We start from the raw sequence: 115,343 nt of genomic DNA, 5'->3' as shown, positions 1-115,343 counted from the left end.
AGAGGATATTATTGAAAAATCAGTAGAATTAAGAATTGCCGATAATTCGCTACTAGTTTTAACCAATTTCTCTTTTTGCTGATACTCTAAAGTCATGTCCCTGGCAATACAATATAAATTTCCAGAAACTGGATCCGGAGATGTATTCCAGCTTAACACTATATATTCGCCATTTTTACAGCGGTACCGATTTTCAAAACTGATTGTTTTGTGTCCTTCTGCTAATCTAGTAACTTCTTTATAAGTTTTTTCTAAATCATCCGGATGAATAAAATTAGCAAATGGTTGACCTACTAGTTCCTCTTTAGAATATCCCAAAACAGTCGTAAAGGACGGATTTACTTTAAGGAATGTTCCATCTACATTAGCGATACAAACTAAATCTTTTGAGAGTTCAATGAAATTCTGAAATTCCTGCTGGGAAGTCTTAAGATCAATATTTTTCTTGCGCAAATCCAACAGTAAAACCACTTGATTAGCCAATAATGTTAAAGCATTTTTTTGCTCATCAGTAAGAATTCTGGGTACTGTATCAATGACACAAAGCGAACCTAAATTAAACCCATTGACATCCTGAAGCGGTGCTCCGGCATAAAATTGAATTTTTGGACCTCCTGTCACTAAAGGATTGTTAGCAAACAGTTCGTTTTCTGATGCGTTATTAATTTCATAAACCTCCTCTCCCATTATGGCATATTGGCAAAAAGAAATATCCCTTGGAGTTTCTGCAATCCCTAAACCAACACTTGATTTAAACCATTGTCTTTCGCCGTCAAGTAATGAAACTAATGCTATGGGAGTTCCGCAAATGTAAGAAGCCAATTGAGTAATGGAATCATACTCCTTTTCAGGTAAAGAGTCCATAATTGAATAACTTTCAAGGGCTTGAAGCCTATCATATTCATTTCGTGGCGATTTTGGGTTTTTCATTTATAGAGGTTTATTCTTTTTTAGATGTTTCCAAAGCTATTCGACATTCCTATTTCTTACTTATTTTCAAAGCAATAGCTATTCATGAACTAAGTGGGCACATGCACAAAAATAAAATTAATTTTGTATAATAAGCACTTTTCTACAATTATTATACCTACAAGATGAATTTCTTTTTTCCTACCAATTTTAAGGTATTTTACACTGTTTCTTAAAAATTCAAATAGAATTTCAACCCCTTTTATTCTTCGATTTTGTCTTAAAAATTATACTTCAAAATTAAACCTGAAAAAGCTGTAGTCGCTTTGTAAATATTGTCAATTGATGGACACATCCCCAAAATAAAAACTTTAATCTATCGATTTATTTAAATAATTATTTATGCCAAAAAATAAAGAAATTGGAATCTGGATTTTTTTTCATTTCTGAAAAAGGCCAAAAAATCGACAATCGAACATAAAAATCCGATGACTGTCAAAAATTTAAAAAAAAATCACAACATACTGTTTAACAATTATTTAAATAAAAATTAATTCTAAAAAATATCGTTTTTTTTACCTGTAAAACATTATTTGACTAAATTTACAATATCAGATTCACCAAAAAGAGAAAACCTACCACGTTCTCATTTTAATCCTCAAATCGACCTTTTATTTTAAAATTATTTATAGACAACTCGCTTTTTAGTTTTCAAAACATTGTTGTCCGATAAAAAAGAAGCCAAATTAATGGCTTCTTAAAATAATCGTAATTTAGAGTTGCAAAATTCAAATAACGATGGGTAAAAATAAGTATTTTTCGAGTAAATCTGTTTTCGGACAGCTGATTTCTTTAATAGATGATTCGATGATTAGCAAAGCAGTTAAAAAGTATGATTCAGATAGGTATGTCAAACATTTCAAATGCAAGGATCATTTGTTTAGTATGGTTTTTTGCTGTTTAGAAAAGTGTAATTCATTGCGTGAGGTTTCTGGGGGAATGGTAGGTTTATCAGGTAAAGAGGAAACAGTTCGAATTAATCATCTTCCCAAAAAGAGTACTTTGGCAGACGCAAACAAGGGTAGAAAAGTAGAATTTTTTCAAGAAATTTATAACAATCTGCTCGAGAAACATAGCTTTGTTTTATCGGACAGTCGAATTGAGATAGCCTTAGGGAAAAAGATTAAAATTGTTGACAGCACCACAATAAGCCTGTTTAAAGACATCTTAAAGTGTGTTGGAAGAAAGTCTGCTGACGGAAAAAGCAAGGGCGGAATCAAGTCGCATACTGTGATAAATGCCGATGAAAAAGTTCCCAATTTAGTTTGGTTTACACCTGCAACAACTCACGACCATCAGTTTTTAGAAAAGCTAAAATGCGATGAACATACTGTTTATATATTCGATAAAGGATACATTGATTATAAGGCTTTTGCACATTTTTCCGAACAAAATACAGGTTTTGTAACTCGAATAAAAGACAATGCAAAGTACGAAGTAACCCAAAAGAATGACATTCCAGGGAACATTCACAGCGGTGTTTTATCAGACGAAATTATTGAGGTTGGAGTAAATAATGAAAGTGGTAAAACCAAATTGAAATTAAGAAAAATAAAATACTATGACAGAGAACACAAAAGAAGCTTTGAGTTTATTAGTAATTTGTTTGAATTTAGAGCAGACACAATAGCGGCACTTTATAAAATAAGGTGGCAAATAGAATTGTTATTCAAACAAATCAAGCAAAATTTCCCGCTAAAATATTTCTTAGGAGACAATGAAAATGCTATTAAAATTCAAATTTATTGCGTCTTAATAGTAAATCTCTTATTAGGAGTTATAAAGAAAAGTCTAAAGAGACAATGGTCTTTTTCAAATTTAGTAAGTTTTTGTAGAATTCATTTATTCAACTATATTCATCTAACTAAATTTTTAGAAAGTCCCGAAAAACAATGGAAACTCGACGGGGACGACGATGTTCAATTAGGTTTGTTTGATGATTATTTGGCTACGGGATAAAATTCGATAAATGAAACTAAAAATTATATTTTTTCATTTATCAAATTCTCAAGACAGTACTCAAAAACAAGCTAAAGCAGGCTAAAACCTCGTGAAGTGCCAAAATAAATAGAAAAATAAACGTTCCGTGATTTTTTATCGGACAACAATGTTTTCAAAACTAAAAAAACAGTTAGTCCTAAAAATAGTTCTGTTGCCTTATTTTGAGAAATCAATAGTTCGTTACTATTTAAAAATATCTGAATGGAAAATTATAAATACATCTTGTTTTTCAAAAAAATTAGCATCAATGCAATAAGCAAAGTTGGTGGTAAAAATGCCTCTTTGGGAGAAATGTACAATCAACTCAATCCTATAGGCATAAATATTCCTAACGGATTTGCTCTCACTGCTAAAGCATATCGTCTATTTCGTAAGCGAAACAAATTAGAAAAACCATTGAATGATTTATTATTCATATTAGATACAAAAGAGTATTCAAATCTCTCAGTAATTGGTGAGAAAGCAAGAGCTCTTATTTTAGCGGCGCCTATTCCTGAGGAAATTAAGATAGAAATTCAAACCGCTTATCAGTCTCTTAGTGAACAGTGTGGCATCAATAATCTTGGCGTAGCGGTGCGTAGTAGCGCCACTTCCGAAGATTTACCATCGGCCAGCTTTGCAGGACAAATGCAATCGTTCTTGAATATTAGCGGTGAAAATCAAGTAATGGATGCCGTACATCGTTGCTTTGCTTCACTCTTTACCGACCGAGCCATTAAATACCGCCATGACATGGGATTTGCAAATTTGGATGTTGCCATTTCTGTAGGAGTTCAACAAATGGTGCGAAGTGATAAAGCGGCTTCTGGCGTGGCATTTACCATTGATCCTGACACAGGATTTCAAAATGTAATTATAATAAACAGCATTTGGGGTCTTGGTGAAAATATTGTTCAGGGAACCGTTACACCCGATGAATGGATGGTTTTTAAACCCACTTTAGAAAATAAAGAACTGAATCCAGTCTTGAAAAAACAGTGTGGAAGAAAAGAATTTACAATGATTTATTCTGAAAAATCAAGTTCTGAATCTGCAGAAAAAACAATTGTAAACACAGAAACTTCTTTAGAAAAACAAAACCAGTTTTCATTATCCAATCAAGAAGTCATTCAGCTTTCAGAATGGTGCTATGAAATTGAAAAACACTATAAAAAAGCAATGGATATTGAATGGGCAAAAGACGCTTTCAATAGCCAACTTTATATCGTTCAAGCACGCCCGGAAACCGTTCATGCGAGAGAAAATAAGTTGGTACGAGAAATCTATCAACTCAAAGAAAAAGGAACGCTGTTAACCAACGGAATTGCTCTTGGCGACAAAATAGCGACAGGAAAAGCCAGACTCCTGCAAAACACCCAAGAAGGGAATCAGTTACTTGATGGCGAAATTTTAGTTACTGATTTCACCAATCCTGATTGGGATCCAATAATGAAAAGAGCCTCGGCAATAGTCACAAACAAAGGGGGACGCACCAGTCATGCGGCAATTGTGGCACGTGAACTGGGAACCGTGGCAGTCGTCGGATGCGGGAACGCAACTTCGACCATAAAAACGGGGCAGCAAATCACCGTATCCTGTGCCGAAGGAAAAGAAGGAAATGTGTATGATGGTGAATTAAAATGGGAAATAAAAGAACAAGATTTTAGTAACCTGTCCATGCCTATTACAGAACCAATGCTAATCCTAGCTGATCCGGAAAGAGCCTTTGAATTGAGTCATTATCCCAATAAAGGAATTGGTTTAATGCGCGTGGAATTTGCTATTTCGAATACTATCAAAATTCATCCTCTCGCACTATGCGAACCCGAAAAAATAACTGATATAGCCGTTCAAACTGAAATAAAAAATTTGACCAAGGATTATGAAGATGGCAAAAAATATTTTGTTGACAAACTGGCCGAAGCCGTTTCTATTGTTGCCGCCGCATTCTATCCCAAAGATGTTATTGTGCGAATGAGCGATTTTAAAAGTAATGAATATGCTAATCTAATAGGCGGAAAATACTTTGAACCCGTTGAGAAAAATCCGATGATTGGTTTTCGGGGCTCTTCCCGTTATTACAGCGATTTTTATCGAAAAGGATTTGCCTTGGAATGTGAAGCGATGAAAAAAGTACGAAACCAAATGGGACTTCATAATGTAAAACTAATGATCCCTTTTTGCCGAACAATCGAAGAAGGAAAAAAAGTGCTTGACGAAATGAAAGCAAATGGTTTAGTCCAAGGTGAAAATGGATTAGAAGTCTATGTTATGATTGAAATCCCAAGCAACGTAATACTGGCCAATGAATTTGCCAAACTATTTGATGGATTTTCTATTGGTTCTAATGACCTGACACAACTCACACTTGGACTCGACCGGGATTCCTCCTTGGTAAGCGGCCTATTCAATGAGCAAAATCCCGCAGTCAAACATTTAATAATTGAAACCATTCGAGCGGCCAAACGAAACAAAATTAAAGTGGGATTATGCGGACAGGCTCCAAGCGACATTCCCGAATATGCTCAGTTTTTAGTTGAAAAAGGAATCGATAGCATATCATTCAATCCCGATGCTTTGATAAATGGAATAGAAAATATTTTGAAAGCGGAATCAAAACACGAAGAAAAACGCAATGAAATCTTAAACATTCTAACTCATGGAAACAATTTTTAAAGGCAAAGTAGCGCTAGTTACCGGCGGAACTTCTGGAATTGGCAGAGCCTCAGCCGTTGCTTTCGCAGGAAAAGGAGCCAAAGTTGTTATTGTGGATTGGATAGAAAATAAGGAAACACTTAATCTCATCAAAGCTTCTGGCGGTGAAGCCATTTTTATCAAATGCGATGTCTCAAAAGCTACTGATGTAAAAGCTATGGTCACTAAAGTAATAGCTGCTTTTGGAAGATTGGATTATGCTTTTAATAATGCTGGTATTGAAGGAACCTCAGCTCCTACGCAAGACTGTTCAGAGGAAAACTGGGACAAAACCATTGGAGTAAACCTAAAAGGAATCTGGCTTTGCATGAAATACGAAATCCCCGAAATCCTAAAACAAGGAAAAGGGGTAATAATAAATTGTTCTTCTGTGGCGGGATTGGTTGGATTTGCTGGTTTACCCGCTTATGTAGCATCTAAACACGGAGTAATTGGATTGACAAAAACGGCAGCATTAGAATGTGCTAAACTGGGAATCCGAGTAAATGCAGTTTGTCCCGGAGTCATTAAAACGCCAATGATGGATAGACTCACTGGAAATAAAAAAGAAGCCGAAGATCAGTTTACGAATCTAGAACCCGTTGGACGTATGGGCCAACCGGAAGAAATAGCCAACGCAGTGGTATGGATGTGCTCTGACGAAGCCTCATTTATAACAGGACTTGCCATGGCTGTGGATGGCGGTTTTGTCGCTCAATAATTTTATCTGTCTAAATTTTTATTAAAACTATCGCTTTATGCATGTATACGAAGTAAATTTAAAATGGACTGGTAAAAGCAATGGGATTCTAAGCTCAACTATTTTACCAAAGGAAATTGAAGCAGCCACGACTCCTGAATATCTAAAAGGAATCAAAGGGTCCTGGTCTCCCGAGCACTTATTAATTGCATCAATTAACAGTTGCTTGATGAGCACTTTTTTGACACTTGCTGAAAATTCAAAGCTCGAATTTGTAAGTTATGAAAGTAAATCCTTGTATACCGTTGACTTTATAAATGGAAAAAACATAGTAACTGAAATTGTATTACAACCTAAAGTGGTTATCCCTTATTCCCAAAAACCGGAAAGGATCAAACATATTTTAGAGATGAGCAAGAATGTCTGCTTGATTGCTAACGCCATTAAAACACCAATACAAATGAAACCTGAAATCATTGTTTCTTAGACCGCAATTCGTATCTAAAATACTGAAAACAGGTTTTCTATCATAAATAAAATAGAGTATGATTTTTTGGATTATGAAAAAATTAAATAGTTGACGGAAAAGAATTTGCAATGAAATTTGCCCTTCTAGATATTAATTTTGTAAAAATATTCTAAGGACCCTCAGACGAAAAATAGCAAGCCGATTACTAAAATTTAAATAAAAAAAATTGGCTGTCCATTTTGCGAAAGCAGGTATTTGAAAACTTTTGAACCAATAGACAAAAATTGTTTTTTTTGCAAAAAACTCCTTAAAAAGAATTTGCGACTAATTGAAATAACTATAATCGACCCTTTTAAATATCAAATTGTATGGAAAATATAGTATTGTGTCAAAGTTGCGGAATGCCTCTTGACAAAGAAGAACTAAAAGGAACAGAGCAAAACGGCTTTAAAAATGAAGAGTATTGCAAATATTGTTATGAGAACGGCGATTTCAAAAAACCAAATATAAATTTAGAGGACATGAAAGACACCGTGTCAACGCAAATGAAGAAACTAAAACTTCCAATAAATACTATTCAAAAAGCAATCAATATTTTACCAACATTAAAACGATGGAACGGTAAAAATTAGATTTTTAATTTACCAATGTTTCAGCTAGAGGAAAATCATAGTGGCGTAAAAAATTACCTCCCTAAATAATTTGAATTGTGATAACCTAAAGTGGATTAAGTATTGATAAATTGATTTTATAGAAAGTTAAATTTAAGAACTAAAAAAGCACCGCTATGAAAACATTAATTTATAGTATATCTGGCTTCGACAAACCATTTATTGAAAAAGCAACACATGGTAATCTCGATTTAGTTTACACTGATTTATCACTAAATGAAACCACCGTGAAACTGGCAAAAGGTTTTGATGCCATTTCGATTTTCACTTCAGACGAAGCCTCAGCAATTGTACTGGAGCGATTGCATGCTTTGGGAGTTAAATATATAGCTTTACGCTCCGAAAGTTCCGATTATATCAATATATCCAAAGCACATGCATTGGGAATTAAAGTTGCCAATACCCCTATATCAGCTTCCTTTGCAGTTGCTGAACATGCGGTAGCTTTGCTATTAGCCTTAAATAGAAAGTTGATGTTAGGTCAAAAACTAATGCAACTGGGTGATTATCGTATCGATCATTTGATAGGTTTCAATTTGCAAGGAAAAACAATAGGTATCATTGGGACAGGAAAAACAGGAAGTGCTTTTGCAAAAATTATGCATGGATTTGGTTGCAAAATTTTAGCGTATGATCCTGTAAAAGATGAAGAATTAAAGCTTCAAGCCAATATTTCATATACCACTTTCAATGATTTATGTTCCAATTCAGATGTAATATCCATTCATTGTCCGCTTAACAGCAAAACCAATCATCTTTTTAACAAAACTACTTTTACAATGATGCGAAAAGAAGCCATTTTAATAAATACCGCACATGGAAGTATCGTAAATACAGTCGACTTATTATACGCTTTAAATGATGGAATTATTGCTGGCGTAGGTTTAGATGTGTATGAGCATGAAAAGTCAATATTTTTTAAAGATCATACCGGCTCTGCTATAAATGACGACTTATTACTTAAACTTTCTTCTCATCCAAACGTTTTACTGACCGGACATCAGGGCTTTTTAACTGCAGAAGTATTAAATGGAATTGCCAGTACTACAATTGCAAATTTAAATGAATGGGCTTATAATAGCATTTGCAAAAATGAAATCAAATAAATAGTCTCATCGACAATTTTTCAATTTTTTAGTAGATGGATTAAGTAGTACTCTTCAATAATTAATTTGCCCTTGCTTCGACTTTTTTTGTAACTTAGTATATAATTGACTGAAAATCAATAGTTAATAAAATAAAATTTATTGATTTTACATTAATTATTATATCATGGTCGTAAATGCATTCTGAAATAATTTTTAGCAAAAAATCAAAAGATGAAAGGATCATTGAAACTCGGAAAAATAGCTGGTATCGGTTTATATATTCATTGGACATTCTCCCTACTTATAGCATTCATTATTTTTGCAAACTATAAAAATGGTCAAAGTGCAATTCAAATATTATGGTCTGTATTATTTATTTTAAGTGTATTTGTAACGGTTTTTCTCCATGAGTTAGGACATGCTTTAGCGGCTAAAAATTATCATATAAATACAAAAGACATTACCATACTGCCAATTGGCGGGTTAGCCCGATTAGATAAAATTCCTGAAAAACCTTTAGAAGAATTGGTGGTTGCAATTGCGGGGCCACTTGTCAATATAACTTTGGCTATCGTTACAGGCCTTTTTATCACCATCCCAAGTGATTCCAACGAATTAATGGCCAAATTATCAAATGGTGTAAATGCAATTAATTTTTTCCTTAACTTCTTTATTGTCAATTTTTGGTTGGCTCTTTTTAATTTAATTCCGGCTTTTCCCATGGATGGCGGAAGAATTTTACGGGCAATTTTATCATTTAAATTAGAAAGAAATATTGCCACAAAAATCGCTGCTCGAATAGGACAATTTATAGCCGTAGGTTTTATCCTCTTAGGATTTTTATACAATCCATTTCTAGTTTTCATTGGGATATTTGTTATAATAGGTGCACAAGTTGAAGCGGATTCCATGCAGTCAAAACACCTTCTTAAAGGCTTTAAAGTTAGGGATATTTTAATGAAACAATACCCAGTAATTGATGCCCATGAAAAACTAAAAACAGCGATTGATTTATTACTTGACAGTCAAAATAAGAATTTTTTAGTAACAGATAACGCTGTCCCAGTTGGAACGCTAAATCGGGATCTAATCCTACTTGCACTAGCTAAAACAGGAGAAAATGAAACTATCAATAATGTAATGGACCCCAATTTAATTTTTCTTGAAGCCGATTCGTTAATCGAGAATGTTTATGAAGATCTGTATAAAAATAAATCCACTCTAATGCTTATCATGGAAAATAATGAAGTAATAGGCGCTTTGGACACAGAGAATCTTTTAGAATTTATTTTAATAGAAGAGGTTAAATTAAAAAACGACCATGCCGCATGATACAAATCCCGATCTGCTATTTGAAAATATAGCACTTGTCCATAGCGGAGAAGATTATTTTTCCCGTTTGGAAAATATTATTCATAATTCATTATTTGAAATACACATTCAGACCTATCTTTTTGAAAATGATACCACGGGAAACCGCATTTTAACCGCATTAAAGGAAGCGGCTTCACGCCAAGTTAAAATTTATCTTTTATTGGACGGATTAGGCTCTTTACACTTTCCTTCACAACTTAGAAATGAACTCAAAAAAAGTGGCATAAATATTCGGTTTTTTGCCCCATTATTTTCAACCTATACTTTTTATATAGGTAGACGATTGCATCAAAAAATAGTGGTTTCAGATGGAAAAGTCGCTTTGTTAGGAGGAATTAACATTGCCGATAAGTATCATGGAACCGCAACGGAAGCGCCTTGGCTTGATTATGCTGTTCAATTGAACGGCGAGATTGCTAAACCCATTCAGGAAATTTGCAATGCAATTTATTTTAAAAAAAGTCATCCTTCTAATCAAAAATTAAAAACAGCTTTTCAACTTCATAAAGATACCTTAGTTCGAATTCTACAAAATGACTGGTTAAAAAGGAAAAATGAAATAAGCAATGCGTACAAAAGTTCTATTGGCAATGCTAAAAAAGAAATAATTATAGTGGGAAGTTATTTCCTTCCAGGCAGACAAATAATTCATGCCTTGAAAAAGGCGGCTAAAAACAAGGTTGAAATTAAATTAATTTTATCCGGAAAATCAGATTTGCCAATGACAAGAAGAGCCACTTGTTATCTTTATTCCAAACTTCTCAGTTATAATATTGAATTATATGAATGGAACGAGTCCGTTTTGCATGGGAAAGCAGCAGTAATTGATGAATATTGGACCACTATTGGTTCTTTTAACCTGAATAATTTGAGTTCTTACGGAAGTCTGGAAATGAATGTTGAAATAAAATCAACCGAATTTTCAAAAATGTATCGCGAGCAACTCAACCAAATAATCGCAAAATGTCAGAGAATAACACCTGAAGATCTTGAAATTAAAAATAATTTATTTTTAAAATTAGGAAACTGGTTTTCTTATTATAGTACCCGATTAATAGAGTTATTGGTCATTTATACGCCTTACAATCGATTCCATAATTAATCTTAAGCGTTATAAATTGTTATGACTAAATAAAAATAATTACAATTTTATATTAAGAAATTATTGATTAAAAATTAAAGCCATAAATAGTACATTAAATTATTTTTTTGTAACTTTATGTAGCTAATATATCAATATAAAGCACTAGTAAAAAGAACGTTATGTTTTTTTTAAAGAAAATAATACCTTTAAAAGTGGAAATAAATAAAACAAAAAACAAGAAAAAAGAGGAATGGATCCGAAAGGATTTAGAAAGTAAAATTCCAAAAATGGACAAAAAAATAATCTTTGTTCCAAATCAAAAGGAATTATTTTTTTAGTTCATTTCTCAAACAGTTCATTTAGCTGAGGCTAATGACGGAGCCGTGAGTCACTGTTCTGTAATTGAATGCTTTTTCAAGCACCAGGTTTAAAAGATTCTGCGCAGAGCTCCGAACTTTTAAACCGGTATTCTTAATTGGGGTTAGGGACAAAATAGTCCCTACTCCATTAACGATTTTATTCGCTATGGATTTTGCTCAATACAAAAATACCTTTACACAGGAAGCCTCAAAAAATGGCTACTCAGAACAGAATATTCAACGCTGTTTGGACTATGCTGAGCTGTTATTTTCGCATGAAGTTCCGGTAATTTATAACACTTCCCATCTTTCTAATCTTGTAGGATATAATAAAAAATATCTTAAAAAAGCATCCTATTATCCTCAATATTTCTATCGGGATTTTGAAATAACAAAGAAAAACGGAACAAAAAGACCAATATCAGAACCTCTTCCAAGTCTAAAAGAAATACAAATCTGGATATTAAAAAATATACTTTATAAAATACCTGTAAGTCCTTTTGCAAAAGCATATAAACCTAATACCGCTCTTATTGAAAATTTAAAATTTCATAAAAAGCAACCCAAAGTACTTACATTAGATTTAGAAAATTTTTTTCCATCCATTTCGGTTAAATCAATTGAAAAAATATTTATTGAAATGGGGTATTCCCGAATGGTATCGCAACTCCTTGCAAAATTATGTACACGAGATAAAACTTTACCTCAAGGGGCACCAACAAGTCCAACACTTTCTAATTTAATTTTTAAAGATGCTGATGTTGCCATTGCCGATTTTTGTAAACAACGAAAAATAAGATATACCCGTTACGCCGACGATTTGAGTTTTTCAGGCGATTTTGATGAAAAGGAATTATTCGAAAAAATAACTGAAACGGTTGAAAATTTGAATTTTCATATCAATAAAAGTAAAACAAAACTCATGACACCCAATACCCGTCAGGTTGTAACAGGAATAGTGGTCAATGAAAAACCACAAGTTGTATTTCATAAACGCAATGAGTTAAGACAAGCGATGCACTATATAAAAAAATTTGGTATAGACGAACATCGCGAGTATAAAGAAATCAATCAAAGGAATTATCTGGAACACTTACTGGGAAGGATAAATTTTGTTCTGCAAATAAATCCAAAAGATCTTGAGTTTATTGGCTACAAAGCTGTACTGATAGATTTAAAAAAGAAACAGGCATTAAAAATGAAAAAGAACCAGCCATTGCTTATGTAAAAAATAATTTCATTTGTAAAAAACATTTTAAAAGTCTCTAATCGGGGCTTTTATATTTTTATAATCAATTGAAATAAAAGGTTTTAATCTGATTTTAACAACCAAAAATTGATTAAATTTGATAGTGACAATTTCCCAGTAGCGACCTATTTTTTTCGCAACCTTATTTTAAAACTAATAGCTGGAATAGTAATAATAAAAACACAGTAAAATGGCATTTATAGACTATTACAAGATATTAGAAGTGGACAAAAAAGCAACGGAGGCCGAAATTAAAAAAGCATACCGAAAGCTAGCTAGAAAATACCATCCCGACTTAAACCCAAATGATAAAGAAGCTGAACGAAAGTTTAAGGAAATTAATGAAGCAAATGAAGTATTGAGCCATACAGAGAATCGTAAAAAATTTGATGAATACGGTGAAAACTGGCAACATGCGGAGCAGTACGAAAAAGCAAAACAGCAAGGACAATATCAAAGTGGTGGGCAACAAGGGGGTTTTGGAGGTGACAGCGGAGATTATTCGGACTTTTTTGAATCGATGTTTGGTGGTCGTACGTCAGGGAGACAAAGAGGACGCAGCGCCCAATTCAAAGGACAAGATTTCAGTACGGAATTGCATCTGGATTTAAAGGAAGTTTATACAACCCACAAGCGAACCTTAACCATAAACGGCAAAAATATCCGAATTACTATCCCTGCCGGGGTAGAAAATGGTCAGCAGATTAAAATTAGTGGATTGGGTGGCGAGGGATCTGGCGGCGGACCAAAAGGAGACTTATATATCACCTTTACCATTGAAAACCACACTAATTTTAAACTGGACAAGCACCATTTATACGCTACAGTGGATATCGCTTTATACACTGCTATACTGGGAGGGGAAATAACGGCTGATACTTTTAACGGAAAGGTCAAACTGACCGTAAAACCAGGTACTCAAAACGGTACAAAAGTAAAACTTAAAGAAAAAGGTTTTCCAATTTATAAAAAGGAAGGAGAATTTGGAGATTTATACATTACCTATCAAGTAAAAATCCCTACTGATCTTTCCGAAAAAGAAAAAGATTTATTTCAGGAACTTGCAAAATTAAGAACGTCATGAATACCGAAAATCTTATCCCTTTATCCAAATTATACATGCATTATGATGTCGAAATGTCATTCTTTTTCAATTTAAACGAAATGGGTTTAATTGAGATTCTCACCATCGATGAAAACAAATATATTTATCCTGAATCTATTTACGAAATCGAAAAAATGATACGAATGCACCAAGAATTAGAAGTAAATATTCAAGGAATAGATGTCGTTTTAAATTTACTACAAAAAATAGAGGATTTACAAAATGAATTGGGTTCTGTCAAAAACAGATTGGGTTTGTATGAAGGTTGAAAACTTAGATTTTCTCATTTTGTTCAAAAAGTTTGGTGCACTAATAAAAGAAGGAATTTAAAATTCGAGAATTATTTTACCCAAAATCTCACATTAAAATTCCTCAAATTGTAATATGTTGAATTTTGTAAAAATAAAATAACAAAGTGATGAACTGGCATTTACTTCCTCTTTCAGAAATAACCCAGTTGTTCAATACAACTCCAAACGGTATTGATCAAGTAACGGCATCTGAACGCTTAAACGAATACGGAAAAAATCAAATTGAAGACACAAAAAAGAAGAGTGTTTTTCAGATGATTCTATCTCAGTTGTCTGATTTCATGATTCTAATACTTATTGTAGCGGCAATTATTTCGGGTATAATAGGCGATGTTACTGATACGATTATTATTCTTTCAATCATTATTATCAATGCTGCTGTGGGATTTATCCAAGAGTACCGGGCAGAAAAAGCGATGGAAGCACTCAAGAATATGGCTGCAAACTCTGCCCGTGTTTTACGTGAAGGAAAAATGATGGATATTCCAGCTACGGAACTTGTCCCGGGTGATGTGGTGCTGCTCGAAGCAGGAAATATTATACCCGCCGATGTCCGATTTTTTGAAACCCATCAAATAAAAGTGGATGAATCAGCGCTCACAGGCGAATCTAATAATGTCGAAAAAGATCCTGAAGAACTTCCTGAAGGAAATTATGCCCTTGGCGACCAAACCAATATGGGGTTTAAAGGAACCTCTGTCACTAATGGGCGCGGACTTGCATATGTAGTGGCAACGGGAATGCAAACTGAACTGGGGCATATCGCAAAAATGATCCAGACCGATGAAACAACTACACCTTTACAAAAAAGATTAGCCAGTTTTGGCAAGCGATTGTCAGTAGTTATACTTATTATTTGCACTATCATTTTCATTATCGGTTGGTTGCGTGGTGAATCTGTTTTGACAATGCTGATCACTTCTATTTCCCTCGCTGTCGCCGCTATTCCTGAAGCTTTACCAGCATTAGTAACCATCGCATTGGCTTTTGGAGCCAAGAAATTAGCAAAACACAATGCGCTTATCCGCAAATTACCGGCTGTTGAAACACTGGGCTCCGTAACGTATATCTGTTCTGATAAAACAGGAACCCTTACGTTAAATAAAATGACCGTGCAGGAAATTTTTGAAACTTCAGACACCAAACACAATACTGTTTTTGAAGAAAAAAACAAATTGCTTCATGCAATGGCTCTAAATAACGATGTCTTGAAAGAGGAAAACGGAAAATGGCTGGGAGATTCAACCGAAGTTGCATTGGTACAATATGCTTTCGATAAAAATTTAAATCGAGCTGAAATAGAAATACCTTTTCCCCGAATAGCAGAAATACCTTTTGATTCAAAAAGAAAATGCATGACAACGATGCATCAAATCAGAAACTCTGATGCTGAAATCATTGTCCTAACAAAAGGTGGGGTTGATGTTTTGTTCGACAAACTGAATGCCGATCAAAAAATGCTTATTCCAGAATTTGAAAATAAAGTAAATGAGATGGCTGAGAAAGGGTATCGGGTTTTGGGTTATGCCATGAAAACGCTTTCTGCGCTTCCGCAAAATTTGGATTCAGAAGAAATCGAAACAGAATTAACGCTAATTGGGTTTGTGGGGATGATCGACCCACCACGCGAGGAAGCAAGACAAGCCGTTTCTGAATGCAAAGAAGCAGGTATTATTCCGGTGATGATTACCGGCGACCATAAACTTACTGCAAAAGCCATTGCTATAAAACTGGGTATCATTTCTTCCGAGGAAGATCTTGTACTTACAGGTTCCGAATTAGCCGAATTAACCCAAATTGAATTTGTAAAAATGGTGGAACGAGTTCGAGTTTATGCGCGTGTCAATCCCGAACAAAAATTAAGAATCATTACTGCCTTACAATCCAAAAATCACTTTGTAGCCATGACTGGCGATGGTGTGAATGATGCACCGGCACTTAAAAATGCCGATATTGGCATTGCGATGGGAATCAATGGCACAGAAGTTTCCAAAGAAGCCTCACACATGATTTTGCTCGATGATAATTTTGCTACAATAATAGTTGCGGTCAAACATGGGCGAAAAATATTTGATAATATTCTGAAATTTATAAAGTATATTATGACTGGAAATTCGGGCGAAATATGGGCAATATTTTTAGCGCCGTTCTTTGGCTTACCCATACCGCTGCTGGCCATTCACATTCTTTGGATCAATCTGGTCACGGACGGTTTGCCAGGATTAGCATTAGCCTCAGAACCATCAGAAGCAAATATAATGCAACGAGTACCTAGAAATCCAAAAGAAAATATTTTTTCAGATGGCATGGCAGTGCATATTTTGTGGGTTGGATTTTTAATGGGTGTCGTCACAATTGCAATGCAGGCTTATGCCATACATTTGGCAAACTCACATTGGCAAACAATGGCTTTTACCGTACTTTGTTTTAGTCAGTTGGGACATGTAATGGCCATTCGCTCTGGTAGAGATTCTCTTTTTAAAATAGGTTTTTTCTCTAACAAACCCATGCTTATTGCTTTATTAATCACAATTTCATTACAGTTTATGATAATTTATACGCCGTTTTTTAATGATATTTTTAAAATACAGCCACTGACTTTACAGGAACTATTGCTAACGGTAGCGGTATCAAGTATTATATTTTGGGCTGTTGAATTAGAGAAGTTGATAAAAAAGGTCATCAAATTAAAGAAATACAATTCTTGATTATAAAAACCTCTTCAATATCTCTTTATTTAAACATCTTTATTTTTCCTACCATTTTTTCGACAAAACAACTAAAAAAGCTGATTAACAACGTTTAAAAACGCTGAAAATCAGTGTAATAGTTGTATATTTGAGAGAATGTTTTTTTGTGAATATTAATTCATAGGCTCATGAATAGCGATTTTAAAATAAGAAAATTATTTGAAAATTTCTTACTTGAAATAGGTGAGTTATCTTATTTTGCCGGTCGTTTTTTCAAAGAAGTATTTAGACGGCCTTCGGAATTTAAAGAATTTCTTCGTCAATGTTTTTTTATGGGTAATCGCTCCCTTCTTTTGGTTGCAGTCACAGGATTTATCATTGGTTTAGTATTTGATTTACAATCTCGACCTACACTTCAAGAATTTGGTGCAGTTTCCTGGATGCCTTCTATGATAAGTATTTCGATTATTAGAGAAATTGGTCCCATCATAACCGCTTTAATATGTGCAGGTCGAATTGGTTCTGGAATTGGTGCGGAATTAGGTTCAATGAGAGTAACGGAACAAATTGATGCTATGGAAGTGTCAGGTACAAATCCTTTTAAATATCTTGTTGTTACCCGGATTTTAGCCACGACTTTAATGCTTCCTATTCTGGTTTTTTTTGGAGATGCCATTGCTATTTTTGGTTCGTACTTAGTAGAAAACATAAAGGGGAATGTCTCTTTTTTATTGTTTTTCAATCAAGTTTTTAACGCTTCGGAATTTAGTGATTTAATACCCGCAACAATTAAGTCTTTCTTTTTTGGCTTTGCCATAGGATTGGTAGGCTGCTTTAAAGGATATAATTGCAAAAAAGGTACAGCTGGTGTAGGATTAGCAGCCAACTCTGCTGTGGTATTTACCTCAATGCTACTCTTTATCATTGATTTCCTCGCCGTTTTTATAACAAATATTTTTTATGATTTATAAATGATTATGATACAATCAATACCCAATAAGGAACCAATTATAGAAATCAAAGACTTGAAAAAAAGTTACGGGGACCATCATGTATTGAATGGTTTTAACATGGTCTTATATGAAGGTGAAAACTTGGTAATAATGGGAAAATCGGGTTCCGGAAAATCAGTAATGATAAAATGTCTGATTGGATTGGAGGAACACGACAGCGGCACTATTATGGTGATGGGGGAAAATATTAGCGAACTCAAACATTCAGCATTAGATGATCTTCGAACAGAAGTTGGATTTCTTTTTCAAGGAAGTGCACTATATGATTCCATGACCGTTAGGGAAAATTTGGAATTCCCATTACGACGTCATAAAAAAAAGTTCGGAGTCATAAAAGATACAACCCCACTCGTTATGGAAGCCTTGGAAAATGTAGGCTTAGCACATACTTTAAATTTAATGCCCGAAGAACTTTCGGGTGGAATGAAACGCAGAATTGCTTTGGCAAGAACTTTAATTCTCCAGCCGAAAATAATTCTCTATGACGAACCTACAACTGGGTTAGATCCTATTACTGCCAAAGAAATCTTGCTATTAATGAAGTCCGTTCAGGAAAAATACAATACCTCGTCTATCATAATTACGCATGATGTGGATTGTGCCAGAGTGATTTCAAATAGGATGATTTTATTGGTAGATGGGAAGAATTATGCCGAAGGTATTTTTGACGAATTATCTGTTTCGACAGATCCCAAAGTGCAAGCATTTTTTAAATAAATATAAAATGGAAAAAACTACATCACAAAAAATACGTCTAGGACTCTTTGTAATAAGTGGCTTATTCATTTTCGTAATAGCCGTTTATTTTATTGGAGACAAGCAAAAGATGTTTGGACAAACAAATCATTTGAAGGCGGTTTTCAATAATGTAAGCGGATTACAATTAGGCAATAACGTGCGTTATTCAGGGATAAATGCAGGGACGGTCCGTGGAATTAATATGGTTAACGATACGGTCATTGAAGTAGATATGCTGATCGACAAAACGATTTTTCACCATATAAAAAAGGATGCGGTTGCCATAATAGGTTCAGATGGACTGGTGGGAAATATGATCATCAATATTATCCCGGGAAAAGGAACAAAACCCTCCGTTGATCCTGGAGATGAAATTAAATCTTTAAGCCGGGTTCGCACGGATGAGATGTTAAATACGTTAGGGATAACAAATAAAAATGCAGCAAACCTTACCGCTAATTTACTTAAAATCACAAAAGAAATAACAGACGGAAAAGGAACGGTGGGTTTATTGATTAAAGACTCCATTTTGGCAAATGACTTAAGGGAAACTATGCATTATTTAAAATTAACAGGAAAATCGACCTCTGAGTCGGTGACAAAATTAAACAGGATTATTGGATCTTTAGAAAACAAAAACAATGTGATTGGTGTTTTGAGAGATACTGCTGTAGCCAATAATATTAAAACAATCGTACATAATTTAGATAAATCAAGTTCTGCAATTGACACAGTAGTGGGCAATCTTAATTCAACCATTGTAAATATTAAACAAGGAAAAGGAGCGCTAAACTATCTGTCGAACGACCCTAGACTAGTTCAAAAAATAGACTCTACCATGACAAATATTAAGGAAGCCAGTTCCCGATTAAACGAAAATATGGAAGCCTTAAAACATAATTTTTTATTCCGTGGCTATTTTAAAAAACAGGAAAAAGCAAAACTAAAGGAACAGCAAAAATAGAATTTGTAAAATACTAAAACATGTTAACGATAGAAAAACTCGGTATAATTCTAAGCCCTACCAATAAGGAATTTGAAAATAATGGCGTATTAAATCCAGGAATATATCAGGAAGGAAATACGGTACATATATTTTATCGAGCAGTACAAGACGGCAACTTTTCAACCATTGGCTACGCAAAAAGCGATGGGCCATTTAAAATAGTCGAAAGACACGAGCAGCCTATCCTTACTCGTGATTTCGATTATGAAAAACACGGCGTGGAAGATGCCAGAATTGTGAAAATTGATGATCTTTTTTATATAACCTACGTTGCATATGACGGCGTAAATGCCATGGGTGCTCTGGCAACTTCTAAAGATTTAGTGCATTTTGAAAAACACGGTATCATTACCCCAAAAGTAAATTATCAAGAGTATGAGCGTCTAGTGCTTTGTAGTGGCAATAAACTAAACTCAAAGTACCATCAATATCATCAACTTTTTAAAGAAATAGGATTGGTTGAAGACACGTCCCGGTTGCTTAGAGATAAAGATGTTGTTCTATTTCCACGGAAAATAAACGGGAAATTCGCTATGCTCCATCGCATTTGGCCTGGTATCCAAATTGTTTATTTTAATGATTGGTCAGACTTGAACGACTCTTTTTGGAAAAACTACCTTGAAAACCTATACGAATACATTGTTCTTGACCCCAAAGATGTTTTTGAAGTAGCCTATATTGGAGCCGGCGCTCCCCCAATCGAAACTAAATATGGGTGGCTATTAATTTATCATGGTGTGCAAGAAATAACAAGCGGAAGAATTTACCATGCTAAGGCCGCCTTATTGCAACTAGAAAAACCAGAAATTGAAATAGCACGAATGGAATTACCTCTCTTCTCTCCTACAAAGCAATGGGAAATTGAAGGTGAAGTAAATGATGTAGTATTCCCGACTGGTCATGCACTATTTGGCAATGACCTATATGTTTATTATGGTGCTGCTGACAAACACATAGCCGTTGCCAAATTAGACCTAAATGAATTACTTCTTGAATTGAAAAAACAATCTTAAAAATAATAGGCCATGAATTTTGAAAAAGGAATAAAAATGCTAATTGTCAGTTCTTATCCGCCTCGAGAGTGCGGTTTAGCCACTTTTTCAAATGACATTGCAAATGCGGTTAATAATGTTTTTGGAAAAACTCTACCTATTGAAGTCTGTGCTTTACAAAACAACGACCAAAATTTTGATTACAATCCCGAAGTCAAGTATATTTTGCCCGTATTTTCTTTGGACGATTATCGGTTGGTTGCTGAGAAAATAAATGAGCGAAATGATATTGGTTTGGTTTGCATCCAACATGAATTTGGACTTTTTGGAGGTGAATATGGTGATTATATACTGTCCTTCATATTGGCACTGAACAAACCAATCGTCACTGTTTTTCATACGGTATTGCCCAATCCAGATGAAAAAAGGAAGAAAATAGTTCATGCCATATCCGATTTATCAGACAGGATAATTGTTCTTACTAAAAAATCACAAGAAATTTTGACTAGTTTTTATGATTGCCCTCTATCGAAAACAATTGTAATTCCGCATGGTACGCATAGCATACTTTGGGAACAAAAGGAAAATTTAAAAATAAAATATGAGTTCAACGACAGAATAGTACTGTCAACATTTGGATTAATCAGCGAAAATAAAAGTATTGAAACTGTATTGCATGCATTACCTGCAATCGTTGCAAAATATCCTGAAGTACTATATTTAGTAATTGGAAAAACACATCCTGAAGTCATTAAAAGAGATGGTGAAAAATATAGAGAAACGCTTATCACTATTGTAAAAGAATTACATCTGGGAAATAATGTTCTTTTTATTAATGAATATCTTGAATTAAAGCACCTCCTCGAACATCTAACATTATCAGAAATCTATTTATTTTCTTCCAAAGATCCAAATCAGGCTGTAAGCGGAACCTTTTCCTATGCCATGAGTTGCGGTTGCGCCGTAATTTCCACACCAATACCGCATGCAGTAGAAGTGCTCGTCGATGGCAACGGAATATTGTTAAAAAATTTCAACAAACCCGAAGAATTTCAAAAGGCAATTCTACACCTCATTGAAAATAAAGAAGAACGAATTGCAATGGGCAAAAATGCTTTTGCTTTGGCGCATGCCACAACTTGGGAGAATATTGCGATACAGTACCGACTATTATTTGACCAATTAACGAATCGCGAAGATGATTTAAGATTCAATTTTCCACCGATAAATTTAGATCATATTAAGAAACTCACCACCGATTTTGGAATTCTTCAATTTTCAAAATTTAGCCAGCCGGATCCAGAATCAGGCTATACGCTGGATGACAATGCTAGAGCGTTAATAAATATGGTAATGTATAATAAAATTTTCCCCGATGAAACAGTAGTACAATTGGCAAATACCTATTTAAATTTTATAGAAGGAATTCAACAGCCTAACGGTTGGTTCAATAATTACAAGGATTTCCAGCAACGTTTAACAGCACAAAATGAAGAAGTCAACCTTGAAGATGCTAATGGAAGAGCTTTATGGAGTTTGGGTACCACAATAGGTCATAGAGATACCTTACCGGCAGAAATGGTTTTAAGAGCAGAAAAATGTTGGGATAAGGCTATAGAAAGAATTAACGATATTGTTTCACCAAGAGCAATCGCTTACACATTAAAGGGACTTTACCATTACTATTCGGTTTATAAAAATGAAACGGTAAAGACAAATATAGAGCAACTGGCCAATAAGTTATTACATCATTATAATATCAATTCTGCCGAAAATTGGTGCTGGTATGAAGATTATATGACTTACGCCAATAATATTTTACCCGAAGCAATGATGTACAGTTACTTAGCTACCAAAAACCCGAAATACAAGAAAATTGCCGCAATAACTTTTGATTTCTTGCTATCGCATTATTTCATGAAGGGTCAATTAAAGGTAATTTCAAACAGAGGCTGGTTTAAAAAAGAAAACGAAAGAAAATTTTATGGAGAACAGCCTATAGAAGTAGCGACAACTATTATTGCGTTGGATTTATTTTATGAAGTGACTCGGAATAAAAAATACAAAGATCAGCTTAAACTGGCTTTTATATGGTTTTTAGGGAACAATCATCTCAAACAAATCATGTATAATCCGGAAAACGGCGCGTCCTATGATGGATTGGAAGACACCTACATCAACATAAACCAAGGAGCAGAATCGACTTTATGTTATTTTAAAGCACGTTTAATAATGGAAAAATACGCCGAAGCATAACAATTAATAATTACTGCAAAAAACTATAATTCAAAAACTAGTTTTGGATCTCAAAGAAAGGATAAAACAAAAAAATCTGCTTTTCAGCAGATTTTTTTTATATTGTTTTCAAAGCTTGAATCAGTAAATCGATATCTTCTTTTGTATTATAATGACTGAAGGAAATGCGTAAACTTGGCTTTTTTAAATCTTCGGTTGAAAGCATTTCAGCTAAAACATGCGATGGCTTAATGGTTCCAGATTGACAAGCGCTCCCTCGGGAAACTGCTATTCCTTTCATGTCTAAATTAAATAAAATCATTGCTGTTTTTTCTTCCGAAAAAGGCAATAAAACATTCATCATATTGTAAAAACCATCTTGATTTCCATTGATTGCAAATGCAGGGAATTCGATCTCCAGTTGAGTAATCAAATAATTTTTTAATTCCGAAATATAATTTCTTTCCGTTTCTAAATTGGTATATGAATAATCCAAAGCCTTTGCCATTCCAGCGATTTGATGCAGCGCTTCAGTTCCTGCTCGTAAACCCTTTTCCTGTTCGCCGCCAAAAAACAGTGGTTGCAAACCAGAATTTTTTCGAACAAAAGCAAATCCAACGCCTTTAGGTCCATGAAATTTATGTGCGCTTGCCACGATAAAATCAATAGATATTTTTTGCAAATCTATCTCCGTTTTTCCAACAGATTGAACAGTATCCGAATGAAATAACACATTGTGTTCCTTGCAAATAAGAGCTATTCTGTCTAAATCCAAAACAGTCCCTATTTCATTGTTAACATGCATCAGACTCACTAATGTTTTGGTGTCCTGTGAAAGCAATTCAACTAAATCAGTGATGTCAATTTCTCCATTTGGCTTCACAGCAACATAATCAACTTGAATATCATAGTCTCTTTGCAACGCCAAGAGCGTATACAAAACGGCATGATGCTCGATTTTACTGGTAATTATGCGCTTTACTTTTAAATCTTTCACTGCCGAACGAAGAATCCAGTTATTGGCTTCTGTTCCGCAGGAAGTGAAAATAATTTCCTGTGCAGAAACATTTAAATGCTTTGCGATGGATTTTCTGGAGAGTTCTAAAATATTTTTGGCATTACGACCAAAACTATGAGTTGACGACGGATTTCCATAATCTTCTGCCATTACCTTTGTCATTTCCTGAATCACTTCGGGACGAATCGCTGTTGTGGAGGCGTTATCGAGATATACTTTTTTCATTTTTTAAAATTAGAAATTATTTGGAACCTTCTATTTCCGATTGCATAAGATTCCGCTTTCTGGAAAACAGCATTTTTTCATTAAAAACCAAAATCGAAATCAAAATTACGAAATAGGAAAATAACTGAAGTGAACTTACTTGTTCTTTGTAATAGAAAATCGCCATTAAAAAATTAATTATCGGATTGATGTAAATCATAATTCCCACTGCTGAAGAATTGATTCCTTTAAGCGCGTACAAGTTCAAAAACAAAGGAATAATGGTGAAAAACACCACAATAACTAGCATACATCCATAGAATAAAGGTTCTGTTGGCAAGGTTCCACTGTATTTTGGATAAAACGGAAGAAGAATTATCGCTGTAAAAACTAATTGAATAGTCAACACTAAAAACTTATCCATTTCACTATTTTTCCTTTGACTGACAAGATACAAAGCATAAGTTGCCGCAACAATCAGGCTATAAAAAATGTCCTGAAAATGATTGAACGACAATAAAATACAACTAAAAAAACTAATCATTACGGCTACCCACTGCCATCTACTTAGTTTTTCTTTTAGAATAAAAAAAGCAAAAATAGTGGTAAGGATAGGGCAAATTAAATAAGCTAATGAAGCGGCTTTCACACTGACATGATTCATTACATAAATAAAAACAAACCAATTTGAAGAAAGAAATAATCCCCCGCCTAGCGTCAATAAAATAATATTTCTTTTCTTTTTCGGGCTGATACTTTGAAAGTGCTTCCAGTCTTTTTGGATTACATTTCGACGAAAAACCAGATTAATAAAAACCATAGTCACCACACTAAAAAAAACACGATAAAACAAAATGTCCAAAGAAGGGTAATTATGCAAAGGTTTTAACGCCAAACTAAAAAATCCCCAGATAAAAAAGGCGGAAAATGCAGCAGAATAATATTTGTTAAGTCTCATCTTTAGTATAGAATTGCCACAAATATAATGATTTCTATCCGCTTTGAATTATTTATGGGATTGCATTACGACAAAGTTTCATCCGCATTATTCCTTTCATTAATTGCAATTTAAAAACCAAAAATCCTGTTAAATTACATGTTTTTGGATAGGAATGTATTTGGAACAAATTAAAAATTCTATTTTTGTTTCAAATAGAAAAAAATGAAAAGAGTTGTAGGCCTATTGTTTTTGGCATTATTAATAAACAGTTGTGATGACGGGAATTTAATTCAAGAAGATATTACTTTTGAAAATGTTGCCACCCAAAGTTGCAGCAGCAATAATATCATTTATAAACTGAAAGATAAAGAATCATTGATTCTTGAAATCCCTAAAAGCTCTTTCACCACTGAACCAAGTTTGGTTGGTGCACCTACATTTCTTGATATTAGCAGCGTAAATCGACTGGTATATCGCTTTTATAATGGAACCGTTTCCTCCTTAAATATTTGCGAAAGCATACCTCCAGCTTCTCCAACTATTACAGATCAGTGGACCGCTACTGCCGGTAAAATACAGATATTTACTACCGCAGTAAAAACAATAAATGCAATTGATAACAGTACCCGAATTACCGGCTACAATCATAATATAACATTCAAGAATGTGACTTTTGCAAAAAACAGTGGAACTCAGGTTTACGAAACATTCCCTTTTGGGGATTACGTCATTCCGGCCACAACATTACCTTTCCAATTTGACCAGACAGTAGAGCAATGTAGTTCATCGAAACAAATTTATAATTATAATAGTAGTGAATCCCTTACTTTAGATATAGATCCATCTTTGATAGTAAGTGCTGCAACTCCTGTTAATAAGCCCAGAACGGGACTTATTGGCACAACCACTAATAAGCTTACCTATCGATTATTTTCTGGTTTACTTACTGGAAGCTATTTTTGTACTGCAACCGCACCTTCCACACCTGTTATAAGCGAAGAATGGATTGCTGCAGCTGGAGTTTCAAACCTAAGCGGAATTATTGAAGTAACTACCACCTCATTTGGAACTGGTTTTAAACATACAATTGTCCTCAGAAATGTTACAATGAAGAAAGGAAGTAATGATTTCAAACTAGGAGACCGTTACATTTACGGAGAACTTTTAACCACAAATTAGCGGTAACTACAAGACAAAATAAGAGACTAAAATCTCCTTTCTAGATCAAAATAAAACGTCAGTTATTGAGAATATTTTCCGTTGAAAATAGCTCTAACTGACGTTTTTTTATTTCGTATATATTCCGAATAAAATTATTATTTATTGCTTTGTTTGATAAAAACTTCTGTTGCTCCCTGTCCGTATTTTTGATAATTACCTTCTTGGAAAGCGATATTATCATAACGTCCTAACAAGAAATCAAGCTCTGCTTTTAGGATTCCTTCGCCAACACCGTGGATAAAAACAATCTTTGGAATCCGATTGCGAATGGCAAATTCGATGTGTCTTTTTGCCGTTTCACTTTGCAAAGTAAGAATATCATAATTTGACATGCCGCGTTTATTAGGAACCAATTTCTCGATGTGTAAATCAAACTCTGGAGCCGATATTTCGTTCTTATCCTTGCGTTCTTTTACAAAACTTCGCGGTTTTGGGATCTCTTTCTCTTTCGAAATTTCATCTACATTAATTCTTCTAATAGAATCCATTAAGTTACTGGTATCGTTTATCTTAATTAACTCGTTGACAAAAAATGTCATCGTAAATCCGTCCTCTGTTTCTACCGTAACCTGCTTATCTTTCACTGATAAAACGACTCCATTTATCGCTTCATCAAGTACTGAAACTTTATCTCCTTTGCTAAACATTTTCGTCTTCTTTATCTTGATTTTTACTCGGTGTTTTTGCACTCAATTGCATCATTCCCATCATGAAAACTACGATTGCAATTACCATTATATACACATTTTTTTCTGCGCTCACTTGCTCATACAAAGCAACAATTATGGCGATAACCATTACTGGAATTATAATTTTTTTCATCTCTTAAAATATCAGATTCCAAAAGTAATGAATTTAAAACTGCATCGATTTATTATTCAAAAGGTTTCTTTTTTTTTCGTAAAATTGTAAAAAATAAAAACGTTGGATTTAGATAAATATATGATTCCTTGTTTGAGCAAAACACTCTTTGGAATGGAGTGCTTAGGCTGCGGATTTCAGAGAGGATTACTGTTCCTTTTGAAAGGTGATTTCACGGCTGCTTTTCAGATGTATCCTGCTGTTTATACTACGCTTTTATTTTTGATAATTCTAGGTTTGCACTTTATAGACAAGCAGAGGAACTATAAAAATTTAATGATTAGCATGGCAATAATAAATGGACTATTTATGATTGTTGGCTACTTGTACAAACATTATTATTAAGCAATTTTATATGGTTTAACTTTTAAAAATTAGCCATCAAGATTTACTTGCTTATTCGAGTCAAAATATCATTCATCATTTCAATTTGCACTTTTTGAATTTCTATCAATTCTTCTTGTTGATGCATAATCAAATGATCTAGTTTTTCATGGAGCATTCTGATTTCGAGTTCTGATTTAAGGTTGATCATATAATCTTTCTTGGCTCTTTCTCTGTCTTTTTCTTCTTGACGATTTTGACTCATCATAATTACTGGAGCCTGAAGCGCTGCCAGACAGGATAAAATTAGATTCAACAAAATAAAAGGATAGGGATCAAAACCTTTATTCATTAGAATATAAATATTTGCCAAAATCCACAAAACGATAAATATTCCGAAAAGAATTATAAACTTCCAGCTTCCGCCGAAAGTAGCGACTCTATCCGCCACTATTTGTCCAAAAGTTCGAACTCCAATCTCATCTTCGACAGTATTTACCAAAGATACATCCTCCTTTAACGAACCTATAACCTTAGTTTCCAGATTAGAAAGTTCTCCTATCTCCACCGATAAATAATTTGAAATATATTTCTCTCGATATAAATTTAACTCACTAATAGCAAGGAATTTATCCTCGTTAAAATCAGGAAAGTCTTTTTGGACTAATGCTAATATTGGATTTCTAATTGTTTTCCCGGAAACTTTTTCGACCATAGGAAATTCCTTCTTGGAAATATCGCTTATAAAAGTATTGCTCGTATTCATTCAAATTATTTTCTTGCTAATTTACGTTAAAAATAGCTTCTTTTAATCCACTTAAAATTCGAAAGATTCACAAAGTCTGATTCTCCCTATTTCTAAAATCAGAAATTAAATTACAGTTTCAAATTCTACGATTAGCTATTAAACTATAATATTTCTTTATCTGATTTTGCTTCTTTTTCTGAAAAACGCCTTACTTTTACGGTCTTCATTAATAATCCAATTCTATAATCATGACAAAAGATCTGATTATCAAAAATATTAGTACACTAAAAAACGGTTTTACTATCAATTATAGTATCAAAACAAAAACTGAGGCTTTTACGGAACTATTATTTTTTACCTTATTTGACACCAATGCTCCACTAAATAAAAGCATTGAGGAACTCGAAAAACAATTTAAAGAAATATCAGCCATCGCGTGCAAAAAACCTCATGCTTTGTGCGATTCTATGTGGGATAAATTTTTTGAGACCTTACCTTCAGTCCTTGAAAAACTGAATCAAGATGCCAACTTTTTTTTAGAAAACGATCCTGCTTCAAACAGTATTGAAGAAGTGTATTTGACCTATCCTGGTTTTTATGCCATTGCAATTTACAGATTGAGTCACGAATTGTATCTCCTAGATCTTTTATTATTTTCGAGATTAATGAGTGAATATGCACATCGAATCACAGGAACTGATATTCATGCGGGCGCAACAATTGCTTCTCCAATCTTTATTGACCATGCAACCGGAATTGTAATTGGCGAAACCACCGTTATAGAAAAACAAGTGAAAATTTATCAAGGTGTTACTCTTGGTGCCTTGAGCGTCAGTAAAGAAATGAAAAATACCAAAAGACATCCAACCGTTGAGAAAAATGTTTGCATCTATGCCAACGCAACAATTCTAGGCGGCGAAACCGTGATTGGTAAAAACAGTATTATTGGCGGAAATGCTTGGGTGACCAAATCTATTCCCGCAAAATCCATTGTAATGAACACCACCACCACCGAAGTAAAAATAAAAGAGATAAAATAACATGAAACCACAAAAAATATTAGACCTCATAGGAAATACACCTTTAGTGGAAAGTATCAATTTGGTACAAAATAAAAATGTAAAACTTTTATTGAAGCTAGAAGGAAACAATCCGGGAGGCAGCGTAAAAGACAGAGCAGCGTACAATATGATTGCATCCGCTCTTGAAAGAGGCGAAATCAAAAAAGGAGACAAACTCATTGAAGCAACCAGCGGAAATACAGGAATTGCATTAGCCATGATTGCCCAACTATTTAATATCGAAATTGAACTTGTTCTTCCAGATGATTCAACCAAAGAACGTACCCAAACCATGCGTGCTTATGGCGCAACAGTAATACAAACTCCCGCAAGTACAGGAATTATTGGCTCCAGAGATTATGCAGACAAGAAGGTCGCCGAAGGAGGTTATATTATGTTGAACCAATTTGCGAATGAAGACAACTGGAAAGCACATTATAAAACCACCGGTCCCGAAATATGGAATGACACCGAAGGAACAGTAACCCATTTTGTTGCAGCTATGGGAACGACAGGAACAGTCATTGGAACGTCAACTTATTTGAAAGAGAAAAATCCAGCTATTCAAATCATTGGCGCACAGCCCAGCGATGGTTCCCAAATTCCAGGAATCAGGAAATGGCCAAAGGAATATTTACCTAAAATTTTCGACGCCTCAAAAGTGGATACCATTATAGAAGTTACAGAACAAGAAGCTCGCGATATGACCAAACGTTTGGCGCTTGAAGAAGGGGTTTTTGCAGGAATGAGTAGCGGCGGTTCCGTTGCTGCGGCAATAAAAATTGCTAACACTTTAGAATCAGGTGTGGTGGTTGCTATAATCTGTGATCGCGGAGACCGTTATTTGTCTTCAGATTTATTTGATTAAATCTGTAACACAAAAATAAGAAAGGCTCAGTTTCTAATAAACTGAGCCTTTCTTATGGATTATATTTTTATACTAAAGTGGCAGTTGTAGAAATAGCCGCATTCAGTAGTTTAGAAACTGGACAATTTTTCTCTGCTTTTGTAACTTGTTGTTGAAAAACATCTGCGGAAATACCGCTTACTTTTGCACTTACCGTTAAGTGCGAAGTGACGATTGTTCCATCTACTAAATCAATATCGCATTTAGTTTCGATACTTTCAATTTCAAAACCTTCTTCACCAATATAAGCTGAAAGTTGCATTGTAAAACAACCGGCATGCGCTGCTGCAATCAATTCTTCCGGATTAGTACCTATTCCTTCTTCAAAACGGGATTTGAACGAATATTGAGCATTATCAAGGACTTTACTTTGTGTTGATACAACCCCGTTCCCTTCTTTTAGTGAGCCTTTCCAAACTGCGGTTCCATTTCTTTTCATAATTCTTCTTTTTAGTTTACTCAAATTTAGTTCTTTTTAAAATCGAAGACTTTGATTTAGTTCATTTTTTAACGAAAGTTTAAAAAATGTTTCCCCTTAAAATAATCGTATACCATCGAAATACAGAATCCTATAATACAATTAGAAGTTGTTTTAAACTTTAATTCGTATTTCTCCAATTGGTTTTGGTGTGCCAATTCATTACGTTTGTTAGACTAAAAAAATGCTGATTTTTAACTATTTAATGAGTTACAAATGACACAATTTATTCTAAAATATCGTTTTCTATTCTTTTTAATTATTATGGGGGGAAATATACAAGCTCAAGACTGGCCAAATTTCAACAAATATCAAAACCAAAATGCTATACTAGCACAACCTACAGCGGGACAAAAAAGAATTGTTTTTATGGGAGATTCCATAACCGAATTTTGGAGTATCATAAATCCCGACTATTTTTCAGGAAAGCCTTATATTAATCGGGGAATTAGTGGGCAAACTACACCACAAATGCTGTTGCGATTTAGAGCCGATGTTATCGCCTTACATCCCTCTGCAGTTGTAATCCTTGCAGGAATAAATGATATTGCGGGAAACACGGGTCCTTCCACAATTGAAATGATTCGAGACAATATTTTATCGATGATTGAATTGGCAAAAGCCAACCACATCAAAGTAATTATTTGCTCCGTTTTACCGGCTTATGATTTTCCTTGGAAACCAAATCAGGAACCTATTGAAAAAATTAAAGCTTTAAACGAAATTTTATTAATTACGCTGATGGGAATGACATCGTGTATCTCGATTATTACTCGGCTATGGTTGATGAAAGAAAAGGATTAAATGCAGTATTTTCAAATGACGGAGTGCATCCGAACAAAACCGGTTATCAAGTCATGGCACCGCTTGCAGAGAAAGCAATCGCTCAGACATTGTTGAAAAAATAAAATAACCAATCTAATTATTTGGACTATTTTTTATATCAATTTTACTCTCTTTGTTGCATAAAACAAAACCCGTTGGCTTCAATATGTCAGTAGTTTGACCACGGAATTGCATTTAACACCCAAAATCTAAGCATAACCTCACACCTTTCTACAAAACGTAATTAACCTCTAAAGCACCCTGCCCCCGATTATAGCGAAAAACCCGCGGGAACGAAAGCTTTGGAACACTTGCCGGTAAAGAGCGACTGGAGGAAGCTCCTTTATAGGTATAGTGTTGCTGCTTGCGGAACTGGGGATTTGTAGCGAAAAGCGGGATTAGGCCCAAATAAAAATCAATACTTTTTAAAAATATTTCCCAATTTGAATTTATAAAACCAACCAATCACTTATTTTTGCGCTATGGCAAAGAAAAATACAGACAAAGTTGTCTTTCATCAAATAAAAGTCCTTGATGCTGGTGCAAAAGGCGTTTCGGTAGCAAAAGCTCCGGATGGTAAAGTAATTTTTATCCCAAATGTCGTTCCTGGCGATGTGGTAGATGTGCAAACGTTCAAGAAACGTAAGGCGTATTATGAAGGAAAAGCGGTTCATTTTCATGAATATTCGGAGCATCGTGTAGAACCTATTTGCGAACATTTTGGTGTTTGTGGTGGTTGTAAATGGCAGAATATGAAGTACAGCCAACAGTTGTATTACAAGCAAAATGAGGTGCTGAATCATTTACAACGCATTGGAAAAGTAGAACTTCCTGAATTTGAGCCTATTTTAGGTTCGGAAAAACAGTTTTTCTATAGAAACAAAATGGAATTTTCGTTTTCAAACAGCCGTTGGTTGACCGAAAAAGAAATTGACAGCACCGAAGATTTAGGAAATAGAAACGCACTTGGTTTTCACATTCCGAAAATGTGGGATAAAATTCTGGATATCAACAAATGTCACTTACAGGAAGATCCATCGAACGCTATTAGAAATGAAGTACGCGCTTTTGCAAATGAGCATGGCTTGACTTTCTTTAATCCTAGAGCTCATGAAGGATTGTTGAGAACTTTGATGTTGCGTACCGCTTCGACCGGAGAAATTATGGTTCTGATTCAGTTTTTTGAAAACGACAAAGCCAACAGAGAATTGCTTTTGGACCATATTTACGAGAAATTCCCTCAGATTACATCTTTACAATACGTTATCAATAATAAAGCAAACGATACTTTATATGATACCGATATTAAATTATACAAGGGAAGAGATTACATCTTGGAAGAAATGGAAGGATTGAAATTTAGTATTAATGCCAAATCTTTTTACCAAACCAATTCCGACCAAGCCTATGAATTATACAAAATAACAAGAGATTTCGCTGGATTGACCGGTAATGAAATTGTTTATGATTTGTACACAGGAACAGGTACAATTGCTCAGTTTGTTTCTAAAAAAGCAAAAAAAGTAATTGGTGTGGAAAGTGTTCCGGAAGCAATTAAAGACGCTAAACTGAATGCAGAACGCAATGAAATTAAGAACTGCGAGTTCTATGTAGGTGACATGAAAGTCGTTTTTAACGATAGTTTTATTGCTCAACACGGTCATCCTGATGTAATTATCACCGATCCTCCAAGAGACGGAATGCATAAAGATGTAATCGAACAAATTATGAAAATTGCTCCTGAAAAAGTGGTTTACGTAAGCTGTAATTCGGCTACACAAGCGCGTGATTTGGCTTTAATGGATGAGAAATATAAAGTAACTCGCGTGCGTCCTGTAGATATGTTTCCACAAACGCATCACGTGGAAAATGTTGTACTTTTGGAAAAGAGATAAAAGATTTTTGATTTGAGATTAACGATTTTTGATTGCAGATTTCAACAAACTGCAATCAAAAATCTTCATTAAAAAAATATGAGAAAAATAATTTTATTGGTATCGGTTTTTGCCTTATCGTTCTCCAGTTGTGAGAAAGACGATATTTGCGATGCCAATACTCCCACAACGCCTAGAATGGTTATTACATTCTACGATTTTGCCAATCCCTCCGTTTTAAAAAATGTCACTGACCTAAAGGTCGTTGGTACAGGATTGACGGATGGTGTTATTTTTAATGCAACTGCAACTAGTGAATCTAAATTTCTAACGAGTGGAAATACCTTTTCTATTCCGTTAAAAACGAACGAAGACGCTACTAGTTTTAGTTTTACATTGAATTCCGGTAACTCAAATCCAGCATTAGTAAATGTGGATAATATAAAATTCGACTATACCAGAAAAGATGTTTTTGTATCGAGAGCTTGCGGCTTTAAGACGGTTTTCATGTTGAACCCAACAAATCCTTACACTCACACAATTGCTGCCGATAAATGGATCAAATATATCTCGGTTGAAAAAAGTAATATAGAAAACGAAAATGAAACACACATTAAAATATTTTTTTAGTTTTTGTCTGGTGTTGTCTTTGTTTTTGGCAAATGCACAAGATTCGAACTCAAAGGCCGAACTGGCGAAACAACCTACACCAAAAACAGAAGGTGTAGTTCCTGAAAATCCTGAAGCTTTTAAAAAAGTTGATTTAACAGCAAAAAAGAAGGATTCTATTCCAGTTCCTGTAAAAACGGATCGTTACGGTATACGCGTAGGTGTTGATTTGTATAAATTAACTCGGGCATTGTATGACAAAAATTACAAAGGAATCGAATTTGTTGGGGATTACCGATTGACAAAAAAATATTTTTTGGCTGCCGAACTGGGAAATGAAAATAAAACAACTGATGACACCCGACTGAATTCAACTGTCAAAGGCTCTTATCTAAAAGCAGGTTTTGATTGCAATGGGTATCAAAACTGGTTGAACATGGAAAACATCATTTCTATAGGAATGCGCTACGGTTTTAGTACTTTTAATCAACAAATAAACACGTATAAAATCTACAATGCCAATCCTTATTTTGGAGAAACACCGACAATTGTTTCAGGACAAAAATTCAACGGATTATCCGCCAGTTGGATTGAAGTTGTGGCTGGAGTAAAAGCAAAAGTATTTGATAATGTGTTTGTGGGATTCAGTCTTCAATTGAAACGCTTGGTCAGCAACAAACAACCTGATAATTTTGAAAACTTATACATTCTGGGATTCAATAGAACCTACAATGGCGATTTTGGAGTTGGATTCAATTATACCGTTACGTATTTCTTACCTATTTACAAGAAAAAGGTAAAACCTGTTGCAGTTTCTAAAAAATCTAAGGGTAAAAAATAACCGCTAATTCGCTAATTTTTTATTTATTTAAAAAATTAGCGAATTAGCGGTTAATATTACGGAAAATTTTAATTCGTAATTCGTAATTTCTAAGCTATCCTATTTCCTTAATTCCCTTAATAAAAATCCATTTCATAAATAGCTTTTCTCCATCTTTGGTTTTTACAGACTGAAACTTTGGAGCTATAATAGTTCCAATTACAAAAGCTGTAAATGGAATCCAGAATCCAGTCAGCATTGTATATTTTGCTACCAAATATCTTGTAGATATAAAAAATATTGCAAAAGAGCCTAATTGATATAAAAAGGCACGTACTTGTAATTTGGTCATAATAAATTATGAGTTTTGAGTTATGAATTATGAGTTTTTAATCTGATATCGCTAGCTTATTCTGCTATCTGATCCTGATCACCTCTCTCTTTATCTGTTACTTGAAACTTTGTTCTCTTACTACCCTCGTACATTTCGTATTTCACTAATCTCGCTTCTAAACTGGCGTTAAAAAGTTTGATTTTTCTCGAAGGTTTTAATCCTACATATTTCAGTGCTTCCAGATTTGCAGTGATGAACCAAGCATTTGTGCCTGGATAATTTTTCTTTAAGGTATCGCCAATGCTTTTGTAGAATTCTTCCATATGGATATCCAAACGCTCATCATAAGGCGGATTGAAAACCATGTGTAACTTACCTTGTGACGTTTTTTCGGTGTCAAAAAAGTTCTTTTCCTCGATCGAAATATACTCGTCTAGATTCGCATTTTTAATATTGTCTTTGGCTTTTTGAACCGCACTTGGTGCTTTATCAAATCCTTTTATAGTGTGATGAAACTCTCTCACTCTTTTCAATAAACTATCTGAGATATTGTCAAATAATTCATTATCCCAATCGTTCCATTTTTCGAAAGCAAATTCTTTACGGTTAATGTTTGCCGGAATATTACAAGCAATCATAGCAGCTTCAGCGAGAAAAGTTCCCGAACCACACATTGGATCCAAGAAATCGCCTTGACCATCCCAACCCGAAAGCAATAGAATTCCTGCAGCCAAAACTTCGTTTATAGGAGCAATATTCGTTGCTGTTCTATAACCACGTTGGTGCAATGAGTTTCCTGAAGTATCCAGTGCAACCGAAACTTGGTCTTTGTCAATATGGATATTAATTCTCAAATCAGGGAAAACTTTATCAATGCTTGGACGTTGCCCAGTTCTTTCTCTAAATTGATCTACAATCGCATCTTTACACTTTTGTGAAACAAATTCCGAGTGATTAAAATATTCCGAATGTACGGTCGCATCAATCACAAAAGTCTGATTGGCGTTTAATAATTTAGACCAGTTTATTCCCGAAATGCCTTTGTATAAAGCCTGTTCATTATTAGCCTTGAAAAAATAAATAGGTTTCAAGATTTTCAAAGCCGTACGCAAAGCTAAATTTGCTTTGTACATAAACCCTTTATCCCCTTTAAAACTTACCATTCTCACGCCTTGCTCCACGTCCTGCGCACCCAAGTTTTTCAACTCTTTTGCTAATATTTCTTCAAAACCAAAAAAGGTTTTGGCAACCATTTTAAAATTATTTTCCATTGTAAAATCAAGTATTCGTTGCAAAAATACACTAAATTTGCCTGAATCGAATTAATTGAAAAAGAATAAATGTCTGAAGCTCAAAAACCGTCACCCGAAAACCAACAAAAATCAACTGAAAACTGGTTCACTTCTTGGTTTGACTCTCCTTACTACCACATACTTTACAAAGAGCGAAACTATAGAGAAGCGCAAATTTTTATGGATAATTTGACGCATTATCTAAATCTCCCTGAAAAAGCAAAAGTGCTGGATTTAGCTTGTGGCAAAGGACGCCATTCTATTTATTTGAATCAACTGGGATTTGATGTACTAGGTGCTGATCTTTCTGAAAACAGCATTGCAGAGGCCAGTAAAAATACGAACGAAACCTTACATTTTAAAGTTCACGATATGCGTGAACCTTTTGAAGAAAAATACGATGCCATTTTTAACTTGTTTACCAGCTTTGGTTATTTCGAGAATGACGAAGATAATTTAACGACCCTAAAAGCGATCAAAGACAGCTTATCCGAATATGGATTTGCCGTGATTGACTTTATGAATGTCAATCAAGTCCTCAATACTTTGGTTCCTGAGGAAATAAAAACAGTAGATGAAATCGATTTTCATATCAAGCGCTATCTAAAAGACGGACATATTTATAAAGAAATTGCATTTGAAGACAAAGGACAAAAATTTCATTTCACCGAAAAAGTAAAAGCCTTGACACTTCCCGATTTCGAACAATTAATGGAAGAAGCTGGAATTTACCTGTTGGATATTTTTGGAGATTATAAGTTAAAGAAATTCCATAAAACAGAAAGTGAACGCCTAATCATGATTTTTAAATAAATGAATTATCTTTTTCCATTACTTTCGGTACTTTTAGGGTACGGTATCGCTTTAGTTTTGAAACCAAACAACAAAACCAATCTCAAATTACTGTTGGCCTTTAGTGGTTCGTTTTTGCTTTCATTGACCGTGATGCATTTATTACCTGAAGTTTATGAAAGTAAAAACAGCAATATTGGACTTTTTATTATGTTGGGAATTTTATTCCAAATCATACTCGAATTTTTTTCCAAAGGCGCCGAACACGGCCATGTTCATGGACATGCAAACATGAATCATATTCCTTGGCTTTTGTTTATCAGCCTTTGTATTCACGCTTTTTTAGAAGGATTTCCATTAAGCCATCATAGTGATTTAGCGCTTGGAATTGCCGTACACCATCTACCTATTGCGATCATTCTTACAACATTTTTTATCAATGCAAATTTAAATAAAACAGCCATTTTTATTTTCATGATCACTTTTGCGATTATGACACCGCTGGGAACGTTTTCATCGGGTTATTTGCCTATATTAAATCAATATTATAACGAAATAACTGCCGTTGTAATTGGGATATTATTTCATATTTCATCCACGATTATTTTCGAAAGCAGCGAAGGACACAAATTCAATATCGCCAAGGTTTCTATGATTATTTTAGGAATTGGATTGGCGTATTTTATATAATTTTATAATTTGGGCGTGTCCGCTGAAAAAGCGGCCGGGCTATCCGTTGCAATCTTTTTTTATTCCGCTAACGCTCTAAAAAAAAGGATTTCCACTACTATCCCTCACGCACGCAACGTACGCATAGCTCGCGAGCTGTCCCTACACATAATTTTAATTTTAACAAAAATGACATTTACTAAAACTACCGAACAATCCTCAAAATACGAACATTTAGAAAAAATGTCGGTTACAGAATTGCTATCTAACATCAATCAGGAAGACAAAACTGTGCCTTTTGCAGTAGAAAAAGCGTTGCCCCAAATAGAAGTTTTAGTCACTGAAATTGTTGCTAAAATGAAACTCGGCGGAAGATTATTCTATATTGGCGCCGGAACTTCAGGCCGTATCGGAATCCTTGATGCTTCGGAATGTCCGCCAACCTTTGGCGTTCCTTTTGACTTGGTAAACGGAATTATAGCCGGTGGTGATGAAGCCATTCGCAGAGCTGTAGAAAATGCAGAGGACAACGCCACCCAAGCTTGGATCGATTTACAAGAACACAATATAAATGAGAATGATGTAGTGATTGGAATTGCCGCATCAGGAACTACACCTTATGTTATCGGAGGATTACAAACTTGTAACGAAAATAATATAACTACAGGAAGTATTTCTTGTAATGCAGGAAGTCCACTTTCATCGACAGCAAAATTTCCTATCGATGTGGTTGTAGGACCTGAATTTGTAACCGGAAGTTCCCGTATGAAAGCGGGAACAGCACAGAAATTAGTGTTGAATATGATTTCGACAGCCACCATGATTCAACTGGGGAAAGTGAAAGGTAACAAAATGGTCGATATGCAATTGAGCAACAGCAAACTAGTTGATCGTGGGGTAAAAATGATTATGGGAGAAATTCCAGTTTCATATGAAGAAGCCAGCGAATTATTAAAAAAACATGGAAGCGTCAGGAAAGCGGTTGATTATTACAGTGCTCAGTAAACAGTGTTCAGTCGCAGTTTTCAGTCCAACATACTGAACGTAATTGAAGGGTAAATCCCAAATCAAAAATTAAAATCCCAAATTAAAATGGCAACCAACAAAGAATTATTATCAAAAGGAATAAAATACCTGGCAGGAGCTTTACCGCTTTTGTTTATTGGTCCATCCTTGATTTATAACGCATTTATGAACAAGGAAAATGCTTGGCATTATTTAGTTTTGGGAATAGGAATAGTATTTTGCTTGACAGCAATGTTTCTGATGTATTTAGGATTAAAAACAATTATGAAAAGCTTATTTAACGACTAATGGAAGATTTAATTCACATTCAAAAAACATTTGACAAAGTCATTTGGATTAATAAGAGAATTAACAATCGAGAATTTGAAGATTGTGTTTTCAAGAATTGCGATTTCTCAAACAGTAATTTTTCAAACAATACTTTTATGGATTGCGAGTTCATCGATTGCAATTTAGCAATGACTGATTTGACGGGAACGAGCCTAAAAACGGTTAGTTTTAAAAACTGCAAATTACTCGGAATCCATTTCAATATGTGTACTGACTTCTTATTTACAGTGAATTTTGAGGATTGCGTTTTAGATTATTCGTCTTTTGCCAATAAAAAAATGCCCAAAACAAAGTTCAATTCCTGTTCGATGAAAGAAGTTACTTTTGGCGGTGCCAATCTTACGAATTCGGTTTTTGAAAATTGTAATTTAGATAACGCTGTCTTCAATGATACGCAATTGGCAGGAGTTGATTTTACCTCAGCTTACAATTATAAAATTGATCCGGAATTTAATCCTATGAAAAAAGCCAAGTTTTCCGCACAAGGACTTCTAGGACTTTTAGACAAATATGATATTAAAATCATCTAATCATGGAAATAAACAGTCAATATCTTGAAAGTGTAAAAAAGCAATTTCTCTATTACAAAACCTTGGGAGAAAAAGCAATGGAGCAACTGGAACCGCAACAGCTTTTTACTGCTACAAATGAAGATACAAACAGTATTGCCACGATGGTAAAACACCTTTCGGGGAATATGCTTTCTCGCTGGACTGATTTTTTGGCTACTGATGGTGAAAAAGAATGGCGTAATCGAGATGCCGAATTCGAAAATGATTTAAAAACCAAAGAGGAAGTTTTAGCACTTTGGAATAAAGGCTGGGAATGTTTGTTTACTGCGTTAAACGGATTACAACCAGAGCAACTTTCGGAAATTATTTATATTAGGAACGAAGGTCATGCCGTTGCAGAAGCTATCAACAGACAATTGGCACATTATCCATATCATGTCGGGCAAATTGTTTTTTATGCCAAACAATTAAAAAATGGCGCTTGGGAAAGTTTATCGATTCCAAAAAACAAATCCAACAGTTATAATGCTGATAAATTTTCTCAAGAAAAAAGTATCAAGAATTTTACTGACGAAGAATTAAAACGATTGAAATAACTATTATAAACTAGCCCTGATAGCAGTGGAAATCCTTTTTGAGGCTTTTTAGCCGAAGAAAAGATTGAAACGAATAGCAGGAAATAGCTTCTGAAATAAATTCAGAATAAATCCAAAAAAATTAAAAATAAACGCTCTTAAAAAAATGAAAAAAATAATACTTCTCCTCCCACTACTGTTACTAATGTCGTGTTATAATGTGGAACGCAACTGTGCAGCTTTCAAAACAGGCAAATTTAAATTTGAATATAAAGTAAACGGTGTCAAAAAAACAACTGTTTTTGAACGCAATGGCAGCATTGAAATTGAAACTTTTGAAGGAAAAACGGATACTGCTTCGATACGATGGGTAAACGATTGTGAATATATTTTGCGAAAATTGCATCCCAAAAACAAAGCAGAGGAAAAAGCAATCGACATGAAAATTTTGACAACATCAAAAAATTCCTATACCTTTGAATTTGGAATGGTTGGTGTAGATACAAAACAAAAAGGAACGGTTACGAAAATTGCGGATTAACACGCCATTTTAAAATTACATAAAAGGAGAAAAATTATAAATTAGAATTAAATAAAATGGAAGTATTTTTAAATGCCGATGCGTGGATTGCCCTATTAACATTAACCTTTCTGGAAATTGTATTAGGAATTGACAACATTATTTTCATTTCGATTGCCACTGGAAAATTGCCAATTGAGAAACGAAAAAGTGCTACCAAAATTGGAATGTTTTTAGCTATGTTTATGAGAATCGGACTTTTGTTTGGTATTAGTTTGTTAATTCAAATGAAAGAACCTTGGTTCAACATTAACCTAAGTTGGTTTTCAGCAGGAATTACAGGTCAAAGCCTCATTTTACTTGGTGGTGGATTATTCTTAATTTACAAGAGTACGAATGAAATTAGGGAAAAAGTGGACGAAAAAGGGCATGAAGAAAAAGAATTAGGTAAGGCTGCAACAAAATCGTTTCAAAATGTACTTTTACAAATCATTATGATTGATTTAGTTTTCTCGTTCGACAGTATTCTTACCGCAGTTGGTATGACAAACGGAGTTGAAGGCGCTCTTTATATCATGATCACTGCAGTGGTTATTTCTGTTTTAATAATGATGCAATTTGCGGTACCAGTCGGAAATTTTGTAAACAAACATCCTTCCATACAAATTCTTGGTTTATCATTTCTAATATTGATTGGGTTTATGTTACTTACGGAAAGTGCCCATTTATCGAATGCTTTAATATTTGGAAACCACGTAACACCGGTACCAAAAGGATATCTATATTTTGCTATCACATTCTCTTTACTTGTAGAAATATTGAATATGAAAATGACAAAAAAGAAAAAATAACAGTGCATAAAAAAAGCTTCCGTCGTGGAAGCTTTTTTTTATTCTAAAGTCAAAGTTATTTGTCCATCATCTTCCAGTTGAACAGCAGAATCGTCCCCATTTGTTTCACCTTCAACCTCGATGTTTTCCGGAACAATCTCTTGCGGAATTTCGTACGGCAAAGATTCCAGAAGATTAACCTGTTTCAATTTATCGGTTGTCAATTGATTACCAAGCGCCTTAAATCCTTTTATGTTAATATAGGATTCGATATCTATAGTCATATTCTCTTTTTGAACTCCTTTCACTTTAGGAAAAATCAATTCGGCAACTGGACGATAATCCGTTGACACGATTTCCAACTGTGAGTTAGGATGTTCCGTGATAAAACTTTCTTCTTTATTTTCGGTTTCTACCAAGAAACGTTTAACGTAGTATCTTTCTTTTTCACCATCATAATAAATGGCAGATATTGGTTTTTTGGGAATCCATTTTTCCAAAACGACCATATCTTCATCAAAATGCGTCGCTAATTCAGGCGTAATCACTTTGAGTTTACCAGTTTGTGAAACAACCAATATTTTATCATTTGGTCTAAATTCGCCAAGCAACTCTCCCCTTCCATCTACGTTTAATCGTTGAACCGTATCATCAAACCAAACTTTTCTAGGCAATAAAGTAGAGATTCCTTTCTCTTTCAACTCGATTTTTTTGATGGGATATTTGGTTACCAAATTTCCTTTGGAAGCCCGACCTTTAATGGCTAAACTGGCAAAATCGATATCGAATTTCAGTTTTTTGACAGTTCCAATTTGGCGTAATAGAATGGTTATCACTTCTGCTTCTCCATTTGGATTACAAGAAAAATACAACACTTGAGAACCTGCAGTTTCATTTGTCAAATCATACGCTTTGTCACGTGTAACACCCGAAACATTGAAACGTTTTATGTACGATGGTCCCGATTTTCCATCACGGTAAATCATGTTATAAATAGTACGCTTGTCGCTTTTGTCAAAAATAGCAATGTGAATAATGTCTTTCCCCACAAAGGTTTTAGCATCCACTTTAGTAATCATCATTTTTCCATCACGAAGAAAAACAATTACATCATCAATATCAGAACAATCGGTAACATACTCGTCTTTTTTCAAACTCGTTCCTACGAAACCTTCTTCCTTATTCACATATAATTTAGTATTTCGCAACACTACTTTTGTCGCTTCAATATCATCAAAAATACGGAGCTCTGTTTGGCGCTCACGACCTTTTCCGTACTTCTCTTTTAACTTCGCAAAATAGGCTATCGCAAAATCAGTCAGATGTTCTAAATCGTGTTTTACCTGTTCAATATCACCTTCCAGCGATTCAATTTTATCCTGCGCTTTATTGCTGTCAAATTTAGAAATACGCATGATTCGGATATCCAATAAACGCAGAATATCGTCTTCGGTAACCGCTCGTTTTAAATGTTTGATGTGTGGTTTCAAGCCATCATCAACCGCTTTTATTACCGTTTCACGAGTTGTCATTTCTTCAATGTCACGATAGATTTTATTTTCGATAAAAATACGTTCCAAAGAAAGAAAATGCCATTGTTCCTCCAATTCACTCAACTGAATTTCGAGTTCACTTTTAAGCAATTGAACGGTTCTGTGCGTTGAAATTTTCAACATTTCAGAAACCCCGATAAACAATGGTTTGTTATCTTCAATTACGCAACCCAATGGCGCCACCGAAGTTTCGCAAGCCGTAAAAGCAAATAATGCATCAATGGTTTTATCAGGAGAAACACCAGGAAAAAGATGGATTAAAATCTCGACATCAGCCGCGGTATTATCCTCTATTTTTTTGATTTTGATTTTACCTTTGTCATTGGCTTTCAAAATACTGTCAATCAAAGTCGTCGTATTGGTAGAGAACGGAATCTGGGTAATCACCAAAGTATTTTTATCAAGTTGCGCAATTTTAGCACGAACTCGAACACGACCGCCGCGCAAACCGTCATTATAATTCGACACATCTGCAATACCTTGTGTCATAAAATCGGGATAAATCGTAAAAGGTTTTCCCTTTAATATTTTTATCGATGAATCTATTAATTCGTTAAAATTATGAGGCAAGACTTTCGTCGAAAGACCAACAGCAATACCTTCAGCACCGGAGGCAAGCAATAAAGGAAACTTCACCGGAAGATTGTTCGGCTCCGCTCGTCGCCCATCATAAGAAACACCCCAATCCGTAATTTTTGGAGAATACAAAACCTCCAAAGCAAATTTGGACAAACGTGCTTCGATATAACGGGAAGCTGCTGCGCCATCACCAGTTAAAATATTCCCCCAGTTTCCCTGACAGTCAATTAGTAATTCTTTCTGACCAATTTGTACCATCGCATCACCAATACTCTGATCTCCGTGAGGATGATATTGCATAGTGTGCCCAACAACATTGGCCACTTTATTGTAGCGACCGTCATCCAGCTCTTTCAACGAGTGCATGATTCGGCGTTGTACCGGTTTAAATCCATCCTCAATTGCAGGAACGGCACGCTCCAGAATTACATAGGAAGCATAATCTAGAAACCAGTCTTTGTACATTCCCGTAACTTTGGTAATGGTATCGTTTCCGTCTTCTTGATTGTCGTAAAAATGCTGTCCTCCAGAAGACACGATATCGTCAAAACCTTCGTCATTTGATTCGTTTGATTCATTTGACTCGTCTTGCGATTCGTCTTCGTTTGGAATTATGTTATCTTCTTCTTCGTCTTTCATGTAAAAGTTTAAGGTTTAAAAGTTTAATTGTTTTAGGTTGTTTAACCAACCAACTTATAAGCTTTTATATCTGCTCAATTAGTTTCAATAAATCTTCTTTACTCGGCAATACCGTTTTGTATTTACTGGCAAATATTTGTTCGTTATTTTCAGGTAAAGTGTATTCCACCACCAAATCGCTTTTGTTTTGGCAAAGTACTATTCCAATCGTTTTATTTTCATCTTCTAAACGCATTTCTCGGTCGTAATAATTCACATACATTTGCATTTGACCCAAATCCTGATGTTTTAACTCTCCAATTTTCAAGTCAATTAAAACAAAACATTTTAATATTCGGTTGTAAAAAACCAAGTCAATTCTAAAATGTTTATCATCAAAAGTGATTCTTTTTTGTCTCGAAACAAAGGTAAAACCATGACCTAATTCTAGCAGAAAATGTTCGAGCTTATTAATGATTTCTTCTTCTAATTCTGATTCAGAATATTGATGCAATTCTGGCAGTCCAAGAAATTCAAGAATATACGGATCTTTGATTATATCTTTAGGTTTCTCAAAAATCTGACCTTTTTCAGAAAGTTTTAAAATCCCTTCTTTATCTCTACTTAGAGCCAATCTGGTATATAAAGCAGAATCGTATTGACGTTGTAATTCTCGAACGCTCCAGTTGTATTTTTCGGATTCTATTTCGTAAAAACGTCTTTCTTGCTCATGGTCAATTCGCATTAAGAAAACATAATGTGTCCAAGTTAGTTTGAAAAACGAAATCAGCGACTGCACTTTTTGATTTTCAGAAACCCCAGTCAGTGACTGAGATATCTTAGTATTCAATTCCCCAGTCAGTGACTGGGATTTTTGAATTTGTAAAATCCGAGACAGTGTCTCGGAAATTGAGTAAGCCAAATAAAACTTCCTCATATTCTCTAAATTAACTACAGAAAACCCCTTTCCAAACTCATTATTAAGCTGCTTTGAAAGTCCCTTTAACAGTTGCTTACCATATTCAGCCCTATCTTTTCCGTTTTGTTCTTCTTCTACAATCATGCGCCCAATCTCATAATAAGTATAAACCATGGTTTGGTTTATTGTTCTTATTACTTGCTGTTTTGATAGTTGAAGCAAATCAACAACTTGAGTGAATAATGTATTATTTTGAAGATTTTCTGACATCAATTTTATTATTCCTTGTTTCTTTTTTGAATGAGGCTAGTCTTTATTATTTCAAACTTTTAATAATAAAAAAAGTCACTAAAAAACCAACGACAAAAGCTATTATGGTATAAATCAGATTTTTTTTGCTAATCATAATTCAAATATTAAATATTAATTCTTTTCGATCACATCCAAATCTACCTTCAGATTCTTGATGATAAATTCCTGACGATCCGGCGTATTTTTGCCCATATAAAAAGACAATAATTGCTCAATCGAGGTATTTTTATCCATCATAATAGGATCTAAACGAATGGTTTCTCCAATGAAATTTTTGAACTCATCTGGGGAAATTTCCCCCAATCCTTTAAATCGAGTGATTTCCGGTTTTGGTTTTAATTTTTCGATGGCAGCTTTTCGTTCGTCATCAGAATAGCAGTATATTGTTTCTTTTTTGTTTCGAACTCTAAAAAGTGGCGTTTGCAAAATATACAAATGACCTTCTTTTATCAATTCTGGGAAAAATTGTAGAAAGAACGTAATCAGCAACAAGCGAATGTGCATTCCATCGACATCGGCATCTGTAGCGATTACAATGTTGTTGTACCGTAATTTCTCTAATCCATCTTCAATATCTAGCGCTGCTTGCAATAAATTGAATTCTTCATTTTCATACACAATTTTCTTGCTCATTCCGTACGAATTCAAAGGCTTTCCACGCAAGCTAAAAACAGCTTGTGTATTGACATCACGTGATTTTGTAATGGATCCAGATGCCGAATCTCCCTCCGTGATAAAAAGGGTACTTTCCAGATTTTTAGGATGTTTTGTATCCGGAAGATGGGCGCGGCAATCTCTTAATTTCTTGTTGTGTAAATTCGCTTTTTTGGCACGATCTGTAGCTAATTTTCGAATACCAGACAGTTCTTTACGCTCTCTTTCGGCTTGAAGAATTTTTCGCAAGAGCGCGTCTGCTGTTGGAGGATTCTTGTGTAAGTAATTGTCTAATTTTGTTTTCACAAAATCATTTACAAATGTACGCACCGAGGGCATTCCTGGCTCAGAGCCCATATCCGTAGAACCTAATTTGGTTTTGGTTTGTGACTCAAAAACCGGCTCCATTACTTTAATACTTACCGCCGTAACAATAGATTTTCGAACATCTGACGCTTCAAAATTTTTATTATAAAACTCCCGGATGGTTTTTACAATTGCTTCACGATAGGCGGCAAGATGTGTCCCTCCTTGCGTTGTGTTTTGTCCGTTTACAAAGGAATGGTATTCTTCGCTGTACTGCGATTTACTATGTGTTAGGGCGATTTCTATATCTTCTCCTTTCAAGTGAATGATTGGGTATTCCAAATCATCCGCATGGATGGTTTCTTCCAATAAGTCTTTCAGACCATTTTCAGAAAAATATTTTTCGCCATTGAATAAAATAGTTAAACCATTGTTTAGATAACAATAGTTTTTAAGCATTTTGATTATATACTCGAAACGGAATTTGTAATTTTTGAAAATCGCTTCATCTGGAATAAAAGTAACTTTAGTTCCTTTACGCTTCGTGGTTTCAATAATAGCTTCTTCTAGAACTAAATTCCCTGCGGAAAATTCCGCTGCTTTTTGTTTCTCATCCCGAACGGATTCTACACGGAAATAATTAGACAAAGCATTTACTGCTTTTGTCCCTACTCCATTCAAACCAACGGATTTTTTAAATGCCAAAGAATCGTATTTCCCTCCAGTATTCATCTTGGAAACCACATCAATCACTTTTCCCAACGGAATTCCACGACCGTAATCTCTAACGGTAACGGTCTTATCCTTAATAGTTACCTCAATAGTTTTTCCCGCACCCATGACAAATTCATCGATACAGTTGTCGAGAACTTCTTTTAAAAGGATATAAATACCATCATCTGGCGAGGAACCATCTCCCAATTTCCCGATGTACATTCCAGGACGCATGCGAATATGTTCTTTCCAGTCGAGTGACCGAATATTATCTTCGGTATATTGATTTTGATCGGACATTGTAGATTTTGTGGATTTGGTGCTAATATAGGATATCTCAATATACTTTAAAAGACTATGACCCCAAAGTTATCAAGAATGATATTGACAAAGAATCTGAGATTTTTGATTTAGGATTATAGGATTTCATTATAAAAATTAAAAATTGTCAACGAGCTTTTTCAACTGATTATCCAATTCAGCGTTGGAAATCTTACCGTTTGCACTATCAAAGTTTACATCGAAACTAGGTAAAGAAAATGTTTCTTTTATATTTCCACCATAAAATGGAAACGCATTTTTAGCGATTCCCAATACGCTTGCTCCTCCTTTTGCTCCGGGAGATGTTGCCATCAGCAGCATGGGTTTTTCCTGAAAAACTTTTGCATTTATTCTAGTACACCAATCGAAAATATTTTTGAATGCCACGGAATAATTTCCGTTATTCTCTGCCATGGAAACCACTACAATATCAGCAGTAGCAATTTTATCTAAAAACGCTTGCGCCAATGCATGGTGTCCTATTTCTTCTTCGATATCCACGCTATAAATTGGCATTTGGAAATCATTTAAATCCAAAACTTCAACTTCCCCATTTTCAAAGAAATGAGCCGCGTAGGTCGCTAATTTCTTATTGATAGAATTCTTACTAGGGCTTGCGCCAAAGGCGATTATTTTCATGATAGTTCGTTTTTGTTAAAAGTAGTAAAAATAAAACAGTAATAAAATAATTAGCCACTGATTCACAGATTACAAAATAAATAAGTCAAAACGAGTCTTTATTTTTATCTGCATCACTTTTACCCCAGATTGAAACGGAAAGCATTTTTCAAATCAATCTTATTTTTTCTTGTCATAAAAGAGCGACCAACGGAAGCTCCTTTTATGACTTAGAAAAAAGAGATTGATGGGAAAATCTTGAAGTGTAAAGCTGGATTAGGTACAAAAAAAACCTGCAAAATTTCTTCTGCAGGCTTTCAAATTTATTTAATAAGGTTGCTTCATTCCTCGCAATAACTTAGACGTTAAAACGGAAATGCATCACATCACCATCTTTAACCACATATTCTTTTCCTTCTACTTTGAATTTTCCAGCCTCTTTGCATTTGGCTTCAGAACCGTATTGCACAAAATCTTCATAAGCAATAACTTCGGCGCGGATGAAACCTTTTTCGAAATCCGTGTGGATAACCCCAGCTGCTTGTGGTGCAGTTGCTCCAATATTGATCGTCCAGGCGCGAACTTCTTTGACACCAGCCGTAAAATAGGTTTGCTGTTTTAATAATTTATAAGCTGCACGAATCAAAACGGATGCTCCAGGCTCCGTTAATCCCATATCTTCAAGAAAAACCTGACGCTCTTCATAACTTTCCAATTCAGTAATATCAGCCTCAGCTCCTACCGAAAGAATGATTACTTCGGCATCTTCATCTTTTACTAATTCCCGAATCTGATCTACGTAGGCATTTCCGTTTACCGCTGAATTCTCATCTACATTACAAACGTACAAAACTGGTTTTGCCGTAATCAGTTGAAAAGATTCCATTAAAACTTCTTCATCGTTGTTTTGCGGAGTCACCGTTCTAGCTGATTTTGCTTGAAGTAACGTTTCTCTAATTCTATCTAAAAGTGCTTTTTCGGTTTGCGCCTCTTTGTTTCCTGTTTTGGCGGCACGATTTACTTTTTCCAAACGTTTTTCAACATTCTCTAAATCTTTCAATTGCAACTCGATATCAATCGTTTCTTTGTCACGAATTGGATTTACATTTCCGTCCACGTGAACAATATTATCATTGTCAAAACAACGCAATACGTGAATAATCGCATTACATTCTCTAATATTACCAAGAAACTGATTTCCTAAACCTTCGCCTTTGCTGGCTCCTTTAACTAAACCTGCAATATCAACAATATCAACTGTTGCCATTTGTACGCGTTCTGGTTTAACCAATTCTTCCAGTTTTTCAATTCTGGAATCAGGAACATTTACTACACCTATATTAGGTTCGATTGTACAAAAAGGAAAGTTGGCACTTTGCGCTTTTGCATTTGACAAACAATTAAACAATGTTGATTTTCCAACATTTGGCAATCCTACAATTCCTGCTTTCATGATCTTTATGTTTACAGATAGCATTTACTGCTATTCGTTCTAGTGTTTACTTTAAAAGTTTGCAAATATAAGCTATAATAAATATTCCCTTCAAAAAACGGAGCATTAAAATAATTTTAATAACTTTTTTATAAAAAAAACCGCTATCCTTAATGTTTTGTTAAAAAAAAAATTATATTGCATAAGAAATTAGACTTAACAATAAACCAAACACAACTTATTATGAAAAAAATTGCATTACTATTTTTACTGCTTAATGTCAGTTTTCTTTTTGCACAAAAAGAAATCACCGGCGTTGTAAAAGATAATTCTGGCGCTGCTCTGCCTGGCGTTAACATCATCGAAAAAGGAACAAACAACGGCGTCTCAACAGATATTGATGGGGCCTATAAAATCAAGGTTAAAGACGGAGCCACATTGGTCTTCAGTTACGTTGGTTTTTCTAAATTGGAAAAAGAAGCAACAAGTTCCACAATTGATGTTGTTTTATCTGAGGAAGGTGGACAAGCGCTAGACGAGATTGTGGTTACTGGAACAAGAACTGCACCTAGGAGTAACACTACTACTGCGCTTCCTATTGATGTGATCTCTTCAAAAGATTTGGCTTCAACCGGTCAAGCTTCTTTTGATAAGGCATTACAGTACAAAATTCCATCATTTAACACGGTTCAAACGCCTGTTAATGATGCGACTTCCTTACTTGATCCATACGAAATTAGAAATATGGGACCAAGTAGAACCTTAATCCTAATCAACGGAAAACGTAAAAACTTAAGTTCTTTACTTTATGTACAAACCTCTCCAGGACGTGGGGAAACAGGTGCAGATATCTCTGCAATTCCTACTGACGCTATCGAAAGAGTAGAGATTCTTCGTGATGGTGCATCTGCACAATACGGATCTGATGCGATTGCAGGAGTAATGAACATTATTTTGAAAAAGAGTGCCGCTAATGGATCAGTTACTGTGAGAAGTGGAATAACTTCAGAAGGTGACGGAGAAATGTTAGGTGTGAGTTTAAACAACGGAACAACTGTAGGGACTAAAGGATTTTTAAATTATACTGTAGATTTTTCTAAAGTTAATTTGTCTAATAGACCTGGTAAAGTTGACGCTGCTGGCGATGCAGGGGATTTTGGAGCTTCTCTTTCAGATGTTCAAGCTTTCCTTGCGAAATATCCTGATGCTGGTAATATCAATGGCGCGCCAGAAACTACTGCAGCAAAATTCTTAATAAATGGTGGATCTGACTTATCAGAAAACACACAATTATATTATAACGCTGCATATGTTTACAAAAAAGTAAACTCATTTGCTAATTACAGAACACCATATTGGAGAACTTTATCCGATTATCCTTTCTTGAAAGACTTCTTTGGAGATGGGACTCCAGCTTCGTACAAAGGTTATGTACCCACTTTCACGGGAGATTTGAATGACTACAATGCAACATTGGGTTACAAATCAAAAATGAATGGGTGGAATACTGATGTAAGTATTACTACTGGTGGAAACAAACAAGATTACTCTGTAGAGAATTCTTTCAACAGATCTAACATTAAAGATTCAAATGGACAAAATGTTTACCTAGAAAACAGCCCAATTTCATTCAAACCAGGAGGAACATCTTTCAATCATATTGTTGGGAATTTAGATATCTCAAAAGTATTATCTGATAAAGTTAGCATCGGTTTCGGATCGGAGTTCAGAACTGAAAATTTCGAAGTAATTGAAGGCGACAAAGCGTCGTGGGAAGGCATTGGAGCTGATTCATTCGCTGGAAACAGACCAGAAAATTCAGGTAAATGGAATCGTTATAATTTAGGTGGTTATTTAGATTTAGCATACGACGTAACAAAAGACTTCTTAATAAACGGTACTGTTCGTCATGAACAATATAGTGATTTTGGCGGAGCTACAGTTTGGAAATTAAGTTCTAGATATAAATTTGCTGAGGATAAAATCACATTAAGAGGTTCCGTATCTACTGGATTTAGAGCACCAACATTACACCAAATCTATACTCAAAAATCACAATATTCTTTTGTTCCTGGATCAGGTATTCAAGTGAGCGGTATTATTAATAATGTTTCACCTCAAGCACGTATATTAGGAATTCCTAGATTAACTCCTGAAAAATCGACTAACGTAACAGTTGGTGTGGGAGCGAAACCTTCAAAAAACTTTAATTTCACGGTTGATTACTATAACATTAAAGTAGAAGACCGTATCATTTTAGGGGATAAAATTGATACACAATTTGGAACAGTTGCCTGGTTTGAAAACTCATTTGATTCTAGAACTTCAGGTTTAGATGTAGTAGCAAACTATAACAACGTATTATTGGGAGCAGGGAAATTAGGATTTAACTTATCCGGAAACGTTACTTTCAAAAATGAAAGAATCTCTCCAGTAAAAAGTAATAATTTTGGACAAACACTTGAATCTTTAATGTTTACTTCTAGACCGGTAACAAAGTGGATTTTAGGTGCAAATTATGAAATCGGGAAATTTGGATTTTCTCTTAATAACACTTATTTCGGAAAAACTACTTTTGACCAAGATGGTTTAGATGCAAACTTAAAAACTGAATTTATTCCAAAAATTGTTACAGATTTAGGAGTTACATTCTCCGCATCAGACAAATTAACTTTATCTTTAAATGTAAATAATTTATTGAACGTGTTACCAGAATGGAAATTTGTAGCTGAAAACGCTGCTGGAACAGCATTGTTAAATGATCCTGCAAAAGTAAAAAATCAATACAATTTGATTACTTTCAATGGTCGTTATGATAAAACAACTTATGATGGATCACACTTCAGTCAATTAGGAACTATGTTTAATTTATCTTTGAACTACAAATTCTAATTCGGTTGTCGAATAATTTGAAAAAGGGCTGTCGAAAGATAGCCCTTTTTTTATATCGCAATTTTGTTTAATTTTATAGTATATATATATAAATCATGACAAATCTTTATGACGGAAAAATGGCGGCAATTTTTGATGCTATGTACCAAACATTCATTGATTATGATGAAGAATATCATTTTTATAATAGTTTAATCCAAGAAAACAATTGCAAAACCATTCTGGAAATAGGTAGTGGAACCGGCAATCTCGCTAAAAGATTCCAAGAAAATCAGCAAGATTACACGGGATTAGACTACAGTAACAGTATGATTGCTATCGCCAAAGAAAGGAATAAAAACTGCATTTTTATTCATGGAGACATGCGAGAATTTGAGCTTGAAAGACCTATGGATTCCATACTAATTACAGGTCGTTCTACTAGTTATATGATTACGAATGATGATGTAAATAGTACTTTTGAATCCATTTATAAGAATTTAACAAGTAACGGAATTGTTGTTTTTGATTTTATTGACGCCAATCGGTATATTCCTTTTACCAAAGAAAACCCAGTCATTATTCATCAAGCGGAATATGAAGGAACAACTTATTTAAGAGATAGCATTTGGAAAACAACTTCAGCAGAAAACTTTATGTTGGAATGGACAGCGCAATATTACACGATTAAAGATGGCGATAAAGAAATAATAGCAGATGATTTTTCAACAGTTCGTGTATTTACGTTAAATGAAATGCAGTTATTTCTTTATTTAAATGGTTTCGAAATAATCAAAACTATTGATAGAAAAACATATGCTTATGATACCTATGTTATCGCGGCAAGGAAAAAAACTAATTAAATGTTCAATTTTTTCTTGTGTGAATATTGTAATTTTTCGAAAAAATTATACAACAAACTTACTACCAATTAACTATATCTTTACAAGATACAAATCATTAAAATTAAATATTATGAAAATTATAATGTTAGGAATGGCAGCTTTTTTATTTACATTAAATATTCAAGCTCAGAATACGAATATAAAAACTGAAGTGAAAACTAATGTTTTAACAACGAAAGATTCTAAAGGAGAAAAAAAAATAATTAAAACTCAAGAAATTAAAGAAGTTCAAAATGTTGAGTTAAAAGATGCAGATTCTAATGTCTTAAATAAAGACATCCAAGCATCTCCCGTTCAAGTAACTGCAACTACAGCTGTATCTGCTGATGGTGTAACTAAAGTTATTGAAGTTGACAGATCTGCTTACTATAATTTAGGAGGGAAAAAATATAAAGTAGCTACTGATACCAGCGGTTACACAATGTTTTTACCAGATGGTAAAAAAGAAGCTATTTTAAGAAGAACATCAAACAATAATTATATTTTCAGAACAAAAAACGCTACTTCATACGGTTATTTTGATGCCAATGGAAATCTAGTTTTAGAATCCTACGATGACAAAACAGACAAAGTAACGGTTACTACTTATATTATTGTCAAACAGTAGAACTCACATTATAAATCAATAAAAAATCCTGTTCGCTTGTCGAACAGGATTTTTTTTGTGTGTTAAATAAAAATTCACATTTATTCGTTGTGCAAGAATGCTTGTCTATTTAACAATGTTTCTTCCGTTTCCACATGGTTATCATCAGGAATACAGCAGTCAACAGGACAAACTGCGGCGCATTGCGGTTCATCATGGAAACCTTTACATTCTGTACATTTTCCAGGTACAATGTAATACACTTCATCAGAAATTGGCGTTTGAGCCTCATCAGAGTCAACTTCCGTTCCATCAGGTAAAATTACCTTACCTTTAAGTTTTGTTCCGTCTTTATATCTCCAATCGTCTGCGCCTTCGTATATTGCTGTATTTGGGCACTCTGGCTCGCAGGCGCCACAATTTATACATTCATCAGTTATTATAATTGCCATCTTTTATTAATTATGAGTTAAAAGTTATGAGTTATGAGTTTAAACCGTAGAACAATTTTTTCTCCTTTGACTTATAACTTATTATAGCTTATTTTTGTGCAAAATTACAATCAAAACTATTCATAAGCAAACATAATGACATTAGAAACAAAAAAAAGTGTTTTTGTTGAATTAGGAAAATTCTTAAGTCAATTTTCTGAAGACAATACGATTAAAAAACCTACTGTTTTATACAACAATATTTTTTTTGATGATTTCATCGCTTTAATAAAATTATCGCAATCCCATAATGGATGGTACACCCCAGAACAAGTTTATTTTTCTATACAATCTTGGGCAGAAGCTCTTACGGAAGCAAATTTAAATCAATGGCTTTCTGAGTATGATTTAGGGGAAAACGTATCGAAAAATATTGCTTTAATTCTTGCTGGAAATATACCGTTAGTAGGTTTTCATGATTTTTTATCGGTGTTGATTACTGGTAATACTGTATTGGTGAAAACTTCGTCGAATGACCAACATTTACTGCCTTTTTTGGCCAAATACATTATAGCAATAGAGCCCGAATTTGCCGCTAAAATAAATTTTGTAGAGGGAAAACTTGAAAATTTTGATGCGGTTATAGCAACTGGAAGTAATAATACAGCTCGTTATTTTGAATATTATTTTAAAGATAAGCCTTCCATAATTAGAAAAAGCAGAAACTCTATTGCGGTGTTAAATGGCAATGAAACTAGAGAACAACTTAGTGCGCTGGGTGAAGATATTTTTAGATATTTTGGTTTAGGATGCCGTAATGTCTCCAAGCTTTTTGTCCCAAAAGACTACTCTTTCGTTGCTTTTTTTGAAGCTATTTTCGAATACCAAGATGTGATTCATTATGAAAAATACGCTAATAACTATGACTACAATAAAGCTGTTTTCCTGATGAGTAATTTTAAATTGTTAGACAATGGTTTTTTAACTTTAAAAGAAGATAAAAGTCACGCCTCTCCTATTTCTAGCGTCTTTTATGAATACTATGAAGACATCAATGATTTACAAATTCGATTACAATCGGAAAGCGAGCAAATTCAATGCATTGTAAGTGATTCTATTATAGAAAACAGCATTGATTTTGGACAAACCCAAAAACCTGCATTATGGAATTATGCAGATAACATCGATACTATTTCATTTTTGTTAACAACATCATCAAAAAATGTTTAATAATTCCGAAATATTTAACGCTTTTTAAAGTCCTATTCCCGAAATTTGCATCTTACATTTTTGGACATAAACTACACCATGAAAAAACACAATTACAGCGCAGGACCTTGTATTTTACCTCAAGAAGTTTTTGAGAAATCAGCACAAGCAATTTTAAACTTTAATAATTCCGGCTTATCCATTTTAGAAATTTCGCACAGAAGTAAAGACTTTGTTGCTGTTATGGAAGAAGCCAGAACACTTGCTCTAGAACTTTTAGGCCTTGAAGGCAAAGGATATCAAGCCTTGTTCCTTGCTGGCGGAGCTAGTTTAGAATTTATCATGGCCCCTTATAACTTGATGAAAGAAGGCGGAAAAGCCGCTTATCTTGATACGGGAACTTGGTCATCAGCAGCTATAAAAGAAGCAAAACTTTTTGGTGATACTGTTGTTGTCGCTTCATCAAAAGAAGAAAACTACAATCATATTCCAAAAGGATATGAAATTCCGAGTGATGCAGATTATTTCCATTGCACCAGTAACAACACTATTTTTGGTACGCAAATGAAGGAATTTCCATCAACTGATATTCCTGTTGTTTGCGATATGAGTTCTGATATATTTTCAAGAGTATTAGATTTTTCGAAATTTGATTTGATTTATGCAGGAGCTCAAAAAAATATGGGCCCCGCAGGAACGACTTTGATTGTTGTGAAAGAGGAAATTTTAGGTAAAAATGGTAGAATAATCCCAAGCATGTTGGATTATACCAAACATATCAAAGCAGAAAGTATGTACAATACGCCACCTGTTTTTCCTGTTTATGCGTCTTTATTGACGCTGCAATGGTTGAAAAATCTTGGCGGTGTTGCTGCAATCGAAAAAATAAACAATGCAAAAGCAGCTTTGCTTTATGCAGAAATAGATAGAAATCCATTATTTAAAGGTGCAGCAGCTGTAGAAGATCGTTCCAATATGAATGCTACTTTCTTGTTGAATGATGAAGCTCATGCAGCAACATTTGATGCAATGTGGAAAGAAGCTGGAATTTCCGGATTACCGGGACACCGTTCGGTAGGTGGTTACAGAGCATCTATGTACAATGCACTTCCTTTGGAAAGTGTTCAGGTATTAGTAGATGTAATGAAAGAATTGGAAACAAAGATTTAAAATTAAATAATTGAATGATTTAAAGATTTGAAAAAGCAATTTTTAAACATTTAATGTATCCATTAAAATAATCCATATTGAATCTTTTAATTTTTAAATGATTCAATTTTTAAATAAAAAATAAATGAAAGTATTAGCCAATGACGGAATTTCAAAAAGTGGAATTCTAGCTTTAGAAAAAGGTGGATTTGAAGTTATAACAACAAAAGTGGCACAAGAGCAAGTAGCTAATTTTGTAAATGAAAACAACGTTGCGGTAGTTTTAGTAAGAAGCGCAACTAAGGTTCGTAAAGATATTATTGATGCTTGCCCAGGATTGAAAATAATAGGTCGTGGCGGTGTAGGAATGGATAACATTGATGTGGATTATGCTAAAAGCAAAGGTATTCACGTAATCAATACGCCTGCTTCCTCATCAGAATCAGTGGCCGAATTGGTTTTTGCACATTTATTTTCTGGGGTTCGTTTTTTACATGACTCTAACAGAAACATGCCTCTTGAAGGCGATACCAACTTTGATGGCTTGAAGAAAGCGTACGCAAACGGAATTGAATTAAGAGGGAAAACTCTAGGAATAGTTGGAATTGGCCGCATTGGCCAGGCTACCGCTAAAATGGCTTTAGGATTAGGAATGAAAGTGATTGCTGCCGATAGTTTTATCCCGCAAGTTGATGTTAAAGTTGAATTTTTTGACGGACAATCCATCACGACTACAATAGTTTCTCAATCACTTGAATCTTTATTCAAGGAATCTGATTTCATCACTTTACACGTTCCTGCTCAAGATGGTTATATCATTGGTGAGGCAGCACTGGCTATGATGAAAGATGGCGTAGGTATTGTAAACTGTGCTCGTGGTGGTGTTATTGATGAAGTTGCCTTAGTAAAAGCATTAGACAGCGGAAAAGTATTATTCGCTGGATTAGATGTTTTTGAAAACGAACCAACTCCAGAAATGGCTATCTTGATGAATCATAAAATTTCGCTGACTCCTCATATTGGTGCTGCAACAGGTGAAGCTCAGGATAGAATTGGTACTGAGTTAGCTTCACAAATAATCAGTTTACTGAAATAGTTTTCCGCATTAAATAATAAAAGGGATTTATTAACTTGCTTAATAAGTCCCTTTTTTTTATTAAATTTGATTACTAATCTAATCTTTAATCTCATGTTTGAACAATTAACGCAGTTAGTACAACAATTTGGTAAAGAAGCAGTTGTGGAAAATAATGCTATTCCAAATGACAATAATCAGGCTGTAATGAATGAAGCCAGTAGTTCTATTATTTCGGGACTTAAAAAAATCGTTTCAGAAGGCGGCGTAGAACAGCTTGCCGCTTTATTTCAGGGAAACAATGCTCAGGATAGTTCAAATCCCGTTGTTCAAAAACTTACCGAACAACTTACAGGAAATCTTGGTCAAAAATTTGGTTTAAGTAATGAGGTCGCTTCTGGAGTTGCCACAGGCATGATTCCGAAAGTTATAGGTTCTCTAGTTAGTAGAGCAAAGGATACTAATGATTCCAGTTTTCAAATTTCGGATATAGTAAATGCAATCTCTGGCGGGAGCGGTCAAAACTCGAATATTATGGATGCTATTTCAAAATATGGAAGTCAATTTGGCTTAGACCAAAATGCAGATGGTAAAGTAGACATGTCAGATGCAATTGACGCCGTAACAAAAAACCGTAGTGGAATAGGCGGATTATTGGGCAAGCTTTTTGGAAAATAGGATAACAATATTCAATTATGGAAGTGTCATACGTCAAATAAATGACTTCTTTGTATGTAAAAAAAACTAGTGATCAGTCGTTTGTTTTTTTGTAACTTTAATGTGTTATTCTTATATCATGAAAAATTCCATTTATATATTAGCAGTTATTTTTTGTATTCTAATTGGCTGCACTACTTCTAAGTCAACTGTAACCGATAAGAACAAACTAACGGGTACAAAAAGTGACACTGTAAGGATTGCAAATGATAAACTAGAATATGAAGTCTTGATTATTGATCCTGGTTTTAGCAGTTGGATTATTACCAATACATACCCTCGCGGTTTTTATTCCCAAAGTTATTTAGAGGGCAAAAACCGAGCATGGGTAAGCGAATACAACATTCGTGTGTTACAACCCATGCGTTACAGCCCAAACTTATATGAAATGACCATCAATTACGATACTAACATTGATTATGGATATGAGGTAAATTATTTAATCTATAATTACATGGTTTATTTTCAAAATACCTACAAACAAAAACTTTTTGGTTATGTACCCCCGAGATAATCTTCTTATATTTGTAATCATTATAAATAAAGATGGACGATTTAAAAAGACGTTGGGGAATTGAAACCAATTTTCAACTCACAATTATATTTATTGTTTTTGCAATTACAGGTTCGACTTCCGCTTGGTTGTCAAAACCAGTTTGTTTCTGGCTGGGAATTACAAAAGGAGACTTAGGTTATTTGTTCACTCCTATTCGACTGCTCCTCATTTTCCCATTATATCAGGTACTTTTAGTGGCGATAGGATTTGTTTTTGGACAATTCAAATTCTTTTGGGCATTCGAGAAGAAAATGCTAAAAAGAATGGGATTCAACTTTCTATTTAAAGAATAAAAAAACGCCTCAATTACTGGGCGTTTTGTTTTTTTATCAAATAATTGTAAATCCAGGTCAGAGTAAATGACGGAATAAAATCTGAAAATGGCAATATTTCTTCTAAAAATGCAAATACACCGCCTACCTTTCCTACTGTTCCTTTATACATTACTGTCATTAGATAACCTGCTATTGGAGCCCAAACAACATCGGAAAATTCTCCAATAAAAGGAATAGTAAACGACAGCATACCTATAGCATCGAACACTAGTCCCAGCATTAGGTTTCTTTTTTTATTAACTGTTTTATCAATTTGCAATGCTTCCATAATTTTTATTAAAAAATAATTTTCATAAAAAGATACAAATTCAATGCCAATTATTTTTTGAGTTTATCCTTATACACTTTTTTCAACTTTTCCATTTTTGGTGTAATTATATAACTACAATAGCCTTGTTCCTTATTTTGGTTGTAATAATTTTGATGATAATCTTCCGCTTCATAAAATTTTGACGCCGATGATATTGTTGTTACAATTGGTTTTCCAAAGGTATTTTCTTTGGTCAGCAAAGCTATATATTCTTCTGATACTTGCTTTTGAACCTCATTATTATAAAAAATTTCACTTCGATATTGCGTACCCACATCATTTCCTTGACGATTTAAGGTTGTTGGGTCATGTGTTGCAAAAAATATTTCCAACAATTCGCCGAAACTTATCACATTAGGATCGAAAGTAATCTGAATTGCTTCTGCATGACCTGTGTCACCGTTACAAATTTCCTTATATGTTGGATTTAGCGTTTTACCACCTATATATCCAGAAACCACGCTTTTCACTCCATTTAATTCTAGAAAAACTGCTTCAGTACACCAGAAACAACCTCCTGCCAATGTGGCAACTTCTACTTCGTTTTGTAATTCCATTTTTATAGTTTTCTATTTTTTTTCAATAAGAATCAAATATATTCCTTTGGATAAAAATAATTTTAAACTCAAATTTAATCTATTAATAACACGTGACTAATCCATATTAACTAAAGTTTATAATTTGTGAAAGGAAATATCTATTGTATCCATTTAATAATCATGAAAATCTTTGTTTCTTTGTGCAAATATTTTCAAAATGATACAAGCCAAAAATCTACATAAATATTACGATCAACTTCATGTGTTAAAAGGAGTTGATTTACATATTAAAAAAGGGGAAATAGTATCTATCGTTGGTGCTTCGGGAGCCGGAAAAACAACATTATTACAAATTCTTGGAACTTTAGACAAACCTACCGTTGAAAATGAAATAGAATTACGAATCAACGACGAAGATATTCTGAAGATGAATGACAAAACTTTGTCCAAATTCAGAAATTTGAATTTAGGTTTCATTTTTCAATTTCATCAATTACTACCTGAATTTACGGCGATGGAAAATGTTTGCATTCCTGCCTTCATTGCTAATAAGTCAAAAAAAGAAACTGAAATTGAAGCTGAAAAGTTATTAACCTATCTTGGGCTTTCACATCGACTGAACCACAAACCTAACGAACTTTCGGGAGGAGAACAACAGCGTGTTGCTGTTGCTAGAGCTTTAATCAACAAACCAGCAATCATTTTTGCCGATGAACCTTCAGGAAATTTAGACACGGCATCGGCAGAAAATTTGCATCAGCTGTTTTTTAAACTAAGGGCTGAATTGGGACAAACATTCGTGATTGTCACTCACAATGAAGAATTAGCAAATATGGCTGACAGAAAATTAATCATGGTGGACGGACAAATTAGTAATTAAAAAAGTGAAAATTTTCAAGTTTAAGGTTCATTTGAAAACACAAACCGCTTTAAACTTTCAACTTTAAACAAAATGAATTCATCAGAACTTAAAGATTTTCTCGACGAAAAAGTTATTCAATACAACACAGTCGACTTCATAGAAAGCGATCCCGTACAAATTCCACATTTGTTTTCTCTAAAGGAAGATATCGAAATTGCCGGTTTTATGAGTGCTACAATTGCTTGGGGAAATCGTAAAATGATTATCAAAAACTCACATCGAATGATGGATTTGATGGGAAATGCGCCCTACGATTTTGTAATGTCTCATAACGAAAATAATTTAGAGCAATTAGAATCTTTTGTACACCGCACTTTCAATGCACAGGATTTTGCTAGTTTTATTAGAAGTTTGAAACATGTTTATCAAAATCATGGAGGATTAGAAACTGTTTTTAATAAATTTAAGGAACTAGAATCTATGCAAAAAAGCATTCATGAATTCAAAAAAATATTTTTTGAAGTTCCCCATCAATACAGAACTCAGAAGCATATATCTGATCCTTTAAATAATTCGGCAGCGAAACGAATAAACATGTATTTACGGTGGATGATTCGACAAGATAATAAAGGCGTTGATTTAGGAATTTGGAAAAGCATATCTCCAGCCGCTTTATCTTGTCCCTTGGATGTGCATTCCGGGAATGTTGCTAGAAAATTAGGTTTACTAACCCGAAAACATAATGATGGAAAAGCATTAGCGGAATTAGATTTACAACTCCGGAAATTAGATTCAACGGATCCGGTTAAATATGATTTTGCTTTATTTGGATTAGGGGTTTTTGAAGGGTTTTAAATTAGTGTTATTATCGATAAATTGTTTTTTTTAAACCCCAAATATTTTTTTTAAATCATTTAAAAATCTACATTTGAATATTTTACAGCTTTATTCCTGCTTTTAGATCTCGTTTATGCATTTCATCGATTATAACGACGTTTAATCGATTTCGTTAAATAAAATTGTGTTAATTTCACATTAAATAGGTAATTAAAAATGATGTTTATTTTATATTTTATTGATTAAAGCATTTTAAATATTTATTTTATAAGTAGGTATTAATAATTATTTGAAATCATGAAACCAAAACAGAAGCTATCAAGAATACAATAGTAGAATAATTAATTAATATTCAACTAAAGTTATGACACTATAATTACATGAAAAAAATTGTACTCGCAGAAGATAATTCAATGCTTTCTATGCTGCTTAAATTCAGATTAGAAAAAGAGGGGTATTCACTGCTTATTGCGGAGAATGGAAAGGAAACGATTGAACTAATTGAGCAACATAATCCAGAATTAATATTAACCGACATTATGATGCCTTTCATCAGTGGACTGGAAGTCATCAGTCATGTAAGAAACACATTGAAAAGTCAAACGCCCATAATTGTTTTTTCGGCATCTGGGCAGGAAGAAATAGTAATTAAAGCATTCAAATTAGGAGCTACTGATTTTATGACTAAACCTTTTAGTCCAAATGAATTAGTGAATAGAGTAAAAAGGATATTAAAATAATTTACAGATACACGTCCGCGTTAAATAATATGATTCAAAATAATTATTTTATTGAAAATTTTGAACAATCTCCTTTAATAATTCAAATAGTTTGGACTTCTATTGTTATCATTATTTTTTTACTTTTCATCATCATAATATACCTGAAATATCTACGAAGCATTTTAAGGAAGAATGACCGATTAAGAAGCGAATTAGAAAAAAAATATGAAACTGCTGTTATAAATTATTTATATGCAGGAGATGAAAGGGATGAAATAAGTGATGAACAACAATCAATCATTGATGAATTAAAATCAACTATTTCGGAACCTTGTAAAAGAGATATTTTAATTTCAACATTATTGAAGTTAAGCTATGAAATCTCTGGAGAAATGGCTGAATCTATTCATAAGCTTTATATTCACACAGGCCTTTTAGATTATTCATTAGCTAAACTAAGAAATAGAAAATGGAACATCATTGCTGACGGAATCAGAGAAGTGACACTTTTTCATGTAAAAGAGGTTCAAGATCAAATTAAAATACATATTAATCATCCCAAAATACAAGTACGTAGTGCCATGCAGTTGTACCTAGTCAATTTATTTCATTTTGAAGGGCTTGATTTTTTAAATCACATCACAACCCCAATATCCGAATGGGACCAAATTCAATTATTGGAAGTACTACACTTAAATAATAACCAAAAGGTTTCAGATATAAAATTATGGCTAAACTCTCCTAATGAATCCGTAGTGTTTTTTGCATTAAAACTCGCTAAAATCTACAACCAATATGGAGCTAAAAACGAATTAATTGCACTTTTGAATCATGAAAATATAAAGATCAGGATTCATGCTATTCATCTTTTAAGCTATTTAAATATTATTGAGGCAAAAATAACTTTGAAAAATAATTTTGAAAAACTCACTTTAGAAGAACAAATTGTTTTTTTTGAGATGTTGGAAAATTTATATGAAAAAACGGATAAACCTTTTATTCTAGAACATATCCTTAATACAAATTTCGAAATCAAATTCTCTGCCCTTAAAATTTTAAAAAACTTAAATATTAACGAATTCAACTCTTTTAAGAATTTGACAGTAGAACCTGAATTTGTGAGAATCGTAAAACATATAGAATCAAACTAATTTTTTTCAAGCACAAAACATGACTTCCCTCATCCATTTTTTATTTTTTTTATATAGCTTTACCATTATAGGTTCGTATATCATATTGGGTATTATATCTGTATTTGAGACTATTGAATACATGAAAAAAAACAAGTCCGTTAATTACAACAAAATATTATCTTCAAATATCTCCCCTTCTATATCAATTATTGCACCTGCCTATAATGAAAGTCTAAATATTATTGAAAATGTAAGATCATTGCTTTCATGTCATTATGCAAATTATGATGTAATTATTATAAACGATGGAAGTAAAGATGACAGCCTTGAAAAACTTATAGCGGCTTATAACCTGATTCCCGTTGATTTTCTTATCAATGAACAAATTCCAACACAACCATTAAGAAACGGAATTTATAAATCGACAAATCCTGCCTTTGAAAAATTGATAGTTGTTGATAAAGAAAATGGAGGAAAAGCAGATGCACTGAATATGGGACTCAATATTAGCACTAATAAATATGTTGCTTGTATAGACGTTGATTGTTTATTGATTGAAGATGCACTTTTAAAATTAATAAAACCTTTTTTGGAAGCTATTGATACAAAGGTTATAGCTGCGGGAGGTGTAATCAGAATTGCCAATTCATGTGTTATTAAAGAAGGTAAATTGCTTGATGTCAACCTTCCTGAAAAAATGTTGGAAAAAGGGCAAATTCTAGAATACTTGAGAGCTTTTTTATTGGGCAGAATGGCTTGGAGCAGGTTAAATGGGTTGCTGGTTATTTCCGGTGCTTTTGGCTTATTTGATAAAAGAATAGCTATTGATGTTGGAGGATATGACATTAATACTGTAGGAGAGGATATGGAGATCATTGTTCGGATGAGAAGGTATATGGAAGAAAAGAAACTCAAATATAAAGTGGCTTATATTCCAGACCCACTTTGTTGGACAGAAGCACCTGACAACTACAAAACATTTATTTCCCAAAGAAACAGATGGACACGAGGCACTATTGAAACCCTTAGAAAGCACAGAAAAATTGGATTTAAACGAAAATACAGTTCTATGGGTACGCTGAGCTATCCTTATTGGTTTTTATTCGAAAGATTGGCACCAATAGTAGAGGTATTAGGTGTAATATATTTTGCATATCTTATTTTTAATAATGAAGTGAGATGGGATTACACTATTGCCTTTATAGCTTTAGCTTATTTATTCACTGTATTATTTTCAATCGCAGCTGTTATTTCTGAAGAACTTACCTATCATCAATATAAAAAGAAAGGAACTGGATTTAAGATGGTAGTAATCGCTTTTTTGGAACCTTTTGTTATCCATCCGTTCATCTTATATGCAGCTATCGTTGGAAATAAAGATTATTATTTCAACAAAAAAAAGAGATGGGGAGCTATGACCAGAAAAGGAATGACAAAAGCCTAAAATTTTAAAACACATAAATGAAAGATAAATACTTTTACCAAAATAGTTTAGAATATATTTATTCAACGGTTTCCTTAATAATTATTTTTTGCTTGTTAAGCTTAATTGAAATATTCAAAAATTTTAATTTACAAGCATTTGTCTACAAATTACTGAATGATTTTTTTACGGGATTATTAATCGGATTATTATTTTTTCCGCTGTATTTATTATTAAAATATATTAAAAATCCTTTAGGAATAATCGTTATTAAAATACTTTTCTGTATTATTTTGATCATTCAACTGGCATTAATAGGTTATAGTCTCACCACGCATATCAACCTTGGTGCTGATCTTTTAGGCTATTCTTTGAGCGATATGTACACTACTGTTACGGCATCTTTATCACTGTCATTCCTGACTTTTTTACCTTTTATCGTACTTCCTATTCTTTTTCTGGGATTGATACGGTTGTTCCATTTATTTGGACATAAAATCAATACCAAAATTATACTTTTATGCTTATTGATTTTTGGAAGTTTAAATTTTTTGATTGCCAGCAGTCACAAACCTGCATCACAGAATAAATTAAATTTCTTATTGAGCGACATCATAAGAACTCAAAACGATAAGGCTTCCGCTTCTGAAGGTAATCTCACTTTTAAGAAAGAATTTCCGTTAGAAAAACCATCTCAGGATACTAAAGATGTACTTGGTCCTTTTTTTAACATTCAAAAAGAAAAGCCAAATGTAGTTTTTATTATCATGGAGGGACTTGGAAGTGATTTTACTGACGATGGGGAATATAAAGGCTTTACTCCTTATCTGGATTCATTGACTTCAAAATCGCTATATTGGGAAAACTTCGTCAGTAATGCAGGAAGAACATTTGGCGCATTACCTTCATTAATGGGTTCATTACCGTTTGGAGAAAATGGATTTATGGAATTGAATCCCCTACCTAAACACAATTCACTAATTAGCATTTTGAAATCCAATGGATATACGACCACTTATTATTCTGGTGATGAATCTACATTTGACAGAAAAAGTAATTTTCTAGAATATAATGGCATCGATAAAATCATCGATATCAATAAATTTGGACCTGGTTATGTAAAAACAAAGGAAAATTCTGGTGGATTCTCTTGGGGTTTTCCGGATGCTGAAATATACCGAAAAACACTGGCGGAATTAAAAACTAAAAAAGAACCGCGATTGGATATCATAATGACTCTTACCAATCACGAACCTTTTGATTTTCCTTCTAAAAAGGTTTATTTAGAAAAAGTGGAACGGATTTTAAAAACAAAATCATATTTAGACCAAAATAGAATGAGTGAATACAAAGACATTTTTTCCTGTCTTTTATACACTGATAATTCTCTAAAAAGTTTTATGGAAGCGTATTCTAAAAGAACGGATTATGCCAATACTATTTTTATAATTACGGGAGATCATCGGTTAATCCCAATCCCCCAAAAAGACAACATATCCCGTTTTCATGTACCACTATATATTTTTAGTCCTATGTTGAAGAAAACGGCAAAATTCAAATCCATTTCTTCACACACTGATGTTACGCCAAGTTTAGTTTCTTTTTTAACGAATAATTATAAACTCAATAAAATAGAAAAAACGACTTGGATTGGTCAAGGCTTGGACACCGTTAGAGAATTTAGAAATATTCATACCATTCCTTTAATGAGATACAAAGGAAGCATCAATGATTATATCTACAAAGACTTTTATTATTCTGATGGAAATCTATTCAAAATCGATGAAAATTTTAATATTAGTGAGACAAACGATGATATGAGGGAAACGATAACCAGTTCTTTTAACGATTTCAAAAAATTAAATTCTTACTTAACCACGAAAAATAAAATTACTAAAGTTGCCTCCAACTTTATAAAACCTGCTTATGCATTTACACCTGAGCAACTTTCGACAATAAAAAAATTAACAAAAGGATTGGATCGCGATCAAATTTTCTTTCTAGCCAGAGATTTAGCCTTTAAAAAAGAACGAGAGAAAGCACGATTATTATGCAATTATGTTTTAAATGACTTGCCGAATTACGGGGACGTACGAACTCTGAAAGGAAGAACATTAGCTTGGGATGGTGATTATAAAAATGCAGAAATAGAATTATTGGAAGTGATAAACCGAACCCCTTTTTATGGTGACTCTTACTTAGCCATAATGGATGTATATTGGTGGTCAAGCCAAAATAAAAAAGCAGTCGAAATTGGTAAAAAAGCATTAGCCAATCAAATAAATGATCCCGAATTAGGATACAAATTGGCACAAGCATACAAGCGAGTAAATAATATCAAAGATGCAAATAAAACCATTGATAGCCTTTTAAAAATTCACTCTGAAAATAACAATTACTTAACTTTTAAAAAATCCTTGAAAAAATGATTTCAAAAATAGTTATTAAACTAACTTTTATACTGGCCGTTTCTTGCGTTTTTCAAATGCAAGGGCAACAAAAAATTTATAATGGTAATCCCGATACTTCTTTTGAAACAGCTCGGAATTTAGCTTTCAATCAACAACGCAAACAGGCACAAGATACGCTGCAATTCATTCTAACCAAATATCCGGATTATCACGAAATACGGTCATTTTTGGCGACAACATATTCTTGGGATGGTGAATATAAAAAAGCAAGGAAAGAGTTTGCTTATGTTTTAGAGAAAGATACTAAAAATAAAAGTACTTGGATTGCTGCAATAAAAAATGAATTGTGGGGAGATTTCCCATATCTTGCCTTGGAAAAGACTGAAAATGCATTGAAAATTTTCCCTGAGGATGGCGAACTTTTGTACTTGAAAGCAAGTGCTCAAGAAAAAACAAACAACTCATTAGAAGCTTTAAACACTATACAACTGGCATTGGATAAAAATCCAGAAGATCAAAAAGCCAAAGATTACAAAATCAGCTTAAATAAAATACTCAGCAAAAATGCTGTAGGAATTAATTCAACCGTTGATTTGTACTCGGATGTATTCGATCCAATGCAGTATCATACTTTTAAATATGGCCGACAAACAAAATACGGAAGTATAATAGCGAAAGTAAATTTCAATAGAAGATTTAATGAAAATGGGTTACAATATGAAGTCGATCTGTACCCGAAAATTTTAAAAGGACTCTATGCCTATGTAAATATAGGTTTGTCAAATTCTTTTCTATTTCCAGATGTTAGATTTGGTGCAGAATTGTACAAATCTTTACCAAAAAGTTTTGAAGTTTCCTTAGGATTCAGAACTTTACAATATAGTACTACCACTACTATATATACTGGATCTGTGGGTTGGTATTATGGAAATAGCTATTGGTCATTTCGGCCTTACATAACGCCTGGTGGTGCTGGAACCAGCAGCTCTGGAACCATGGAATACCGAAAATACCGCAGTGATGCCGACAATTATCTAGGCATAGCATTAGGAATTGGATTTTCGCCTGAAAACAATCAGTTTAATTTTAATGGAAATGAAGCCTCAATCATAAATTTAAAGTCGCAAAAAATTAATTTGGGATATTATTTTTCTAGCTCAAATAAACGTAATGCTTGGGGAACCCAATTTGCTGTTGCACACCAAGAAATAATATTTGATCCAGGCAACTACTTTTGGGTTTATTCCCTTAATTTATCTTGGGAACTTAAATTTAAGTAGAAAAAATGATTTAGTAAATCTTAAATCGAAAAGCGAATTACTATTGCAAATACCTTATTGTCAATAGTTTAAAATCTTATTCTGTGATTACTTTCAAAAAGACTATCTTTGCAAAAAATTTAAGCAAATGACTACTTTTGAGCAATTCAATCTTCCTAAATCCGTACAAAAAGCAATAGACGATTTAGGATTTACTACTCCTACTCCTATTCAGGAAAAAACTTTTTCTGTAATAATGTCGGGAAGAGATATGATGGGTATTGCTCAAACTGGTACCGGTAAAACATTTGCATACTTACTACCCTTATTAAAATTATATAAATTTACTCCAGGACATACTCCCAAAATAGTAATTCTGGTTCCTACGCGTGAACTTGTAGTACAGGTAGTGGAAGAAGTGGAGAAATTGACTAAATACATGTCAGTTCGAACGATTGGGATTTTCGGTGGTGTAAACATCAACACTCAGAAGACAGCTGTCTATAAAGGTTGCGATATTCTAGTGGGTACTCCAGGAAGAATCATGGATTTAACGCTGGATAATGTTATTCGTTTCGAAGAAATGCAAAAATTGGTAATCGACGAATTTGACGAAATGCTTAATTTAGGTTTCCGTACTCAATTGACATCTATTTTGGCCATGATGCCTAAAAAACGTCAAAACATTCTTTTTTCGGCAACGATGACTGATGAAGTCGATGCGATTTTGAATGACTATTTTGATTATCCGGAAGAGGTCACGCTTTCTGCCTCAGGAACACCATTGGAGAACATTAAGCAAACTGCCTATCAAGTTCCCAATTTCAATACCAAAATAAACCTTCTAAAACATTTATTACAAAACAACGAGGACATGAGTCGCGTTTTGGTATTTGTAAATAACAAGAAGATTTCAGATATGGTTCACGAACGCATCGAGGAAGATTTTGAAGATCAGTTTGGGGTAATTCACTCTAATAAATCTCAAAATTATCGTTTGAGCACCATGGCTTCCTTTCAAGAAGGAAATTTACGTGGTTTGATTACCACAGATATTATGGCAAGAGGTTTGGATATTTCCAATATTACCCATGTTGTCAACTTTGAAATGCCTGAATTACCTGAATTGTACATGCACAGAATAGGTAGAACGGGTCGTGCAGATGCTAAAGGTAAGGCAATTAGTATGATCGCTCCTCGTGAAGAAGAATCCAAAGTAGAAATAGAAGTACTGATGAATATGGAATTGGCAATCGAACCTTTCCCAGAAACAGTTGAAATATCATCAAAATTAATCGAACCTGAAAAAGACAGACAGCCGATTAAATTTATGATGAAAAAACAAAAATTGGATGGAGACGGTGCTTTTCAAGAGAAAAGTAAAAAGAACAAGAAAGTCAATTTGGGTGGACCTGGTGTAACTAAGAAAAAGACACACGGATCAGTCAACAGAAATATGTTAAAAACCAGAGACAAGAAAAGGAAAGACAAGAACAAATAAGACTGTCGAAGGTCCAAAAGTGAAAAGGCTAAAAAATGAAATTCGTTTTTTAGCCTTTTTTATTGTCATTTACTTTTAAAAGAAATCTAATTCTTCGTAAATACCAAACAAACTGGAGAACACAACATGATTCTTTTTCCAGTATCTGCAATGGCTCCCGTATTTTTATTTCGCTTAAAAATTACAATATCATTTGTATATTGATTCGCCACCAAAAGAAAATTCCCCGATGGATCAATCGCAAAATTTCTAGGTCCTTTCCCCAAAGTGCTCGTTTGTCCCTTTGACTCTAATTTTCCGTTTTTTAGGATTTTAAAAATTGAAATGGTATTTGCTTCACCTCTATTTGTTGCATATAAAAATTTTCCGTCAGGCGAAATGTGAATATCTGCTGAGCTGAAGGTTCCTTTAAAACCTTTAGCTAAAATAGTGGTTTCCTCCATTTTTTTCAGAATCCCGTTTGAATAACTAAAAACCGTTAATGAGCCATCTAATTCTTGCAATAAATAAACATATTTCCCATCATTACTAAACGTCAAATGCCTTGGTCCGCTGCCAGATTTCACAGAAACGCTGTCTTTAATTTTAAGGATTGCAGTAGATGAATTTGGATTGTATTGATACGAATACACTTTATCATTCCCTAAATCATTAGACAAAACAAACTTTTTATCTGGAGAAAAATGAACCATATGCACGTGCGGACCTTCTTGTCTTTTGGTGTTTATACCTTTGTCAAAATGTTGCACTACTTGCTTGGCTTCACTAATACTTCCGTCAGGATTTTTCCCGAAAACGGATATATTTCCGCCTGAATAATTAGCAACAATTACATTTTTATCGTCATTAATTATATAACATGGATCCGCTCCTTTTGAACTTTGTTTATTAATAAGGTTCAATTTCCCATTCGAAGAATTGTATCCAAAAGAACTGACCGTACTTTCGGCACCATTTTCGTTTACGGAATAGATAAAATTATTGTTCTTTGAAACCGTCAAATAACTTGGATTTATGACATTTTCAGTAGCATTTTTGAAATTAAAACTTCCTGTATTCGAATCAAAATCATAAACATATATTCCTTTGCTTTCACATTTATTGGTGTAAGTTCCAATAATCAAATTTTGTTTGTTTTTTTGGGCTTGCCCTACCGCTGTTATTAAAATTATTAGGAAAATGGAAAATATTTTTTTCATCATTAGATATTTTTATTCGAAAGTTAAAAATACATAATAAATTTAGAATGAATGCCTTTAGTTTGTTCCTATAAAATTTTATAACATCTTCTCTCAAAATTGTCAACAAATTTGTATTTTTGAATGATACGATTCAATGAAGTGCATTGAAAACAGAACCAAGTGAAGTAAACTCATCCTCCGAATGTATTTCAAACATCCCGAAATTTTATACTTTCTATTGATATTGATTGTTCCAATTTTGGTTCATTTATTTCAATTACGCCGTTTCAAAAAAGAATATTTTACTAATGTAAAATTCTTAAAAGAGCTTTCCATTCAGACCCGAAAAAGTTCAAAAATCAAAAAATGGTTGCTTCTCACCTGCCGTTCATTACTATTGACATGTATCGTTGTTGCCTTTGCACAACCTACTTTTAAAGCAAAAGACAGTCAAAATAAGACCAATGAAATGTATATTATCTTGGACAATTCTTTTAGTATGCAAGCCAAAGGAAAAAAGGGGGAATTGCTTAAACGTGCCGTACAGGAATTATTGGAAGAAACACCCGAGAATCTAAATTTTTCATTGCTTACCAATTCTGAAAATTATTGGAACACAGATATAAAATCGATTCGGAATACCTTGCAAAACCTTAAATACAGTGCAATGCCGTTCCAATTAGATAATTTAATGGCAAAGATAAAAGCTCATAAATCTGCTTTCAAAAAAGATATAGTGATCATAACCGATGCGGTGGGATTAGACAACAAACAGCTTATAAACATTGATAAAAACGACACTCCAGAATTTATAATTCCAAAAGCAGAGCAAAAAAACAATGTTTCTATTGACAGTGTTTTCATCAAGGGAACAACGGATAATTTTTACGAACTCAGCATTGAATTAACCGGTTACGGCGAAGATTTTTCAGCTATTCCAATTGCTTTATACAATCAAAATAAGCTCATTGCTAAAACAAATATAAATTTTGAAACAAAGAAAAAGAATATTCTTTTTACTATTCCAAAACAAACTTTTCACGGTTATGTTTCTATTGTGGACAATGGTTTAGCGTATGACAATACCTTCTATTTTAGTATTTCGAAAACTAAAAAAATCAATGTTGTCAGTATTGGAGAAGCCGAAAAAAGTAGTTTTCTATCCCGAATTTATACTAGCAATGAATTTGTTTATAGTAACTCCACTATTAGTTCACTCGATTACAATAACCTGCAAAATCAAGACGCAATTGTTTTGAACGAATTGGACGAAATTCCACAAGCGTTGCAAACCACCTTAAAATCATTCGTAGAAAAAGGAGGCAATCTAATTGTGATTCCATCTGCCCTAGCTGCCTCTGTATATATGAATTCCTTCGTGATGAATTTTGGCAACTTAAAATTCAATTCTTTCGAAAATAAAGAGAAACTAATTACAAAAATCAATTTTAACCATCCCTTATTCAGCTCCGTTTTTGAGAATAAGGTTAACAATTTTCAATATCCAAAAACAAAAAATTCATTCATACTATCCAGTTCAAGTCCTGCTGCTTTATCCTATGAAGATCAAAGTGTTTTCTTGGCATCTGTGCAAAATGCTGTTTCGGCAGTTTATGTTTTTTCGGCACCTATCAATACTGTAAATTCAAATTTCCAGCAATCACCTTTAATTGTTCCTACATTCTATAAAATGGCTATAAATAACCAGAACAATAACGTAAATGCATTGACAATAGGTGATAACAATCCGCATCTGACTGACGCGACTTTAAATAAGGATGATATTTTAACTGTAAAAAACTCAGAAGAACAATTTATTCCTATTCAAAAAATCCTCAATAATAAAGTGCAACTAACTTTCAATGACTATCCTGAACAAGCTGGAAATTTTGAAATATATAACAAAAAAGAGTGGTTGGAAAACATCAGTTTCAATTACAATCGGACCGAAAGTAATTTGGCCCAAGCCAATGAAAACCTCCTTTCTGACTACAAAATAATTGATTCTACCGCAACGTTTTTTGACACATTACAAACTAACAAAACCGATAATCAAATTTGGAAATGGTTTGTTATCTTTGCACTGTTATTTCTACTGACCGAAATGGCGATTATAAGATTCGTGAAATAAATAGCGAAGTTCAAATAATTAAAAAATACTTATGAAAATAATCATCAGAGGCGCCAAAATTATTGATTCAAAAAGTCCTTTTCATAACAAGACTTTAGATATTTTAATTGTTGATGGTTTTATAAAAAAAATTGGAGTTTCTCTTCCAAATTCAGAAAATGCTGAGGAGATAAAACTCGATAATTTACATATTTCACAAGGTTGGTTTGACAGTAGTGTTTCGCTAGGAGAACCTGGTTATGAAGACAGAGAAACTATTGAAAACGGACTTAAAACTGCTTCAAAAAGTGGTTTTACTGCAATTGCATTGCAGCCCAACTCCTTCCCTATTATTGACAATCAATCACAAGTTAATTTTGTATTGAATAAAGCCCAAGGATTTGCTACCCAGTTGTTCCCTATTGGTGCTTTGACCAAAGAGAGCCAAGGAAACGACATGGCCGAATTATTCGATATGAAAAAAGCGGGTGCCGTAGCTTTCGGAGATTATAATAAAAGTTTGGACAATGCCAATTTACTCAAAATTGCTTTGCAATACGTGCAGGATTTTGATGGATTAGTCATTGCATTTGCACAAGATGACAAAATAAAAGGAAACGGAGTGGCAAATGAAGGTATTGTTTCTACCCAATTAGGGCTAAAAGGAATCCCAAATCTTGCCGAAGAAATCCAAATTGCACGAAATTTATTTCTACTGGAATATACCGGAGGAAAATTACATATTCCAACCATTTCTACCGCTAAATCAGTTCAATTAATCAAAGACGCTAAAGCCAAAGGATTGAATGTAACTTGTAGCGTTGCGGTGCATCATTTGGTTTTAACCGATGCAACTTTAGAAGAATTTGACACCAGATATAAAGTTACACCTCCATTGAGAATTGAAACCGATAGAAAGGCATTATTAAAAGGAATAAAAGACGGGACGATTGATATGATTACATCGGACCATAACCCGATAGATATTGAGCATAAAAAAATGGAATTCGATACCGCAAAAAACGGAACGATAGGAATGGAAAGTGCTTTTGGCGCTTTGATGACCGTTTTACCATTAGAAACTATAATTGAAAAATTGACTGAAGGAAAATCTACTTTTGGTATCGAAAGTGATCCCATCGCTGAAGGAGAAAAAGCGAATATCACCTTGTTCAATCCAGAAGGGAAAAGTATTTTCACCAAATCAAACATCTTGTCAAAATCAAAAAATTCCGCTTTTCTAGGATTAGAAATCAAAGGAAAAGTTTACGGAATAGTGAATCAGAAAAAAATAATTTTAGTATAAAAAAATGAACAATAGTATCGAGGCAGGAAAAACCGCAGCCATAACAAGTTATATTTTAGGTATTGGTGTTTTCATAGCAATGTCCATGAATGCCGATGACAAAAATGCTTTTGCTTCCTTTCATATTCGTCAAGGATTAGGCATTACACTTACATTTATATCATTAGGATTGATTATCAGTAACTTTGATAGTTTACTGATTTCGGCACCTATGTGGATTTGCATTTCTGTTTTGTGGTCCTACGGAATTTTTACCGCTATAAAAGGAGAAACAAAACCAATGCCATTAGTAGGAGCCTATTTTCAAAAATGGTTTTCAAACATATCATAATAAAATGAAGTTATCACTTGAATATTTGGTTAGGGAACCAAAAATAAAATTAGACAAAAACCCTCTTTTACTTTTATTACATGGTTACGGCAGCAACGAAGAAGATTTGTTTTCCTTTGCTACAGAACTTCCAGAAGAATATTATATTGTTTCAGCGAGAGGGCCATATAACATGCAATACGGTGCTTATGCGTGGTATGCTATCAATTTTGATGCTGATGAAAATAAATTTTCAGATCATGAACAGGCAAAAATTTCAAGGGATTTAATAGCTCAATTTATTGATGAATTAATTCAAACCTATCCAATAGATTCTAAAAATGTAACTTTGGTTGGCTTCAGCCAAGGTTCTATTTTAAGTTATGCCATAGCCTTATCGCATCCCGACAAAGTACAAAGAGTAGTTGCATTGAGCGGTTACGTAAGTGAACCTATTTTAGAAGAAAACTACTTGCGTAATGATCTTTCAAAACTAAAAATATTCCATTCACATGGAACAGTTGATCAAGTAATTCCAGTAGAATGGGCTCGAAAAACAAAACCATTTTTGGAAAAATTAGGTATCAATGCTACTTATAAAGAATATCCTGTAGGTCATGGTGTAGCGCCACAAAATTTTTATGATTTTAAAAATTGGCTCCTTGAAAATTAGTATTCACAATTGTATTGCAGTTTTCGGTATTTTTGAACACTGAAAACTGCAACGGAATACTAGACTTTACTTTTGATAAAGTAACGATTGATTTACTTCAAAAGCAATACTTTCATCATCATTGACAAAGTATTTTAATAAAACTTCTCCCCAGATTTCTCCATCACTAAAATCCGCAATAATCCATCGGTGATTTAGGATTTTTACTTTATTGATAATAAATTTATTGGCTCCAATTTGATCTTGGCCAACATAAGGATTCCCTTTTGGATTTGAATTGTAGTCCAGTAATTTTTCCGTTACCACTGGAATTAGTTTTTCGTACTGAATCGTTTTTTCTGCACTTCCTGAGTCAAAATAATTTTGAGCATTTTCGTTTTTTTCCAAAGAAAAATAGTTGGCATCAGCTAATTTATTGGTCACTGATTTCAAACTGTCTTTTAGCTTGGTCGTTACTCTGCTATATCGATCCTGTTCAAAAGTTACTTCCTTACTCAAAAACATATAAGTGTAAACATTAAATAATAAAGCCAGAATAAGAGCATAAAGCATTAATGATTTTTTCATTTTAAAAATTATTAAATTGTGATTTCTAAATTATCGTAAGCCAAGAAAACGTTTTCCGGCAGTTTTTTTTGAACTTCTTCATGAAAACCAAGAATATGGCTAATATGAGTGAGATAGGTTTTTTCCGGTTGAACCAAAGCAATAAAATCTAAAGCTTCCTCCAAATTGAAATGCGTATTATGTGGCTCCTCGCGTAACGCATTCACCACCAATACTTTTAGACCTTTTAATTTTTCAATTTCGCTTTTTTCAATCGTTTTCACATCAGTCAAATAAGCAAAATCATCAATCCTGTAGCCAAAAACCTGAAGATCGCCGTGCATTACATTAACAGGAATTGCTTTTTTATTGCCGATTGAAAAAGGCTGATTGTTGACCACTTCAATTGTTTTTACAGAAGGTGCGCCTGGATATCTATTTTTGGTTTCAAAAATGTATCCAAAGCGACTTTTTAGATTGTCAATTACGCGTTGATGGGCATAAATAGGTATCTCGCCTTGCTTAAAATTGAAGGGGCGAATATCATCTAAACCTGCAGTATGGTCAGCATGTTCATGAGTAAACAAGATTCCATCTACTTTTTGACAGTTTGATGTAAGCATTTGCTGTCTAAAATCAGGTCCGCAATCGATTACGAAAGAATGATCCTCCCAAGATACCCAAACGGATACTCGAAGTCTTTTATCCTTAAAATCAGTACTTTTGCAAACCGAATGATTGCTCCCAATAACAGGTATTCCTTGTGATGTCCCTGTGCCTAAAAAATATATCTTCAACGGTATCATAATTTTTTACAAAAATAGGATTAATTCTCCTTCATTAAAAACCATTTTAACTAACTTTGTAACATATTAGCCATATTTAAAATAAAATGGGTACTGAAATAAAACTAAAAGGTGACAAAGTCATCGAACAAATTCCTTCTACAAAAGACAAGGCACTTCGTATAAACTTGAATGAAAACATCTACGGAACTTTCGCCGAAATTGGTGCAGGACAAGAAACTGTTAGGCATTTTTTTAGAGCTGGAGGTTCTTCGGGTACAATTGCAAAAGCGATGTCAGCCTATGACAAAGATTTTAGTGATGCCGTATATGGTATAGAAAAAGACGGCCGTTATGTTACAGAAAGCCGACTTAAAAAAATGCTTACCTTCGAAGGTCAATTAATGGAAGACCGCTTAAGTAGAGAGAAACATCCCAATAAAATGTTTTTCAGTTATGCCAATACTGTAGCAACTATTGATTTTGCCAAACAATTTAAAGGACATGGATGGGTTGGTATTCGATATCAAATCGAACCGGATGAGGATTATAATGAAATTATAATTCATATCCGTTTCAAGGAAACCGATGTACGATTGCAACAGGAAACCCTTGGTATTCTTGGTGTAAATTTAATTTATGGCGCCTATTATAAATACAACGATCCTAAACGCTTGTTGCGTTATTTATACGACCATTTAGATAAAGATCAACTGGAAATAGACACAATCAATTTCTCAGGACCTCGTTTTGCAGATGTAGATAATCGCTTGATGAGTTTACAACTGGTTAAAAACGGAATGACTGATGCAGTTATGTTTAATCCAGATGGAAAAAACATCCTTCCTGCTGCCATATTGTATAAAAAGAATATTCTTGCTTTTAGAGGAAGTTTCCGTCCAGTTACAAAAGTAAACATGGACATGTATGAGAAATCATTAAAAATGTTCCTGAACGAGAATAAAGTGGATGTTGACAATACGCTTGTAGTTTTCGAAATCACCTTATCTAACTTGCGTTCAGATGGTGAAATTGACGAAAGAGATTTTATGGATCGTGCCGAATTACTTTGTTCTCTTGGACAGACGGTAATGATTTCTAATTTCCAAGAATATTATAAAGTGGTCGAATATTTTGCTAATTATACCAAAGCAAGAATGGGATTGGCCATGGGTGTAAATAACTTAGTGGATATTTTTGACGAGAAATACTATCGTCATTTAAGCGGTGGAATTCTTGAAGCTTTTGGAAAATTATTTTACCGAGATATGAAAGTTTTCTTATATCCAATGCTTGGTGAAAACGGGGAGATTATCACGTCAGACAATTTAAAAGTACATCCACGAATGAAAGAATTATACAAATTCTTCAAATTCAATGGAAAGGTTGTTGATATTGTTGACTACGATCCTGAGATTTTGGAAGTATTCTCTCGTGAAGTATTAAACATGATAAATCATGGAAAACCAGGATGGGAAAATATGCTTCCTGCCGGAATTGCGGAAATCATCAAAGAACATCAACTTTTTGGTTATGATCCAAATAAAATCTTAAAAATAAGTAATTAGATTTTTTATAAAATCGAAAGAAAGAGTCAAGAGCAAGATGTAATTTCAACCTGCACTTGACTCTTTTTCTTTGTAGCTTACCCCAATATTTGAGCAGCATGCGCTTTAGTTTTCACATCAGAAATTACCTCATCAATAATTCCGTTTTCGTCTATTACAAAAGTGGTTCTATGAATTCCATCATATTCTTTTCCCATGAATTTTTTGGGGCCCCACACTCCAAAAGCTTGAATCACGGATTTATCTTCATCAGCCAATAACGGAAAAGGAAAATCATACTTTTCCTTGAATTTTGCTTGGGCTTTTGCCGCATCAGCACTTACGCCTAGAAGCTCGTAGTTATTGGCTTTGAAACGTTCAAAATTATCTCTAAGATCACAAGCCTCAGCGGTGCAACCCGGTGTGTTTGCTTTTGGATAAAAGAAAACCACTAATTTTTTTCCAGCATAATCGGATAATTGATGTGGCTTTCCGTCTTGATCAAGACTTGAAAAATTAGGTGCTTTATCTCCTTTTTTTAATGTTGTCATATTTTTAGAATATTAGATTGATTAAATAAATATTAATTCGCCAACTGATTTTTGTCCCATAATGTAGTTGAAACCAACCAGTTTTAATAGCTATTTTTTAATGTAATGACAAAGCGACCAATTGAAGCTCTTGTGATTTTAAAAAAAAACTTAAAAACGAGTCCATAAGTTTCGGGATTACAACGTAAAACAGGATTAGGCACATAATAGAAATTACACTATTTTTACACTTATAAAAATACAAAAATGAACAAACAGGAACGGGTAACATTTGTTATAAATACGTTAAAAGAATTATACCCAACTATTCCAATTCCTTTAGACCATAAAGATCCGTACACCTTGTTAATTGCCGTTTTGTTATCGGCACAATGCACAGATGTTCGCGTGAACCAAATCACTCCTTTGCTTTTTGCGAAAGCAGATAATCCGTATGATATGATAAAATTATCTGTGGAGGAAATTAAAGACATCATTAGGCCTTGTGGCTTGTCGCCAATGAAATCGAAAGGAATTCATGGTCTTTCTCATATTCTAATTGACAAACACGGAGGAAAAGTACCTAAAAGTTTTGAATTTTTGGAAGAACTGCCAGCAGTTGGTCATAAAACAGCTAGCGTCGTGATGTCACAAGCCTTTCATGTTCCTGCTTTTCCAGTCGATACGCACATTCACAGATTGATGTACCGGTGGAATTTAACGAACGGAAAAAATGTGGTTCAAACAGAAAAAGATGCTAAACGACTTTTTCCAGAGGCAATTTGGAATGATTTACACCTGCAAATAATTTGGTATGGAAGACAATATTCACCCGCTCGTGGCTGGGATTTAGATAAGGACATCATCACCAAAACAATTGGAAGAAAAAAAGTCTTAGACGAATTTTATACAAAACATCCTCTTGGTAAATAGAAAATCTCACTAATTAAAAAACTAGTGAGATTTTGTCAAACCATGTCAAAAATTAAGACCTGATTTACTGACTCCAAAAGCATCCAAAACACTAATAGGTCGTTTTAATTAGAAATAATCTCGAAACTTTTATCTTCAATTTTTATTATGCTTAACGCTTTTGAATAATTTAAGATAAAAGAAACGATTTCTTTATTGGGTTTCATTGTCTTTGTAACTAATGATTTTTTAGAGTAAATTTTTGCCATTTTATAAAATAATTTGTTTTTATATAATAACGTGGCAAGTTTCAATATATTGTTAATTAGTCAAAACAATTTGATGTTTATCGATAACTTTTCTCATATTCATCAATGCATATCGCATTCTGCCTAAAGCAGTATTTATACTTACACCCGTTACTTCAGAAATTTCTTTAAAACTCATATCCTGATACATTCGCATCACTAAAACTTCTTTTTGATCGACCGGGAGCTCTTCTATTAATCTCTTTATATCCATCTCGACTTGCTCTGTAATTAATTTATTTTCTATAGAAAGAGAATCATCAGACATAATTGAAAAAATAGAAAATTGCTCTGTTTCTCTGAACATTGGCATTTTTTTAGTTTTTCGATAATGATCAACAATAAGATTATGTGAAATGCGCATTACCCATGGTAAGAATTTCCCTTCTTCGTTGTACGAATTTGATTTTAAAGTTCTAATTACTTTAATAAAAGTATCTTGAAAAATATCATTCGAAATATCTCTATCCGAGATTTTGGAATATATAAAACCATAAATTTTTGATTCGTGTCTTTTGATTAATGTTGCTAAGGCATTTTCATTACCGGAAACATAATCCTGAACCAACAAAGCATCGGGAAGTTGTGTATTAGCCATAGTTATACTTTTTAGTTGTTAATTAAAATTGGAGAAATTTCTCTAAAAAGTAGTTTTCTATTATAGGCTAATAATGATTAGTGGTTATTATATTTTTCAAAAATATGACTTTTTTGTTGGAACACACAAGTAAAATTAAGAAAAATTAACATATCAAGATGAAAATTTGTTAATTTTTTTCATCTTTATTTCACATTAATAGTACAATTAGCATGCCGTTACATAATACGGTTGCTTTTTGTCAAGGAATTCTTAAAAAATAAAAAAAACTAAAATAAAGCTTGATTTTTAATGGATTAGCATCAAACCTTATTTTAGCTGCAATCATTTTATCCGTTATTACAGAATTATTGATAGACTCTGATATAATCTATAATGAAATCTTGAGGAAGAATGGCATCATCTACTTCAGGACCTCCAAAATTCCCTCCAATTGCCATATTAACAATGAAATAGAACGGCTGATTGTAAGGCCAAACCGCTTCTGTTTTATTTTCTGGTTGAAATGTGTATACTAATTGGTCATCTACATAGAACACAATTTTATCTTTTGTCCAATCTATCGCGTAAATATGAAATCCTTCCTCTATATTGTCAAATCTTGTTTTCTTAGTATTAATGGTGTTCCCATGGCTGTCTTGCGTATGCAAAGAGGTAAAAACCATGTTGGGTTCTTTTCCTACATATTCCAAAATATCGATTTCACCGCATTTAGGCCAGCCAACTTCACTAATATTTGACCCTAACATCCAAAAAGCAGGCCATACGCCTTGACCAACAGGCAGCTTTGCTCTTGCCTCAAAACGGCCGTATTGAAATTCTTTTTTGCCTTTTGTTGTGATGCGTGTCGAAGTGTATTTCTCCCCTACTTTTTTGCCAGTAATGACTAATTTGTTGTTAGCCACTTTATGATTTTGTTCTGTATACAATTGTCGTTCGTTATTTCCCCAACCACAATTTGGACAACCATCGCCAAGCTCAAAATTCCAACTTTTTTCATTTAATTTTTTGCCATCAAAATTTTCTTCCCAAACCAGTTTTCGTTTGTTATGTTGTGCAAAAGAAAAATTGACTACAAGTACTAGTATTAGTATTTTTTTCATTTTAGTTTAATTAGAATATTGAAAATCTCCTTCCAATTTTGTTACTGAACTTCCACCTATGAATACTTTAAAGTCTCCAGCTTCTGCTTCCCACTTTCTATTGGCAGTGAAAAACTCGATTGTTTTTTCATCGATTGAAAAAACCACTTTTTTTGTTTCGTTTGGTTGTAAAGTAATCATTTCAAATCCTTTCAACTCCTTTACCGGACGGGTAATGCTTCCTATCAAATCTCTAATATACAATTGAACGACTTCTTTTCCTGTTACTTTTCCTGTATTTTTTATAGTTACGGAAACTTCTATTTTGCCCTTTTTTGCAAACGATTTGGACGACAATTGCAAATTGGAATATTCAAATTTAGAATAACTAAGCCCGTGACCGAAAGGATATAAAGGGGTGTTTTTTTCGTCGATATAATGAGACCAAAACACACTTTCAGGCTCATTCATTATTGGTCTTCCGGTATTTTTATAATTGTAATAAATGGGAATTTGACCTACATTTCTTGGAAAAGTCATTGGTAATTTACCACTTGGATTATAATCTCCATACAAAACCTGTGCTATGGCGTTACCACTTTGTGTGCCTAAATGCCAAGCTTCAACAATTGCAGGGATATTTTCATCTGCCCAAGGAATTGCTAACGGACGACCGTTATTCAAAACTAAAACTATATTGGAATTGACTTTATAAATTGCTTCTAACAATTCTTGTTGAACACCCGGTAAACCGATATCGGATCTACTTCTTCCCTCTCCAGATTGTAAACCATGCTCTCCTAAAACCATAACTACGACATCGGCTTGTTTTGCAACCGCTATGGCTTCTGCAAATCCACTTTTGTCCGTCATATTAATTTTAGTTTCCCAAATGAATTGTGTTCTTCCTGCCGTTACATCAGCTCCTTTTGCATACGTTAGCTTATTTCCGGTATACTTTTGCAGTCCTTCCAACACTGAAATTGCCGTATTATCATCAGCAGCAATTCTCCAACTTCCCAACGGACTTGTTTTATCATTTGCCAAAGCACCAATTAATGCGATTTTTTGTCCTGATTTTTTTAGAGGCAATAATTCTTTTTCATTTTTCAAAAGCACAATCGATTTTTTGGCTACATCCAAAACTCCTTCTTGAAATTCTAATTTTCCTACAGTTGCTAATTCTCTATTTTCATCACAATATTTATAAGGATTATCAAACAAACCTAGTTCGAATTTCACTTTCAAAATACGTCTTGCCGCATCATCTACAACACTTTCTTTAACTTTACCTTCCTTTACTAGAGCGACTAAGTGATCCACGTAGGCACTGGATTCCATATCCATGTCTGAACCAGCATTAATCGCTATTTCAGCTGCCTGTTTACTGTCTTTAGCATAACCATGCGAAATCATTTCATTGATAGAACCCCAATCCGACACTACGAAACCATCAAATTTCCAATCTCCTTTTAAAACTTCTCTTTGTAAATAGCTATTTCCAGTTGCAGGAATGCCATTCAATTCATTGAAAGAGTTCATAAACGTTCGTACACCTGCATCAACAGCCGCCTTAAACGGGGGGAAAATGGTGTTTTGCAATTCTGTTTCACTAATATCAACCGTATTGTAATCTCTTCCAGCTTCTGCAAAACCATATCCAGCAAAATGTTTGGCGCAAGCCAAAATAGTATTGGTAGCTGCTAAGTCTTCGCCTTGAAAACCTTTTACACGAGCCACGGCAATTTTACTTCCTAAAAAAGCATCCTCACCAGCGCCTTCCATTACACGACCCCAGCGCGCATCTCTAGCTACATCAACCATAGGCGCAAAAGTCCAGTTTAAACCTACTGAAGAGGCTTCTTCTGCTGCGATTGCGGCTGACTTTTTTATAGCTTCCATATCCCAACTTGCAGCTTCAGCAAGTGGAATTGGACTTATGGTTTTGTAACCATGAATAACATCAAATCCAAAAATCAATGGAATCCCTAATCTAGTTTGTTCCACGGCTATTTTTTGCAATGCTTTTACGTCTTTTACCCCTTTTACATTCAGCATAGATCCTACTAATCCTTTTTTCAAGTCTTCGTATTTTTTTGCGGCCTGACCTTCTTTTGGGGTAGGACCTGTAATTTCCCAAAACCCATTATACTGATTGAGTTGCCCTACTTTTTCTTCCAAAGTCATCAGTCTAAGTACAGAATCCACTCTAGTTTCTAAAACATTTTCTTTGGAGAAAGAAACAGGCGATTTTAAAATTTTATTGCTGCAACCTGCAACTATTAGAGCTGCGATAGCAAATGATGCTAACAGGGATTTATTTCTCATCTTTATCCTTTTTGTTACAATTAAAAGAAAAGGCCGGTAAAAGAACCGACCTTCTTATATTCATTCCCTTATTTTCGGGTTTATTGGTAGATTCTAACGTAATCAATCTCCATGGAAGATTGCGTAAAAGCAGGATCAATAGTTCCTCCAAAAGTACCTCCCATTGCCACATTCAAAATCATGAAAAAGTCTTTATTGAATGGCAAGCTGCTATCATTTGCTACAGTATGAAACAACACATCATCTACGTATATTTTTACAGATGCTGGACTCCAAATGGTTTTATAAACATGAAATTCAGTAGAAGCATTAGTGATTGTTTTAGTACTTCCATTTCCGTTTCCGCCAGAATGGTTAGGGTAATGCAATGTTCCATAAATAACATTGGGCTCATTTCCTTTATGTTCCATAATATCTATTTCTCCGCAACCTGGCCATGTATTGGTTGCATAATCTGAACCTAACATCCAGATAGCTGGCCATGTTCCACCGCCTGATGGCAATTTGGCTCTTACTTCTACTTTACCATAAGTAAACTTGTATTTACCTTCTGATTTTAATCTAGCTGAAGTATATCCCGTTCCTGCTTTTTTCGCAGTAATTTTTAAATTTCCACCAGCAACAATCACATTATCAGAAGCGCTGGTAAAGGTTTGTGCTTCACCATTTCCCCAACCGCCAGCGCCTAGGTCATATCCCCATTTTGCAGGATCGGGTGCACCATCCACATTAAATTCATCAGAAAATTTTAAAACCGTGTAATCTGCTGCTGGAGTAACACTTGCTCCTGGAGGGGTTGTTGTAAAAATATGATACCAAGCCAAAAATGGATTGCCTGATTGAATCACTCGTACCACCATGCGATTATCGGTGATAGATAAAATCTCATAAGAACTAGTTCCTACAAAATAACCCATAAAACCACCGTCTGCGATATTTAATGTGGTTCCTCTAGTTTGAGTAGCACTATCCGGATTCTTTGTAACGAAAGAATCAGACTTGCTTAAAGTTACTGTTTTGGCACCACTAGTGTTTAAATCATAACAAGCATCATCACCTCCGCCTTTGAAAGCACCATTGTAATAGGTTTGTCCTTTGTTATCCAATTCAAATTTCATTTGAGTTCCAACTAAAGAAAAAGTCATGACACTTTTGTACAAACAAGTAGCTGATTTCTCATCAGCTTTAGCTGCGTAAAAATCTGGATAATAATTTTTTGTTCCAAAAGTAGGATCAGACCATGCAACGTTTGGACCTACTCCTAAATGACCAGTTTCCTTTTGTGCCCAATACCATTTTTTGCTCGATCCGCCAGTTAAGAACTGCACAGCCGCTTCATCTTTAAAATTACTAAAGACGGTCACTTCCATTGTAACATTTGTAACAATTCCTCCTGTTCCTGAAGCAATAACAGTCACAGTATAAGTATTTACCCCAGGAGTTGCAAATGTATTATCTAAAACTCCGCTCGGAGAATTCTTAGAAGTTCCATCACTAAAAATATATTTATATGAAATAGCATTTTCAGCTGTACTCGTAAATTTTACTTTTCCAGAACCATCACCGTTAGGAAACGCTGCTGATTTACCAATTATTTCAGCCTTTACTTGAAGACCTGTTGGAGCATTCAATGCTCCGAAAGCTAGATTATCTTCCTGACAATTGACCATCAAAAGAAGGGCAAAAACCGTCACTATATTTATTATTATTTTTCTCATTTTAAATATTTTTTAAATGCATTTATGACAAAAAAATCATACGAATCCGTACTAATTTTATAATCAATTGATTTTATATACTTTAATCGTTAATTATGAAAATAAACATTATCAATATAAACGGTGTTATTTCCAGAAGGTGCACCTACATAAATTAACTGTGCAATATGTGCTCGCGTGGTCAAACCGGTAAAAGTATTTAACGGAATATCTAGACTTATCCAAGTTCCTTTCGCAGGAGACGAAACTGTAATTTCATGTTCCTTGTCATCACCACCACCAAAAGTACCATTAGCTCCAAAATCGACTAATTTTATTTTGAATTCTGTAAAATCTGATGACCAAACGTCCGTGTGAAAATGTGTCATTGCAGTAGCATTTATAGGAGTTGTAGTTGCTTCTATACCTACAAAATCCAATGCACTGTATTTTTTGGTTGCATTTCCATTGATGCTCAAATCCGTCAATGTGGCATTTGACCAAGAAGTTCTCCAAGTATCAACCGCTACATTTGTATAAGCGTCACTAAACATAGAAATCACTTTAGACGCTGCTACAGTAGGAGTAGGGGCTGCTGTAATAGAGCCAACTTTATTGTAAAAGAATACGTTATCAACATAAACTGTTGTACTACCAAAAGGTGCACCTACAAAAATTAACTGTGCAATATGACTGCGTGTCGTCAATCCTGTGAAATCACTTAATGGAATATCTAAACTCACCCATTTTTCCTTTGCGGGATTAGAGATTGTAATTTCATGTTCTTTATCATCACCACCACCAAAAACACCATTAGCTCCAAAATCGACTAACTTAACCTTAAACTCTGTAAAGTCTGACGACCAAATATCAGTATGGAAGAATGTCATTGCAGATGCATTAATTGGTGTTGTAGTAGCTTCAATACCAACAAAACCCAATGAACTGTACTTTTTGGTTTTGTTACCACTAATATCAATATCTTCCAAAGTTGCTTGAGACCAAGAAGTTCTCCAAGTATCTACTGCAACATTTGTATAACTGTCGCTAAACATAGAAATCACATTTGCAGCCGGAATTGTAGGAACGGGTGCAGCAAATAAATTAGTAACAGTTACACTTTGAATTTTTTGTGTAGTGGCTGCCCCACCACTTAGTGCAACAACTCTCACTTGGTAGGTTCCCGCATTTTTATAAGTATGTGTAATTACTTCACCTTGCATAAAATCTACTGGAACTTCATTCGCTACATCGCCAAAATAGACTTGAAAGAAAGTTTCCAATTCCGCTTTAGCAGTAACACTGATTGATAGATTGCTACCAATAGTTATGGTTGGCTCAAAACCTGTTGGAGCCAAAAAAGAAACGGTCACCTCTTGAATTTTTTCGGTTCTTTTTCCATTAATAGTTACACCTACAATTTTTGCCTGAAATTTACCTTCTTTATATTTGTGCGTAACAGTACTACCCGGATTTACATAGGCTGGTGTTGAAGGTGCATCACCAAAATAAATTTCGAATTGAGTAACTCCTTCCCCTCTAGGCAAAAAAGTAACATTTCCTGAATTATCCTGAGTAATGGTCGTTAGAGCAGATATATTTGAAGGAGCGCTTACTCCATCCAAATTCACATCATTATTTTCGGCTGAACATCCTATTAAGATAGTTAGAACAAAAATACTTAGTATTAATTTTAACTTTTTCATATATAAATAATATTAGTTTTTAATAACCGGGATTTTGTTGCCAATTTCCATTTGCAAATTGAATTTCCTCAATTGGAATCGGAAACAATTCATTTTTGCCAGCGGTAAATCCAGTAATTTCCTGAGCTGCTTTTTTAGTGCGGACTAAATCGAAGAAACGGTGTCCCTCACCAACTAACTCCACTCTTCTTTCTGCTAAAATAAAGTCAGTCAAAGCAGCTCCAGAAGATGAAATATCGTGATTCAAGTCTCCAAAAGCACGTCTTCGAACTTGGTTTAGGTAGCCTCTTGCTTTTGCATCATCGATTCCACCGCGATTGTATGCCTCAGCCGCCATCAAAAGAACATCCGCATAACGAATGGCTCTGTAATTATTAGGATTCGTAAGATTCAAATCCCCTTGTGCAGCGGCGCTTCTTTTTCTTGGAATGTATTTTCTGTTAAAATAACCAGTATGCTCGTATCCTTTCCCATAAGTTGCTCCTGATGAAGCTGCCCAAGCTTGGATATCTAGTATTGCCACGGCTTTTCTTCTGTCTCCAGCTTCAAACGCATTTACCACTTTCTGAGTTGGAACATTAAAACTGAAACCTGAAGTAAATAGCGGCCCTGAATAATTTCTTGGTCCACTAAAACCCACAGCTACATTTCCTTCGCTACATTGTAAACATCCAAAACCGGCACCTTCTACATCTGTGTATTGCACTTCAAAAACGGACTCGGGACCATTTTCTCCTGCATCCTCAAAAATAGAATTATAATCACTCACCAATGAATATTTATTTAAAGCAACTACTTTATCTAAAGCCACAGCTGCGAGGGCAAATTTCCCGTCATATAAATACGCTTTTCCTAAAAGTGCTAAAGCGGCTCCTTTGGTAACTCTTCCTTTTTGAGCTGCAGTTGCAGATAAATTATCGGAAGCAAAAATTAAATCGGCTTCAATTGAGGCATATACTTCTGCCACTGACGAACGTGGTAATTTTTTCTCATCACCTGAACTGAATCTTGCGTCCCCTTTTAACGGGATTCCACCAAACCATTTTACTAATTCAAAATGGTAATACGCTCTAAGAAAACGAGCTTCAGCAATAACCTGGTTTTTACCATCAAAAGCTGTTTTGTCTTTGAATTCTAAAATGTAATTCGCTCTTTGAACTCCAGCGAACATCCAATCCCATAGATTTTTTAAGTTGCTGTTCACAGGAGTGTGAATCATCTTGTCAATTTGCTGGAAACCGGGAGTATCAGATTGGCTTTCCCCTCCTGCCAAAGTATTATCTGAAGCTATTTCACCCATTAATGCATTGAGATACGTGGATTGTAACAAATCATAAGCGGCAATTAAAGCATTGTCATAATCTGATTTTGAGTTAAAATAATTCTCAGAGTCAATTGAATATTTTATCGGTCGATCAACAAAATCATCACTACACGAAATGGTAAGTGCTGAAAAAATTGTTATCGTTATAAGGGTAATAAATAGATACTTTTTCATTTTAATACGAATTAAAAATTAATGTTTAAGCCTAATAAATAGGTTCTTGGGATCGGATAAAAACCATAATCTATTCCTCCGCCAATTGGAGCTCCATTAGAAGCACCCGGATCAAAACCTTTGTATTTTGTGAAAGTGTAGAGATTATTTACACCTGCATATAATCTTAATTTTGTTATCCCTGCTTTTTCAGAATACTTAGGATTTATAGAATATCCTAATTGCATATTTTGGATTCTCAAATATGAAGCGTCTTCAACAAAATAGCTCGAAAAAGTAGAATTTCCTGTAGCACTTGTGGTCACTCGTGGAGTAGTATTACTACTTCCTTCGCCAGTCCATCTGCCAAGAACATAATTTAAACGATTGACGTCTGTAAGATTTCTTTCGTAATTTCTAACCATATCATTTCCTACAGAGGCAAAAGTGTATACTGCAAAATCAAAGCTTTTGTAGTTCATTTGTAAATTAAAACCCATTGTAGCAGCAGGAATAGGATCTCCTATGTTTGTTCTATCTTTTGAATCGATAATTCCATCCCCATTAATATCTACAAAACGAAGGTCTCCTGGACTTGCCTCTGCACCTAAGGAAAGTTGCGATGGATGGGCACTAACTTCTGCCTGATTTTGAAAAATTCCATCGGTTTTATATCCATAAAAATAACCAATTGGTTGGCCTACTTCCATTCTTGAAGGTGCTTGCTGACCTACGCCAAATGAGCCTCCTTCAATAAATCCTGTTCCATTATCAACGGCTAAAACCTCATTTTTAAGAAAAGTAACATTGTAACCCACACTCATCGAAAAATTTTCTGTAAATTTATTTTTATAATCTATTGAGAATTCCAAACCAGAATTCCTTACCGTTCCTGCATTTATTGTTGGTGAACCAGCGCCTGGAGCAGCCGTTCCATTTATTCCTGAAACGGGTATAAAAGGGATTAACAAATCAGCTCTCGTATCAATAAAATAATCTGCTACGATGGAAACTTTATTATCTATTAACTTAAGGTCTAAACCAACATCAAATTTCTTGGCTTCTTCCCATTTCAAATTTGGATTCGGAATTTGTCCTGTTGCTAATCCATTCACTAAAGCACCATCAAAAACATAAGTTGCTTCACCACTTAATTGAGAAACATATCCATTATTTGGAATTTGGTCATTTCCTAACGTACCATAACTTCCTCTTAGTTTCATAAAGTTTATCCATTTTTTTTCTCCAAAAAATCCTTCATCAGAAATCACCCAACCTGCAGTAAAAGAGGGAAAATAACCTACTTTGTTTCCTGGTCCAAATTTCGTCGAAGCATCACGTCTTATCATTGCTGAAAAAAGATACTTTCCTTTATAATCATATTGCGCTCTTCCAAAGTAAGAAAGCCTTCTTTCATCATAATTATAAGATCCGTTCGGTACTGTTGCAGAAATTCCTTTGGTCAATGAAATATCAGCAAATTCCCAAGAATTATAAGGAACATCATACCCAGTTGCAAACAATCCGTTTCCGTATTCTTTGAAAATAGTATTTCCTATTGTCGCGGTAACATTATGATTACCCGCAATTTTTTTAGTATAAGTCCCAAATACATCAAATGAATAATTATTATCATTAATAGCACTTTGAGAAACTGAACTTCTCAAAACATCAAAAACTTTATCTGAAGGATTTATCCAATATAAGATCTGTTTCGCAAAAGATTTAGATTCGCTGTTTGATGTATTAAAACCAATCGAACTCGAAACTACAAAATCTTTAAAAACCTTATAATCTAAACCAAAATTCCCATTAATTTTTTTAAAATTATAGTCATTATAGGTATTGGCAATCTGAGCCAATGGATTAATAATTTCGATTCCTAATCCTGTGTTTGTAGGCACTTTTGTAAAATCACCATTTGCGTCAAATGGTGTCAATGTGGCTGGTGTATTTAAGGCATTGAACAAAACAGATCCTAGTCCACTTTCATTTAATGCTTTTCTATTAAAATAGGTATAAATTACGTTTGTTTTTAATTTTAATTTATCTGTAATATCAGCACCTAAAGAAACTCTTGCTGTGTTTCTTAAGAACCCAGATTTACTTTGTCCTATAATCCCTTCTTGATCCAGATGAGAACCACTTACAGCATAGGTAATTTTTTCAGAACCGCCAGAGAAGGAAAGGTCGTGATTAATTATAGGAACACCTTTGCTGAAAACTTCATTTTGCCAGTTTGTACCTTTACCTAAACCAGAAACATTAGGAAAAGGAATGGCGTTGCCACCATTTGCATAACTTTCGTTTAATAATAGAGCGTATTCAGTAGCGTTCAACACAGGTAAAGTTCTTGAGGTTTCCTGAAAACCAGTGTAAGTATTATAGCTGATTTTTGGCTTCGAATTCTTTTTTCCAGATTTAGTGGTAATAAGGATAATACCATTAGCACCAATAGTACCGTAAATTGCTGCTTGAGCATCTTTCAAAACAGTAATTGACTCCACATCATTTGGATTTAATAAACCCAATTCTCCAACATATCCATCTATTATAGTTGTAGGTCTGTTTTCACCATTAGTAGCTATCCCTCTAATTCTAATATCCAAAGCAGCACCGGGCGCACCTGAAGTGGTAGTGACATTCACACCAGAAACGGTTCCTTGCAAAGCTTGTTCAATTTTAACAGGTTTTAAAGCTTCCAACGTTTTACTGTCTACAACAGAAACAGCTCCTGTAACCTCACGCTTTTTTTGGCTTCCATATCCAATTACTACAACTTCATCTAACATCTTAGAATCCTCTTGCAACGAAATCGAAAGTGCACTATTGGTCGATACTACTTTATATTCTAAATTTTTATAACCTAAATAAGTAAAGACTAGGGTTGCGCCAGCAGAAACTCCTTTTAGAGAGAAACGACCATTTATATCTGTTGCTGTTCCTGTTGTTGAATTTTTAACTTGAACATTTACTCCTGGTATAGGTAAACCAGAAACTGCTTCTTTAACAACTCCTCCCACATCATATCCTTGGGCATAACCAAAAGAGGACAGAAATAGAAAAAGGATTAGTAGATAGTTTGACTTCATAATTTATGTTTTTTGTGAATCATAAAATTAATCGGAAGAACTAATAATAAATTAAAAAGAACCACAACAAAAAACATACAACGCAAAAAATTGTATGTTTTATTTAGAATACTAAAAAAAAGACTGCTAATTAAGAAGAAATTAAGAGAGATATATTTTCTACAGAAGGGAGAAACCGCAACAATAACGTTAATGTTGTGGTGATGTATGGTTTTATTTAAACGATTTTCACAAAACTATACAGCTAGAATATACTCAACAAGTCCTTGTTCATGCGATAACTCCATTTTTTTACGCAAACGATATCTTTTTATTTCAACACTACGTACCGAAATATTCAGCAAAGGAGCCACTTCTTTTGAAGAAAGGTTTAATCTTAAATAGGCGCACAACCTCAAATCGTTTGGAGTTAATAAAGGATGAGCCAATTTCATTTTTTTAAGAAAGTCTTTATCGGCATTATCAAAAGCTTCCTTGAAAACATTCCAACTATCACCTTCGGTTATGTTCTTATTAATCGTAGATATTACTGATTTTATACTTCTGTTTCCATCATCAGTAGTTTTCTTCAAGTCATCTTTAATAAAAGCCAACAATTCATTTTTACTATTTAAACTCATCGTGGAAACCGCCAATTCTCTGTTTTTTGTATCTACATCTTGAGATAACTGTTCGTTTCTAATTCGCATTAATTCCTGCTCATTTTCAAGCTCTTTAATCTCCAATAATAGATTATTTTCTTCTATCAATTTTTCTTTTTGTTTTTGGTAATAATTTCGATACGTTTTATGAATAAATTGAGCCATTACAATTATAAAAATGAAATAGACAAAAAGCGCAAGGTTGGTTAAATACCAAGGTTTTTCCACTCTAAAAGTATACACCACTGCGTTATCCACTATAGAATTAGCAAATTTAGCTCTCACTTTAAAGGTATAATCACCTGGCGGCAAATTTTTAAAACTTATGGAATTTTTTGCGTTCCACTCACTCCAGTCGTCCTGAAATCCTTCTAAAAGAAACTGATAATCTGCATTGATGTATTTGTTATATTCTGGCACCGTGTAACTGAATGTGATGTTGTTATCATCATACTTAAAACTTCCACTTTCTTGAATAGATCTATTAATTAAGTTTTCATTCAACTTATTGGTGGCAATTGTAGATATAGAAACATTATAATTTTTAAAACTTAAGTCATTAATATTCATCGTATAATACCCGTCGGTTGTACCAATAAGATAATCTGAATTTGAAATTTGAGAAATATTTTCAAATCCTAACATAGAATTAGTCAGTGATGCAGGAATTGGAATTACATTTTGCTTGAGTTGATTACTCAATTTACTTAATGAGAAATAATAAATGTAATTTTTTGAGAACAACCAGATTTTATTGGAATTATCAACTATTAATTTCCCTGATGTATATTCATCTTTTTCAAAAACAGAACTCAGCAATTTATCCTTTTCAAACTGTTTCGTTTTAGTATTTAATTTAAAAATACCCTCTTTATACGCGTAATAAATTGCATTATTAAACTTTGTTAAACTCGCGTTTTTCCCTTTTTGAGGAGTTACATAGGTCGTAAAACCATTCGTTTTCTGTAATTTATTATCTAACTGTAATCTGAAAACACCTTTATATTCATGGCTTACATATACTTCCAGAGCATTGGTTATTTCGAAATATCTCGCGGAATAATTAAATCCAGCAATTTTATTTCTAAAAACCCATTGATTATTAACTTTTTCCAGAACGGAAATTCCATAGTAATTCCCCTGAAGCAAAAGCTCTTTTTGATTGGGAACGGTTTCAAATTTCCAAGTTCCCGATCCCGAGAATATATTTTTTGCAACAGCATTATCAATTGCAAATGTTCCTGAATCATGTCCACAAAAGAGCGTTCCATCGTATTCAAACAAAGACCAAACTTGTCCTTTGGTTCCATTTATAAATTTGAACTCATCATTAGTCTGGTAATTTTTATAAAACAAACCTTGATTGGTTCCTACATACAAGTTCCCATTGTGCAACTTGGAAGTATATACGGTTCCTAAAATTCCGGTATCATCTACAAAACTTTGAATTGGAGATTGCAGGTTAATGCAATTGATTCCGTTGTCCAATCCAACCCAAAGATTTCTATCCGCATCTTCATACAAAGACAGTGCAGTATTGTTGCTCAATCCTTTGTTTTGACTAATATGATATTTAATTTTCCCATTATTATTTAATATAAAAATCCCATTAGAAACGGTGCCCAATGCAAAACTTCCATCCGAAAGCAATTGACTGCTATACACACTGCTAGCTGCTAATTCCGAATCAACTTCTGTAGAAAATTTAGTCACCGCATTTCCTATAAGTTTATAAAAACCATTTAGCTGCGTCTGGATTAATAGTCCTTCATCAATAGCGAAAACGTTGACAATCCGATTGTTTTGTAAGATAGGATTACTAGAAACCAAACGTCCTTTTCCACTTTCAATTTCAAAAAGTCCTTCTTTTATAGTCTGAAAATAAATTGAATTTTTTGTGCGGAACGATTTGGTAATATTGTTTTTGGGTGCAATAATTTTAAAACCACCCGTTTTAGTGTCATAAATGTAAATTCGGTTCAAAGATTGGAAAATAACCCATTGGTCGTAGTTTAATATATTCCAAAATTGTTCGTCATCAAGAATTTTATTTTTTATTGTTTTGCTAAGCGAAGTATATTTTAGTTTCCCATTTGCCTGTCGTGTCCAAAAACCAAATTCCATATAGCATCCCGTAAAAATTTTACTTCCAATCACTTTTACAGAACGAACAATGGTTTCGTTTGGGGATGGATATAATTCCCAATTTGAACCATTAAATTCTAATAATCCTTCATTGTTGGCGAAGTAAACATAATGGTTTTGGTCTTGCGAAATCATCCAATTCTGGTTTCCTGCTCCATAAATGGAAGAGGCGTATTTGACAATTGGTGGCAATTCTTGAGAAAAAGCATTAAATGACATTAAAAAAAGAAAAATGTATAGTTTTGTTTTCAATGGTGTAGCGATGTTAGGTATTTCAAAAATAAACTTAAAAATAGTATTTATTTATTGGATAGAAAACATAAAAACTATACAACAAGTAAAAAGATTATTTCTGCTCCTTTTTTAATCATTATTTGTGATTCGTTCAATCCTATTTCTCCGTTGAAAATTGATTACTTTTGTGAAAATTATTGTTTTATGCAAGTTGACCTTTCTACATTAGATCCAAAGAAAAATATCATCATAAAAGGCGCACAAGTACATAACTTAAAGAATGTAGATGTCGCCATACCCCGAAATAAATTAGTGGTTATTACAGGACTTTCTGGCTCCGGAAAATCGAGTTTGGCATTTGATACTTTGTATGCCGAAGGGCAACGCCGTTATGTAGAAAGTTTATCTTCTTATGCACGACAATTCCTTGGACGATTAGACAAACCAAAAGTAGAATACATTAAAGGAATTGCGCCTGCTATCGCTATCGAACAAAAGGTAAACACGACTAATGCCCGATCCACAGTAGGAACTTCAACAGAAATCTACGATTATATAAAATTATTGTTTGCCAGAATAGGACGAACGTATTCACCAGTTTCCGGACGAGAAGTCAAAAAAAATACCGTTACTGATGTTGTAACGGACGTGAAAACTTTTGAACGTGACAGTAAATGGTTGCTCCTCGCTCCTATTCACCTAGAAGAAGGAAGAAAACTGGAAGACAAACTAAAAGTTCTTTTGCAGCAAGGATTTGCTCGAATTTTAGTTAATAATGAAATGGTTCGTTTAGACGACTTACCGGATTCACTAAGCAAAAAAGATATTTTTCTAATTGTTGACCGAATTGTGGTTAATCCCGAAACTTCGGGGGAAGAAGAATTCTATAATCGTCTCGCTGATGCAGTACAAACGGCTTTTTTTGAAGGAAAGGGAATTTGTTATCTTCAAGAATTAAATTCAGATAAAAAATATTCTTATTCTAATAATTTTGAACTCGATGGCATTACTTTCTTGGAGCCAAACGTTCATTTGTTTAGTTTCAATAATCCTTATGGTGCCTGTCCAGTCTGCGAAGGTTACGGAAATATTATAGGTATTGATGCCGAATTAGTGGTGCCAAATACTACTTTATCTGTTTTTGAAAACGCTATTTTCCCTTGGCGAGGCGAAAGCATGAGTTGGTTCCGTGATGAATTGGTAAACAATGCTTACAAGTTTGATTTCCCCATTCACAAACCTTTCTTTCAATTATCTGAAGGCCAAAAAGAATTGATTTGGAATGGAAACGAATATTTTCAAGGACTCAATGGTTTCTTCAAAGAATTAGAAGAAAAAAATTATAAAATACAAAACCGTGTGATGCTTTCGCGCTATCGCGGGAAAACCAAATGTTATGCGTGCAAAGGAAAACGCTTGAGAATAGAAGCTTCTTATGTGAAAATTAATTCTAAAACTGTTTCTGATTTAGTTGATTTACCTATCAAGCATTTGGTTCGTTTCTTTGACAGCATTGATTTAGATGTTTATGAGAAGCAAATCGCGAAACGATTATTGGTTGAAATTAATAATCGATTGGCTTTTTTAACAGAGGTTGGTTTGGATTATCTTACTTTAAATAGAAATTCATCAACGCTTTCAGGTGGAGAATCACAGCGTATTAATTTAGCGACTTCGTTAGGGAGCAGCTTGGTGGGATCGATGTATATTCTTGATGAACCTAGTATTGGTTTGCACCCAAAAGACACGGAACGTTTAATAAAAGTATTGCTTTCACTTCGAGATTTAGGTAATACCGTTATTGTTGTGGAACATGATGAAGATATAATGAAAGCAGCTGATATGATAATCGATATTGGTCCGGAAGCGGGAACATTAGGTGGTCATTTAGTTGCACAAGGAACATTTGATGAAATCCTGAAATCGACATCGCTAACCGCAAAATATTTGAACGGAGACTTAGAAATTTCGGTTCCTAAGAAACGAAGAACATTCAAGAATTACATCGAAATAAAAGGTGCCAGAGAAAATAATCTTCAAAATGTAGATGTTACTTTTCCATTGGATGTTTTAACCGTAATCACAGGAGTTTCCGGAAGTGGCAAAAGTACGCTTGTTAAGAAAATTTTGTTTCCAGCCATGCAGAAAAAACTGGAGAATGTTGGCGAAAAAGCGGGACAATTCACTGAAATGACAGGTTCGTTTTCACAAATAAAACACATTGAATATGTCGATCAGAATCCTATTGGTCGAAGTTCTCGTTCTAATCCAGTGACCTACATAAAAGCATATGACGACATTCGGGAATTGTATGCCAAAGAAAAATTATCAAAAATAAGAGGTTATCAGGCCAAACATTTTTCTTTTAATGTTGATGGAGGAAGATGCGAAACCTGCAAAGGAGAAGGTTCCATTAATGTAGAAATGGTTTTTATGGCCGACGTACAATTGCCTTGTGAAACATGCAACGGAAAGAGATTTAAAAAAGAAGTTTTAGAAGTGGCCTTTGAAGGCAAAAACATCCATGATATTCTAACTATGACTGTTGATGATGCCATCGCTTTTTTTACTGCAAATAAGCAAGCTAAAATCATTCAAAAACTGCAACCGCTACAAGATGTTGGATTAGGATATGTGCAATTGGGTCAATCATCATCTACACTTTCCGGTGGTGAGGCGCAACGTATCAAACTCGCTTCTTTCTTGGTAAAAGGAGCTACAAAAGATAAAGCACTTTTCATTTTTGACGAACCTACAACAGGATTGCATTTTCACGACATCAAGAAACTATTAACTTCCTTTGATGCCTTAATTGAGAAAGGACATTCAATAATTGTAATTGAACACAACCTTGACCTGATAAAATGTGCGGATTGGATTATCGATTTAGGACCTGAAGGTGGGGAAAATGGCGGGAAACTTCTGGCTGCAGGCACGCCAGAGCAAATAGTTAAAATAAAAGAATCAGTTACTGGAAAATATCTTAAAGAAAAAATATAAAAATCTATCCAATATAACAATTTTCTTCAAATGTGTTTCCATCTTCATCGATAGCGACTAATATCTTTTTTTCTTTGGAAGTCACATACGTTTTGTAAATCCAAGGGATAGACCATAAGCCTAATGTAAGACAACAAATTACAAAATTTAAACTGTGATCTACGGCTTTACCATCTTTTGACAAAACGGCAAAAGGCAGTTTGTCATTTCTTTCTTCAACTACAAATCCGTTGCTAATTTTATCAGCAATAATATTTGAATATTTTTGAAAATTATCTTCGTTTGCAATTTGGGAAATTACCATACTATTGTTTTTAATTTGACTAATTAGTATTTTTTTTTTAAATCAGTTTAGACAAATAATTAATACAAAAATAAGTGTTACATATAATTCGTACAATACCCACTTTTAGTGATTTTTTGATTGTAATTTAAATGATGTATTATTTTGCAATTAATTAGATTACAAATATATTTTTAAAAACCACGTCAAATATTACATAATAGCGGAATAGAGTTACATAATTCACACTTTGAAAACGGCTAATCAACTTACAGTCAACTAGAAAATACCTATAAATTTGCCATATTTATCTTGAGAAGATTATTACAATTATTAAAGAACAATAAAAAACCAGTATTCATTTTCTAATTTTAAGAAAATGCACACCAGTCATTATATAATTTTAAAAAAAGTCTTCCGGATTAGGTAAAGAGGAATTTTGAACTATAACAGCAATTTATTTTATTTTTAATCTTTTTAAAACAGTGTCAAGAACTTGGTTAATTTCAGGAGAAACAACAAATTTATAATTGATATAGACATATAACATAGCTACTAATACCGATTTCATTCCAATAGCAACAATGGGATGAAAAGGAAACTCCCAGAAATAAAACAATATAAATAGAATAAAAGTAATCAACAGCGAATAAACCGTTTGATTTGTAAAAGGGTACAAATGCATTCGTTTTACCACAAAAAGTAATTTAGCCAAGCTATATAAAGTTACCGATAATAAGGTCGCGAATGCAGAACCTATAATTCCATATCTAGGTATAAAAAACATATTCAAAGTTATTGTCAGAAAAACCAACATAAGTCCTAAAAACAATACCATGCGATAATATTTTGAATTAAAAATTATTGCATTGTTATTGCCTAAAATTAAATCGAAATATTTAGATAATCCAATCATAAATACGACCAAAATACCGCCACTATATTCTTTTGGCACCATTTCATATAACTGATTGATATTGACAAAAATGCACAACATCACAAAACCACCCACTATCTGCAGGTTAATCGATGTTTTTTTATACAACACATTTAATTCTTCCTGTTTATTTTCGTGCATTAATTTAGCCGTAATGGGATAAACAATCTGATGCATGGCCCGGCTTGGAACCGATATTACTAAAGCAATATAAGTTGCTACCGAGTAATACGCAATGTTTTCAATTTTCATGTATTGATTAAGTATCATTTTGTCACCATCCAAAAGCAAATTAGCTACACTTCCGGATAAAATTATATAAAAAGTGTACTCTAATATATGTTTTAAATTCTCCGGAATCGAAAATTGAAAATTAGGTCTTTTTATATAAAATGCATAGAACATCGTAATCACAAAAGCGAAGAAATAGATGCCTGCCATAACATAAACAAACTCTATTACGGTCATCCATTTATAATAGACGCAAATCAAGGCAAATAGACATAGTAATCGCAAACCCACTTCTTTAATAAAATTACCAAAAACAGAATGCATATGTACTCTTGCCCAAGCGTAAAAAATTTCGAAATAAGCCATGCTCAAAGCTGTAAATGGAATAAGCCATAAAAATTCTCTGACAACCGCATTCTTCTTTGACACAAAATAAGCAATGTCATCATAGAAAAATAAACCTATCAAAATTAAAGGGATACACAATAATAAAGGAAACAGCACAGTAAAAGACAAAAACTGAGATTTTTCATCTTCAGTTTCATATTGAGAATAGTATTTTACTAAAGTATTCTGCATTCCGATCGCGAACAAAGGCATAATTACATTAGCTGAAGATGTGATATAATTTGTTAGCGCGTAATACGTGGCTCCAAGAAAAACAGGATATAAATAAATTGTATTTATGGCTCCAATTCCAAATCCAATGTAAGTGATTACCGTATTCTTTAAGGACTGATTTAAAACTATTCCCATTTTTTTTTCATTGCGAGGCACGAAGCAATCTCACTTTTAATTTACATTTATTTAAGCAATTCCACCAATTCTCCTGTGAGACTTTTTCTTGAATATTTTTGTAAACCTACTCCATTTGACTGCAGTCTACCCTCCAAAAATTGATAATAAAATGCCAAAATTACACTTTTTAATCTCATTTTTTCAGAATAGTCAAAGAACGCGCCAGTATTAGTCGCGGTTATGATCTCAGCAAAATCAGAATTCTTTGGACCAATGGCAATAATAGGTCTGTTAGAAACCATATATTCGAATAATTTTCCCGGAATAATGCTTTTAGTATCTTCTGAATTTATTTCGATAAGTAACAAAACTTGCGATTTTCTTTGATGCGAAATCGCTTCACTATGAGAAACATATCCTAAATTATTCAAATACGGATTCAGATCAAATTGCGAAATGGTTCCCAAAACTTCCTGGCTTACCGCTCCTATTAATTTAATTTCCAAATGCGATTTAAAATCTGGAATTTCATTAATTAGTTCCACCAGACTTTCCCATAAGATCAAAGGATTCCTCTCAGATAGAAAAGAACCAATGTGTGCCAAACTAAATTTGGTATCCAAAGTTTGCTTCTCCACATTCTCATCATCATAACCGTTTGTAATTACCGCAATAGGTTGGCGCGTAATCGCTTCAAATTCGGTTTTAGTAGTTTTACTGGTTACGATTATGGTATCGGCTGTATTCAAAACCTGATGTTCTAACGCTTTGTGCTTTTTGGCGGCATAATTAGATAATCGCAATGATTTATGATAGCCAATAGTTGTCCAAGGATCCCGAAAATCAGCAAACCATTTTACATTTAATTTTTGTTTTAATTCCAATCCAATAAGATGCAAACTGTGTGGCGGTCCAGAAGTAACAATAGTATCGATATTATTTTCTGTGATGTATTTTTCTAAAAAAGCAACCGATGGTTTAACCCAGAAAACACGGGCATCCGGAATAAAAAGATTGCCTCGTATCCAAAGAAAAGTTTTATCCAGAAAAGATTGTTTTTTTTGATTTGGGATAATTCCTGAACTGATTTTCTTAGTTTTATTCTTCGAAAAAAAAGAAGCCAATTGATAGGGTTCGAATATTTTATGTTTCAGAATGATTGCTTTTTCTGAAACTTCTTTAACTAAATTTTCATCAACAATGGGATAGGTTGGATTCTCCGGAATATACACAACAGGCTGAATTCCAAAATCAGGTAAATATTTTACGAATTTCAACCAACGCTGCACGCCTGGACCTCCAGCTGGTGGCCAATAATAGGTGATTATGAGGATTTTCTTTGGTTCTGGTTTCAATTTAATTGTTTTATGTTAGAGACGCACTGCAGTGCGTCTCTACGGTGTGTCTCTACTTTTTTTTCTTTTCAAAATAAATCCCACCAACTAAAAGCAGCAACATTCCAAACGAACTAACCAAGGTAATCGTGCTTCCTGTTTTTATCACCTGCGGCTCAAATTTAAATTCTATCGAATGTTTCCCCGCAGGAATTTCCAGCGCTCTCAAAACATAATCCACACGAATGTGATCTATTTTTTTTCCGTTGATATAGGCATTCCAGCCTTTTCCATAATACATTTCAGAGAAAACAGCTAAACCTTCATTGGTGTTATTAGACGTGTATTTTAAATAATTTGGTTTGTATGAATCTAAAATAATTGTTGCCGAACTGTCTTTGGCGAAAGCCTTATTTTTAATTTTAAACTCCTTGTCATTTACAACCGCAACATTTTTAGAATCTAAATTATCCAAAGCTTTCATTTCGTCATCTGCCGTTGAAACTGATTTCACTAGGCTCACAAACCATGCATTGCCGTTGGCGTTAGGATTCAAAGTTGGAAATTCTTTGTTCTCTTTATCCGTTTGGATAATGTATTTAACGTCTAACATATTGATGATTTCCATGTTGTTTTTAGCAATTTGGTAATCAAATAATTGCTGCATTCTTCGAGGTTTTGCAGCGTGATATCCTCCAATAGAATTATGAAAATACGAAGCTCTAGCACTTGATAAATTTCCATTTACTTCAAAAACCCTGTAATGAGTGGTGTCTTTTAAAATCTGCGCATCCGAAGGAGTTTCCTGAAAAGGAACTTCAACTTCTCGTCCGGAAACAAAATCTTTACCAGAAACATATTTTTTATCGACAAAAAACAAGTCAAAAATCATCAATAACCCAACAAGAATTATAGTTGTATTTTGAGCCAATTTATTCTTTATATACAGCCATAAAGCACTCGCTGAAAGCAAAATAAAGAAACCAGAACGCAATAAATCAGCGCTATACAAACTCATCCTATCTTCTTTCAACGCATCTACAAATCCAGGCCCGTAACTTTTAAGAAAATAGCTATCACTACCGCCTGAGAAACTGAATGTGCCTTTTGCTAAAAACAAAATTACAATGGTTCCCAAACCGATGGAAGCCGTTTGCCATAAAGCTTTCCATTGCTGCTCTTTCTCAGATTGCAAAAAAGATTGTAATCCCATAATGGCTAAAACCGGAAAACACAATTCAAGAATGACTTGAATAGAAGAAACCGCCCTAAACATATTATACATAGGAACATAATCGATCATAAAGTCGGTCAGTATTGGGAAGTTTTTTCCCCAAGAAAGTACCAATGAAACAATTGCTCCCGTAAGAAATACATATTTAATTTTTCGTTTATCAATAAACAAGGCCAAAATTCCCAAAAAGAAAACGACCGCACCAATATAAGCCGGTGCTGCGACAATAGGCTGATCACCCCAATACGTTGGCATTCCAGAAACAAAATCATTTGCCTGTCCTTCCGGAACTCCTTGACCAATCATGAAATCATACATCTTACTGTCCTTACCTAATGCTTCATTATTTGAACCTCCAAAAAGTCGAGGAGCAATAAGATTGAAACTTTCGGCAATACCGTAACTATATTCTGTAATATAATCTCGGGATAGCGCACTGTCACTAGTATTTTTTGAACCGTCGGGATTATACGTTAATTCCGTTTTTCCACGAGTACTGAATTTAGCATATTCTGATGTTGCCATTAAATTAGTAGCATTAGCACCAATCGCAAAAATCCCTGCCACTGCTAAAACTCCAGATGAATATAAAAGCGATTTGTAATCCTTGTCTTTAACTCCTAAATAAATAAAATAACCGGAGAGAATCAATAAGAAAATCAGCAAATAATAGGTCATTTGAAAGTGATTCGCATTGATTTCTAACGCGACAGCAAACATCGTTAGCAATCCACCCCAAATGTATTTTTTTTGGAAAACCAAAACAAAACCAGCAATAACAAGTGGCATGTATGCAATGGCATGCGCTTTGGCATTATGTCCGACTCCTAAAATGATTATCAAATAAGTAGATAATCCAAAAGCTAAAGCACCAAAAAAGGCTTTTAAAGGATCAATTTTCATGGTTAGTAACAAACCAAAAAAACCTAAGAAGTATAGAAATAAATAATCGGCAGGACGAGGTAAAAAACGCAAAGCGTCATCAATCATTCCAATATAATCGTGTGGGTATTTGGCTCCTAATTGATACGTTGGCATTCCGCCAAAAGCAGAATCCGTCCAATACGGTTCTATATGATTTGAAGCTCTAAAATCGTTTTGCTCCTTCGCCATTCCGGTGTATTGAGCAATATCCGATTGGAAAATTTGTTTTCCTTGTAATACCGGATAAAAATAAATTAGGGAAATGAGTACAAAACCAACTATGGCTAAGGCGTGTGGATATAACTTATTAAGAATTTTCATTAAAAAAGTTTAGAGTTTAAAGTTTACTGTTTTATTTGCAAAAATCCGATTGCTGTCAACCAAATAAACTATATCGTGCAAACTTAATCAATTTCTTCATAATCCACATAATCTCCTACTTTTTTGGTTTCGCGAGGTTTTTTAGAATTGCCTGAATTGAATATAACCTCATCCTTATTTGGCGTTTGATTCCATGAAGTATCTTGTGAACGTTGCTGCTGTTGCTGAAAATTTTCTCCAGCTTTCTGCACCACTTTTTTCACCAATAAAGGCAATAATAATTTTGCCAAAAATCTAAAAATATAATAAAAAGCCAAAATGTAAAATATGGTTTCTATAAAACCTGTAAAAGAGGCTGTTTGCATAATCAAAATATTTTTTTTACAAAATTAATAAATCCATCCCAAAATTCGGGACAAAATTAAAATATCATTCTTAAATAAATGATAAAATATAGTACATTTGAAATGCGTTATTACTTTTAATCTTAAAAAAATAATATGTCCAAAATCAAAATTATACTTATCCTAGCCATTTTCATGTTTCCAATGTTACATTATGGACAGCACACGGACCAAATCAATTCAAACAGACCGGGAGAAACCATGTCTGCTTTTGCTGTTGGTAAAAAAGTGATTCAAGTGGAAACAGGAATTTATGGCATAAAAGAAAATCATAGTTTATTGAATTATGATGCCAATGGATTTGGTTTAGACTTCACTTTACGATACGGATTATTGTTGGAAAAATTAGAATTAGTAGCCGATTTACAATACCAAAAGGAAACATTCACAACAAATTTAACCAGTGCTACTAAATCAGCTCTAAAGCAAACCGTAGTGGGAGTAAAATATTTGGTTTATGATCCATTTAAAAATTACGAAAAAAATATTAATATTTACAGTTGGAAAGCCAATCATGCGTTCAATTGGCACCAATTAATTCCTGCCGTTTCTATTTTTGCAGGAGCCAATTTCACGATGGCTGACAATCCTTATTCTTTTTCTCGACAAGCTAGTATTTCTCCAAAAGTCATGTTAATTACCCAAAATCATTTGGGAGACGGAAAATGGGTTTTTGTAACTAATATCATCGCCGATTATATTTCTACTGATTTTCCAAGTTACGGATATGTACTAACTTTAACAAGAGGATTTAACCGAAAATGGTCTGGGTTCATTGAAAATCAAGGTTTCAAAAGTGATTTTTACAGTGATGCCATCGTAAGAGGCGGTGCTGCCTATTTACTAAATAAAGACATGCAAATCGATGCTTCCATAAGTAGCAGTTTAAAGACCACACCTTCTATTCTTTATGGCGGAGTTGGTTTTTCTTGGCGCTATGATGCCGGTTATAAAGAAGTACGAATCAACATTGACAGCGGTGACAAATCCAAAACAAAAGCCGAGAAGAAAGCGGAGAAAAAAAGCAAAAAACGTAAAGACGAAATAGAAACTACACCTTTAAATTAATAATGATTACAATAAAAGAAGCGAAAACAAAAAGCGAATTAACGGATTACATTAAATTCCCTTTTTCTTTATACAAAGACAATAAATACTGGGTTCCACCTATTATTGCTGATGAATTAGAAACATTTGACAAGACTAAAAACCCTGCTTTCGAGGATGCCGAAGCCTATTTTTTCCTAGCTTACAAAGACAATTCAATTGTAGGGCGAATTGCTGCCATAATAAATTGGAAAGAGGTAAATGATCAGCATAAAAAGAAAGTCCGTTTTGGCTGGTTTGATACCATTGATGATATCGAAGTCACACAAGCATTACTCGAAAAAGTCTATGAACTGGGTCGAAAAAATAACTTAGAATATGTGGAAGGTCCAATGGGATTTTCAAACTTGGATAAAGTAGGTGTACTTACTGAAGGTTTTGAGGAAATTGGAACCATGATTACTTGGTACAATCATCCGTATTATGCGCATCATTTTGAAAAACTGGGTTACATTAAAGAAAAAGAATATATTGAAAGTAAATTCCCTTTTTCAAATGTAAAACCTGAATTTTTCAAAAAGGCGAATGAACTGGTAAAGAAAAGGTATCAATTATCACCATTAAATTTTAAAACCACCAAAGAAATAATGCCCCATGTGGATAAAATGTTTGATTTATTCAATGAATCGTACGCTTCTTTATCGTCTTTTGTGGCAATTTCAGATACCCAGAAAGAATATTTCAAGAAAAATTACATCAGTTTTATTAATCCGGAATACATCAAATTCGTAGAAGACAAAGACCATAATATTGTGGCTTTTAGTATCGTAATGCCTGATTTTTCGGAAGCTTTGAAAAAATCAAAAGGAAAATTATTTCCTTTTGGATTCCTGCATTTGCTAAGGGCTAAAAAACAAAGTAAGAATGTGATTTTTTATCTGATAGGCGTTCATCCTGATTATCAAAACAAGGCGGTTACAGCAATAATTTTCAATGAATATTACGAAACTTTCACAGAAAAAGGAATTGTAAATTGCTTCAGAACTCCTGAATTATCTGATAATGCTGCCAGTATCAACTTATGGAAACATTTTGATCCCGTGATTCACAAAAGAAGGTGCACCTTTACAAAAGAATTGTAATAGAGTTTTGAGTTTAGAGTTTAGAGTTTAGAGTTTAGAAAGAATCCCATTTGCCTGTGGCAAATGGGATTTTCTCATTCCATTATATTTACGGTTTCAGCTCCATCTCCTTTTAATGATTTTATTAAGCGAAGCGTATTACATTTTACATTCTACTTTTGACAAAACGGTTTTCCCATCGAATTTTAATTGCTTTCTGTCTTTGAAAGCTACTTTCCCTTTATTATCGTCAACAACATCTCCAAAACCTTCCACATACGTGTTTCCTTTTTTCAAGAAAACAACTTGACGAACGGATGAAACACCTTCGGACATAAAAGTATAATCAGCAAGAAGTGTGTCGCCTTTTATTTCCCCAACAAGTGTTCCTTCATTTTTATCTTTTTCGTAAAAATTGTAGCTTAATTTTCCTGAAGTTACTTGATTTCCTTTAACTATCAAATTCATCGAAATAGTGTCTTTTTTAATAGTGCCACTGTAACATTCTTCGGAAATAGATTCTTCAACAGCTATTTTTTCTGGAGCGACTGGAACTACTTCAACTTCTTTTTCTTTTTTACAAGAAACAAGAATGCTCATCAACACGAGACTTAAGACAAGTACTTTTTTCATACATTTTTATTTATCAATTTCAATAAATATACGATATTCCCATTGGATTATTTCGCCAAAAAAAAATCCATCCGCAAAACGAATGGATTTTTCTAACTCAAAACAACAAAAACTAGGCGTCTAAATCAACTTTCGTTCTTGATGCGATTTCTTTGTACGTTCCATTTTCAAGTTTCTCACGAATTGCTTCAAAAGCAGTTAATGTTTCATCAACATCTGCTAATGTATGAGACGTTGTCGGGATCATTCTCAATAAGATAATTCCTTTTGGAATAACAGGATAAATTACAATTGATAAGAAAATTCCGTAGTTTTCTCTTAAATCGTTTACCATAATCATTGCTTCCGGAACACTTCCTTCAAGATATACTGGAGTTACGCAAGTATTAGTATCTCCAATATTGAAATTACGTTCTCTCAATCCGTTTTGCAACGCATTTACATTTTCCCACAATTTATCTTTCAATTCTGGGTGATTACGCAACAATTCTAATCGTTTTAAAGATCCAATTGTTTGAATCATTGGCAATGCTTTTGCAAACATTTGAGAACGGAGATTGTATTTCAGATAATCTATAATATCTTTATCAGCGGCAATAAAAGCACCAATGTTAGCCATAGACTTTGCAAAAGTAGAGAAGTAAACATCAATTCCGTCTTGACAACCTTGCTCCTCACCTGCTCCAGCACCTGTTTTTCCCAGTGTTCCAAAACCGTGCGCATCATCAACCAACAAACGGAAATTATATTTTTCCTTCATGGCAACAATTTCTTTCAATTTTCCTTGTTGACCACGCATTCCAAAAACGCCTTCTGTAATGAAAAGAATTCCTCCTCCTGTTACTTTAGCTAATTTTGTAGCACGTTCCAAGTTTTTTTCCATACTTGCAAGATCATTATGACGGTAGGTAAAACGTTTTCCCATGTGCAAACGAACACCATCAATAATACAAGCATGTGCATCTACATCATATACAATTACATCATTTTTAGTAACCAAAGCGTCAATTGTTGACATAATTCCTTGGTAGCCAAAATTCAATAAATAAGCCGATTCTTTCATTACAAAAGCAGCCAATTCATTCTCTAATTGTTCGTGATATTTAGTATGACCACTCATCATGCGCGCTCCCATTGGATAAGCTGCACCGTATTGTGCTGCTGCTTCCGTATCTGCTTTACGCACTTCTGGGTGATTAGCAAGACCTAAATAGTCATTCAAACTCCAATTCAAAATATCTTTTCCACCAAACTGCATTCTTGGACCCAACTCACCTTCTAATTTAGGGAAAACAAAATAACCTTCAGCCTGTGAAGCCCATTTTCCTAACGGTCCTTTATTGTTTTGAATCCTTTCGAATAAATCTTTTACCATAATATATCAAGTAATAATTTTAATTTTAAGAAGTTGCAAAAATAATTATTTAAATTTTATAATGGACTTGAAAGCAAATTTATTTTCGTTATCCGGTTCTAACTGCAATAAACTTGACAATTACGAGCAATTTCCTACTCTACATTTCAAGCTTTCCCTCAAAAAACCTTTTTTCTATTGCGCTAGTAGGAGCTTCCTTTGGTCGCTCTGCCACCACAAGAAAAAATAGTTTTTTTCAGTCGAGGCTTTCCATTTCGATTAGGGCTAAATATTAGTTTCCATTGATAAACTTTGTATCTTTGAATCACTATTTCAATTTTAAAAATTTATGTCAAAAGATACAATAGAATTAAAACTCGCCGTTCTCATTGATGCTGATAACGTTCCATACAGCAATGTAAAAGGAATGATGGAAGAAATCGCTAAGTTCGGAACGCCAACCACTAAACGTATTTATGCCGATTGGACCAAACCAAATGCCGGAGGTTGGAAAAGTGTCTTATTAGAACATGCCATTACGCCTATTCAACAATACAGCTATACCGTTGGTAAAAATTCTTCGGATTCAGCGATGATTATTGACGCCATGGACTTATTATATTCTGATAAAGTGGATGGTTTTTGTATCGTTTCCAGTGATTCTGATTTTACACGATTGGCCATTCGTTTGAGAGAGTCCGGAATGAAAGTCATTGGAATTGGAGAACAAAAAACACCCAATTCCTTTATTGTTGCCTGCGATCGATTTATTTACATCGAAGTTTTGGATGGCGCAATCAAGAAAAAAGCAAAAAAACGTTCAACCGACACTAAAAAACCAGTCGAAAAACCTGTTGAAAAACCCGTTGAGAAATCATTAAACAAAATAGATATACATACAATAGAGCTTATCGAAACCTCCATAGAAGACATATGTGATGATGATGGCTGGGCATTTCTTGGCGACGTTGGAAACATGATTGTCAAGAGAAAACCAGAATTTGATCCTAGAAATTATGGCTTTTCTAAACTAACACCAATGTTAAAATCACTAACTGATATCCTGGAAATCGACGAACGGGAATCTGATAAAAAAGGGATTAAGCACGTTTATGTTCGCTTGCGTTACAGCTAAACTAAACTTTTTATAATTTCAAATAAAGTTTCTTTCTTAATTGGTTTTGATAAATAATGATTCATACCTATTTCCTTAACCCGCTGTTTTGTTGTTTCCATAACATCAGCGGTTACTGCAATAATGGGGATGTTGGCATTCGCTGCTCCAGCTTCCCCATTTCTAATTGCAATCGTGGCTTCGTAACCGTCCATGACCGGCATTTGAAGATCCATTAATACAATATCAAATTGGTTTGTTTGAAACGCGTCCAAACCTTCCTGACCGTTATTGGCATAAACTACCGTGGTATTCAACCATTTTTTGGTAATCATTTTAATGACCATTTGATTGATGGGATTATCCTCCACCACAAGAATAGTTTTTCCTTCTAAATCGTAAACAGTAGGTTCAACTATGGCTTCTTCCTTTTTTTCTTGAATCACCACATCAAAATCAATGGTGATTTTACAAGTGGTTCCTTCATTGACTTTACTATTCATTTCAATAGTTCCATTTTGCATATCGACTAATGTTTTTACTATAAAAAGCCCTAATCCTAGTCCGCCGAATTTTCGCTTATTATCAATATTATTTTGAGAAAAGGAATCAAAAATACTATCCATTTTCTCTTTTGGGATTCCAACACCTGAATCAGAAATGGTCATTATTAGACTGGCTCTGTTATTGGACTTCGTTTCCGCATCAATTGCAAATTTAACAAACCCTTCTGATGTAAATTTAATAGCATTACTCAATACATTATTAACTACTTGCGCTAATCTAGTCACATCACCAATCATAAAATCGGGAATTGAATCTGATGTTGAAAATTGAAATTCTAATCCTTTATCGTTGGCTCTGTTGATTGCATTATTTTTCAAATGTTCTAAAAATCGAACAGGCTCAAATTGGGTTTCTTCGAGTTTAAGTTCTCCTTTTTCGATTTTAGAAAAATCTAAAATATCATTAACAGAACTCAATAAACTATGGGAAGAATATTTTATGATTTGGCAATTCTTTTTGATACTATCGTCTTGCACTTCTTTAGAAATGGAATCAGTCAAATTCATTATGGCGTTGAGTGGTGTTCGCAATTCATGGCTAATATTCGATAAAAAATACGATTTTAAGTCATTCATTTCTTCGGAACGAACCAGTGCAATCCTGTTCAGTTCATTTTTTTCGTTTTTGAGATTCCGAATCAAATTTGACATCGACAACGACAGAAAAATAATCTCTAAACCTGTTCCCAACTTAGAGCTGTTTTGAGTCAAAAAATTGCTGGTAACTTGTCCAAAATTATTTAAAATAAATACCCCAAATCCAACAATTAAAAAGAAAATTCCAATCGTAAATAAAGGATCCACAGGTTTCTTTTTATAATAAAGATATCCTATGGAATAAATAATCAAAACCAGAAATAGTAGCCCAAGCACATTTACTAAAGGATAACAAAATAGTAAAGTAGCGGGAATAAATAAGGTACAAAACAATAAACCAAATAATAATGCGTAGCTAATATTAAACAGTCTATAGATTTTTGTGCTATGGATTTTAATTTTCAAAAATACTTCACTGTATTTCCCGGATAATAAAGCGCCAACTATTGCAAACAGCAATACCGCGCGATTTGAAAACCAGCCTCCATCCGGTGTAACAAGCTGATAGAAATAACCATCTAATGAAAATTGTAACAGCCCAACGAAGACAACATATAAACTATAGTATAAAAAGGTTTTTTCGCGTAAAGCAAAAAAGAAAAAGAAATAAATCACGGCTACAATTCCTAAAATACCATAGAAAAAGCCAAAAACAAATTGCTCTCTTGACATCACCTTTATGAAATTTTCTGATGAATATAGCATTAACGGCATTTTTATCACTTCGCCGTCACTCTTTAAATGCAAAAATAAATTTACATTGGATTTGGGCTGAATTTCCAACTCAAAAACTGATTTCCTATTATCAAAACTACGTTTAGAATATTGCATAGCATCTCCACTTACCATTTTGGTGATTTTTCCTGAAGCTCTATCAACTACATATAATTCAACCAAATCAGTAATGGGTCTTGCTGTCTCAAGGTAATAGTTTAAAGATAAGCCGGTTGGGTTTTGAACTTCGACTTTAGCCCAAAAATTATTTTCAGTAAAACCCAAATCATCATTTTCAGTTTTAAGTTTTTTTGGATTAAAGGAATCATAATTAGCTATTACCGTCTGAATATTTAATTTTTTCTGACCTACATCAGCAACTGTCGTGAAATTATGAAGCGATAATTCTTTCGGAAATGCCTTTTCCTGAAAGACATATTGCGAAAAGCCATTTGTAGAAGACAAAATAAAAAATAAAAATTGCAGAATAGTATAAAATGGAATAGAGGATTTTTGATACATGCGCATATATTTTTTTGTACTATACATTTACGATAAAAATAGCACTTTGGGTTTTAAGTCCGCTGATTTTTACTTCTTATTTTGTGTTAAAATAAGTTGGCTTTTCATTATTCTTACTATTTTAGTGCAAAAATTAGCTTTAACATGAGACAAAAATTCTTCATTTTAGGAATTACTGCATTTATTATTTCTTTGATTATTTTTTTCTATTTTAAAGTTGGACTGTTTGTTTCAATTGCTTTGTTTCTACTATTACTAATTGGTTATGCCAATAGTATCCAGCAGAAACATGCCATTCTACGGAACTTTCCCGTACTGGGTTATTTTAGATATTTTTTTGAAATGATAGCTCCCGGACTCCAACAGTATTTTATAGAACGTTCCACGGACGGGAAACCTTTTTCAAGAAACCAACGTACCCTTGCATACCAAAGAGCTAAAAATATTGATGCCACAACTCCGTTTGGAACACAATTAAATCTCAATCGATCCAGCTACGAAGGAATTAAGCATTCCATCTTTCCTGCAGTTGTCAATGAAGAATTACCTCGGGTTGTAGTGGGCGGACCTGATTGTAAACAACCGTATTCAGCTTCATTATTGAATATTTCGGCAATGAGTTTTGGATCGTTAAGCGAAAATGCAATTGTGGCATTAAATAAAGGTGCGCTTCAAGGAAAATTTTATCATAATACTGGCGAAGGAGGATTAACAGAATTTCATCTGCAAGGTGGTGATATTACCTGGCAAATAGGCACCGGATATTTTGGTTGTCGTGATGACAGAGGAGGTTTTGACGGAGGACGATTTGCTGAAAAAGCAAACCTTCCAGAAGTAAAAATGATCGAAATTAAGTTATCACAAGGTGCTAAACCGGGTCACGGAGGTGTACTTCCTGCCGCAAAAAATACAGAACAAATCGCTAAAATTAGAGGCGTTCTTCCAAATACCACAATCCTTTCTCCACCGGGTCATTCTGCTTTTTCGGATACCAAAGGTTTGATAGAATTTATTGCAAACCTTCGACAACTTTCAAATGGAAAACCAATAGGTTTTAAATTATGTATTGGAAAAACCAGCGAATTTGAAGCCATTTGTCAAGAAATGATTACGCAAAACTGCTTCCCGGATTTCATCACTGTTGATGGTGCCGAGGGAGGAACAGGTGCCGCACCACTTGAATTTGCTGATGGTGTAGGAATGCCATTCGAACCTGCCCTTATTTTTGTGAATAAAACGTTAGTTCGTTTTGGGATTCGTCACAAAATACGTGTGATTTGCAGTGGTAAAATAATTTCCGGATATTCTATTCTTAGAGCTGTTGCCTTAGGAGCTGACATGTGCAATAGCGCCCGTGGATTTATGTTTTCATTGGGTTGTATTCAAGCTTTACGCTGTAATACTAACGAATGCCCAACTGGAGTTGCCACCCAAGACAAAATGCTGATGAAAGGATTGGTTGTCACGGATAAATCGGAGCGTGTTTTTTATTTTCATAAAAACACTTTGCATGCCGCTAATGAACTCCTGGCTGCCGCAGGTAAAAAAAGTTTTGCAGATGTTGACATCAACATTTTTATGCGTGGCGATGAATTTGCACATTTATCTGATTTGTACTTTCCCGACAATTTAAAAAGCGCAACCATACATTAAAATTATAGCAACAAAAAGGAGGACTCATTGAGTCCTCCAGTTGTTGATTCTGATTTACCATTATCAACTTATACCGTATATCGTATAGCTGATTATTGAATTATCACTATCTTCTGTTGAAGATCAACATTCAAGTAATTAATCAAAACCACACTCAAAGATACAATTAACATTATTTCATTATACTGTATTTAAACGTTTTAACTATTAATTAACGCTGATTTTTTATTCTTTAAATTACAAATTACTTTATGTTTTTAAAATCTATTAGAATGTTGGTAGCCGATGTAATTTTTAAAAAATTAGAACGACAGAAGTTGATGAAAATCGTATTAGAAAATTATTAGTTGAAATCTATTTTTTAACTAATGTGCATAAAAAAAGGAGGTCTTTTGAAGGACCTCCGATTGTAGATTCTGATTTACCATTATCAACTCTACCTTTCAGTATCGTTTATTATTTGAAAAACCTTCTCTTTGCAGATGGGATTAAATCAAGTGATGAATCAAAACAACACTCAAAGATACAATAACATTTAGTTTAAATTACTGATAAATAATTATTTAACTTTAATTTAACATGTTGATTTTCAATATTTTAAGTTGTTTATTTTTTTAAATTGTTTTCGCTGCTGAGAACTATATTGTGGTGAAATTTACAAAATTCAAAATTCCCAAAAGGTTTGTTTCAAAAACTATATAAGTGTCCATCTGAAAATTTATAATTTAAGATAATCGCATAAAAAAAGGAGGTCTTTTGAAGGACCTCCGATTGTAGATTCTGATTTATCATTATCAACTCTACCTTTCAGTATCGTTTATTATTTGAAAAATCTTCTCTTTGCAGATGGAATTAAATCAAGTGATGAATCAAAACAACACTCAAAGATACAATAATACTTAGTTTAATTTACTGATAAATAATTATTTAACCTTATTTTAACGTATTGATTTTCAATATTTTAAATTATTTATTTTTTAAATTGTTTTCGCTACTGAGAGCTATATTTTGGTAAAACTTACAAAATTAAAAATTATCAAAAGGTTTATTTCAA

Annotated in this window: 100 protein-coding genes (1 of these 100 only partly in view); 62 read left to right on the top strand and 38 right to left on the bottom strand. The window is 33.9% G+C overall.

The genetic code is table 11. The features are described from left to right. Positions 1 to 930, bottom strand: the 5' end (the start) of a protein-coding gene (locus H4V97_RS14775; protein WP_209550119.1) for a PAS domain S-box protein. It extends 2,211 nt beyond the left edge of the window; the window shows 930 of its 3,141 coding nt (coding positions 1-930); its start codon is at positions 928 to 930; the stop codon falls past the left edge of the window. A gap of 777 nt (positions 931 to 1,707) precedes the next feature. Between H4V97_RS14775 and H4V97_RS14770 the strand changes: the two genes are divergently transcribed. The 17 genes from H4V97_RS14770 (at position 1,708) to H4V97_RS14690 (ending at position 22,748) form a co-directional block, all read left to right on the top strand. Continuing rightward, a complete protein-coding gene (locus tag H4V97_RS14770; protein WP_196851623.1) occupies positions 1,708 to 2,928 on the top strand; it encodes an IS4 family transposase in 1,221 nt (406 codons plus the stop codon). Between the two features lie 243 nt (positions 2,929 to 3,171). Then, positions 3,172 to 5,625: a phosphoenolpyruvate synthase gene (gene ppsA, locus H4V97_RS14765; protein WP_209550118.1), complete on the top strand. Its 2,454-nt coding sequence runs from the start codon at positions 3,172 to 3,174 to the stop codon at positions 5,623 to 5,625. Continuing rightward, positions 5,609 to 6,364 (top strand): SDR family oxidoreductase, encoded by a 756-nt coding sequence (locus tag H4V97_RS14760; protein ID WP_209550117.1) that lies wholly within the window; start codon positions 5,609 to 5,611, stop codon positions 6,362 to 6,364. The genes ppsA and H4V97_RS14760 overlap by 17 nt, the downstream gene beginning before the upstream one ends. A gap of 37 nt (positions 6,365 to 6,401) precedes the next feature. After that, on the top strand, positions 6,402 to 6,830 hold the full coding sequence (locus H4V97_RS14755) for an OsmC family protein (protein ID WP_209550116.1): 429 nt from the start codon (positions 6,402 to 6,404) through the stop codon (positions 6,828 to 6,830). 350 nt (positions 6,831 to 7,180) lie between these two features. Next, positions 7,181 to 7,444 (top strand): zinc ribbon domain-containing protein, encoded by a 264-nt coding sequence (locus H4V97_RS14750; RefSeq protein ID WP_209550115.1) that lies wholly within the window; start codon positions 7,181 to 7,183, stop codon positions 7,442 to 7,444. A 155-nt stretch (positions 7,445 to 7,599) separates the two neighbouring features. Then, on the top strand, positions 7,600 to 8,589 hold the full coding sequence (locus H4V97_RS14745) for an NAD(P)-dependent oxidoreductase (RefSeq protein ID WP_209550114.1): 990 nt from the start codon (positions 7,600 to 7,602) through the stop codon (positions 8,587 to 8,589). A 225-nt stretch (positions 8,590 to 8,814) separates the two neighbouring features. Next, the gene (locus tag H4V97_RS14740; RefSeq protein ID WP_209550113.1) at positions 8,815 to 9,903 is read left to right on the top strand and encodes a site-2 protease family protein; all 1,089 of its coding nucleotides are present in this window, start codon (positions 8,815 to 8,817) and stop codon (positions 9,901 to 9,903) included. After that, entirely contained in the window at positions 9,893 to 11,047 is a 1,155-nt protein-coding gene (locus tag H4V97_RS14735; RefSeq protein ID WP_209550112.1) for a phospholipase D-like domain-containing protein, read from the top strand. Before H4V97_RS14740 ends, H4V97_RS14735 begins: the two co-directional genes overlap by 11 nt. A 507-nt stretch (positions 11,048 to 11,554) precedes the next feature. Next, positions 11,555 to 12,616 carry a retron St85 family RNA-directed DNA polymerase gene (locus tag H4V97_RS14730; protein WP_209550111.1) on the top strand — a complete coding sequence of 354 codons (1,062 nt, stop codon included), beginning with the start codon at positions 11,555 to 11,557 and terminating at the stop codon, positions 12,614 to 12,616. Positions 12,617 to 12,827: 211 nt separating this feature from the next. Continuing rightward, the gene (locus H4V97_RS14725; RefSeq protein ID WP_209550110.1) at positions 12,828 to 13,721 is read left to right on the top strand and encodes a DnaJ C-terminal domain-containing protein; all 894 of its coding nucleotides are present in this window, start codon (positions 12,828 to 12,830) and stop codon (positions 13,719 to 13,721) included. Further along, on the top strand, positions 13,718 to 14,011 hold the full coding sequence (locus H4V97_RS14720) for a chaperone modulator CbpM (RefSeq protein ID WP_209550109.1): 294 nt from the start codon (positions 13,718 to 13,720) through the stop codon (positions 14,009 to 14,011). Before H4V97_RS14725 ends, H4V97_RS14720 begins: the two co-directional genes overlap by 4 nt. Before the next feature lie 149 nt (positions 14,012 to 14,160). Further along, positions 14,161 to 16,761: a cation-translocating P-type ATPase gene (locus H4V97_RS14715; RefSeq protein ID WP_209550108.1), complete on the top strand. Its 2,601-nt coding sequence runs from the start codon at positions 14,161 to 14,163 to the stop codon at positions 16,759 to 16,761. A 170-nt stretch (positions 16,762 to 16,931) separates the two neighbouring features. Continuing rightward, positions 16,932 to 17,714 carry an MlaE family ABC transporter permease gene (locus H4V97_RS14710; protein WP_196849133.1) on the top strand — a complete coding sequence of 261 codons (783 nt, stop codon included), beginning with the start codon at positions 16,932 to 16,934 and terminating at the stop codon, positions 17,712 to 17,714. Positions 17,715 to 17,720: 6 nt separating this feature from the next. Next, positions 17,721 to 18,473 (top strand): ABC transporter ATP-binding protein, encoded by a 753-nt coding sequence (locus tag H4V97_RS14705; protein WP_196849132.1) that lies wholly within the window; start codon positions 17,721 to 17,723, stop codon positions 18,471 to 18,473. A 7-nt stretch (positions 18,474 to 18,480) separates the two neighbouring features. Then, complete coding sequence (locus H4V97_RS14700; protein ID WP_209550107.1) at positions 18,481 to 19,458, top strand: MlaD family protein; 978 nt, start codon at positions 18,481 to 18,483, stop codon at positions 19,456 to 19,458. A gap of 20 nt (positions 19,459 to 19,478) precedes the next feature. Beyond that, on the top strand, positions 19,479 to 20,513 hold the full coding sequence (locus tag H4V97_RS14695) for a pesticidal protein Cry7Aa (protein ID WP_209550106.1): 1,035 nt from the start codon (positions 19,479 to 19,481) through the stop codon (positions 20,511 to 20,513). Between the two features lie 12 nt (positions 20,514 to 20,525). Then, positions 20,526 to 22,748 (top strand): glycosyltransferase, encoded by a 2,223-nt coding sequence (locus H4V97_RS14690; protein ID WP_196849129.1) that lies wholly within the window; start codon positions 20,526 to 20,528, stop codon positions 22,746 to 22,748. A 97-nt stretch (positions 22,749 to 22,845) separates the two neighbouring features. Here H4V97_RS14690 and H4V97_RS14685 read toward each other — a convergent pair whose 3' ends face one another. After that, positions 22,846 to 23,970, bottom strand: coding sequence for a cysteine desulfurase family protein (locus tag H4V97_RS14685; protein WP_196849128.1), 1,125 nt, complete (start codon positions 23,968 to 23,970; stop codon positions 22,846 to 22,848). A gap of 16 nt (positions 23,971 to 23,986) precedes the next feature. Beyond that, positions 23,987 to 24,907, bottom strand: a complete 921-nt coding sequence (locus H4V97_RS14680; RefSeq protein WP_196849127.1) for an EamA family transporter — start codon at positions 24,905 to 24,907, stop codon at positions 23,987 to 23,989. A gap of 204 nt (positions 24,908 to 25,111) precedes the next feature. On the opposite strand from H4V97_RS14680, the gene H4V97_RS14675 reads away from it, so the two are divergent. After that, positions 25,112 to 26,068 (top strand): hypothetical protein, encoded by a 957-nt coding sequence (locus H4V97_RS14675; RefSeq protein ID WP_196849126.1) that lies wholly within the window; start codon positions 25,112 to 25,114, stop codon positions 26,066 to 26,068. A gap of 137 nt (positions 26,069 to 26,205) precedes the next feature. Here the strand turns inward: H4V97_RS14675 and H4V97_RS14670 are convergent, their stop codons facing one another. Both H4V97_RS14670 and H4V97_RS14665 read right to left on the bottom strand, forming a co-directional pair. Then, a complete protein-coding gene (locus H4V97_RS14670; RefSeq protein ID WP_209550105.1) occupies positions 26,206 to 26,757 on the bottom strand; it encodes a Smr/MutS family protein in 552 nt (183 codons plus the stop codon). Next, positions 26,750 to 26,932, bottom strand: coding sequence for a hypothetical protein (locus tag H4V97_RS14665; RefSeq protein WP_209550104.1), 183 nt, complete (start codon positions 26,930 to 26,932; stop codon positions 26,750 to 26,752). Before H4V97_RS14665 ends, H4V97_RS14670 begins: the two co-directional genes overlap by 8 nt. Before the next feature lie 102 nt (positions 26,933 to 27,034). Between H4V97_RS14665 and H4V97_RS14660 the strand changes: the two genes are divergently transcribed. Then, complete coding sequence (locus tag H4V97_RS14660) at positions 27,035 to 27,316, top strand: DUF2752 domain-containing protein (protein ID WP_245345244.1); 282 nt, start codon at positions 27,035 to 27,037, stop codon at positions 27,314 to 27,316. 43 nt (positions 27,317 to 27,359) lie between these two features. Here H4V97_RS14660 and H4V97_RS14655 read toward each other — a convergent pair whose 3' ends face one another. Further along, positions 27,360 to 28,061 carry a DUF1003 domain-containing protein gene (locus H4V97_RS14655; RefSeq protein ID WP_209550103.1) on the bottom strand — a complete coding sequence of 234 codons (702 nt, stop codon included), beginning with the start codon at positions 28,059 to 28,061 and terminating at the stop codon, positions 27,360 to 27,362. A 230-nt stretch (positions 28,062 to 28,291) separates the two neighbouring features. Between H4V97_RS14655 and epsC the strand changes: the two genes are divergently transcribed. Continuing rightward, positions 28,292 to 29,083, top strand: coding sequence for a serine O-acetyltransferase EpsC (gene epsC / locus H4V97_RS14650; RefSeq protein ID WP_209550102.1), 792 nt, complete (start codon positions 28,292 to 28,294; stop codon positions 29,081 to 29,083). Position 29,084: 1 nt separating this feature from the next. Next, positions 29,085 to 29,972: a cysteine synthase CysM gene (gene cysM / locus H4V97_RS14645; protein WP_209550101.1), complete on the top strand. Its 888-nt coding sequence runs from the start codon at positions 29,085 to 29,087 to the stop codon at positions 29,970 to 29,972. Between the two features lie 67 nt (positions 29,973 to 30,039). Here cysM and H4V97_RS14640 read toward each other — a convergent pair whose 3' ends face one another. Next, positions 30,040 to 30,450 carry an OsmC family protein gene (locus H4V97_RS14640; protein ID WP_209550100.1) on the bottom strand — a complete coding sequence of 137 codons (411 nt, stop codon included), beginning with the start codon at positions 30,448 to 30,450 and terminating at the stop codon, positions 30,040 to 30,042. 255 nt (positions 30,451 to 30,705) lie between these two features. On the opposite strand from H4V97_RS14640, the gene H4V97_RS14635 reads away from it, so the two are divergent. The 5 genes from H4V97_RS14635 to H4V97_RS14620 all read left to right on the top strand — a co-directional run bounded on the left by H4V97_RS14635 (position 30,706) and on the right by H4V97_RS14620 (position 34,638). Next, positions 30,706 to 31,293 (top strand): GDSL-type esterase/lipase family protein, encoded by a 588-nt coding sequence (locus H4V97_RS14635; RefSeq protein WP_317196501.1) that lies wholly within the window; start codon positions 30,706 to 30,708, stop codon positions 31,291 to 31,293. After that, positions 31,269 to 31,397 (top strand): hypothetical protein, encoded by a 129-nt coding sequence (locus H4V97_RS15990; protein ID WP_317196500.1) that lies wholly within the window; start codon positions 31,269 to 31,271, stop codon positions 31,395 to 31,397. Before H4V97_RS14635 ends, H4V97_RS15990 begins: the two co-directional genes overlap by 25 nt. Positions 31,398 to 31,796: 399 nt before the next feature. Then, positions 31,797 to 33,209, top strand: a complete 1,413-nt coding sequence (gene rlmD, locus H4V97_RS14630) for a 23S rRNA (uracil(1939)-C(5))-methyltransferase RlmD (RefSeq protein WP_209550099.1) — start codon at positions 31,797 to 31,799, stop codon at positions 33,207 to 33,209. A 78-nt stretch (positions 33,210 to 33,287) separates the two neighbouring features. Further along, positions 33,288 to 33,818 (top strand): DUF6452 family protein, encoded by a 531-nt coding sequence (locus H4V97_RS14625; RefSeq protein ID WP_209550098.1) that lies wholly within the window; start codon positions 33,288 to 33,290, stop codon positions 33,816 to 33,818. Beyond that, entirely contained in the window at positions 33,790 to 34,638 is an 849-nt protein-coding gene (locus tag H4V97_RS14620) for a DUF6048 family protein (RefSeq protein ID WP_209550097.1), read from the top strand. Before H4V97_RS14625 ends, H4V97_RS14620 begins: the two co-directional genes overlap by 29 nt. Positions 34,639 to 34,732: 94 nt before the next feature. On the opposite strand, the gene H4V97_RS14615 is transcribed toward H4V97_RS14620, so the two are convergent. Together H4V97_RS14615 and H4V97_RS14610 are read right to left on the bottom strand one after the other, a co-directional pair. Then, positions 34,733 to 34,969, bottom strand: coding sequence for a hypothetical protein (locus tag H4V97_RS14615; RefSeq protein WP_196849115.1), 237 nt, complete (start codon positions 34,967 to 34,969; stop codon positions 34,733 to 34,735). A gap of 56 nt (positions 34,970 to 35,025) precedes the next feature. Further along, on the bottom strand, positions 35,026 to 36,222 hold the full coding sequence (locus tag H4V97_RS14610) for a class I SAM-dependent RNA methyltransferase (RefSeq protein WP_209550096.1): 1,197 nt from the start codon (positions 36,220 to 36,222) through the stop codon (positions 35,026 to 35,028). A gap of 69 nt (positions 36,223 to 36,291) precedes the next feature. On the opposite strand from H4V97_RS14610, the gene H4V97_RS14605 reads away from it, so the two are divergent. The 8 genes from H4V97_RS14605 to H4V97_RS14570 all read left to right on the top strand — a co-directional run bounded on the left by H4V97_RS14605 (position 36,292) and on the right by H4V97_RS14570 (position 41,518). After that, positions 36,292 to 37,056, top strand: a complete 765-nt coding sequence (locus tag H4V97_RS14605) for a class I SAM-dependent methyltransferase (protein WP_209550095.1) — start codon at positions 36,292 to 36,294, stop codon at positions 37,054 to 37,056. Further along, the gene (locus H4V97_RS14600) at positions 37,057 to 37,725 is read left to right on the top strand and encodes a ZIP family metal transporter (RefSeq protein ID WP_209550094.1); all 669 of its coding nucleotides are present in this window, start codon (positions 37,057 to 37,059) and stop codon (positions 37,723 to 37,725) included. A 168-nt stretch (positions 37,726 to 37,893) separates the two neighbouring features. After that, entirely contained in the window at positions 37,894 to 38,709 is an 816-nt protein-coding gene (gene murQ, locus H4V97_RS14595) for an N-acetylmuramic acid 6-phosphate etherase (RefSeq protein WP_209550093.1), read from the top strand. 87 nt (positions 38,710 to 38,796) lie between these two features. After that, complete coding sequence (locus H4V97_RS14590; RefSeq protein WP_196849110.1) at positions 38,797 to 39,018, top strand: DUF6095 family protein; 222 nt, start codon at positions 38,797 to 38,799, stop codon at positions 39,016 to 39,018. Further along, positions 39,018 to 39,590 (top strand): pentapeptide repeat-containing protein, encoded by a 573-nt coding sequence (locus H4V97_RS14585; protein ID WP_209550092.1) that lies wholly within the window; start codon positions 39,018 to 39,020, stop codon positions 39,588 to 39,590. The genes H4V97_RS14590 and H4V97_RS14585 overlap by 1 nt, the downstream gene beginning before the upstream one ends. 2 nt (positions 39,591 to 39,592) lie before the next feature. After that, entirely contained in the window at positions 39,593 to 40,168 is a 576-nt protein-coding gene (locus tag H4V97_RS14580; RefSeq protein ID WP_209550091.1) for a DUF1572 family protein, read from the top strand. A gap of 145 nt (positions 40,169 to 40,313) precedes the next feature. Next, the gene (locus tag H4V97_RS14575) at positions 40,314 to 40,688 is read left to right on the top strand and encodes a DNA topoisomerase IV (protein ID WP_209550090.1); all 375 of its coding nucleotides are present in this window, start codon (positions 40,314 to 40,316) and stop codon (positions 40,686 to 40,688) included. Positions 40,689 to 40,744: 56 nt separating this feature from the next. Next, positions 40,745 to 41,518, top strand: coding sequence for a TerC family protein (locus H4V97_RS14570; protein WP_209550089.1), 774 nt, complete (start codon positions 40,745 to 40,747; stop codon positions 41,516 to 41,518). A gap of 38 nt (positions 41,519 to 41,556) precedes the next feature. Here the strand turns inward: H4V97_RS14570 and H4V97_RS14565 are convergent, their stop codons facing one another. The 5 genes from H4V97_RS14565 to ychF form a co-directional block, all read right to left on the bottom strand. Further along, positions 41,557 to 44,268 (bottom strand): DNA gyrase/topoisomerase IV subunit A, encoded by a 2,712-nt coding sequence (locus H4V97_RS14565; RefSeq protein WP_209550088.1) that lies wholly within the window; start codon positions 44,266 to 44,268, stop codon positions 41,557 to 41,559. A gap of 64 nt (positions 44,269 to 44,332) precedes the next feature. Further along, positions 44,333 to 45,436 carry a YhcG family protein gene (locus tag H4V97_RS14560; protein ID WP_209550087.1) on the bottom strand — a complete coding sequence of 368 codons (1,104 nt, stop codon included), beginning with the start codon at positions 45,434 to 45,436 and terminating at the stop codon, positions 44,333 to 44,335. Positions 45,437 to 45,589: 153 nt separating this feature from the next. Further along, positions 45,590 to 47,452 (bottom strand): DNA topoisomerase IV subunit B, encoded by a 1,863-nt coding sequence (locus H4V97_RS14555; RefSeq protein ID WP_196849103.1) that lies wholly within the window; start codon positions 47,450 to 47,452, stop codon positions 45,590 to 45,592. 138 nt (positions 47,453 to 47,590) lie between these two features. After that, positions 47,591 to 48,112, bottom strand: coding sequence for an NADPH-dependent FMN reductase (locus H4V97_RS14550; protein WP_209550086.1), 522 nt, complete (start codon positions 48,110 to 48,112; stop codon positions 47,591 to 47,593). 337 nt (positions 48,113 to 48,449) lie between these two features. Then, positions 48,450 to 49,544: a redox-regulated ATPase YchF gene (gene ychF, locus H4V97_RS14545; protein WP_196849101.1), complete on the bottom strand. Its 1,095-nt coding sequence runs from the start codon at positions 49,542 to 49,544 to the stop codon at positions 48,450 to 48,452. A 222-nt stretch (positions 49,545 to 49,766) separates the two neighbouring features. Between ychF and H4V97_RS14540 the strand changes: the two genes are divergently transcribed. From H4V97_RS14540 to H4V97_RS14530, 3 genes are all read left to right on the top strand, one after another. Continuing rightward, positions 49,767 to 52,415, top strand: a complete 2,649-nt coding sequence (locus H4V97_RS14540) for a TonB-dependent receptor (protein ID WP_209550085.1) — start codon at positions 49,767 to 49,769, stop codon at positions 52,413 to 52,415. 95 nt (positions 52,416 to 52,510) lie between these two features. Next, the gene (locus H4V97_RS14535) at positions 52,511 to 53,257 is read left to right on the top strand and encodes a class I SAM-dependent DNA methyltransferase (RefSeq protein ID WP_196849099.1); all 747 of its coding nucleotides are present in this window, start codon (positions 52,511 to 52,513) and stop codon (positions 53,255 to 53,257) included. Positions 53,258 to 53,369: 112 nt separating this feature from the next. Next, entirely contained in the window at positions 53,370 to 53,906 is a 537-nt protein-coding gene (locus H4V97_RS14530; protein ID WP_196849098.1) for a hypothetical protein, read from the top strand. Positions 53,907 to 53,986: 80 nt separating this feature from the next. Here H4V97_RS14530 and H4V97_RS14525 read toward each other — a convergent pair whose 3' ends face one another. Continuing rightward, entirely contained in the window at positions 53,987 to 54,337 is a 351-nt protein-coding gene (locus H4V97_RS14525; protein WP_196849097.1) for a 4Fe-4S dicluster domain-containing protein, read from the bottom strand. Positions 54,338 to 54,472: 135 nt separating this feature from the next. Between H4V97_RS14525 and H4V97_RS14520 the strand changes: the two genes are divergently transcribed. The 6 genes from H4V97_RS14520 to H4V97_RS14495 all read left to right on the top strand — a co-directional run bounded on the left by H4V97_RS14520 (position 54,473) and on the right by H4V97_RS14495 (position 59,315). Continuing rightward, positions 54,473 to 55,546, top strand: coding sequence for an acyl-CoA reductase (locus H4V97_RS14520; protein ID WP_196849096.1), 1,074 nt, complete (start codon positions 54,473 to 54,475; stop codon positions 55,544 to 55,546). 78 nt (positions 55,547 to 55,624) lie between these two features. Beyond that, positions 55,625 to 56,695 carry a 3-phosphoserine/phosphohydroxythreonine transaminase gene (serC, locus tag H4V97_RS14515; protein ID WP_209550084.1) on the top strand — a complete coding sequence of 357 codons (1,071 nt, stop codon included), beginning with the start codon at positions 55,625 to 55,627 and terminating at the stop codon, positions 56,693 to 56,695. Positions 56,696 to 56,819: 124 nt separating this feature from the next. Continuing rightward, complete coding sequence (locus H4V97_RS14510) at positions 56,820 to 57,770, top strand: D-2-hydroxyacid dehydrogenase (RefSeq protein WP_209550083.1); 951 nt, start codon at positions 56,820 to 56,822, stop codon at positions 57,768 to 57,770. A 93-nt stretch (positions 57,771 to 57,863) separates the two neighbouring features. Further along, positions 57,864 to 58,427, top strand: a complete 564-nt coding sequence (locus tag H4V97_RS14505; protein WP_209550082.1) for a hypothetical protein — start codon at positions 57,864 to 57,866, stop codon at positions 58,425 to 58,427. A 118-nt stretch (positions 58,428 to 58,545) separates the two neighbouring features. Beyond that, on the top strand, positions 58,546 to 58,980 hold the full coding sequence (locus H4V97_RS14500) for a DUF6146 family protein (protein WP_209550081.1): 435 nt from the start codon (positions 58,546 to 58,548) through the stop codon (positions 58,978 to 58,980). Between the two features lie 32 nt (positions 58,981 to 59,012). Continuing rightward, positions 59,013 to 59,315, top strand: coding sequence for a DUF6787 family protein (locus H4V97_RS14495; RefSeq protein ID WP_209550080.1), 303 nt, complete (start codon positions 59,013 to 59,015; stop codon positions 59,313 to 59,315). Positions 59,316 to 59,328: 13 nt separating this feature from the next. Here the strand turns inward: H4V97_RS14495 and H4V97_RS14490 are convergent, their stop codons facing one another. Together H4V97_RS14490 and msrA are read right to left on the bottom strand one after the other, a co-directional pair. Further along, positions 59,329 to 59,625 carry a hypothetical protein gene (locus tag H4V97_RS14490; RefSeq protein WP_196849091.1) on the bottom strand — a complete coding sequence of 99 codons (297 nt, stop codon included), beginning with the start codon at positions 59,623 to 59,625 and terminating at the stop codon, positions 59,329 to 59,331. Between the two features lie 50 nt (positions 59,626 to 59,675). Continuing rightward, positions 59,676 to 60,224, bottom strand: coding sequence for a peptide-methionine (S)-S-oxide reductase MsrA (gene msrA, locus H4V97_RS14485; protein WP_196849090.1), 549 nt, complete (start codon positions 60,222 to 60,224; stop codon positions 59,676 to 59,678). Between the two features lie 199 nt (positions 60,225 to 60,423). On the opposite strand from msrA, the gene H4V97_RS14480 reads away from it, so the two are divergent. From H4V97_RS14480 to H4V97_RS14445, 8 genes are all read left to right on the top strand, one after another. Then, the gene (locus tag H4V97_RS14480; protein WP_196849089.1) at positions 60,424 to 61,086 is read left to right on the top strand and encodes an ABC transporter ATP-binding protein; all 663 of its coding nucleotides are present in this window, start codon (positions 60,424 to 60,426) and stop codon (positions 61,084 to 61,086) included. Positions 61,087 to 61,158: 72 nt separating this feature from the next. Beyond that, entirely contained in the window at positions 61,159 to 61,923 is a 765-nt protein-coding gene (locus tag H4V97_RS14475; RefSeq protein WP_196849088.1) for a TIGR02757 family protein, read from the top strand. A gap of 362 nt (positions 61,924 to 62,285) precedes the next feature. Then, complete coding sequence (locus H4V97_RS14470) at positions 62,286 to 62,645, top strand: response regulator transcription factor (RefSeq protein ID WP_196849087.1); 360 nt, start codon at positions 62,286 to 62,288, stop codon at positions 62,643 to 62,645. A gap of 29 nt (positions 62,646 to 62,674) precedes the next feature. Next, the gene (locus tag H4V97_RS14465) at positions 62,675 to 63,778 is read left to right on the top strand and encodes a hypothetical protein (protein ID WP_209550079.1); all 1,104 of its coding nucleotides are present in this window, start codon (positions 62,675 to 62,677) and stop codon (positions 63,776 to 63,778) included. Between the two features lie 121 nt (positions 63,779 to 63,899). Then, positions 63,900 to 65,204 carry a glycosyltransferase family 2 protein gene (locus H4V97_RS14460; RefSeq protein ID WP_245345243.1) on the top strand — a complete coding sequence of 435 codons (1,305 nt, stop codon included), beginning with the start codon at positions 63,900 to 63,902 and terminating at the stop codon, positions 65,202 to 65,204. Between the two features lie 17 nt (positions 65,205 to 65,221). After that, on the top strand, positions 65,222 to 67,612 hold the full coding sequence (locus H4V97_RS14455) for an LTA synthase family protein (protein ID WP_209550077.1): 2,391 nt from the start codon (positions 65,222 to 65,224) through the stop codon (positions 67,610 to 67,612). Further along, positions 67,609 to 68,874 (top strand): YaiO family outer membrane beta-barrel protein, encoded by a 1,266-nt coding sequence (locus H4V97_RS14450; protein ID WP_209550076.1) that lies wholly within the window; start codon positions 67,609 to 67,611, stop codon positions 68,872 to 68,874. Before H4V97_RS14455 ends, H4V97_RS14450 begins: the two co-directional genes overlap by 4 nt. Before the next feature lie 127 nt (positions 68,875 to 69,001). Then, positions 69,002 to 70,354 (top strand): DEAD/DEAH box helicase, encoded by a 1,353-nt coding sequence (locus H4V97_RS14445; protein WP_209550075.1) that lies wholly within the window; start codon positions 69,002 to 69,004, stop codon positions 70,352 to 70,354. 86 nt (positions 70,355 to 70,440) lie between these two features. On the opposite strand, the gene H4V97_RS14440 is transcribed toward H4V97_RS14445, so the two are convergent. Further along, a complete protein-coding gene (locus tag H4V97_RS14440) occupies positions 70,441 to 71,553 on the bottom strand; it encodes a lactonase family protein (protein ID WP_209550316.1) in 1,113 nt (370 codons plus the stop codon). A gap of 184 nt (positions 71,554 to 71,737) precedes the next feature. Between H4V97_RS14440 and H4V97_RS14435 the strand changes: the two genes are divergently transcribed. From H4V97_RS14435 to H4V97_RS14420, 4 genes are read left to right on the top strand one after another with little or no spacing between them, the layout of a single operon-like run. Next, positions 71,738 to 73,666, top strand: coding sequence for a vWA domain-containing protein (locus tag H4V97_RS14435; protein WP_209550074.1), 1,929 nt, complete (start codon positions 71,738 to 71,740; stop codon positions 73,664 to 73,666). Between the two features lie 31 nt (positions 73,667 to 73,697). Then, entirely contained in the window at positions 73,698 to 74,951 is a 1,254-nt protein-coding gene (locus tag H4V97_RS14430; RefSeq protein WP_209550073.1) for a dihydroorotase, read from the top strand. 4 nt (positions 74,952 to 74,955) lie between these two features. Next, positions 74,956 to 75,282: a hypothetical protein gene (locus H4V97_RS14425; RefSeq protein WP_209550072.1), complete on the top strand. Its 327-nt coding sequence runs from the start codon at positions 74,956 to 74,958 to the stop codon at positions 75,280 to 75,282. Between the two features lie 4 nt (positions 75,283 to 75,286). Then, positions 75,287 to 75,934, top strand: a complete 648-nt coding sequence (locus H4V97_RS14420) for an alpha/beta hydrolase (protein ID WP_209550071.1) — start codon at positions 75,287 to 75,289, stop codon at positions 75,932 to 75,934. 66 nt (positions 75,935 to 76,000) lie between these two features. Here H4V97_RS14420 and H4V97_RS14415 read toward each other — a convergent pair whose 3' ends face one another. Together H4V97_RS14415 and H4V97_RS14410 are read right to left on the bottom strand one after the other, a co-directional pair. Then, complete coding sequence (locus tag H4V97_RS14415) at positions 76,001 to 76,501, bottom strand: hypothetical protein (RefSeq protein WP_209550070.1); 501 nt, start codon at positions 76,499 to 76,501, stop codon at positions 76,001 to 76,003. Positions 76,502 to 76,512: 11 nt separating this feature from the next. Further along, positions 76,513 to 77,277, bottom strand: coding sequence for an MBL fold metallo-hydrolase (locus tag H4V97_RS14410; protein ID WP_209550069.1), 765 nt, complete (start codon positions 77,275 to 77,277; stop codon positions 76,513 to 76,515). A gap of 95 nt (positions 77,278 to 77,372) precedes the next feature. On the opposite strand from H4V97_RS14410, the gene H4V97_RS14405 reads away from it, so the two are divergent. Then, positions 77,373 to 78,833: a TonB-dependent receptor gene (locus tag H4V97_RS14405; RefSeq protein ID WP_196849075.1), complete on the top strand. Its 1,461-nt coding sequence runs from the start codon at positions 77,373 to 77,375 to the stop codon at positions 78,831 to 78,833. A gap of 77 nt (positions 78,834 to 78,910) precedes the next feature. Here the strand turns inward: H4V97_RS14405 and bcp are convergent, their stop codons facing one another. Continuing rightward, positions 78,911 to 79,363: a thioredoxin-dependent thiol peroxidase gene (gene bcp, locus H4V97_RS14400; RefSeq protein ID WP_196849074.1), complete on the bottom strand. Its 453-nt coding sequence runs from the start codon at positions 79,361 to 79,363 to the stop codon at positions 78,911 to 78,913. Between the two features lie 246 nt (positions 79,364 to 79,609). On the opposite strand from bcp, the gene H4V97_RS14395 reads away from it, so the two are divergent. Next, on the top strand, positions 79,610 to 80,275 hold the full coding sequence (locus H4V97_RS14395; protein ID WP_196849073.1) for an endonuclease III domain-containing protein: 666 nt from the start codon (positions 79,610 to 79,612) through the stop codon (positions 80,273 to 80,275). 104 nt (positions 80,276 to 80,379) lie between these two features. Here the strand turns inward: H4V97_RS14395 and H4V97_RS14390 are convergent, their stop codons facing one another. From H4V97_RS14390 to H4V97_RS14350, 9 genes are all read right to left on the bottom strand, one after another. Beyond that, on the bottom strand, positions 80,380 to 80,523 hold the full coding sequence (locus tag H4V97_RS14390; protein ID WP_196849072.1) for a hypothetical protein: 144 nt from the start codon (positions 80,521 to 80,523) through the stop codon (positions 80,380 to 80,382). A gap of 52 nt (positions 80,524 to 80,575) precedes the next feature. After that, entirely contained in the window at positions 80,576 to 81,160 is a 585-nt protein-coding gene (locus tag H4V97_RS14385) for an RNA polymerase sigma factor (RefSeq protein WP_196849071.1), read from the bottom strand. A 347-nt stretch (positions 81,161 to 81,507) separates the two neighbouring features. Beyond that, positions 81,508 to 82,263 (bottom strand): family 16 glycosylhydrolase, encoded by a 756-nt coding sequence (locus H4V97_RS14380; RefSeq protein ID WP_196849070.1) that lies wholly within the window; start codon positions 82,261 to 82,263, stop codon positions 81,508 to 81,510. 6 nt (positions 82,264 to 82,269) lie between these two features. Continuing rightward, positions 82,270 to 84,570: a beta-glucosidase BglX gene (gene bglX / locus H4V97_RS14375; RefSeq protein WP_196849069.1), complete on the bottom strand. Its 2,301-nt coding sequence runs from the start codon at positions 84,568 to 84,570 to the stop codon at positions 82,270 to 82,272. An 80-nt stretch (positions 84,571 to 84,650) separates the two neighbouring features. Beyond that, a complete protein-coding gene (locus tag H4V97_RS14370) occupies positions 84,651 to 86,288 on the bottom strand; it encodes a family 16 glycosylhydrolase (protein ID WP_209550068.1) in 1,638 nt (545 codons plus the stop codon). 89 nt (positions 86,289 to 86,377) lie between these two features. Then, on the bottom strand, positions 86,378 to 87,973 hold the full coding sequence (locus H4V97_RS14365; protein ID WP_196849067.1) for a hypothetical protein: 1,596 nt from the start codon (positions 87,971 to 87,973) through the stop codon (positions 86,378 to 86,380). Positions 87,974 to 87,992: 19 nt separating this feature from the next. Beyond that, positions 87,993 to 89,471, bottom strand: a complete 1,479-nt coding sequence (locus H4V97_RS14360) for a RagB/SusD family nutrient uptake outer membrane protein (RefSeq protein WP_196849066.1) — start codon at positions 89,469 to 89,471, stop codon at positions 87,993 to 87,995. Positions 89,472 to 89,482: 11 nt separating this feature from the next. Beyond that, positions 89,483 to 92,542: a SusC/RagA family TonB-linked outer membrane protein gene (locus H4V97_RS14355; protein WP_209550067.1), complete on the bottom strand. Its 3,060-nt coding sequence runs from the start codon at positions 92,540 to 92,542 to the stop codon at positions 89,483 to 89,485. 236 nt (positions 92,543 to 92,778) lie between these two features. Then, positions 92,779 to 95,580 (bottom strand): triple tyrosine motif-containing protein, encoded by a 2,802-nt coding sequence (locus tag H4V97_RS14350; protein ID WP_317196499.1) that lies wholly within the window; start codon positions 95,578 to 95,580, stop codon positions 92,779 to 92,781. A 186-nt stretch (positions 95,581 to 95,766) separates the two neighbouring features. Here H4V97_RS14350 and uvrA point away from each other — a divergent pair, with 186 nt between their 5' ends. Continuing rightward, positions 95,767 to 98,562, top strand: a complete 2,796-nt coding sequence (gene uvrA / locus H4V97_RS14345) for an excinuclease ABC subunit UvrA (RefSeq protein ID WP_209550066.1) — start codon at positions 95,767 to 95,769, stop codon at positions 98,560 to 98,562. Between the two features lie 4 nt (positions 98,563 to 98,566). On the opposite strand, the gene H4V97_RS14340 is transcribed toward uvrA, so the two are convergent. The 5 genes from H4V97_RS14340 to H4V97_RS14320 all read right to left on the bottom strand — a co-directional run bounded on the left by H4V97_RS14340 (position 98,567) and on the right by H4V97_RS14320 (position 104,929). Continuing rightward, complete coding sequence (locus tag H4V97_RS14340) at positions 98,567 to 98,866, bottom strand: hypothetical protein (RefSeq protein WP_196849063.1); 300 nt, start codon at positions 98,864 to 98,866, stop codon at positions 98,567 to 98,569. A 436-nt stretch (positions 98,867 to 99,302) separates the two neighbouring features. Further along, positions 99,303 to 100,769, bottom strand: a complete 1,467-nt coding sequence (locus H4V97_RS14335; protein WP_196849062.1) for an oligosaccharide flippase family protein — start codon at positions 100,767 to 100,769, stop codon at positions 99,303 to 99,305. Positions 100,770 to 100,816: 47 nt separating this feature from the next. Then, positions 100,817 to 102,106 carry a glycosyltransferase family 4 protein gene (locus H4V97_RS14330; protein ID WP_209550065.1) on the bottom strand — a complete coding sequence of 430 codons (1,290 nt, stop codon included), beginning with the start codon at positions 102,104 to 102,106 and terminating at the stop codon, positions 100,817 to 100,819. 52 nt (positions 102,107 to 102,158) lie between these two features. Beyond that, positions 102,159 to 104,564, bottom strand: coding sequence for a YfhO family protein (locus H4V97_RS14325; RefSeq protein WP_209550064.1), 2,406 nt, complete (start codon positions 104,562 to 104,564; stop codon positions 102,159 to 102,161). Between the two features lie 83 nt (positions 104,565 to 104,647). After that, the gene (locus tag H4V97_RS14320; protein WP_209550063.1) at positions 104,648 to 104,929 is read right to left on the bottom strand and encodes a DUF4834 family protein; all 282 of its coding nucleotides are present in this window, start codon (positions 104,927 to 104,929) and stop codon (positions 104,648 to 104,650) included. Between the two features lie 135 nt (positions 104,930 to 105,064). On the opposite strand from H4V97_RS14320, the gene H4V97_RS14315 reads away from it, so the two are divergent. Together H4V97_RS14315 and H4V97_RS14310 are read left to right on the top strand one after the other, a co-directional pair. Further along, positions 105,065 to 106,036 (top strand): transporter, encoded by a 972-nt coding sequence (locus tag H4V97_RS14315; protein WP_209550062.1) that lies wholly within the window; start codon positions 105,065 to 105,067, stop codon positions 106,034 to 106,036. Positions 106,037 to 106,038: 2 nt separating this feature from the next. After that, positions 106,039 to 107,157: a GTP cyclohydrolase gene (locus H4V97_RS14310; protein ID WP_209550061.1), complete on the top strand. Its 1,119-nt coding sequence runs from the start codon at positions 106,039 to 106,041 to the stop codon at positions 107,155 to 107,157. 138 nt (positions 107,158 to 107,295) lie between these two features. Here the strand turns inward: H4V97_RS14310 and H4V97_RS14305 are convergent, their stop codons facing one another. Continuing rightward, entirely contained in the window at positions 107,296 to 107,769 is a 474-nt protein-coding gene (locus H4V97_RS14305) for a hypothetical protein (RefSeq protein WP_209550060.1), read from the bottom strand. A gap of 112 nt (positions 107,770 to 107,881) precedes the next feature. Beyond that, on the bottom strand, positions 107,882 to 109,144 hold the full coding sequence (locus tag H4V97_RS14300; RefSeq protein ID WP_209550059.1) for an aminotransferase class I/II-fold pyridoxal phosphate-dependent enzyme: 1,263 nt from the start codon (positions 109,142 to 109,144) through the stop codon (positions 107,882 to 107,884). A 328-nt stretch (positions 109,145 to 109,472) separates the two neighbouring features. On the opposite strand from H4V97_RS14300, the gene H4V97_RS14295 reads away from it, so the two are divergent. Then, the gene (locus tag H4V97_RS14295; protein ID WP_209550058.1) at positions 109,473 to 110,258 is read left to right on the top strand and encodes an NYN domain-containing protein; all 786 of its coding nucleotides are present in this window, start codon (positions 109,473 to 109,475) and stop codon (positions 110,256 to 110,258) included. Here the strand turns inward: H4V97_RS14295 and H4V97_RS14290 are convergent. Next, positions 110,255 to 112,636 (bottom strand): hybrid sensor histidine kinase/response regulator, encoded by a 2,382-nt coding sequence (locus H4V97_RS14290; RefSeq protein ID WP_209550057.1) that lies wholly within the window; start codon positions 112,634 to 112,636, stop codon positions 110,255 to 110,257. The two genes, H4V97_RS14295 and H4V97_RS14290, sit on opposite strands and share 4 nt — an antisense overlap. Before the next feature lie 144 nt (positions 112,637 to 112,780). Between H4V97_RS14290 and H4V97_RS14285 the strand changes: the two genes are divergently transcribed. Continuing rightward, complete coding sequence (locus H4V97_RS14285) at positions 112,781 to 114,289, top strand: FMN-binding glutamate synthase family protein (protein WP_209550056.1); 1,509 nt, start codon at positions 112,781 to 112,783, stop codon at positions 114,287 to 114,289. The last annotated feature ends 1,054 nt before the right edge of the window (positions 114,290 to 115,343 follow it).

The sequence above is a fragment of the Flavobacterium sp. CG_23.5 genome, assembly GCF_017875765.1.
Lineage (GTDB): Bacteria > Bacteroidota > Bacteroidia > Flavobacteriales > Flavobacteriaceae > Flavobacterium.
The sequence above is the reverse complement of the archived record's forward strand: the minus strand, read 5'-3'. Positions and strand labels throughout refer to the sequence as shown.

Bases quoted from the DNA above. Each gene is read 5' to 3' on its own strand.
- H4V97_RS14770 (WP_196851623.1), top strand. From the start codon at position 1,708: ATGGGTAAAAATAAGTATTTTTCGAGTAAATCTGTTTTCGGACAGCTG.
- ppsA (WP_209550118.1), top strand. From the start codon at position 3,172: ATGGAAAATTATAAATACATCTTGTTTTTCAAAAAAATTAGCATCAAT.
- H4V97_RS14760 (WP_209550117.1), top strand. From the start codon at position 5,609: ATGGAAACAATTTTTAAAGGCAAAGTAGCGCTAGTTACCGGCGGAACT.
- H4V97_RS14755 (WP_209550116.1), top strand. From the start codon at position 6,402: ATGCATGTATACGAAGTAAATTTAAAATGGACTGGTAAAAGCAATGGG.
- H4V97_RS14750 (WP_209550115.1), top strand. From the start codon at position 7,181: ATGGAAAATATAGTATTGTGTCAAAGTTGCGGAATGCCTCTTGACAAA.
- H4V97_RS14745 (WP_209550114.1), top strand. From the start codon at position 7,600: ATGAAAACATTAATTTATAGTATATCTGGCTTCGACAAACCATTTATT.
- H4V97_RS14735 (WP_209550112.1), top strand. From the start codon at position 9,893: ATGCCGCATGATACAAATCCCGATCTGCTATTTGAAAATATAGCACTT.
- H4V97_RS14730 (WP_209550111.1), top strand. From the start codon at position 11,555: ATGGATTTTGCTCAATACAAAAATACCTTTACACAGGAAGCCTCAAAA.
- H4V97_RS14725 (WP_209550110.1), top strand. From the start codon at position 12,828: ATGGCATTTATAGACTATTACAAGATATTAGAAGTGGACAAAAAAGCA.
- H4V97_RS14720 (WP_209550109.1), top strand. From the start codon at position 13,718: ATGAATACCGAAAATCTTATCCCTTTATCCAAATTATACATGCATTAT.
- H4V97_RS14715 (WP_209550108.1), top strand. From the start codon at position 14,161: ATGAACTGGCATTTACTTCCTCTTTCAGAAATAACCCAGTTGTTCAAT.
- H4V97_RS14710 (WP_196849133.1), top strand. From the start codon at position 16,932: ATGAATAGCGATTTTAAAATAAGAAAATTATTTGAAAATTTCTTACTT.
- H4V97_RS14705 (WP_196849132.1), top strand. From the start codon at position 17,721: ATGATACAATCAATACCCAATAAGGAACCAATTATAGAAATCAAAGAC.
- H4V97_RS14700 (WP_209550107.1), top strand. From the start codon at position 18,481: ATGGAAAAAACTACATCACAAAAAATACGTCTAGGACTCTTTGTAATA.
- H4V97_RS14695 (WP_209550106.1), top strand. From the start codon at position 19,479: ATGTTAACGATAGAAAAACTCGGTATAATTCTAAGCCCTACCAATAAG.
- H4V97_RS14690 (WP_196849129.1), top strand. From the start codon at position 20,526: ATGAATTTTGAAAAAGGAATAAAAATGCTAATTGTCAGTTCTTATCCG.
- H4V97_RS14685 (WP_196849128.1), bottom strand. From the start codon at position 23,970: ATGAAAAAAGTATATCTCGATAACGCCTCCACAACAGCGATTCGTCCC.
- H4V97_RS14680 (WP_196849127.1), bottom strand. From the start codon at position 24,907: ATGAGACTTAACAAATATTATTCTGCTGCATTTTCCGCCTTTTTTATC.
- H4V97_RS14675 (WP_196849126.1), top strand. From the start codon at position 25,112: ATGAAAAGAGTTGTAGGCCTATTGTTTTTGGCATTATTAATAAACAGT.
- H4V97_RS14670 (WP_209550105.1), bottom strand. From the start codon at position 26,757: ATGTTTAGCAAAGGAGATAAAGTTTCAGTACTTGATGAAGCGATAAAT.
- H4V97_RS14665 (WP_209550104.1), bottom strand. From the start codon at position 26,932: ATGAAAAAAATTATAATTCCAGTAATGGTTATCGCCATAATTGTTGCT.
- H4V97_RS14655 (WP_209550103.1), bottom strand. From the start codon at position 28,061: ATGAATACGAGCAATACTTTTATAAGCGATATTTCCAAGAAGGAATTT.
- epsC (WP_209550102.1), top strand. From the start codon at position 28,292: ATGACAAAAGATCTGATTATCAAAAATATTAGTACACTAAAAAACGGT.
- cysM (WP_209550101.1), top strand. From the start codon at position 29,085: ATGAAACCACAAAAAATATTAGACCTCATAGGAAATACACCTTTAGTG.
- H4V97_RS14640 (WP_209550100.1), bottom strand. From the start codon at position 30,450: ATGAAAAGAAATGGAACCGCAGTTTGGAAAGGCTCACTAAAAGAAGGG.
- H4V97_RS14635 (WP_317196501.1), top strand. From the start codon at position 30,706: ATGACACAATTTATTCTAAAATATCGTTTTCTATTCTTTTTAATTATT.
- H4V97_RS15990 (WP_317196500.1), top strand. From the start codon at position 31,269: ATGGTTGATGAAAGAAAAGGATTAAATGCAGTATTTTCAAATGACGGA.
- rlmD (WP_209550099.1), top strand. From the start codon at position 31,797: ATGGCAAAGAAAAATACAGACAAAGTTGTCTTTCATCAAATAAAAGTC.
- H4V97_RS14625 (WP_209550098.1), top strand. From the start codon at position 33,288: ATGAGAAAAATAATTTTATTGGTATCGGTTTTTGCCTTATCGTTCTCC.
- H4V97_RS14620 (WP_209550097.1), top strand. From the start codon at position 33,790: ATGAAACACACATTAAAATATTTTTTTAGTTTTTGTCTGGTGTTGTCT.
- H4V97_RS14615 (WP_196849115.1), bottom strand. From the start codon at position 34,969: ATGACCAAATTACAAGTACGTGCCTTTTTATATCAATTAGGCTCTTTT.
- H4V97_RS14610 (WP_209550096.1), bottom strand. From the start codon at position 36,222: ATGGAAAATAATTTTAAAATGGTTGCCAAAACCTTTTTTGGTTTTGAA.
- H4V97_RS14605 (WP_209550095.1), top strand. From the start codon at position 36,292: ATGTCTGAAGCTCAAAAACCGTCACCCGAAAACCAACAAAAATCAACT.
- H4V97_RS14600 (WP_209550094.1), top strand. From the start codon at position 37,057: ATGAATTATCTTTTTCCATTACTTTCGGTACTTTTAGGGTACGGTATC.
- murQ (WP_209550093.1), top strand. From the start codon at position 37,894: ATGACATTTACTAAAACTACCGAACAATCCTCAAAATACGAACATTTA.
- H4V97_RS14590 (WP_196849110.1), top strand. From the start codon at position 38,797: ATGGCAACCAACAAAGAATTATTATCAAAAGGAATAAAATACCTGGCA.
- H4V97_RS14585 (WP_209550092.1), top strand. From the start codon at position 39,018: ATGGAAGATTTAATTCACATTCAAAAAACATTTGACAAAGTCATTTGG.
- H4V97_RS14580 (WP_209550091.1), top strand. From the start codon at position 39,593: ATGGAAATAAACAGTCAATATCTTGAAAGTGTAAAAAAGCAATTTCTC.
- H4V97_RS14575 (WP_209550090.1), top strand. From the start codon at position 40,314: ATGAAAAAAATAATACTTCTCCTCCCACTACTGTTACTAATGTCGTGT.
- H4V97_RS14570 (WP_209550089.1), top strand. From the start codon at position 40,745: ATGGAAGTATTTTTAAATGCCGATGCGTGGATTGCCCTATTAACATTA.
- H4V97_RS14565 (WP_209550088.1), bottom strand. From the start codon at position 44,268: ATGAAAGACGAAGAAGAAGATAACATAATTCCAAACGAAGACGAATCG.
- H4V97_RS14560 (WP_209550087.1), bottom strand. From the start codon at position 45,436: ATGTCAGAAAATCTTCAAAATAATACATTATTCACTCAAGTTGTTGAT.
- H4V97_RS14555 (WP_196849103.1), bottom strand. From the start codon at position 47,452: ATGTCCGATCAAAATCAATATACCGAAGATAATATTCGGTCACTCGAC.
- H4V97_RS14550 (WP_209550086.1), bottom strand. From the start codon at position 48,112: ATGAAAATAATCGCCTTTGGCGCAAGCCCTAGTAAGAATTCTATCAAT.
- ychF (WP_196849101.1), bottom strand. From the start codon at position 49,544: ATGAAAGCAGGAATTGTAGGATTGCCAAATGTTGGAAAATCAACATTG.
- H4V97_RS14540 (WP_209550085.1), top strand. From the start codon at position 49,767: ATGAAAAAAATTGCATTACTATTTTTACTGCTTAATGTCAGTTTTCTT.
- H4V97_RS14535 (WP_196849099.1), top strand. From the start codon at position 52,511: ATGACAAATCTTTATGACGGAAAAATGGCGGCAATTTTTGATGCTATG.
- H4V97_RS14530 (WP_196849098.1), top strand. From the start codon at position 53,370: ATGAAAATTATAATGTTAGGAATGGCAGCTTTTTTATTTACATTAAAT.
- H4V97_RS14525 (WP_196849097.1), bottom strand. From the start codon at position 54,337: ATGGCAATTATAATAACTGATGAATGTATAAATTGTGGCGCCTGCGAG.
- H4V97_RS14520 (WP_196849096.1), top strand. From the start codon at position 54,473: ATGACATTAGAAACAAAAAAAAGTGTTTTTGTTGAATTAGGAAAATTC.
- serC (WP_209550084.1), top strand. From the start codon at position 55,625: ATGAAAAAACACAATTACAGCGCAGGACCTTGTATTTTACCTCAAGAA.
- H4V97_RS14510 (WP_209550083.1), top strand. From the start codon at position 56,820: ATGAAAGTATTAGCCAATGACGGAATTTCAAAAAGTGGAATTCTAGCT.
- H4V97_RS14505 (WP_209550082.1), top strand. From the start codon at position 57,864: ATGTTTGAACAATTAACGCAGTTAGTACAACAATTTGGTAAAGAAGCA.
- H4V97_RS14500 (WP_209550081.1), top strand. From the start codon at position 58,546: ATGAAAAATTCCATTTATATATTAGCAGTTATTTTTTGTATTCTAATT.
- H4V97_RS14495 (WP_209550080.1), top strand. From the start codon at position 59,013: ATGGACGATTTAAAAAGACGTTGGGGAATTGAAACCAATTTTCAACTC.
- H4V97_RS14490 (WP_196849091.1), bottom strand. From the start codon at position 59,625: ATGGAAGCATTGCAAATTGATAAAACAGTTAATAAAAAAAGAAACCTA.
- msrA (WP_196849090.1), bottom strand. From the start codon at position 60,224: ATGGAATTACAAAACGAAGTAGAAGTTGCCACATTGGCAGGAGGTTGT.
- H4V97_RS14480 (WP_196849089.1), top strand. From the start codon at position 60,424: ATGATACAAGCCAAAAATCTACATAAATATTACGATCAACTTCATGTG.
- H4V97_RS14475 (WP_196849088.1), top strand. From the start codon at position 61,159: ATGAATTCATCAGAACTTAAAGATTTTCTCGACGAAAAAGTTATTCAA.
- H4V97_RS14470 (WP_196849087.1), top strand. From the start codon at position 62,286: ATGAAAAAAATTGTACTCGCAGAAGATAATTCAATGCTTTCTATGCTG.
- H4V97_RS14465 (WP_209550079.1), top strand. From the start codon at position 62,675: ATGATTCAAAATAATTATTTTATTGAAAATTTTGAACAATCTCCTTTA.
- H4V97_RS14460 (WP_245345243.1), top strand. From the start codon at position 63,900: ATGAAAAAAAACAAGTCCGTTAATTACAACAAAATATTATCTTCAAAT.
- H4V97_RS14455 (WP_209550077.1), top strand. From the start codon at position 65,222: ATGAAAGATAAATACTTTTACCAAAATAGTTTAGAATATATTTATTCA.
- H4V97_RS14450 (WP_209550076.1), top strand. From the start codon at position 67,609: ATGATTTCAAAAATAGTTATTAAACTAACTTTTATACTGGCCGTTTCT.
- H4V97_RS14445 (WP_209550075.1), top strand. From the start codon at position 69,002: ATGACTACTTTTGAGCAATTCAATCTTCCTAAATCCGTACAAAAAGCA.
- H4V97_RS14440 (WP_209550316.1), bottom strand. From the start codon at position 71,553: ATGAAAAAAATATTTTCCATTTTCCTAATAATTTTAATAACAGCGGTA.
- H4V97_RS14435 (WP_209550074.1), top strand. From the start codon at position 71,738: ATGTATTTCAAACATCCCGAAATTTTATACTTTCTATTGATATTGATT.
- H4V97_RS14430 (WP_209550073.1), top strand. From the start codon at position 73,698: ATGAAAATAATCATCAGAGGCGCCAAAATTATTGATTCAAAAAGTCCT.
- H4V97_RS14425 (WP_209550072.1), top strand. From the start codon at position 74,956: ATGAACAATAGTATCGAGGCAGGAAAAACCGCAGCCATAACAAGTTAT.
- H4V97_RS14420 (WP_209550071.1), top strand. From the start codon at position 75,287: ATGAAGTTATCACTTGAATATTTGGTTAGGGAACCAAAAATAAAATTA.
- H4V97_RS14415 (WP_209550070.1), bottom strand. From the start codon at position 76,501: ATGAAAAAATCATTAATGCTTTATGCTCTTATTCTGGCTTTATTATTT.
- H4V97_RS14405 (WP_196849075.1), top strand. From the start codon at position 77,373: ATGGGTACTGAAATAAAACTAAAAGGTGACAAAGTCATCGAACAAATT.
- bcp (WP_196849074.1), bottom strand. From the start codon at position 79,363: ATGACAACATTAAAAAAAGGAGATAAAGCACCTAATTTTTCAAGTCTT.
- H4V97_RS14395 (WP_196849073.1), top strand. From the start codon at position 79,610: ATGAACAAACAGGAACGGGTAACATTTGTTATAAATACGTTAAAAGAA.
- H4V97_RS14390 (WP_196849072.1), bottom strand. From the start codon at position 80,523: ATGGCAAAAATTTACTCTAAAAAATCATTAGTTACAAAGACAATGAAA.
- H4V97_RS14385 (WP_196849071.1), bottom strand. From the start codon at position 81,160: ATGGCTAATACACAACTTCCCGATGCTTTGTTGGTTCAGGATTATGTT.
- H4V97_RS14380 (WP_196849070.1), bottom strand. From the start codon at position 82,263: ATGAAAAAAATACTAATACTAGTACTTGTAGTCAATTTTTCTTTTGCA.
- bglX (WP_196849069.1), bottom strand. From the start codon at position 84,570: ATGAGAAATAAATCCCTGTTAGCATCATTTGCTATCGCAGCTCTAATA.
- H4V97_RS14370 (WP_209550068.1), bottom strand. From the start codon at position 86,288: ATGAGAAAAATAATAATAAATATAGTGACGGTTTTTGCCCTTCTTTTG.
- H4V97_RS14365 (WP_196849067.1), bottom strand. From the start codon at position 87,973: ATGAAAAAGTTAAAATTAATACTAAGTATTTTTGTTCTAACTATCTTA.
- H4V97_RS14360 (WP_196849066.1), bottom strand. From the start codon at position 89,471: ATGAAAAAGTATCTATTTATTACCCTTATAACGATAACAATTTTTTCA.
- H4V97_RS14355 (WP_209550067.1), bottom strand. From the start codon at position 92,542: ATGAAGTCAAACTATCTACTAATCCTTTTTCTATTTCTGTCCTCTTTT.
- uvrA (WP_209550066.1), top strand. From the start codon at position 95,767: ATGCAAGTTGACCTTTCTACATTAGATCCAAAGAAAAATATCATCATA.
- H4V97_RS14340 (WP_196849063.1), bottom strand. From the start codon at position 98,866: ATGGTAATTTCCCAAATTGCAAACGAAGATAATTTTCAAAAATATTCA.
- H4V97_RS14335 (WP_196849062.1), bottom strand. From the start codon at position 100,769: ATGGGAATAGTTTTAAATCAGTCCTTAAAGAATACGGTAATCACTTAC.
- H4V97_RS14325 (WP_209550064.1), bottom strand. From the start codon at position 104,564: ATGAAAATTCTTAATAAGTTATATCCACACGCCTTAGCCATAGTTGGT.
- H4V97_RS14320 (WP_209550063.1), bottom strand. From the start codon at position 104,929: ATGCAAACAGCCTCTTTTACAGGTTTTATAGAAACCATATTTTACATT.
- H4V97_RS14315 (WP_209550062.1), top strand. From the start codon at position 105,065: ATGTCCAAAATCAAAATTATACTTATCCTAGCCATTTTCATGTTTCCA.
- H4V97_RS14310 (WP_209550061.1), top strand. From the start codon at position 106,039: ATGATTACAATAAAAGAAGCGAAAACAAAAAGCGAATTAACGGATTAC.
- H4V97_RS14305 (WP_209550060.1), bottom strand. From the start codon at position 107,769: ATGAAAAAAGTACTTGTCTTAAGTCTCGTGTTGATGAGCATTCTTGTT.
- H4V97_RS14300 (WP_209550059.1), bottom strand. From the start codon at position 109,144: ATGGTAAAAGATTTATTCGAAAGGATTCAAAACAATAAAGGACCGTTA.
- H4V97_RS14295 (WP_209550058.1), top strand. From the start codon at position 109,473: ATGTCAAAAGATACAATAGAATTAAAACTCGCCGTTCTCATTGATGCT.
- H4V97_RS14290 (WP_209550057.1), bottom strand. From the start codon at position 112,636: ATGTATCAAAAATCCTCTATTCCATTTTATACTATTCTGCAATTTTTA.
- H4V97_RS14285 (WP_209550056.1), top strand. From the start codon at position 112,781: ATGAGACAAAAATTCTTCATTTTAGGAATTACTGCATTTATTATTTCT.